The organism is Bradyrhizobium sp. 482_C4_N1_8, assembly GCF_052075965.1.
In the GTDB taxonomy this organism is placed as follows: domain Bacteria; phylum Pseudomonadota; class Alphaproteobacteria; order Rhizobiales; family Xanthobacteraceae; genus Bradyrhizobium; species Bradyrhizobium barranii.
Map to the genome: position 1 here is coordinate 5,659,487 of NZ_CP197231.1, position 114,800 is coordinate 5,774,286.

A 114,800-nucleotide genomic window follows, 5' to 3' on the forward strand; every position below is an offset into this window, starting at 1 on the left:
AGCGGAGTGCGACCAGCCGCCGCATCGGGTTCCGTGTCAGTGGATCTGGTTAATCAATGGTGCGCGTCTCTCCGTGTCCCGAACGCGCTGCAACGCCCTTCGCGTTGCTGCGCAGAGCCGGGACCCAGAAGGCCATGCATTCCGCCGCAATATGGGCCCCGGCTCAGCAGCGCACCGCCGAAGAGGCGCTGCGCTGCGTCCGGGGCACGAGACCGCCGTTTGACGCGCGTCTCACCTCACGACCTCGACAAGATGTGCGCGCGACGGTGCTGGATCGAACTTCTCGCCGAAATATTGCGTCTCGTGCGCCACCAGTCCTTCGCGAAATTCCATGATGCTGACGACATAGGACGGCACGCCGTCGTAGGTCAGCACGAACTCGCTCACCCAGAGATCGCCGCCGCCGACGATCCGGCGGACCGTGAAGCGCTTCTTGTTGGGCTGCACGAACCGGCTTTCCTGTATCGTCCTGCGGCCGCGGATGCGCTCGCCGGACTGCGGATAGTCGAGCACGGCGTCCTCACGATAGATGTCATGCTCGGCCTCGAAATCATTCGCGTCCGACGCATCCCAATGGCGCTGAAGGGCCGCCAGTATCGCCTGATCATCCATCGCGCTCTCCCGTCTTGCGGTGTCTGTTCCCCAGATCGGGGCGCGGACAGCCGGCGACAAGACTGTCTAGCAACGTCTAACAACGACTAACGGGCCAAAATTCCGACATGGATGCAGATTGGCATTGGAGCGACCTGGAAACCGCCAGAGCCGCGCCCGTCACACCGGGGAACCCCATGACCCGTCTGCTCTCCGTCAACGTCGGCCTGCCGCGCGACATCGCGTGGCAAGGCAAGACCGTTTATACCGGCGTCTGGAAGACGCCCGTCAGTGGTCCGCGCAGGGTGCGCCGGCTCAACATCGACGGCGATGGACAGGGCGATACCGCCGGTCATGGCGGCGAGCAGCGCGCCGTCTACGTCTACCAGCAGGAGTCCTATCAATATTGGCAGGAGCACCTCGGTCGAGCGAACCTCGTCCACGGTCAATTCGGCGAGAATTTTACCGTCGAGGGCCTGGCCGACAGGGACGTCTGCATCGGAGACCGTTACAGGATCGGCTCTGCCCTGCTCGAGGTGACGCAGCCACGCGTCACCTGCTACCGGCTGGGGATTCGCATGGAGGAGCCGGACATGGCCGCGCTGCTTGTCAGGCACGGCCGGCCCGGCTTCTATTTTCGTGTGATCGAGGAAGGCGACGTCGAGGCCGGCGACGAGATCACGCAGATCGCTGATGGCCCCGAACACATGAGCGTGTCCGAGATCAATGCGCTGCTCTATCTGCCCCCTCACCCGCGCGACCGCCTGGAGCGCGCGCTGAACATTCCGGCGCTGAGCGGCGGCTGGCGTCATTCCTTCGAGGCGCTGCTCGAGCAGCAGCGCAAGGACACGACAGCGGGAAACGCCGGGCTCGGCCCGGCGTCGAGCCCGCCTCCGGCCTGGCGTGGCTTCCGGCCGTTTCGCGTCGCGCGCAAGATCGCCGAAAGCGGCAACGTGACGTCGCTGATCCTCGAACCCACGGACGGACATCCCGTCGCCGCCGCCCTGCCCGGGCAATTCGTCGTCGTGCGGCTCGGCACCTCCACTGCACCGGCGATGACGCGCAGCTATTCGCTGTCGAGCCGTTCCGATGCCGCGTCCTGGCGCATCAGCATCAAGCGCGAAGCCCACGGCGCGGCAAGCCAATATGTCGCCGACGAGGTCAAGATTGGCGACGCTGTGCAGATCGGCGCGCCGCGCGGAAGTTTCACGCTACGGCAAGATGCGCGGCCCGTCGTCTTGCTGAGCGCCGGCATCGGCGTAACACCGGTGCTTGCGATGCTGCACGCCCTCGCCGCGGAAGCATCGACGCGAGAGGTCTGGTGGCTGCACGGCGCCCGCAACGGTCGCGAACATGCGTTCGCCGCCGAGGTGCGCGGGCTGTTGGCTGAGCTGGCCCACCATCACAGCCATGTCTGCTACAGCGCGCCCGATCCGGGCGATCGTCTCGATGTGGATTTCGACTCGATCGGACGTCTGGACCTCCGGGTGCTTCAAACCCTCGGCGTCCCCTCAGACGGCGATTTCTATCTGTGCGGGCCGGCACCGTTCATGACCGATCTCTCGCGCGGGCTTGCCGGACTCGGCATCGCAGCGGATCGCGTTCACACGGAGATGTTCGGCGCCGGACCATCCCTGACACCCGGCATAGCGGCCACCCCGCAGACGCGAGCGCACTTGCCGGCCGGCGCAACCGGCCCGGGTCCGATGGTCTCGTTCGCCCGCAGCGGCCTCAATGTTTGCTGGGGACCGTCATATGCCAGCCTGCTCGAACTGGCCGAAGCGTGCGACGTTCCCGTGCGCTGGTCGTGCCGCACCGGGGTCTGCCACAACTGCGAGAGCGGGCTCGTGGCCGGATCCGTCAGCTACGCGCCGGACCCACTTGACGCACCGGCGGACGGCAATGTCCTGATCTGCTGTTCAAGGCCCCAGGGCGACGTCGTGATCGATCTGTGAGTGTTGGCGCTCACGCCAGACATGCGAGAAGACATGCGAGAGTTCGAAGACATGGGAGAGTTCAATGCGACCTGACATGATGCCGGGAGTAACCTTCCCCGACTACGAGCTCAGCGACCACACCGGCAAGCACCGAAAGCTCTCCGAGCTGCAGGGCGGCGATCCGATGGTGCTCGTTCTCGGCCGCGGCGGCTTCTGTCCGAAGGACCGCCGCCAGGCCGAAGGCCTGCTGCAACTCCATCGCGAGATGGAGGTCGGCTACTGCCGGCTGGTCACGATCACCACCGACAACATCACCCAGACCAACGAATATCGCAGCGGCGTCGGGGCGCACTGGCCTTTCCTGTCGGATTCGCGGCGGATCGTTCAGAAGGATCTCGACATCGCCGAATACACCGATCCCGTCCACAATCCGATGATCCCGCATGTCATCGTGCTGGAGCCCGGCCTGCGCGTTCACAAGATCTATAACGGCTACTGGTTCTTCGGACGCCCGACCATCGAAGAGCTGCGCCAGGATCTCCGAGCCGTCAGCATGAATTGCCGTCCGGACTGGGACATCACCGCGCCCGGGCTGAAGGCCCTCTGGGATCAGGGCCACAAGGAGCATTTTTATCCCTACGGCAAGGCTTACGTCGAAACTCTCGGCGAACGGGATTAGAACCACATTCCGGCATCGTCCGTTCGGACGAATGCCGAGCCAGGAATGTGGATGGTCCAGATGAAGACGACTCCCGGCGATCGCGCCGGCCGCATGGGCGCGCGCCAGATCTACGAAGCCCTGAGGGATCAGATTCTGACGCAGGTCTACGGGATCGACGGCCTGCTGCCGTCGTCGCGGGCGCTTGCCGGCGAGATGGGCGTGGCGCGCTCGACCGTGACCGTCGCCTATGAACAGCTCGCCGCCGAAGGTTTTATCGAGACACGCCATGGCGCGCGGCCGCGCGTTGCCCGCGCCGTCGTCGAACGCGGACGCGGGCGCGCCGCATCGCGGCCCTCGGCGCGCAAGGTACGGCTGTCGGCCTTCGGCGAGCGGCTTCGGTCGGACCCGCCGCGCTGGATTGAGCCGCCGCGCGGGCTCATCGCCAACTTCCGCTACGGCGAGCTCTCGCCGTCGGATTTCCCGGTGCTGGCATGGAAGAAGGCCGTGACGGCTGCGATGGCGCGCAAGCCCGAGCGGCTGGCCTATGACGACCCCTGCGGCGCGCTGCGGCTGCGGACCGCGCTTCAGGGCTATCTGTGGCGATCGCGAAGCGTCCGCTGCGAGGTCGATCAGATCGTTGTCGTGAACGGCTCGCAGCAGGGCCTCGACATCTGCGCGCGCCTCCTGCTCGACGCCGGTGACCGCTTCGTGATGGAGGATCCCGGCTACCAGATGGCGCGGCACACGCTCGCGGCGATGGGCGCCGAGACGGTGCCGATCCCCGTTGACGCGGACGGACTGGAGACAGCGCGGCTCGACGGCATCGAGGCCCGGCTCGCCTATGTGACGCCGTCGCATCAATATCCACTCGGCGGCGTCATGCCGATCGGGCGCCGGCACCAATTGCTCGCCTGGGCGCGGAAAGCCGACGCCTACGTGATCGAGGACGACTACGACAGCGAGTATCGCTACGACACCAGGCCGATCCCGCCGCTGCATGCGCTGGAGGGCAGCGACAACGTGATCTATCTCGGCACCGTCTCCAAGACACTCTCCCCGACCTTGCGGATCGGCTACCTGGTCGTGCCCGCCGGGCTGCGATCCCTGTTCGCCGCCGCCAAGCAGATCATGGACCGGCACACGCCGCTGATCGAACAGCACGCTCTCGCTTCGATGCTCGAAAGCGGCGCCTATGACAGCCACGTCAGGCGCGTGCGCCGGCGCAACGCCGAGCGTCAGCAGGCGCTGCTCGCCGCGTTGCGCCGCCGGTTCGGAGATCGCGTCCGGATCGAGGGCACGGCGGCGGGCCTGCACGTGGTGGCGTGGCTCGACGATCTGCCGCAGAAGCGCGAAGATGCATTGATCCAGGCGGCTCGCACGAAAGGCGTCGGCGTCTATCCCGTCTCCGCGTTGTTGGTCGGCCCACGCAGGGCGCGGAAGACCGTCGGTCTCGTCATGGGCTATTCGGCGCTGGAGATTGCGCAGATCGAGAGAGGCTGCAAGATTCTCGCGCAGGCCGCCGCCGAACTGGACTGATTAAATCATGTAAAACTGGCCGTTTCATATAGGCCAGATTTCGGCTATCTCCGCATCAAGAACGGAGACACGCCATGTACATCCCGCCCGCCTTCAAGGACGACGACATCGAGAGCATCCGCGCGACCATCCGCGGCGCCCGGCTCGCCAGCCTCGTGACGGCGACCAGCGAAGGTCCGGTCGCCACGCCCCTGCCGCTGTTCCTCGACGAGAGTGAAGGCGAGCACGGCGTGCTCTATGGGCATGTCGCCAAGGCCAACCCGCAATGGAAGCTCCCGCCGATCGGCGATGCGCTCGCCATCTTCAACGGCCCCGACGCCTATGTGACGCCGTCCTGGTATGCGACCAAGCAAGAGACGGAAAAGGTGGTGCCGACCTGGAATTACGTCGCCGTGCACGCCTATGGTCCGGTGGAATTCTTCCAGGAGCCGGAGCGCCTGCTCGAGGCCGTGACGCGGCTGACGAACAGGCACGAGGGCGCGCGCGCAAAGCCGTGGGCCGTCAGTGATGCCCCCGCCGATTTCATCGCCGCGCAACTGCGCGGGATCGTTGGCGTCCGCATTCCCGTCGTGCGGTTCGAGGGCAAGCGCAAGATGAGCCAGAACCGCCCCGAGGCCGATCGTGTCGGCGTCGCGCAAGGTCTTGCGGCAAGCGAGGACGCGCATGATCGCGAAGCTGCCGCCCTGATCCCGCTTCCGGTCTGAGAGAGCGGGATTCTCGGTGCTGAGAGGCTTCACCGAGAGTCTCCGTGGACCATCAGCTTGCGCAGGAATGCGCGACGACGCGCTCGCCCCTCACAACGGCTTCCGCCAGTTTGCGCCCGACGTCACCGAAATCCGATAGGGCAAGATAGCCTTGCGCGTAGGCTTCCTGCGTCAGGCGTTCGAAGCGCTTGTCGTCTCCGGTCGACCATTGCTTGGCGATGTAGTCTGCCCCGGCTTTCCCGAAAATCTTGGGGTAGTGTTCCATGTCGTTCTGACGACGATAATAGTAGTAGTCGATATGGGCGACGAATTGCTTCCGCCCCTCTCCCGCGCAACGCGATCCATAAGGGCGCTCGAACGCCAGAGCGGTCTCGCGGCGCAAGCCTGCGCGACCGTCCACGAAGATCTCTTCGTTGGAACCATAACCCGGACCATCGACCGGTGCTGCTGGTCGCTGGGCTGTCTTCTGCGGAGCGAATGCCCAGGCGGCGACCTGCCAGATGACAAGCGCCCAGACGATGAACCAGGCGCGGCTCATTTGAAGCTCGCCGACGCCTGCTGCCGTGGCAGGCATACCGGAGACGGATCAAACAACATACCAGGCCCGGTGAACCAGAGAACGACGTCGCGGATATCCTCCGGGAAGTCTTCCTTGACGATGCCCTTTTGTTTGAACGCCTCGGCCAGCTGCGCCTTGACGCGAACGTCCAGCGGCGTGGAATACGCGGCGTTCGCCCGATCGCGCTTCTCTTCACTGCAGAACATGCCCATTCTCGGATTTGGGCAGTCGTAGATCTTCACCCAGCCCCGCGCATAGGCCTCCGTAGCCGCCCTCAGGTTCGCCTTCATGGTGTCGTCGCACGGCGACATCGCGTAAGCGGTGCTTGCCTGCAATGCGTCCATCCGCAGTGCGTCTTGCTTCGGGTCCTTGTCGCTTTGCAGGGTGTGCTCCGCTTCCCAATCCTTCCGCTGCTTGGCCTTTGAATGCTCATCGCCGAACGAGGAACTGAGCGTCGGCCTCAATTCACCGACCAGCGAAACGTGCGACACCGGAAATCCGCGAATCGCCCAGGAGACGCCCACGAACGTGGAGACGAACGCCATGCAGGTGAAAAGAACAAATCGGCTCATGATGCGCACTCAAAATTCGCGCGCAACCTAACCGTGTCGGCGTTAAGAGACGTATTAATGCGCGGGTTCCCGCAATGCAGGGTAAATGAACGTCTAAAACACGCCGCAGAAATGATCCGGACTTTGCAGAACACATCGCCGGGGAACCCAACACAGGCGATCTTGTTGGTGAACCTTACGCCACATCCTGACAGGAAGGCCGCATGTGCCGCTGGATCGCATACCGGGGCGAGACCACCTCGTTCGAGCCTTACGTCACCGAGCCCGAGCATTCGCTGATCGCGCAGAGCATCCGCTCGCTGCAATCCACCGCGGGCTCGAACGGCGACGGCTTTGGTCTCGGCTGGTATGGCGAGCATCCGGAGCCCGGCCTTTACCGCGAGACCCGTCCGGCCTGGTCGGACGAAAACCTGCGCTACCTCTGTCGCCATCTGCGCTCGCATCTGTTCTTCGCCCATGTGCGCGCCGCCACCGGCACGGCGGTGACGCGGCAGAATTGCCATCCGTTCGCCTGCGGCCAGTGGATGTTCATGCACAACGGCTTCGTCGGCAGCTGGAATCGCCTGCGGCGCAAGGTCGAGGCGCTGATCCCCGATGCCTACTACCCCTCGCGGCTGGGCACGACCGATTCGGAAGCCGTGTTCCTCGCCATGATGGGCGCGGGACTCGACAGCGATCCACTTGGCGCAACGCAAGCCGTGCTGCAATCGCTGGTCGGCCTGGTCAACGAGGGCGAGCTTCGTGAGCGCCTGCGCTTCACCAGCGCGATCGCAAACGGCCGGGATCTCTATGCGTTTCGCGTCGCGGTCAACGATGCCGCCAACACGCTCTATTATCGCGAGGCCGGCGGCGGCCAGGTCGTCGTCGTGTCCGAGCCGTTCGACAAGGAAACGGACTGGACGGAAGTTCCGCCGAATCACGCGCTGGTCGCGCGCGCGTCCGAAAACGTGAAAATTGTTCCGTTCGACGTTGCAATTTCCGGTGGGTCCGACGCGGAACCGGCCCGCGTCATGCGGATTATTGCCCGCAGGTAATACCACTGCCGGGTGGCCCTATGACATTTGCTTCAGACGTTTTGAAACTGCTGCGCCTCGATTCCTCCGATGACAAGCAGCACCTCGTCATCCGCTCTGCCGGCGGACGCGGCAAGGCGGCTGAATATTCCTTCGGCATCGAGGAGGAATACTTCCTCGCCGATCGCCGCAGCTTCGAGGTCGCGATCGAAACGCCCAACGCCCTGTTCGAGTCGGTGAACTGGTCCACCGGCGGCCAGGCGATGCGGGAGATGCTGCAATCCCAGCTCGAGGTTGCCACCAACGTTCACGTCGATGTCAATGACGCCCGGGAAGAGCTGCGGTTCCTCCGCCGCGAGGTCGCCAACGTCGCCGCGCAATACGGCTTCGTCATCATGGCCTGCGGCACGCATCCGACCGCGGTCTGGCGGATGTCGCAGCCGAGTCCGAAGCCGCGCTACGAGGAGATGATCGAGGATCTGCGCAGCATCGGCCACCGCAACATGATGTGCGGCATGCATGTGCACGTCCAGCTGCCCGATCCCGAGAAGCGGATGGCGGTGATGCGGGCGATGCTGCCGCATCTGCCGCTGTTCATCGCGCTGTCGGCCTCCTCCCCGTTCTGGAATTCCCACAAGACCGGGCTGAAGGGCTACCGGCTTGCCGCCTATTCCGAGCTGCCGCGCACTGGCTTGCCCGAACTGTTCGAAACCAGGCACGACTACGACGAATATGTCGGCGCGCTGCAACGCTCCGGCGTGATTCCCGACGAGAGCCATATCTGGTGGGCGATGCGGCCGTCCATGAGGCATCCGACCCTCGAGCTTCGCGCGCCCGACACCTGCACTTTCATCGACGACGCCGTTGCCATCGCCTCGCTCTATCGCTGCCTGACGCGCCATCTTTATCTGCGGCCGCATCGGTCGAAGGAGGTCACGGTGGTCGAACGCGCGATTGCGGTCGAGAACAAATGGCGGGCCCAGCGCTACGGCACCGATTGCATCTTTGCCTCGAAAGACGGGCCGGTCACCATCTCGGAGCTGCTGGCCCGGATCATCGACGACGTCGCCGGGGACGCAGCCGCGCTAAACTGCGCCGCCGAGGTCGAGCACTGCCGGACCATCGTGGAGCGCGGCAGCTCGGCGGAATTCCAGCTTCGCGCCTATCGCGAGAATGCGGAGGACATCGGGGCGGTCTCGCGCTGGATCGCAGCCTCGACGATCTCGGGCGCGAGCGCTCCGATCGGAAGCGTTCGTGCGCCGTCATAGCGCCCGCGCAAGCTTGGCGAACGACAATGTCGCTCCTGAATTCGGTGATCGTGGAGGAACGCGTGAATCGCGTCACGTCTTGCGCTGGCTGCGGCCACGGACTTGTACCGCTGCTTTCGGCCAAGGGCCGCGCGGAGCTCAGCTGCCTCTGGTGCGAAGGCATCGACGCGCGAACGGTGGACATGGCGAAGTGGGCGGACAGCCCCATCGGCAAGCCCGAGCGGATCACACGTCAGCCGTTCGAATGAGCGGTTGCGCATGCCCGGCCGCCGGCCTTTGCTGATCGACGCGACCTGCGCGGCTGCACGATCGCACCAGGGCTTGCCGACAAATTAGACAAGACGCACCCCGTCGCCGGGGTTGCGGGCTCGGCGATGTGGCCCAGGCAAGGCAGCCTGACCTGCCGTCTAACCTCAGGTGCAATCTCGATTTTTCATCGCGCCGTGCGGAGCCGCCGAGCCCGCGCATCGTGCTGCATCCCGACTGGCCCAGAATTCGCAAGGCAGCGTCAGGCCTGATTCCCTGCTCCCACGAATTGGCGCAGCAAGATGCGTGCGCCCGGAGACCGGATGAGCGGCAAAGATCGGAGAGTGCCATGAACGTGCATGCCGCCGGCGATCTCAAATTTACCGGCCTCACCCATCCGAACGGCGCGCCACTGCGCCTCAACGCTCAGGATTTCGTGGCGATCGATCGCGACAGGAACGCCAGGTTCGAAGCGACGTACCGGCCGCAAGCCCTCTACAACCGCGCGAACGAGGGCTTCCACGCCAACAACGAAACCTTCCTCCTGCACGAAGTCGCGACGAACCTCCCGATCTACCGCCCGGACACCGGCCCCACCGATTTCCATCTTCATCTTCCGCCAGGCGGCTTTCAGCTCGTGCTGGTCACCTCGGGCGCCTTCACCTTCGACTACGACGGGCGCTTCTACAATGTCGGCCCCGGTGCGGTGATGTTGCAAAGCGCGATCGTCCACCGCCAGCTGTTCTACACTTGGTCGGGACTGTCGACCGAAGAAAACCTGAAGACGCCGCAGACCGTGGTACCCGATCCGATCTCGATGGGCTACTCTGGCAAATTCCTCGAAGCCTTCGTGACCGATCCGACGACCTTTCCGAACCCGACGATCGTCGGTCCGGACCAGATCAACGAGGCCGAGACGCCGCGCGTGGCCTGGAGCCACCCGCTGCACAACCGGCCGGCCGACGCGGGCTTCTGGCTTCAGGATCCCCTCGCGCTGGACGCGCTGTTCAAGCCACTCGTCGACGGTCCGATCAAATCGGCCTTGCCGGTGTACGTGCGCGACATCGGCATCGAAGTGCCGAGCGGCCATCTCGTCACCGGCCACATCATCGCAACCGACCCACCCGGCCAGTCGCTGCTGCCCAAGAGCACGTCGATCGCCGCGGACCCGACCTGTTTCGCCAAGAGCGAGGTCGTGATCTATCGCGTCATTCGCGGCACAGCCGAGTTCAAGAAAAGGTCCGGCGAGGCATTTGAACTCTCCGCCGGCGATGTGGTGACGGCAGGCAAGGGCTCGATCAGCCTTGTCGGCCTCGGCGAAAACACCCAGGTCCTCAGGCTCGGCCTGCTGAAGGGCATGAACGAGCTTCGCGGCTGGACGCCGACGCAGCGCGACGAGATCGACGGCCTCGCCGGCCAGATCATCACGCAGAAGGACATCCGTCCCCTGCGCACCGAGGGCAAGCCGGTCGGGTATCTGTACGCGTAGCCGCGCAAAAAAGACGACCCGCCGAAGCGGGCCGTCGCGATCTCATTTGGCGCATGAACTTTAGCGCACTGATCCACTATAGAGCTGCCGCTCCTTGCGAACTTCGTCCGCGCCGTAGGGCTTGCTGGCGGGATCGAACGACTTCCATCCGGTCTTCTGCCAGGCCGCGCTGCGGTCACGCAAATTGACGGACGACTCGTTCAGGACCGCGTCAAGGCGGGATCGATCGGCATCTGCGACCCGCGCCGACACCAGCGTGCCTCCCCGACGCACGCCCTCGGCGTAGGAGTCCGCATCTTCCCGCGAAATGCCGGCCTCAGTCATCGCTCCGACGACACCGCCGGTGGCGGCTCCGGCGGCCGCGCCGACCGCGGTGGCGGCGAGCCAACCGGCTGCAACGACGGGTCCGAGGCCGGGGATTGCGAGAAGGCCGAGACCGGCGAGAAGGCCGGCAGTGCCACCCACGCCCGCACCGATGCCGGCGCCCTTGCCGGCACCTTCGGCGCGGTCGTCGACGCCATCGCGGTCACGGTCTACCTTCTTGTCGGTGTTGAACCAGCTGTCCGAATTATTGGCGACGATGCTGATGTCCGAATGCGGCACGCCGGCAGCTTCGAGACGCTGAACCGCCTGCTGCCCAGTGCTGTAGTTGTCGTAAAGACGAGAAATTGTAACGGTCATTGTGTGTCCTTCTTATTTGCTTAATGGCTTACTTGGCCGAATTGACGTTGCCTTGAAAGTCGACGCTGACCGCGGTGGCAGATCCACCCTTGCTGGCATGGCCGCGCCAAACACCGTTGTCGTCCTTCTTCAGTTCGGTGACGTTGGCGTAGCCGGCATCCTCGATCTTCGACTTGGCTTGTCCTTCGGTGAAACTGTTGCGACCTGCGACAGGAGCGTCGGAGTTGTTTTGCCCCGCGCTGTTGACCGCGCTGTTGTTCGGTCCGGACTGCGCCGGTGGATTTTGTGCCGAGGCCGGAGCAGCTGCGAAGGCGGTGGCCGCCGCGAATAAAGAAATGCAAACGATAAACGATGGGCGCTTCATGATGGTCTCCAGTGTCTAAGGAGTGATCCAAGCCCCCATCAGAGCTTTAGTTCCTACGTCTCGCGCTTTGACATCTCCTTCACGCTCAGGTTCTGAAGAATATCATCCACGTCATCACCATGAGGATGACTGCAAGTCCCACACTCACACCCAGCAGCATCAACACGCTGGGACCGAGCTCGCCTTGGCGCGCTTCGAGCGCAGTCTCAACGATGCGGCCGCTCTTGTCTCGATCCATGTCATCTGGTCCTTGCATTCCGGGGAAAGGTGACCGTTTGCCTGCGTCAGACCCGGCAGTGCTGCCCACGCCAAATCGTCCATGGGTCTCAATCGGACCCTTGGTGGTTCGTTACTATTGGCAAACGGTGAAAGCTCGGGCTCGAGATCTGCGCTGGCTATCCAGGCAAGCGGCGTCCCGGAGCGGTCAGACAGGAGTTGATATCGGCAGCCATCTTGTTCCGGTGTGCCTTGCTCAGCAGCGCATCCCGCTCTGGGCCGGGTTCAAGGTGCGAGGCCTCTTCACGCAGCCTCAGTGCATCAGCTGCGAGACGCTCGGCAAGTGAATCCGCCTGACGCACGCGGTTGCGCTTCTCATTCATGACGAACGCCCCTGCGTTGGCATCGGAATCAAATCAGCGCTTTGCGGCTGCGGTCGCGAGACCGGCGGCGTCGCGCCATCGAGCCACTCCTGCGTCTCCGCGAGAGCGAGCCAGGCATCGCCCATGCTCCTGAACTGCTTGCGCGCCGCGTCGTTGGCAGCGGTGTCTTCCAGCGTCAGGCAGTGCCCGGCATTCTGCCGAAGATGCTCGGACTGGCTCAATTGGATATCAGTGCTGCTCGTGGCATCGGCAGAGGTCTGCCAGGAGTTCTTGCACACAGGGCACCGCCACTGATTGACGAAGTTCCCGGTGGGCAAGTAGGTCGCATGCAAGGGAGCCGCCACTATTCGCCCGCAGGCGGTACAGCCGTTGGGCCGTTGTGACGGGGATTGCTGTGTCTCGTCCTGAACCGCTTTCGCGCTCCAGCGGCGATCGAACTTGCGGCAGAGATGCAGGGGATAGGAGATAACGTTCAATGCGCGCCTCCGGTTGTGGCGGGAGCGCGGCAGCGTCTCTCTGTCACCGGCGCCTGTCATGTCTGTGCGGGTGATATCCTGGATATGGTGTCGCAAATGACATTCACCAGTGCGCGGCCCCGAGGAACCACGCCTTTACCTCCGATCTACGGCATTTTCCGACTGCTGGCTGCATCGATTGGATTAGGAACATCTCTCCGTCCCTCCTGTTGCGTCTGCACGACATGATCCGTGAATGCGCATGCCGGGAGGTCCGGACCAGCACTGTTCCGGGTCCCAAGAAGGCGAAATCGATCCCTGCTCGATGGTGCTGATCCGGTCTCCGAACCGCACCCGCGACGCACGGAAATCTCCTCCAGCAAGAATCCGGCGCCATCGCGGTCGTGATGCGACCAAGGGCGTCAATGCGGAAGCGTCCCTTCCCCACTCTCCAACAGCTGGCCGCAGTCAGCGAAAGTGTCACATGCGCATACTGAAAAAACGTTCGCCATCTTTGGCGGCCACGGCCCTTCATGCTCTCGCAGAACATCCCTTGGCCTCCACGATTGCCGCGACGGCCGGCCTGCTCGCAGCGGCCGCGTTCGTCAATCGGCGCCTTGCCGACAAGGCGCAGCGTGATAATCCGCCCCAAGGGCGGTTCATCGACATCGACGGTGTTCGGCTGCACTATGTCGAGCGCGGGTCCGGACGCCCGCTGGTTCTGCTCCATGGCAATGGCAGCATGATCCAGGATTTCGAGTCGAGTGGCCTGATCGATCTTGCAGCCAAGGACTATCGGGTCATCGTGTTCGACCGTCCCGGCTTCGGGCACAGTCTGAGGCCGCGCAACGTGGTGTGGACGCCGGCCGCCCAAGCCGACCTTTTCAAAGACGCGCTTGCGCACCTTGGCGTCGACAAGGCGATCGTGCTCGGACATTCCTGGGGCGCATCGGTTGCGATCGCCCTGGCAAGCAGGCACCCCTCATTGGTCGAAGCCTTGATACTGGCGTCGGGCTATTATTTCCCGACGGCCCGCACCGACGCGATGATGGCGATGGCCGGGCCGGCGATACCAGGGTTTGGCGACATCCTCAGTCACACGATCTCGCCGATCCTCAGCCGCCTGATGTGGCCGACGATGCTGCGGCAGCTGTTCGGGCCCAAATCCGTCCCGGAAAAATTCGACGGCTTCCCCAAATCACTGGCGGTGCGTCCGTCGCAGCTTCGTGCGGGTGCCGCGGAAGCGGCGTTGATGGTCCCTTCTGCGATGCTGTCGGCGAAGACTTACGGCGAATTGGCCATGCCGGTCACCATCCTGGCCGGCGAGGACGACCGCCTCATCGACATCGACGAACAGTCCGGCAGGCTGCATGACGAGATCAAGCACAGCAAGATGCGTCGCGTCCCGAATGCGGGTCACATGATCCAGCAATCGGATACGGCTGACCTGATGGCCGCTGTCGACGAAGCCGCGGCGGAAACGCTGCATTGAGCCACCTGATTCTCCCGAGAAGCATCTGGTCGCGGCACGATCCGAATTAGGAACGTCCAACACAGCGCTCAGTTGGCCCCGGTATCTCCTGTAGTCAAAGGTCTTTCCATGTATCATCACGTCAAAAAGCTCATGTTCACAGTCCGGGTCGACGAGCCCGATCCCCGGTTCGGCAATATGCTGCTGGAGCAATTCGGTGGCGCCAACGGCGAGCTTGCGGCCGCCATGCAGTATTCCATTCAGGGTCTCAACTGCGAGGATCCCGACCGTAAGGATCTCCTCATGGATATTGGAACCGAGGAGTTGAGCCACCTTGAGGTCGTCGGATCGCTCGCGCGGCTGCACTTGAAACCCATGAAGTTCGATCGCGAAGCGGCGGAAGCCGATCCCTTGATCGCGATTGCCGGAGGCGGCGGTGTCAATCTGTTCAACTCGCAAGGCAGTGCCTGGACGGCGGACTATCTCAAGATCACCGGAGAACTCGACGTCGATCTGCGCAGCAACATCGCCGCAGAAGCTCGGGCCAAGATCGTCTATGAGCGCCTGATCAATTTCTGTGATGACGCCGGCACCAAGGACGCCTTGCAATTCCTGATGACACGGGAAATCACCCACATGAAGGCGTTCTCACGCGCGCTGGAAAGCATGAACAAGCCCACGTTCAGCATCGGCCGCATCGCTCCGACGCCCGGTCTCGTGGACCAGTTCTTCAACGATTCGACAGGGTCCGGCGACAATGGAGAAATCGACACAAGAGGTCCCTGGAATGAAGGCGAGGACTGGGTGTTCATGGAATCACCGGCACTCCAGAGCGGCGATCCCGGCGCAGCGCCTTCCATCGTTGCCGAAAGCTCGCCATCGGAACCGTCCGTTGGCCTTGACGACCTGCTGATCGATCAGCTGCGGGATCTCCTGCACGCGGAGAAGCAGTTGACCAAGGCATTGCCTCAGATGATCGAGGCTGCCCGCTACGACCAGCTCTCCGAGCTGTTCACCGTTCACCTGGCCGAAACCGAAGCGCAGATCGAGCGTCTCGACGAGTGCTTCGAACTTCTTGGGAAGAAGCCGCGCGCCAAGGCTTGCAAGGGCATGCAGGGGCTTGTCGAGGAAGGCGACGAAGTGATCAAGGAGGGCGCCAGGAAGGACGATGCCGCTGCGGATCTCGCGTTGATCGGTGCGGCACAGCGTGTCGAGCACTACGAGATTGCCGGCTACGCGACCGCCCGCAACCTGGCGCAGCAGTTGCGTCACACCGCCGTCGTCGCGCTGCTTTCCAAGAATCTGGCGGAGGAAGAGAACGCGGACCAGTTGCTCAATCAGGTCGCACGTTCGTTGATGTCGGTTGCGAAGATGCCCGCCGCCATCGAGCAGACCTTCGCCGAGGATGAGCCCGCCGGAGGCTAGGTCGGCCTTGAACCATTGACCACAAGGCAACGCGGCCCCTGCAGGGGCCGCTGCGCCACCACAGCCGGAAAGGATCTAGCATGCCCCCGAAGATCAAAGAACATACCTGCCCGCTGTGCAATGGAACCGGCTTTCCCAAATCCAAGGAGCCAACGCACCCGGGTCGCAAGATCTATCCAGTCAAATGCGAGTCCTGCCAAGGCAAGGGCAAGATATCGGAGATGACGTGACGTGATCTCAGTGCTTTGAGGTCGCGCTAAAGGCCGGTCCTACTCCGCCGCCTGCCGTACATGCCGCGCCGTCGGCGTGCGCATGGTGACCAGCTCTTCGGCCGCGGTCGGATGCAGCGCGATCGTCGCGTCGAAGTCGGCTTTGGTCGCCTTCATCTTCACCGCGATCGCGACCACCTGGGTGACCTCGGCGGCGCAATCGCCGACGATGTGGCAGCCGAGCACGCGGTCGGTCGAGCCATCGACGACGAGCTTCATCAGCACGCGGGTGTCACGGCCGGACATCGTCGCCTTGATCGGGCGGAACGTCGTCTTGTAGATGTCGACGTGGCTGAATTGCGCACGCGCCTCGGTCTCCGTCAGACCGACCGTGCCGACCTCCGGCTGCGAGAACACCGCGGTCGGAATGTAGGAATGATCGACCTGCACCTCGCGCTTGCCGAACACGGTGTCGGCAAACGCATGCCCCTCGCGGATCGCAACCGGCGTCAGATTGTGCCGGTGGGTGACGTCGCCGATCGCATAGATGTTGTCGACCGAGCTCTTCGAGAAATGGTCCACCGCGATGCCGCCATTCTCGGGGTTGATGGCGACGCCGGCCTTCTCCAGGCCGAGATTGGCGACCGACGGATGGCGGCCGATCGCGAACATCACCTGGTCGGAAGCGAGGCTCGAGCCGTTCGACAGATGCGTGGTAAATTCCTCGCCGTGCCGATCGACCTTCGCCACCGTGCAGCCGGTGAGAATGGTGATGCCCTGTTTTTCCATCTCGCTGCGGACGTGGGCGCGAACGTCCTCGTCGAAACCGCGCAGGATGTTGTCACCGCGATAGATCACGGTGACGTCGGAGCCGTAGCCGGCGAAGATGCCGGCGAATTCCAGCGCGATATAGCCGCCGCCCTGGATCACGATCCGCTTCGGCAGCTTCTTCAGATGGAACGCCTCGTTGGAGGAGATCACGTGCTCGATGCCGGGGATCGAGGCGCCGTGGTTGGGCGCGCCGCCGGTGGCGATCAGGATGTATTTTGCGGTGATCTTCCGGTCGTTCTCGAGCAGGCGGACGGTGTGCTTGTCCTCGATCACCGCGCGACTCTTGACGACCTGCGCGCCCGACTTCTCGACATTCGTCGTGTAGGCCGCTTCCAGCCGCGCGATCTCCTTGTCCTTGTTGGCGATCAGCGTCGGCCAGTCGAAGGTCGCGGGCGGAACGGTCCAGCCGAAACCGGCGGCATCTTCCAGCTCGTGACGGACATGCGAGCCGATCACGAACAGCTTCTTCGGCACGCAGCCGCGGATCACGCAGGTCCCGCCCATGCGGTACTCTTCCGCGATCATCACACGCGCACCGTGGCCGGCCGCGATGCGGGCGGCACGCACGCCGCCCGAGCCGCCGCCGATGACAAAGAGGTCGACGTCGAATTCAGCCATTGTCCACTCCGACCTCTTCTTTCAGCGCATGATCCGGAGAAGTGTGCAGCGGTTCTCCGATAGGATCATGCGCAAATAACAGCCTAAAGCGCGATGACGCGCTTCAGGGGTTTCTGATCAGATAGGTACTGTCAGATTTCCTTGCCACGCTTGCGCATCTCGGCACGGAAGGCACCCATCACGGTCTCGGAGAAGTTCTGGGCCCAGGAGTTCATGAAGGCCATGCTGAGGCCGATGGCGCGCGGCTCGGCGTCGATCAGCTTCTTGCCCAGCGGCGACTTGTAGAAGGTGACGAGGTCCTTCAGTTCCTGCTCGGTGAACTCGCTGGCATAGATCTGCGCCATGCCTTCGCCGATCTCGTTCTGGCGGCCGTTGAGCTGCTGGGCCACGATCGGCGCGACCTCGCTGAGCTCCTTCTGGTAGTTGAGATTCTGCTGGATCAGCGTGATCTTGGTCTTCTCGACCATGCCAGGCACGGCGCCCTGATACATCGCGGTGGCGTTCTTGATCTGCAGGATTTCCTTGGCCGCCGCGATCGCCGCAGGCGAGGCTTTCGGCGGGGCCGGCGCGGGAGCAGCCTTCTGGGCCGGCGCGGCCTGCTGCGCGATCGCCGGGACCGCCAAGACGGCCAGTCCAGCAGCAAGCGTCGCGGCCGGCAAGAATCTCAATACGCTCTTCATTCCTAGTCTCCTTTCGGCTTACGCCGTTCAATCACGCGAATTCCCTCGCCGCCCGCCAAAACGGCCGAGCTGGCCAAGCCGATAAACAAGCCATGCTCGACCACGCCGGGGATCGAGCTCAACGCCTTGGCGAGGCCAGGCGGATCCACGATGCGTCCGAGCTGAGCATCGAGAATCCAGTGGCCGCCATCGGTGACGAAAACGTGGCCATCCTTGTCGCCGCCTTTGGCTTTGCGGACCGCCATTTGCCCGGAAACGCCGCATTCGGCAAATGCCTTCTCGATCGCGCGGCGCGTCGCGCCGAGCCCGAACGGGATGACCTCGATCGGCAGCGGAAAGCGGCCGAGCGTCGGCACCCATTTGCTGTCGTCGGCAATCACGATCATGCGATCCGAGGCGGCCGCCACGATCTTCTCGCGCAGCAGCGCGCCGCCGCCGCCCTTGATCAGGTTGAAGTCGGGATCGATCTCGTCGGCGCCGTCGACGGTGAGGTCGAGATGATCGATCTCGTCCAGCGTCGTCAGCTTCACACCGCAGCGCTCGGCATCGAGGCGCGTCGCCTCCGAGGTCGGTACGCCGATCACTTTCAACCCGGCCTGCACGCGCTCGCCGAGCAGCTCGACGAAATGCTTGGCGGTCGAGCCGGTGCCGAGCCCGAGCTGCATGCCGTCACGCACCTCCTCGAGGGCGCGCGCCGCAGCCTGCCGCTTCAACTGGTCCATGTTCACGATGCGCCCGCCCCTGAATTTTAGAGTGTGCCGCCGATAGGTTGCTTGCGGCGGCCTATGTAGCCTCGTTTTTCCCGCCGGAACAGGCCTCCGGGCCGATCTTATAAGGTGAACTTATGGCTTCGGCCCTTGCGCCGATCCGGCCGGCCCGATAGCGCTGGAACCATGACCTCCCCTTACACCCTCGTCTTCGATCTCGACGGCACGCTTGTGGATACGGCGCCCGACCTGATCACCGCGCTGAATTTCGTGCTCGACCGCGAAGGGCTGCCGCCCGTGCCGATGGCCTCGGCCCGCAACATGATCGGCGCCGGCGCCCGCAAGCTGATCGAACGGGGGCTGGAGGCCGAAGGCCGCATGGTCACGCCGGCGGACATGGACCGGATGACGGCGGATTTCATCGCCTATTACGCCGACCATATCGCGGTCGAATCCCGCCCGTTCGAAGGGCTCGAGGCCGCGCTCGACCAGTTTGCCGCCCAGGGCCACCGGCTGGCGGTCTGCACCAACAAGCTGGAATGGCTGTCGAAGCGGCTTTTGGACCAGCTCGACCTCACCCGCCGCTTTGCCGCGATCTGCGGCGCGGACACCTTTGGCGTCCAGAAGCCCGATCCGACCATTTTCCGCGAGACCGTGGCGCGCGCCGGCGGGGCGGTCAAAGCCAGCATCATGGTCGGCGATGCCGGAACCGACGTCGGCGTGGCCCGGCGCGCCGGGGTGCCCGTGATCGGGGTCAGCTTCGGCTATACGGACGTGCCGATCGCCGAGCTGAAGCCGGACCGGCTGATCCATCACATGCGCGACCTGCCGGCCGCGGCCCACAGCCTGATGACTGCCTAGGAACCACAAGCCTCTGAGATAACTGCCATATTCTACGGAACCCTGCGTTAACCATCTATTAACTATGCGCAGCGCGCCGGTTGCTTGCTTGGAACGACGCTCGTAGGTTCGCCCGGGGATGTGGCGGTTCGTCGCAGTTAGAAGTGGGTGGTCATGCGTCGTGTCATCGCGATTGCGCTAGCGGGAGCGAGCCTTGGTGGCTGCTCCTCGATGTCTTGGGACATGTTCAAATCGGCGCCGCCGACCGTCCAGGTCCGGCTGGAATCCAATCCTCCAGGAGCTGACGCCACGACCTCGCTGGGTGCGGGTTGCAAGACCCCCTGCTCCGTCTCGGTTCCCGCCCCCGACGCGCCGTTCGCCGTCGCTTTCGCGCTGCCGAAATATCAGCCGGCCAGCGTGCCGGTGAACGTGATCAAGAATCCCGGGGATTTCACCACGCCCGCCTCGGTCACCACCGACCCGAATCCGGTGTTCGCGGAACTCCAGCCGGCAGTGCCGCCCAAGCCTGTGAAGAAGCCGCACCGGCCGAAGAAGCCGAAGCCGGCCGCAGCCGCCGCGGCACCTGCGGATGCCGCACCCGCTGCGGCCCCTGCGGATGCTGCACCTGCTGCGGTGGCGGCCTCGCCGTTTCCCGATCCGAACGCAGGAAAGCGCTGATCCAGGCGCTGATTACGTATACCACCCGATTGTCCTAACCGCGTCCGATGCTTAGATTGCTTCCAGAGCACCACTGAAGCAAAGGTGCGCCCGTCGCCGTAAGTGACAAGGCATTTGGCAAGGCATCTGGTATGAACGGACCTTCCGCGAGCCCTCTCGCAGCAGCGAGCCCCCGCGACGCGCTGTCGAGCGCGATGACCGATCCGTTCGGGCGGACCATCTCGTATTTGCGCGTATCCGTCACCGACCGCTGCGATCTGCGCTGCTTCTATTGCATGTCGGAAGACATGACGTTCCTGCCCAAGGCGGACCTGCTGACGCTGGAAGAGCTCGACCGGCTCTGCACGGCCTTCATCGCCAAGGGCGTGAAGAAGCTGCGGCTCACCGGTGGCGAGCCGCTGGTCCGCCGCAACGTGATGACGCTGGTGCGCTCGCTGTCCCGCCACCTTTCGAGCGGCGCCCTGAGCGAGCTGACCCTGACCACCAACGGCACCCAGCTTGCGAAACACGCCCGGGAGCTCGCCGATTGCGGCGTCCGCCGCATCAACGTCTCGCTCGACACGCTCGATCCCAAGAAATTTCGCGAGATCACCCGCTGGGGCGAGATCGACAAGGTGCTGGAGGGCATCGAAGCCGCGCGCGCCGCTGGGCTTGGCGTGAAGATCAACGCGGTGGCGCTGAAGAACCTCAACGAGGACGAGCTTCCCGACCTGATGCGCTGGGCGCACGGCAAGGGCATGGGCCTGACGCTGATCGAAGTCATGCCGATGGGCGAGATCGGCTCGGGCCGTATCGACCAGTACCTGCCGCTGTCGCTGGTGCGCGCGCGGCTCGCCCAGCAATTCACGTTGACCGATCTGGCCGAGAGCACCGGCGGGCCGGCGCGCTATGTCAGCATTGCCGAGACCGGCGGCAAGCTCGGCTTCATCACGCCGATGACCCATAATTTCTGCGAATCCTGCAACCGGGTGCGCATCACCTGCACGGGCACGCTGCACACCTGCCTCGGCCACGAGGATGCTTCAGATTTGCGCAAACCCCTGCGTGCATCTGACGACGACATGCTGCTTGCGGATGCGATCGACCTCGCCATCGGGCTGAAGCCCAAGGGCCACGATTTCATCATCGACCGCCGCCACGACCGCCCCAGCGTCTCCAGGCACATGAGCGTCACGGGCGGCTGAGGGATTCGCGCCCTCCCCGCCATAAGCTTTTGACTCGGCGTCAATTTGCCCATTTTCCGATTGACGGCGCACAAGCCCGCTGGTTTGGTGCAGCCGCCTTTGCTTGCCCGGCAGCAATAAGCCGGCCGCGCCCCTTTGGCGGTCGCGGTCAAGACGGCAAGGCACGAGGGGAGGACTGACGCCGCAATCGCTCCGGAATATTGTCCGTGCGGTCGCGTGCTTTTCGCACGCCGGCCAGGCGATGCGTGCTGAAGCCTCCCGTAAAGTGTTAGGCCGCGACGGCGACGGAGAGAAAGTAAGATGCGTCCATTGCTGGCGGTGAGCAACGCCATCGACGCCCTCAATGAAAAGATTGGGTACGTCTGTAATATCCTGGTGCTGCTGGCGTGCCTGGTCAGCGCGGCCAATGCCATGATCCGCTATGCCTTCAGCAACTCCTCGAACGGCTGGCTGGAGCTGCAATGGTACATGTTCGCCATCCTGGTGATGTTCGGCGCGTCCTACACCTTCAAGCGCAACGAGCATGTCCGCGTCGAGATCTTCTACCTCACGCTCTCGGAACGCGGCCAGCTCTGGCTCGACATGATCGGCACGCTCTGCTTCCTGATCCCCTCCTGCCTCCTGCTCGCCTATCTGTCCTGGCCGTTCTTCATGCAGGCCTATAACGTCGGCGAGATGTCGGGCAATGCCGGCGGCCTGATCCGCTGGCCCATCAAGTTCGTGATCCCCGCCGGCTTCGTGTTGCTGGCGCTCCAGGGTGTTTCCGAAGTCATCAAGCGAATCGCGGCTCTCCAGGGCTATGTGACGATCGACGCCAAGTACGAGAGGCCGACCCAATGATTACGCTGGAAATGATGCCGCCGCTGATGTTCGGCGGCCTGGTTCTGGCGATGCTGATCGGCTTCCCCGTCGCGTTCACGCTCGCGGCGGTCGGCCTCTCCTTCGGCTTCCTCGCCATCCATCTCGGATTCTTCGACCTCAACTTCCTCCAGGCGATTCCCGGCCGCGTGTTCGGCAGCGTGCTTTCCAACGAGCTGCTGCTCGCGATCCCGTTCTTCACCTTCATGGGCGCCATATTAGAGAGATGTGGACTAGCCGAAGATATGCTGGACTCGATGGGCCAGCTGTTCGGCCCGGTCCGCGGCGGCCTCGGCTATTCCGTCATCATCGTCGGTTTCATCCTCGGCGCCATCACCGGCACGGTGGCGGCCCAGGTCATCGCCATGGCGCTGATCTCGATGCCCGTGATGATCCGCTACGGCTACAACATGCGCTACATCACCGGCGTGCTCGCGGCCTCCGGCACCATCACGCAGCTGGTGCCGCCCTCGCTGGTGCTGATCGTGCTCGCCGACCAGCTCGGCAAGTCGGTCGGCGACATGTATCTCGGCGCCTGGGGTCCGTCGGTGTTCCAGATCATGCTGTTCGCCGGCTACACCTTCATCCTCGGCCTGATCAAGCCGAGCCACGTGCCGCCGGTGCCGAAGGAAGCGCGCACGCTCACCGGCTGGGCGCTGTGGAAGAAGTGCCTGATGGGCATCATCCCCTCGGCCGTGCTGATCTTCGTCGTGCTCGGCACCATGATGATGGGTCTTGCGACCCCGACGGAAGCCGGCGCGATGGGCGCGGTCGGCGCCATCGTGCTCGCCGCGATCCATCACAAGGACTTCACCTCGAAGGATCGCATGATCCTGATCGGCGGCGTGATCGCCGCCGGCGTCGGCACCATCGTCGCGATGCTGTTCACCGAGAACCTGGTCTTCAGGCTCTCGTTCGCCGTCACCTATCTCGCCGTGGCGTGGATCTGCATCCAGGCCGCACGCATCCCCGAGCTGCGCGACCTGATCAAGCAGGGCTACGAGTCCACCATGCGCCTCACCTGCATGGTCACCTTCATCCTGATCGGCTCGACCTGCTTCTCGGTGGTGTTCCTTGGCGTCTCCGGCGGCGTCTGGCTCGAGCATCTGCTGACCTCGCTGCCCGGCGGCGTGTGGGGTTTCCTGATCTTCATCAACCTCTTCATCTTCTTCCTGGCGTTCTTCCTCGACTTCTTCGAGATCGCCTTCATCATCCTGCCGATGATCGCGCCGATCGCGCAGAAGGTCCTCGCCCCGGTGGTGGGACCGGACGCGGCGCTGATCTGGTTCGGCGTGATGCTGTGCGTGAACATGCAGACCTCGTTCCTGCATCCCCCGTTCGGCTTCGCGCTGTTCTATCTGCGCGGCGTGGCGCCGAAGGAAGTGAAGAGCTCCGACATCTATTGGGGCGCGATCCCCTGGATCGGCCTGCAGCTGATCATGGTGCTGCTCGTGATCATCTTCCCGATCACGGTGACGGGCCTGCTCGACAAGCCGCTCAACGTCGACCTCGACAAGGTCAAGATCGAAGTGCCGCAGATCGACCTGCCGCCGCTGGATCTCGGACCGCCGCAGAAGTAGCGGCCATAACCATCGCCGTCATGTTCCGCCTCGGCGGTTCATGACGCGCGCGCCCGCGCGCGTGACAAGCAACGCAAACACGGGCATACCGGGCCATCCTCCAACTGATGGACCGCCGCGCATGTCCCGATCGCTCCCTGCTCCGTCGCTCGCTCCCTTGATCGCATCGCTCTGGGTGGCATGTGCCGCAACGTTTGCGCATGCGGAACCGATGACCGATGTCCATGCGCTGGCGCAAAAGGAGCAGCAGCCGCTGCTCGACACGCTGCGCGATCTCGTCAGTATCGAATCCGGCAGCAAGGACATCGACGGCCTGAACCAGATCGCCGAGCGCGTTGCCGGCCAGCTCAAGCAGCTCGGCGGCACGGTGGAGATTTTGCACCCCACCGACGTCTATCGCCTCGACGACACGCCCGAGACAATCGGCCCGGCCGTGCACGCCGTGTTCAAGGGCACCGGCAGCAAGAAGATCATGCTGATCGCCCACATGGACACGGTGTACCTGAAGGGCATGCTGAAGGACCAACCGTTCCGCGTCGACGGCGACAAGGCCTACGGCCTCGGCATTGCCGACGACAAGCAGGGCGTCGCGCTCATTCTCCATACCGTGGCGATGCTCCAGAAACTCAATTTTAGGGATTACGGCACGCTCACGGTGCTCACCAATGGCGACGAGGAGATCTCCTCGCCCGGCTGGCGCAGCACCATCACCAAATTCGCCGCGGATCAGGACGTGGTGTTCTCGTTCGAGGGCGGCGGCACCGACGGCACGCTGCGCCTTGCCACCAGCGGCATCGGCTCGGCCTATCTCACGGTGCACGGCAAGTCCTCGCACGCGGGCGCGCGGCCCGAGGGCGGCGTCAACGCGCTGTACGAGCTCTCGCACCAGGTGCTGCAGATGAAGGACCTGTCCAAGCCCGAGCAGGGCCTGAAGCTGAACTGGACGGTCTCGAAGGCCGGCACCAACCGCAACGTCATCCCGGCCGACGCCTCGGCCCAGGCCGACGCACGTGCGCTCAAGGTCGCCGATTTCGACGAGTTGCAGAAGGCGTTGCAGGAGAAGATCAAGAACCGCCTGCTGCCCGACTCCAGGGTCGAGCTGAAATTCGAGGTACGTCGTCCGCCGCTGGAGGCCAACGATGCCTCACGCCGCGTCGCGGCCTACGGCAAGACGATCTATGGGGAGATCGGACTGTCCCTCAAGGTCGACGAGAAGGCCACCGGCGGCGGCACCGACGCCGCGTTTGCCGCGCTCAAGACCAGCGGCGCCGTGGTGGAAGGCATGGGCCTGTCAGGCTTCGGCGCGCACTCCAACGATGCCGAATATGTGCAGATCAACAGCATCGTGCCGCGGCTCTATCTGGCCACGCGCATGGTCATGGACCTGTCCACGGGCAAGCTGAAATAGCGCGCCGCGTCTCGCCGCTTATCGCGGCGAGCCACCCTCTCCCACAAGGGGAGAGGGTGAAGAAGCCGTCTTCTCCGCCAGCCGAAACCGCAGCGTGAACTCCGCGCCGCCGCCCGGAAGATTCTCCACCGCCACCGTCGCGGCATGATCGTCCGCGACCCCGCGCACGATCGAGAGCCCGAGGCCCGCGCCGTCGCTGCGCTGGCGGTCGGCGCGCCAGAAGCGCTGGAAGATCAGCTCGCGCTCGTTCTCCGCGATGCCGGGGCCGCAATCGCGCACGCGCACCGAACCGTCCTCGCGCACCTCGACGTCGACGGCGGTATCCTTCGCCGTGAACTTGATGGCGTTTTCGGCGAGGTTGAAGATCGCGCGCTGGAGCATCTCCGCATTGCCATGGATCAGCACCGGCGCGTCGGCGCCCTTCAGCGCGATGTCCTTGTGCTGCGCGATCGCGAACGGCGCGATGGAGCCGACCACCTCGGCACAGACGGCGCGCAGGTCCGCGGTCTCGCCGGGATCGAGCACCAGGGTGTCGAGCTCGGCGATCTCCAGCAGCTGGGCGACGATGCGGCTCATGCCTTCGATGTCATCGTGCAGCGCCTTCCTTGCGGCGCCATCGCCCAGCGTCTCGATCCGCGTGCGCAGGATCGTGAGCGGCGTGCGCAACTGATGCGCGGCATCCGCCGTGAACTGCCGCTGCACGCGAAAGCCGTCCTCGAGCCGGTCGAGCGCCTGGTTCACGGCGGTGACGAGCGGCATGATCTCGCGCGGGATCTGTTCCGTCGGCAGGCGGATGTCGGTGCGCGCCGGCCCGATATTGCTGGCCTCCTCCGAGGCCTTCCACAATGGCGCGATGGCGCGGCGGAAGATGATGATGTCGGCGGCGAGCAGGATCAGCAGGATCGGAATGGTGATCCACCCGACCCGGCGGAAGAAGTTCGAGATGATGTCGTCGATGATGACGTCGCGATGCGCCAGATCCTCGGCCACGCGGATGCGCACGATCTTGCCGTCGATGATGCGGGTGACGCCGGCGCCGGAAATCGTCTCGGAAAGTGTCGGCGGCGCCGACGCTGCCGCTCCCGTCTTGCGGCGGGACGAAAACAGCAAACGGCCGTCGGCATCGCGGATGTCGTAGAGATAGCGGCCGTAGGCTTCCGAATAGAGGCCCCGCAGGCTGTCCGGCAGGTTGAACGTCAGCAGGCCGTCCGGCGCCGCGACAATGCGCTCGGCCAGCACCTCGGCCTGCGCCCGCATGGCTTCGCGGTGCAGCTGGTCGACTTCGGAATTGAGCAGCCAGAACAGCACCAGCGGCAGGAAGATCGCGACGACCGCGACCGCCACGATGTGCATGAACACGATGCGCCAGATCAACGATTTGAATGTCGGCGATCTGCCATAGGCCCCGGCGGCCGCCACGCTATTTCTCCTCGGACATGAGATAGCCGACGCCGCGGATGGTGTGGATCACGACCTTGGCGCCGTGCTCGGTGAGCTGCTTGCGCAGTCGCGAGACGTAGACCTCGACCGCGTTGGAGGCGACCTCGCCTTCGAGCCCGAAGATATGGTCCTCGACGTTCTTCTTCGGCACCACCCGCCCCTGCCGGCGCAGCAAAATCTCCAGCACCGAGGTCTCGCGCGCGGAGATGATCCGCGGCTGGTCGTCGACGAAGATCTGGCGGCTTTCGGTGTCGTAGACGAGATTGGCGAGGCGCAGCGAACGGCCGAGCAGCTGGCCGGGCCGGCGCAGGATCGCCTCCAGCCGCGCCACCAGCTCCTCCATGGCGAACGGCTTTGCCAGATAGTCGTCGGCGCCGCTGCGCAGGCCGCTGACGCGGTCCTGCAAGCCGCCGCGCGCGGTCAGCACCAGCACCGGCAGCGGCTCCATCTGCCGCCGCAGCTCGCGCAGCACCGACAGGCCGTCGCCGTCGGGAAGGCCGAGGTCGAGGATCATCGCAGCGTAGCTGACGCTGCTGACCGCCTCGCGCGCCTCGGCCGCGGTGCTCACGATGTCGCTCTGGTAGCCGGCGGCCGACAGCCCGGCGGCAACGAGCCGCGACAGCTCGACATTGTCCTCGACGATCAGAAGGCGCATCGCAGTCCCGCCGGATGTTCCGGTGCAATCACGGCTAGCGCCGCATCTTCGCTCTCTTCCACCATTCCGGCCGCCTCGGCCAGCGAAAAAGCACGTGGCAGGCCGGCCCGCGCCCCCTGTCAGGTTCGTGTAAGCCGATCTGGGCGCGTTCCCATAATGGTTTACTCGATCACCTCATCCGCGCCGGCAATGACTGCTGCGGAGAACGGATGGCCGAGCAGTTTCGCTGCCTTCAAATTGACAACGAGCTCCACCTTCGTGACGAGCTGAACCGGAAGATCAGAAGGCTTCTCGCCCGACAGAATGCGTCCGGCATAGATACCCGCGCGACGGTGCGACTGCGTGAAATCTCCCCCATAGCTCATCAAGCCTCCAGCCACGGGAAAGTCTCGGGTCTGCGTGATTGCGGGTAATTGATATTTCATCGCGAGAGCCGCCAGCCGGGCGCTGCGAAATGCGAAATAGGGGTCGGAGGTAAACACAACTCCGCCTAGCCCGTCCCTGGCAACGGCCGCGAACACGGATTCAAATTCATCCTCCTTGCTTGCGCTATAGATCTGCAGTTGAACCCGCAGGGTTTCTGCGGCCGCCTGAAGCTTCTGCAATTGTGATGGTGCGGTCGGACTTGTCGGGTTGGCGACCACCGCCAATCTGGTCGCCGTGGGCAACAGGTCGCGCATCAGCTCAAGCCGCTTTGGCGACACATCGACGCTCAGGCTCGATACCCCCGTGATATTTCCGCCCGGCCGCGACAGGCTGTCCACCACGCGTAGCTGAACGGGGTCGCCGCCCATCTCGAACACGATGGTCTTGGTCGTACCCGTACCCTTCGCGGCAAGTGCCACGGGAGCCCCGCCAGGAGCCACGATCAGGTCTACATTTCTGGCGACCAATTCGGCAGCCAGGGCTGGCAATCGAGAATATTGTCCGGCGGCCCACTGAAAGTCGATCGCCACATTGCGCCCCTCGACGAAGCCGGCTTCCTCCAGTCCCTGTCGGAAAGCCTCAAGTCGACTGCCAAAGAGCTCGGGTGACTCCGGGCAAAGATATCCGATGACCGGCATGGAGGGCTTCTGCCCATACGAGACGGTCGTCCACGTCGCGGCGCCTGCCATCCAAAGAAGAAAATCACGCCGTCTGGCGCGTCTGCGTAGCGTTGCTGCTTCAGAGTTGGCGCACCTCATGCCCACGGACCCGCTGCCGTCAGCCGTTTGCCGGAGCATAGCCCCGGATACGCGGACAGTCTCTAGCGGATTGTGCCGGGCATCCCGCGGCCACTCGGCTCGAGAGCCTCGAAGGATATTCCGAAGACTGGAATGGCTTCGTCAAATCCTTTGATCTCGCGGCCCCCGAGATCCTCAACGGGCCGCCTGCCCTTGACGTCGGCGGCGACTTTGGCGTCGATCAGGATTTCCTTGTCTGCGGCAGATCCGCACAGCCGGGCCGCAAGATTCACGACGCTCCCAATGGCGGTGTAGTCGAGCCGGTCCTCGTATCCGATCCGGCCGACAGTCGCCGGCCCGCTGGCAAGGCCGATTCCGAAACCAATGTGGTAGCCACGCGATCGCCAGCCGGCGATGAGGGCTTGCACGTTCGTCTGCATGTCGATGGCGAGATCGATGGCTCTCAGTGCAGGCTCTTCGACCGGGACAGGTGCGTTCACCAGCACCATCAGTCCGTCTCCGGAGAAATTGATCAGCGTCGCTTCGAATTTCGTGATGACCCTGCCAAGGCTTTCATAATATTCCGACAGTACGCTCATGACGTCCTCGGGCGCGGCGCCTGCTGAAAACGCGGTGAACCCCCTCAAATCGCAGAAGACAACGACGACTTCCGTACGGCGGCCGTCCAGCACGCTGTCATCGCCGGCTCGATCGACGAGATCGGCGACCTGGGGGGCAAGGAACCGCTTCAGCTTGGCGATGCGCTCCTGGTGCTGCTGCGCCAGCGCCAGCTCGGACGCCATTCTGTTGAAACTGTTTGCAAGACGCTGGAACTCGTCCCCGGTGTGGATCGAGATGCGGTGGTCAAAGGACCCGGCACCAATCCTCTCCGTGCCCTCCTCGAGCAGCTTGATCGGCTCCGTCATCCGGTGCGCCAATGCATAGGCAAGAATGCCTGCGAGCATGGTGCTTATTGCGAGAAGCATTGCCGTCCGCCACAGGGCGGAATAAATCGGCGCGTAAGCTTCGGATAGCGGCTGCACGACCACGACTGTCCAGTCGGGGCCCTGTACGGGAGCAGCGCTGGCGGCAACATAGTGTCCTTGCGCATCCCGGCTCGTGGCGAAGCCCGCTTTCGACCCTATCGCGTCCCGCACAGCCCGAAATGGCTTGGAGGTTGCTTCCTCCGCCCCGCGGAGCACGAGGCTGATGTCGGGATGGGCGATCAGGCGACCCGATCGGTCCAGGACGAAGGCGGAGCCGGTCTTTCCGACCTTGATCGCCGAGATCACGTCCCAAATCAGCTTGAGGTTCACTTCGGCTATGACTGCGCCGACAGCCGGCCGGTTGCCGGCAATCCCGACCGTCAAGTACGGTTCGGAGCCTCGATTGTAGCTGACGTCGCTGAACCAGATCTGAGCTGCGCGGGCACCAACCAAGGCGGGATCGGCTGATCGGTCCGTGCGGCTCTCGATACGATTGAGGCCGATCCGCGAGATGTAGAGACGCTCCAGGCCATTGCCGTCGAGGAGTGTGAGACTGACGATGGCGGGCGCTTGTCGAAGCAGGCGCAACGCGTCGGTCCGCCGGCGTTCGTCGAACTCGTCACTCCATGGAAGCTGAACCAGCCAGCCAAGCTGACTCGTGATGCCGTGGATGAAATCGTGAATTTCGGCGGCCGCGGATGCGGACTGGAGGCTAAGCCACTGGTCGAGCCTCGCGCGCTGATCGCGATAGCCGAACCACGCCTCAATGACGCCGTTGAATGCAAGTGGGATCGCGACAGCCACGAAAAGCGCGAACAGATATTTATGAAAAAGGCCGCGAAACCGATCCTGAGGAATCATGATCCGGTCTCCTGATAATCACATAAATACAATGACCCAGAATAACATGTCGCTCCGCCGTCGGGTGGGGTTCATTCGAACCCGAGCGTACCGGTGCACCCTTCGCGCTTTCTAGGGCGGACCAGCCACGCGGTCTGGCGACAAATTGGCGCCATGGCTGAATTGTCGGCCGATGTCAGCCTCCGGCTGACTGGCCTTCGCGCCGCACGCCGGCTTTTGACCGCCCTGAACGGGCGTTGCTGCCGGGCAGACGTAGCATGCGCCGCAGCCACGTTGATCTAGGTCAAGCATCACCCCTGCCTTTGGCCTCACGTCATGTTCAGCCCATTTCAGGCGGCGACGTCGCCTTTCAGTTCGCTGGCGCCCGGCAATTTCCAGCTCGGCGTCGCATTCTTCCAGTGGCCTCCTCTCCCTCCTGATCCTGCAGCAGGCTTATTGGGGGTTCGTCGACGAGGACCTTGCTCATGATAACAATTCCAGAACTGACGTCCCAGGCGCTCGGTGCGTTCCTCATCTCGGAGACAAAAGGCCGCTTCGGCTCATCGCATGCCAGCTTGCCGGAATTGCTCCCTTACGCGGCGAAGCTGGCCCTGGAATGTATCGGCAACAGCGATGCATTGTATCACAACGTGGAGCACACCCTGTTGGTCACGCTGGTGGGGCACGACATCCTGATCGGCCGCTCACTTCTGAGGCAAACCACGGCCAGCGATTACGCTCACTTTATCCTGGCCTGTCTGATCCACGACATCGGCTACGTTCGGGGCGTCATCTACGGAGACCAGGAGGGCGCCTATGTCGTTGATGGTACCGGCCGAACGGTTGAGTTGCCGGTCGGCTCCTCCGATGCAGCGCTTGCGCCCTATCACGTCGATCGCTCAAAATTGTTCGCGGTGGAGCGCCTCGACGCAGTCGACCAGATCGACGCCGCGCGCGTTGCCCAAGCCATCGAATATACCCGCTTTCCCTATACAGACGCACCAACGAGCGAACTCAAGGATGATCTGGACGAGGAAGAAGGTTTGTTGCTGCGCGCCGCTGATCTGATCGGCCAGCTCGGCGATCCGAACTACATGAAGAAATCAAATGCGCTCTTCTATGAATTCGAAGAGATAGGGCTCAACAAATCGCTCGGATACGCCACACCCGCGGACGTGGTGCACAAATATCCGCAGTTCTACTGGACCAAGGTCGCACCGCAAGTCCCGACGGCGATCCGTTATCTGAACGTAACGTCGAGCGGAAGGCAATGGATCAGCAACCTGTATGGCAATGTCTTCCGCGCCGAGCGAGAGGTTAGACTGTCTGGTCCGCAGCTGTAGATCGGCGTTCACCGCCTTGGCCTTCCGCCGAAAACATCTGGCGGGCCCGCGTCGGCCATGGCCTCGCGATTACAGTACGCATCGTCAAAACCTCATGTTCAGGGAGGGCGACAGCATGGCAAGAGCTCGCAGGATGACGCGGCGCCCTACCATCCTGCGCCCGCTTCATTCAAAATTGAGCATTCCGCGCATTATCGGTTGTTTAAATTCCATTTACAACCTAGTCACGCTTGAGCGGTTCATCATCGACGGGCGCGCCGCGCGGAAGTCCGCTGCGGCACCGGGGATCCAGTCACATGAAGCGAAAGCTTGTTTGGAGCAGCGCGCTGAGCCGGATCGTTTTTGCTCTCGCCGCAACGATTTTCATCGCATCGGAGAGCCATGCGCAGTCCGGACAATCGAAGAGTACCGGTGCGATTTTGCCGGATGTCGCGATGCTGATTCATGGACCGTTCGGTGAGGACTCGTACAAGCTGACCAGTACAGCGGATGATTCCGTCACACTCGAAGAGTTTGGCGACCGGCGCATGCGTCTTGAGATACGTCAGATTCCAGACAAGAAATGCGTCTTTCTTTCCACAAGTCAGGAGAAGGATGGGTTCAACGTCGTGCAATTGGATTTTACGAAGTTCGACGGGACTTATCAGCTGTGGGAAGCTTGCCGCGGGCCGGCCGATGCTCCGCCTGACAACAGGTGCACCTATTCTCTTCATTTCAGTTCGCAGAAGCGGGCATTCTGTAATTCGCGGCGTCCACAGTTGGACTCCGACGTGAGCAAGATGCCGTTTCCCGATGAAGCCTGCCAGCCTTACGCGCTCGGTGCGCGAGCAAAGAAATTCTACACCAAATACATCGATGCCTTCGAGCGCATCAAGGAGCAGTGCGGGGGTAACAGCCGATGACCGACGGCGAACAGAAGCTCCTGATCGCGCTTGTTCTGATGGTCAACCAGCATCTGGACGAGTACGGCGACGAAGTGGACTCCATTTCGGTGTCTGCTGGCGAACATGCGATTGAAGCGTTGGCGGATTATGGCCTGATGGAGGTCGTCAACACGCGGTTCGGCCGATGGACGGATGCGGGTAAGCAGTTTCGCCGAGACGTCGCGGGAATACGCGATCCGCAGCCGATCGATTATCCGGGGCAGATACGATTGGTCGGGAAGTCGGACCCGGAGGCCGACTGATGGACGCCGGGCAAGCCCGCCGTCCCACCAGCCGGGATAGTACTAGTACAGTGCCGCAGAAAAGCGGCCCTGAGCTCAGCCAGTTGCTCACTCGTTGCTCCCAGCTCTGCGTCGGCTCGATCTGTGAGCAAGTCGACGTAGGCAATCGGCTGATCGAACTGGCTCGCCGTGAAGTCGTACCGCCGTCCTTCGATCCGATTGTAGAAATGATCGCCCGCCGGCAGAGGCGTCTTCAGCAGCTCGCCGCCGAAGAGTTCGTGAACGAGCAGCGCCGTGACGTTGCACTGTCCTGCCGCTGGATTGCTCGCCGTCCATTGGCTGGAAGTCGACAGCGACCATGCTTTGCGCAGCGCGCGTTGAACCTCATCGGGATCGAAGCTCATCGTCACCTCACGGGATCGGCACCGAAGCGCCAATTTCGGATTATGCGATGTTGGCTTTTTGCCACTGTTTTGCCCGACGTGTCAAACGGCTTCGCTGCTGGGTTGAGCCCCAACTCCATCCCCCCGTCATTGCGAGCGTAGCGACTTGTCCGCCGAAGCCTCGGCGAAGGCGGAAGCAATCCAGGGCTCCTCCCAATGACGGTGCGGGAACGGACGCGCGGCAAATGACGATGTCATTCCAGATGCAGCGATCAGGCAAAATCGCCGCGTTGACCCCGGCTGCGCCGACGATTGCTCCTTCCTGCTGATTTGCCCCGACGCGTCAAGCTGTTGGCAGCATCCAGAGGGCAACCTGTCCTCACCCCGCTTCTACTGTGCATGGGGTTGTTTTTCATATTTTTGTTTGGGCGGCCGCTGCCGGCAAAGAAAAAGCCCGGCCTCGCGAACGAGGCCGGGCTCTGTCGTCTTGCGACGTTTCGAAAGATCAGCCGCGGGTGCGCGAGCGGATCATGAAGCTGTCGTAGGTGTATTCGGCGACCTGCCACCACAGATATTCGTCGGAGCGGTAGGCCTGCATGGCGTCGATCGACTTCTTGAAGTCGGGGTTCTTGGCCGAGATCTCGCCCCACAGCTCGTTGGTCGACTTGAGGCAGGCCTCGAGCACTTCGTTGGTGAAGGGACGAAGCTGGGTGCCGCCGGCGACCAGACGCTTCAGCGCCGCCGGGTTCTGCATGTCGTAGCGCGCGGCCATCCAGCTGTTGGCGTTGGCCATCGCGTTGGTGAGGATCGCCTGGTAGTTCTTCGGCAGCGAATTCCACTTGTCCAAATTGGTGAAGGCGTGGACGGTCGGACCGCCTTCCCAGAAGCCGGGATAGTAGTAGTACTTGGCGACCTTGGCGAAGCCGAGCTTCTCGTCATCGTAGGGGCCGACCCACTCGGCGGCGTCGATGGTGCCCTTCTCCAGTGCCGGATAGATGTCGCCGCCGGCGAGCTGCTGCGGCACGACGCCGACCTTCTGGAGCACCTGGCCGGCGATGCCGCCGATGCGCATCTTGAGGCCGGAGAGGTCCGCAACGGTCTTGATCTCCTTGCGGAACCAGCCGCCCATCTGGGTGCCGGTGTTGCCGCAGGGCTGACCAATCACGTTCGACTTCTTGAAGAATTCGTTGCCGAGTTGCTCGCCGCCGCCCTGGTACCACCAGGAGTTCTGCTGGCGCGCGTTGAGGCCGAACGGCACCGAGGCGTAGATCGCCCAGGTTGGGTCCTTGCCGACATAGTAGTAGGAGACGGTGTGGCACATCTCGACCGTGCCGTTCGAGGTCGCGTCGAGCGCCTGGAGGCCGGGGACGATTTCGCCGGCGGCGAACACCTGGATCTGGAATTTGTTGTCGGTCATCTCGGCGACGTACTTCGCCAGCTGCTCGCCACCGCCATAGATGGTGTCGAGCGACTTCGGGAAGCTCGACGTCAGGCGCCACTTGATCTCGGGCATGGACTGCGCGATCGCCGGCGAGGCCACCGCGGCGGTCGCCGCCGCGCCTGCTGCCGACACTTTCAGGAAATCACGACGCTTCATCTTCAGGTCTCTCCTTGTTGGGGCGTTTCCCCTAAACTTCCTCGTTGTCGCCGCTCGTTCCGGCGACGCGTTTTTGTCGCGTCGAACCGAAGGGGCTTGACTGCCGTGGCCTTTAACACGGAAGCCCCGCTTTCGGAACGCGACAATGGCATGACGGGGCTCTACGAAAGTCGCATGTCCCCAAAAGACCGGCTCAGGCCGCGGCGATAACGCCTTTGAGCTGGTCCCGGACCTGCCCCGCAATGGCGCGATAGATCGCCGCATGAGGACCGTCCGGCTCGCTGTCGACCACGGGATTACCGGCATCCGAGGTGGCGCGAATCGCCATGTGCAGGGGGATCTCGCCCAGGAACGGTACCCCGAGCTTCTCGGCCTCGTGGCGCGCGCCGCCATGGCCGAAAATATCCGATTTCGTGCCGCAATGCGGGCACTGGAAGTAGCTCATGTTCTCGACGATGCCGAGCACGGGCACGTTGACCTTCCTGAACATCGCAAGCCCCCGCCGTGCATCGATCAGGGACAGGTCCTGCGGGGTCGAGACGATCACGGCGCCCTTGAGCGGTACATTCTGCGCCAGCGTGAGCTGGGCATCGCCGGTGCCCGGCGGCATGTCGACCACGAGCACGTCGAGGCTCCCCCATGCGACGTCGCGCAGCATCTGCGTCACCGCCGACATCACCATGGGACCGCGCCAGATCATCGCGGTCTCTTCCTCCACCAGGAAGCCGATCGACATGATGGCGAGGCCAAAACGCTTGAGCGGAATCATCTTGCGCTCGCCGTCCAGCGCCGGCTTCTCGTGGAGGCCCGTCAACCGCGGCACCGAGGGGCCGTAGATGTCGGCATCGAGTAGCCCGACCCTGAGGCCGAGGTCGCGCAGGCCCAGCGCCAGGTTGAGCGCGGTGGTCGACTTGCCGACGCCGCCCTTGCCCGAGGCAACCGCGATCACGGCAGCGACACCCGGAATCTCGGACTGGCGAGCCATCGGCGATTGGGCGCCGCCCTGCGGCGGTGGCTTGTGGGCGTGGACCGGCTGCACGCCCGGCGTGCCCCGGCTCGGCGTTGGCGGCGGAGGCGGTGCGGCGCCCGGCTTGCGCTCGGCGGTCAGCGCCACCATCACGGTGGTGGCGCCGGGAATGGCGCGCACGGCGGCTTCGGCTTCGGCCCGGACGGATTCCCAGGCCCGCGCCTCGGCGGCATCGACGTTGATCGAGAAGAACACCTTGCCGTCGGCCGCGCTGATCGCGCTCAGCACATTGGCATTGGTGAGCGCGACCCCGCGGGGCGACTTGATCCTGGCGAGGCTGTCGAGAACCTGTTGCTGCGTCACGCTCAAAGCGCATCTCCTGAACAGAGCATGATCCGGAAAAGTGTGGAGCGGCTTTCCGATCAGATCACGCTCAAGGCTTGAGGATGCCCCATTAGAGCGGAAACGGCCAAAAGGCTACTGCTTGCCGATATCGTCTGCCATCTCCGCGGGGGCAGCCCCCTGCTCCGCAGCGGCCTCGTAATTGAGCTCGATCATGACCCCGTTGGGGTCGTGGACGAAGATCTGCCAGAGGTCGCCGCCCGGCACCTGGCGGGAGTCGAATTTCATGCCCTTGGACGTCAACCGCTGCTTCATGCCGTCGAACCCGCGGCTGACGAAGGCGACATGATGGACAACGCCGGAATCCGGCTTTTGTGGCTCCGAGGTCGGGGAAATATCGACGAGGTGCACCACCGCCTTGCCTTCGCTGTACATCCAGGCCCCCGGGAAGGCGAAATCGGGCCGGGCGCCTTTTTCCAGGCCCAGCACGTCCTCATAGAAGCGGACCGTCTCGGCCAGATTCCGGGTCCGGATGTTGAAATGATCGAGGACACCAACGCTCACGCCGCCCATGCTTTCGCTCCCTTTTTTTATGTAGGACCTTAAGTCCCGCCATCCTAGCACAGGCGGCTGCCAAACGAAGCCGTTGCCCTCTGGCCTCAAGGGTTTATGGTGCGCTCCTAATCCGCCCTCATAGCGGAACCAGGCGCCCCCTCGCCCGGCAAAAACCGTAAAACCCAAACTACGGACAAGGTACCACACATGGCTAAAGTCGCTTTCCTCGGTCTCGGCGTGATGGGCTTCCCCATGGCCGGACACCTCGTGAAAAAAGGGGGCCATGAGGTCACCGTCTATAACCGCACCGCGGCCAAGGCGAAGGAATGGGCGGACAAGTTCGGCGGCAAGACCGCTGCAACCCCGAAGGCGGCAGCCGAAGGCCAGGACTTCGTGATGTGCTGCGTCGGCAACGACAACGATCTGCGCGCGGTCACGATCGGCCCCGACGGCGCGTTCGCCGGCATGAAGAAGGGCGCGACCTTCGTCGACCACACCACCGCCTCCGCCGAGGTCGCACGCGAGCTCGACGCTGCCGCCACCAAGGCCGGCTTCAAATTCATCGACGCTCCCGTCTCGGGCGGCCAGGCCGGCGCCGAGAACGGCGTGCTGACGGTGATGTGCGGCGGCGCGCAGGACGCCTATTCCGGCGCCGAGCCGGTCATCACAGGCGCCTATGCACGGATGTGCAAGCTGCTTGGGCCCGCCGGCTCCGGCCAGTTGACCAAGATGGTCAACCAGATCTGCATCGCGGGCCTGGTGCAGGGCCTCTCCGAGGGTATCCACTTCGCCAAGAAGAGTGGCCTCGACGTCGCCGCCGTGATCGAGACCATCTCGAAAGGAGCCGCGCAGTCCTGGCAGATGGAGAACCGCTACAAGACCATGAACGAGGACAAGTATGATTTCGGCTTCGCGGTCGAATGGATGCGCAAGGACCTCTCGATCTCGCTGGCCGAAGCCCGCCGCAACGGCGCCAATCTGCCGGTGACCGCGCTGGTCGACCAGTTCTACGCCGAGGTCGAGAAGATGGGCGGCAAGCGCTGGGATACGTCGAGCCTGCTCGCGCGCCTTAACCGCTGACACCTGTCGAACTGATCCCACCTTGCTGATCGCGATCGCCGTCATCTTCGTTCTGGCCTATGCGGCGATCGCGCTCGAACACCCGCTCCGGATCAGCAAGAGTGCCACGGCGCTGATCGGCGCCGGGCTGCTTTGGGCGATCTACGCGGCCACGATCGGCGACTACGCCATGGTCGGCCGGCAGATCGACGAATCCGTCGTTTCCACCGCGCAGATCGTGTTCTTCCTGATCGGCGCGATGACCATCGTCGAGGTGATCGACGCCCACGACGGTTTCGAGGTCATCACCTCTCGCATCAGCACGACCAGTCAGGTCCGCCTGATGTGGCTGATCGGCTTCGTGACCTTCTTCCTCAGCGCGATCCTGGACAATCTGACCACCACCATCGTGATGGTCTCGCTGATCCAGCGGCTGATCGCCAGGCGCGACGACCGCCTGCTGTTCGCCTCCCTCATCGTCATCGCCGCCAATGCCGGCGGCGCCTGGACCGTGATCGGCGACGTCACCACGACCATGCTGTGGATCGGCGGGCAGATCACGCCGTTGAAGATCATGGGTTCGGTGTTCCTGCCCTCGCTGGTCAATCTGCTCGTGCCGCTCGCCTTCATCAGCCTTCTGGTGAAAGGCAAGACCATCGCGCCACCACCCAAGGACGACGGAGTTCAGCTCGTCGGGTCGTTCGAGCGCAATCTGATGTTCTATCTGGGGCTCGGCGTATTGATCGCCGTGCCGGCCTTCAAGGCGGTCACGCATCTGCCGCCCTTCATGGGCGTGCTGCTCGGGCTCGGCATCGTCTGGCTGGTCGGCGAGGTCGTTCACCGCGACAAGGACGAGCATGTTCGCCGGCCGCTGACGCTCGCGCATGCGCTGACGCGGATCGACATGAGCTCGATCGTGTTCTTCCTCGGCATTCTGCTGGCGGTCGCCTGCCTCGAACATGCGGGCCTCCTGTCGATGCTGGCGCTCTGGCTGGAGGCGACGATTGGCCGCCAGGACGTCATCGTCGTCGTGCTCGGCCTGCTCAGCGCCGTCATCGACAACGTGCCGCTGGTGGCGGCGACCATGGGCATGTACGACCTCGGCCACTACCCGACCGACAGCTTCCTCTGGGAGTTCATCGCCTATTGCGCCGGCACCGGCGGCTCGATCCTGATCATCGGCTCGGCCGCGGGCGTCGCCGCCATGGGGCTCGAACGGATCGAGTTCCTCTGGTACGCTCGCCGCATCGCCATCCCCGCGCTCGCGGGCTATCTGGCGGGCGCGGTGGTCTACGTCGCCCAGCATGCGGCACTGCACTGACCGGCACTGCGCGCGTTCAAAATTAACGCCGGGTTAACGTAATTCTTTAGCTCCTTAAGTCACCTCTTAAGGATTTCTTGCCAGAGATAGACAATGCAGAAGGCCCGCCTTTGCGCGGGCAGGAATGTTGTTGTTCGATGAGTAAACCCGCTGAAAAGCCAGAGGTCGTGCAGCTTCCGGCCGAGCCGGTGAGCGCGCCATCGGCGAGCAGCCGCCGGGCTGCGTCGCAGCGGGTACGCGAGGCGCGCGACAAGTTAACGTCGACCAGCGGAACCCGGCCGGCTTTCGACGCCGAGATGCTGCGCCAATATGCCCAGACACGGCTGTCGGCTTCCTATGTCGTGATGCTGCTGGTGGTCGCCACCGGCGTGCTGTTCGGGCTGTGGATGCAGCCGATCCCGGCCGCGGCCTGGACCGCCGGCATGCTCTGCATCCACGCCGCGATGATCCGCAGCTGCCACCGTTTCCTGGCTGAGGCCTCCTCGCCCGCGGCGACGCGCACATGGCGCACGCACTTCGTCGTGCTCGACCTGCTCTATGGCCTGTGCTGGATGGCGATCCTGATCCATCCCGTGCTCGACATGGTCACGGAAACGCTGATGATGTTCCTGATGCTGCTGGTGATCGCAGTGTCGAGCATGCTGGCCGCCAATCTGCCGATCGCCGCCCTTGCCGCCACGGCGCCGGTCGCGGTCGCGATGGCGCTGAGCTTTGCAATCACCGGCGCGCTCGACAATTACATCCTGGCGGCGCTCGCGCTCGCAGCCGAAGGCTATTTCGTGCTGCTGGCGCATCGCCTGCACTCCTCGACCTTCGCCACGCTCGAGGCACGCGCCGAGAAGGACGCGCTGATCGGCGAGCTCGAACAGGCCAAGGCGATCTCGGACGAAGCGCGCCACCGTGCCGAATCCGCCAACGTCGCAAAATCGCGCTTCCTCGCGCAGATGAGTCACGAGCTGCGCACGCCGCTGAACGCGATCCTCGGCTTCTCCGAGGTGATGAAGAGTGAAATTTTTGGTGCGCACGCGGTGCCGGTCTACAAGGAATATTCCGCCGACATCCATAATTCCGGCGTGCACCTGCTCAACCTCATCAACGAGATCCTCGATCTGTCGCGGATCGAGGCTGGCCGCTACGAGCTCAACGAGGAAGCGGTGTCGCTGGTCGGCATCGTCGCCGACTGCCATCATTTGATGAAGCTGCGCGCCTCGAGCCGCGGCATCACCATCCACGAGGTGTTCGAGCAGGCCATGCCGCGGCTCTGGGCCGACGAGCGGGCGATCCGCCAGGTCGTGCTCAACCTGCTCTCCAACTCGATCAAGTTCACCCCGCAAGGCGGCGAGATCTGGCTCAAGGCCGGCTGGACCGCTTCGGGCGGGCAATATCTCTCGGTGAAGGATTCCGGCTCCGGCATCCCCGAGGACGAGATCCCGATCGTGCTCGCCTCGTTCGGCCAGGGCTCCAACTCGATCAAGTCGGCGGAACAGGGCGCAGGGCTCGGCCTGCCCATCGCCAAGAACCTGATCGACCTGCATGGCGGCACATTCACGCTGAAATCGAAGCTGCGCATCGGCACCGAAGTGATCGTCACCTTCCCGCCGGAGCGCGTGATGAGTGCGCTGGCGCCGATGTCGGACGATTCTCCGCCGCTCCAGCCGGACAGTTCCGCGGTGCCCGACGAGAAGCGCCGGCCGCGCCACAAGCCGATCATGAGCGCAGGTACGGGCTCTTAACGAGATGCTTGCAGACATGCCCGACGATCCCCCACTATGGCCACATGAGCAAAGAAACGCCGTGCGTCGCCGTCTGCATGATCGATCCCAAGACCAGGCTGTGCTTCGGCTGCGGCCGGACCTTGCCGGAGATCGCGCGCTGGCACGCCATGGAGAGCACGGAACGGCTCGCGGTGATGGCGCTGTTGCCGGCACGCATGGCGGACGCGGGTTTGCAGCCGATCGCGGGATCGCCGAAACGCGCCTGACCGCCCTGCGTCGCCTCGGAGGCGCGCAATGATCCGCTTCCTGCTCGTTCTCGTCATGCTCGCCGGCACGGCCGGTGCCGTCGTCGCCTATGGCGATCCCGACCGGATCGCGCGCGCGAGCAACAAGGTCTCGCACATGTTTCGCGCGCAGATCGCCTCCCCGGCCCCGGCCGTGCAGATCCAGCGCGGCCAGGGCGGCGAATTCGCGCTACGTGCGAAGATCAACGGCGTCGCCGCACCGATGGTGATCGATACCGGTGCGACCTCCGTGGTCCTGACCTGGGAAACCGCGAAAGCGATCGGACTGCCGCTCGAGATGCTCGAATACGACGTCGATCTCGAAACCGCGGGTGGCCACACCAAGGCAGCCCGCCTTACGCTCGACCGTCTCTCCGTCGGCCACCTCGTCGAAAAGTCGGTGCCGGCCCTCGTCGTGCCGCGCGGGCAGATGAAGACCAATCTGCTCGGCATGAGCTTCCTCGACCGCCTGGAGAGCTGGGGTGTGCGCGCCGACAAGCTGATGCTCACAGGCTACCCGGAATTGCCCGATCGCCGCGCGCTCCGATAATTCGCTTCGCTGCGCGCCTCATGCGCACGATCAAGGCCCAATCAGCCGGGACTGCCTGAGCCGCACAACGCGATCGGCGCTTGTCAAATCGCTCCTTGGCCGCTCTGGCGCCAGTCAAACTGACGGAGCCGCTCCATTCAGGCAGCCCCGCTTGATCCAGTCCGCGAGGCCACCTTTGCGCCAGCGCGCTGCGCAACATCGGCGCGCCTGCCGGCCAACCGCCTAACCCCGAGCCCCGCGAACAATCCATCGATGTGGCATTTCCTCTATTTACAAACCGTCTAGTCGGTTTATAACGACCCCATTCCCGGATCGGGGTTGGACAAGGCTGCTCCGTGAGGTGCGGCCAAGTGGGAGATTGAGAATCATGACTGCCAGAGCCGCCTTACGCCGCACGATGCGCGCCCTGCCCTTTGCCGCGGTGTTCGCCGCGAGCAGCGCCTGCGCTGCCGACCTGTCGCCGCGCTACGCCGCGCCCTCCTCGGCCTACACGGCACCGCAGCCGGTGTATTCGTGGACGGGTCTCTATGCGGGCTTCAACGCCGGCTACGCAGAGAGCGGCGACGACGCGTTCAATAATCTCGTCGGCATCAGCGGCGGCAAGGTCAAGGGCGCCGTCGGCGGCGTGCAGATTGGCTACAACTACCAGCTCTCGCCGATGTTCGTGGTCGGCATCGAGAATGACTTCGAGGGCGGCGACATCAAGAACCACGACGCGCTCAACAGCGCCGCGGTGAGCATCCCCTGGTACATGACCGGCCGCGCCCGCGCCGGCATCGCGACGATGGATTCACGGCTGCTGTTCTTCGGGACCGCGGGTCTTGCCACCGGCGAGTTGAAGGACGGGCCGATCAACAAGATGAAGATGGGTTGGACCGCGGGCGGCGGCGTCGAATGGGCGTTCCTGCCGAAATGGTCGGCCAAGGCCGAATATCTCTACACCGAGTTCAAGCACGACGATCTGCCGGACTGGAACGCCGTGAAATTCCACACCTTCCGCGTCGGCGTGAACTATCATTTCGATCTGCTCCGCTGAGGCGGATCGACGAGGAGCCGGATTTTGCGATCCGGCTCTTCACCCGTTTGGGCTAGGCCGCGGCCTCCGCCGGAGCGCGCGCACCGACACGCGCGATCGCATCGCGCAGCACGTCCACACCGGCGCCCGGCTTCACCCCCTGCTCGGCAAGATGGCGGCGGAAGGCGCGCGCACCGGGCACGGCGTGGAACGCCCCGACGAAATGCCGCGTGATCGCATGCAGCCGCGTGCCCCGCGCGAGCTGCTGCTCGATATAGGGCATCATCGCTTCGAGCGCGTCCTGCATCGTCGCATGCGGCGCCGCTTCGCCGAAGATGTCTTGATCGACGGAGAGCAGCCGCCATGGCTCCTGATATGCGGCGCGGCCGAGCATCACGCCGTCGACGTGCTCGAGATGCGCTTTCGCCTCGTCGATACCGGGGATGCCGCCGTTGATGATGATGGGCACATCAGGCATCGCGCGCTTGAGGCGATAGACGCGGTCATAGTCGAGCGGCGGGATGTCGCGGTTCTCCTTCGGCGACAGACCGTTGAGCCAGGCCTTGCGGGCATGCACGATCAGCGCATCGCAGCCTGAGGCGACCACTCCGCGCGCAAGCGTATCGAGCGCGACCTCCGGATCCTGATCGTCGATGCCGATGCGGCATTTGACGGTGACGGGAATGGAAACCGCGCCCTTCATCGCGTCGACACATCGCGCCACAAGCTCCGGCTCCGCCATGAGGCAGGCTCCAAAGCGGCCATCCTTCACACGATCCGACGGGCAGCCGACATTGAGGTTGATCTCGTCATAGCCGAACTCTTCGCCGATCCGCGCGGCCTGTGCGAGCTCGCGCGGATCCGCCCCGCCAAGCTGAAGCGCCACCTTGTGCTCGACCGCATCGAACCCAAGCAGCCGCTCCCGGTCGCCATGAATGATGGCGCCGGTCGTCAACATCTCGGTATAGAGCAGCGCCCGCCGCGTCAGATGGCGATGGAACACCCGACAGCGGCTATCGGTCCAGTCCATCATCGGAGCCACAGAAAAGCGATAGTATTGCGATTTCAATGATTTACCTTATGCTTCAACAGGATGAAACATGAACATGTGCACTCCAAACTAGCCGAAATTGCACACGTTTGTACCCGCTTTGACCTCTCAGTGCACACGTAGCGCACACGATTTGGGGAGTGCACACGACCGTGGCCAGCTTCACTCAGTTGCCGTCCGGGAACTGGCGCGTCCAGGTACGCCGCAAGAACCGCTACGTGGCAGAGACCTTTCGTCGGCGCAAGGACGGTGAGGAATGGGCGCTCGATATGGAGTGCAATATTGATCGTAGCGGGTCTCGGCATAGAAGTCAGCATACTCTCTCAGCCGTTGCGCAAGGCCCGGCGTCAGTACAACGCTCATCTTCACCGGCGTCCGATCGGGCAGTTTTCCGAGCTTCATTCCTCATTTGCCCTTCGTCATCGCCTGAAGGTCCGAGTACGGCTTCAGCACCAGATCCTTCGAAACAATCACCCGCAGCGGCCAGCCTGGCCGGACTGTGATCGTTGGCTGCACATCGAGCTCGCGCTCCACCAAGCGCTGACCAGCGCGATTGGTCGTCTGCTGCGCACTTTCCCGCAGCGTCTTCACGAGATCGCTCTCGTCATTGCCGAGCGACAGCTGCGTCCCGACACCGATCAAAGTCGCGAGCGCCACCCCCTTCAGCAATTGCCAGGTATGAAAGTCCACCTCATCTTCGAGCCCGGCATAGCCCGCGACGTCCGTGGCCGGTAAGTTCTCGATCACAATCGAATTGCCGTTCGGCAGAATGAGACGTGCCCACACGACCAGCGCCCTCTTCTGGCCGAAGGCGACGACGCTATCGTACTTGCCCACGAGCCTAGTTCCCTGGGGGATAAGAAGATGCTCACCCGACACGGTGTCATAGACGTTCTCGGTCACCTGGCCGATCGTGGCGCCCGGCAGATCAGAATTCAGGCCAGTCATAAGGCTGGCCGGGATGATCGATCCCGCCATGACGGCATAGGTTGATGGAGCTGGTTGAAGCGCATGGGGATTGGTGGTTTCTGTGTCGGCTTTTGCCGCCACGAAGGCCAGCTTTCGCGCCTGCGAAGACGGAATAATCTCGCTGGACCGATCGACCATGGCCTGAGCCGTCTTGGCTAGATCAGCGGCCGAAGGCCCGGCGTCAGCTGTCGCCGGTCTGAAGGCGGAAGGGGTAGCTGCCGGCACGTCGGACGTATTGATCTGCTTTCGCTTCTCCTGCTTCTCCGACAGCCTGACAAACAGACCGGACTCCTTGGCTTGCTGGGCAATGCGCGTCTGCCGGATCCGCTCGGTTCTCTCGGCGTCCTCCTCCGGATTAGTCCGGAAGCCTCCATCCAGACCCACGCCCGCCTTCTTTTCGTTTTCGGCAAAGGCGCGGCCTATGTCCCCAGGAGACGGTGGCCCAAGCCGAGGTGTCGTTGGGGTGAGGTTTTCATACGACTTCGGCAGCTTGCTGAGGCCCTCGGCTGTCTGCTTGCGGTCGGTGTTGTAGAGCTCCGCTCGATCGGCCGACTTGAACACTCGCAATGGACGGAGCGCGACGATGACCGCTCCGGCGACGAATAGCGCGGCAACGGCGCAGCCGATGATCAACGCACGCCTGTTCAGGCGCCGAATAGGCCGCGGCCGCGCGCGTAGTTCGAGGGGCTCTCGCGGATCCTGAATTGGGCCGTTCGTCATGAGGCGCTCCCGGCGCTGAAGGTCTGCGACACGGGCCGCGCGTCGATGCGGATGATCCGCACGGTCCGCTGCGGATTTTCGCCGAGGCGAAGCTCCGCGGCGCCAAACATCCGATCGACGATGTAGTAGGAGCCGCGAACTCGGTAATTGACAAGGTTCGGCCGACCATCGGCGCCGGCAACGAACAGGGGCGGCGCTTCTCCCTGGGACAGACCAGGCGGCATCTGGATGTAGACCTTGCGGCCATCGTCAAACGCCCGCAACGGACGCCATGGCGGATCATCCCCCTCGACGCGATAGCGGAAGTTAAGGCTATCAAGCCGCACACCTCGATCCGCGACCCGCTCCTCATTCTCCTGGGCGACGGCATTCTGCTTATGAAGCGCAACGAGGGTATCTGTTGGATAGGTCCACGAGATCGAAGCCATATAGGTCTGCTTGGTGGAGACAAGCTCAAGGTGATAGGCGCGCCGGTCGGTCAGAACGACCAGGTTGGTCTGAATATCCGGAAGCGTCGGCTTCACCAGAATATGCACCCGTCGGGCGGTTCCCTGCCCACTCGCGGTATCGCCAACGACCCAGCGAACGGTATCGCCGGTCGAGACGTCGATCAGCTCTTCGCCGGCTTGAAGCGCGATCGTCGAGACTTTCTCAGGACTGGCGTAGAGCCGGTAGAGCGCGCCTTCCGTCCAGGGATAGACTTGGATCGCGTTGATATATCCGGCCTTGGTGGGCTCCATCCTGGCTTCTTTGTTCGCCTTCGCGATCGCCTGCTCAGGAGGCAGCTTCTCGTCCTTGGTTCCTTTGCTCGGATAGGGCTTCAACTGACCGGGTAGCGGCAAGACCTTGGGCGTTTCAACAACCGCAACTGGCTTCGGCGGATCCGCTTCCGGAAAGCCCCGTTCGAATGTCATCTCGTCATATGGCGCCTCGAGGTTGAGCTTGGTGGCACAACCGCCGAGTAGGAGTGACAACGTCAGGACGCTGGCCGACGCGAGCTTGGTCATGACAACAGATTTCATTTTGCGTCTCCGATGAGGTCACGCGACCAGTTGAGGGAATGGACGTAAAGGCCGAGCGGGTTCTTCCGCAGCGTTTCGGCATCCGAGGGTGACTTGAGGACCGTCGTAACGAGCCCGGTGAAGCGCTCTGTCTTTGAGATCGCGCCGTTCTCGTAGGTGTTCTCCTTCCAGCGGATCTCGAAGCTGTCGCCGGAGGCACGAACGACTGACATGACTTCAGCGGTCACGGTCTTGGACCCGATCTTCGTGAAGGGATCAGCTTCTCGCGCATAATCGTTGAGAGCCTGCGCGCCGCGATCGGTGACAAAGTCATAAGCTCGCAGCCAGTTCGCCCGGACGATGACAGGGTCAATCGACAACGAGCGAACGTTCTCGATAAATCGCGCCAGGAAGTGCGCGATCTGTGCGTCCGACGGCTGATACGCCTCGAGCGCAGGACCGACCGCGCGGACTTCGCCGAGCCGATCGACCTCGACCACGTAAGGGACGACGCCGGATCGAGCAATTTGAGCAAAGATCGTCAAACCGAGCATGCCGGAGAGACCGATGGCCGCCAACGCAGCTAGCCGCCAGTTGCTAGCCTGCACGCGAGCCGAGCCTAAGCGCTCGTCCCAGACCTGGGCTGCCTTCTGGTAGGTGGTGACTGGTTCAGGCGTCTCGCCATATCGCACGGATGCGCGCTGAAAGGGGTGAGCTGCCATGGTCTATTCCTCCTCCAGCTTTGGACCCGACGAATGCGAGCCTCTGTCACCCTCTTTCAAGGTATGAAAAGCGCGATCAAGCCGCCTCACTGTCAATCTTTCAAAACAGTGTTACACTTTTTTCTGTGCATACCGATTCCCGGTTTGCATCCATTGAGGATTGACGGAGGGCATATGGCTAAGAAAGCGAAGAAGGCAAAGAAGACCGTCGCGAAGAAGGCGAAGAAGGCCGCCAAGAAAAAGTAGTAGGTCTTCGGGCATCGAGACCCGCTTTCGCTCCCGCCAGAGGCACGCCCCTGAGGCATTTGGCCTTTGTGGACTTGCCACCTGATTGATCTCACGGCGATGGCTGGAACGATAGCTCGTCGTTAAGCCGGATCGTAGACGCGCCGGGCGCGATACGATCCGGCTTTGGCGTTTTGGCAATAGAGCATTGCAGGCTGCGTCAGGACGGCGTCGCTCTTTCCAGCCAATCAGAGCTTGTTCACGACGATCGTGAGGCACGACAGCAGTACGGCCGTTGACGTCAGTGCCGAGACGCTCACCACGACCTGAGCAACGCAAATACGCCTGAGCTTCACTGCATGCGGTTCGGGAAACGCCTTGAAGGGATCAACCATGGTCGGCTCCATGATGCGCTGCACGCGCTCTGCTTGGACCCTCCAATAGGCTGAGTCGTCAGAATCGCTTCCGGCTAAATTTCCACCTCGCCCGATTGACTCCAAGGCGACTCGGACACCGCAGAATTCGGGCGCAAATTGCGTCCTTGCGCCCGAATCGAGAGCGTCAAGGGCTGGTAAACAAAGGGTTAATCATCTCGCAGGCGCGGGCCGAGATAGCGATTATTTGGCGTCCTAATGACCGATTGGAAACGCCATGTAGCGCGGCACACAGGCGGCGGCCGCACGCGGCTCATCGAGGGCGCGGCTCAGGGCGCCCTCGCCTTCGCTGCGGCCGCTCGGTTGTCTTCGCTGAACGCGAGCAGAAAATCGGCGGCCTTGGAGGCTTTGCTTGCGGCCCGAAAAATTGTGCGGCTGTCGCTGCGGAGCACGTCCAGCCATGAACCGAGATAGTCGGCATGCCGGACCGTCGGCTTGATGGAGAGCGCGGCGCAGACAAAAGCGGCGGTCAACTCGGCGACCAATTCCTCATGGGCGTAAGGTTTCGAGCCGAAGGTACCCGTGAGGTCGCGGTTCAACCGGTTGGGATGGCCGGTCCAGTGTCCGAGCTCATGAAAGAGCGTCCGATAGAAGTTGATCTGCTCGAAGAATGCCGGCTGTGGCGGGATGTGAACGGTATCTGCCAGCGGCAGATAGAATGCGTCCGCGCCGCCGATGCGGATATCGGCAAGCGTTGCCTTGGCGAGCGCCTCGGCCTGCGGCACGAGCTGCCGCTCGGGCAGTTCGGGTGACGCGAGGCTGAGATCGGCCGGCAATTGGTCGCATTGATCCAGATTGAAAACCGTGTAGCGGCGCAGGAAGGGAATACTTGCCTCCCCCTCCTCCGCCTGCCCCTCTGTGCCTCGGCGCGCAGAATCTTGCGCGCTTGGGGACGAAGCGGTCGGCATAACAGACCGTCGTGCCATGCTCTCCTTTGCGTACGGTGCCGCCGAGGGCTGATGCCTGATTGAAGGTGAGCCACCTTTGAGAGGTGAAGCCGGATTCAAACATCTTGCCCCACAGGATCAGGATATTGATCCCGGAATAGGGATTGCCGGTCGCGGCATTGCTGGGCAACGCAAACGCCTTGCTCTCACCACTCGCGCCCCAGGGTCGCGCCCATGGGAAGGTGCCGGCCTCCAGGTCGGCGATGATGTGCGAGGTGATTTCTTCGTAAAGGCTCGGTTTTGTCATCGTCGTGCAATCACGCTTGCGGCCCTTGGTCATGATGATCTCCGTCAACTCTTCTTCCGCAACCTGCCCCCGGAAGGCGGGGTGGGCGGCGAAGAGCGACCGGAAAGCCCCGAACACTTGAGGTGGGCCGCACCGGAACGGCCGGAGCGCGAGCGGAGGACCGCGCCATCATCATGATCGTCCTGGAGGAGCAGAGAGGGGCGCGGTTGCGGCTCACCGGTTCGGGGCTATGCGGGAGCGCCGCCTACCCCGCCTTCCGGGGGTAAAAACAAGCGCCGGCCGCTTACGGCCGGCTTCATCAAAGAGCGCCTCCGGCGACAATTCTGCTGTGTGGATTATCGCGTCAAGTCACTCGTCAGATTTGGAGATATCGAACGACGACTCCATCATGGTCCTACGCCAGGGATCGAAGCCGGCAGGCCGAGACCGAAAGGGCTCGGGTTCATATGTGGACGGCCCCCGACTTGCAAGGACGGCTCTAGCAGCTTGCGCGGATCGCTTGCGCTCGTATGTCCGGCCTGTTTTCGGGTCTTGCGACCACCGGCCAAGATGGGCTCCGCGGACAGTGAGATCCAAACACGAGAGCGGCATTTTCTGCCGGTAAACCGAGCGGAGCATTTCACTGAGCGGCTCGCGCCGAACGTACCACCTCTTACTATCCTGCAAGTTCCGCCCTTAGCGTCAAACCTGCCGGTCTGGCGCCAAGCTCTGCATTTCGTTCAAGTCTATGTCGGCATCGTCATGACGCTGCTTGCAGGTCGAAACCGCTCGCCGCTGACCATCAGTTTCCAGGCAATCCGCGCCAGCTTGTTTGCCAACGCTATGGGCACTAGCTTCGGCGGCTTGCGTGCGCTGATATCTTTCAGCCAGGGCCAGGAGCGAGTTTCCGTCGGCGAATATCCGCGATCACAGCCGTCGCGCCAGCGACCAAAACGGTTCGCAACAAACCTGCCCGCGCCTCAACTTACGCCGTAAAAACCAGCTGCTCTGTCCCGTCAACGCCATGCAGTTGAAATACAATCTTCGACGTATCCAGGCCGGTGCGAACAATCGTTTCCACGGGCGGCTCCTTCGTTTGAGGTCAGCGACGACCTCATCTTGCCACGCAGTGTGGCGGAAGGGGGCCGTCCCCCCAACACGAGAGACCGCTGCGGGCCCTTGGCCGCACGCGTCTACGCGCAAACACCACTCCAGCCAGTCGAGAACCACTATGTGGCGTCATTGGCGATGATGACACCGAATTGCTGCGCGCCTCGTGGGGTGGCGCTGTCAGCGGGGCCTTTGCTGAGAGAACGTCGTGACGGGGAGAAAGTACACCGGTCGCTACCGACACGCACTGCCGGTGCTCGGCCCCACTAATGGAAGGTCGGCATGGCAAAATTGACGTCCAGGCGAATGTCTGTGGGCCATCGTGTCGTAATCGTCTTCAATTGCGTGTAGAAGCGCACTCCCTCTGGACCGTGGATATGATGACCACCGAACAGAGAGGCCTTCCAACCTCCAAAGGAATGGAAAGCCATGGGAACGGGGATAGCAACATTGACCCCCACCATGCCGACGCGTATCCGATGCGCGAATTCACGCGCTGCTTTCCCATCACGGGTAAAGATCGCAGTACCGTTTCCAAATTCGCTTCGATTGATCAGGCTGGCGGCAGCTTCGAAGCTTTCCGCACGCACGACGCAAAGCACCGGTCCGAAGATCTCTTCTCTGTAGATCGTCATATTCGGCTCAACTTGGTCGAAGAGAGAGCCCCCAATAAAATACCCCCCTTCGTGACCCTGCATCTTGAAACCACGACCGTCGACCAGCAGGTTTGCTCCCTGGGTCACGCCCGATTCGATGTAAGCGCAGACCCTCTCTAGATGCTGTTTTGTTATCAATGGCCCCATCTCAGCGTCAGGATCGGTCGCCGGTCCGATCCTGAGCGCATGCACCCTGGGGGCCATCCGCGCGATCAATTCGTTAGCCGTATGTTCGCCGATTGGCACCACCACGGAGGCCGCCATGCAACGCTCGCCTGCCGCTCCATAGGCCGCTCCCATCAAGGCATCTGCAACTTGATCCAAATCCGCATCAGGCATCACGATCATATGGTTCTTTGCACCACCTAGCGCTTGACAGCGCTTTCCGAAGCGGGCTGCCGTCTCGTAGACGTATCGAGCGATCGGCGTCGACCCGACGAAACTCACTGCCGCAACATCCGGATGGACTAAGAGTGCATCGACCGCTTGTTTATCGCCCTGAACGACATTGAAAACTCCTGGCGGAAGGCCGGCCTCGGTTAGCCACTCGGCGAGCAGGATCGCGGCAGAAGGAACGCGCTCCGAAGGTTTCAATATGAAGCAGTTGCCGCAGGCAAGAGCGACTGGAAACATCCACATGGGGACCATCGCGGGGAAGTTGAACGGCGTAATCCCTGCCACGACCCCAATCGGCTGTCGGACCGAATGACTGTCAACCCGTGTTCCGACGCTTTCGGTAAACTCCCCTTTCAGAAGCTGCGGGGCACCGGTCGCGAACTCAACAACTTCAATGCCTCTTTGCACTTCGCCCATCGCATCAGCGAGCACCTTGCCATGCTCCGCGCTAATCAGAGCTGCCAGGCGTTCCGCCCTTTCCTCCAGAAGCCGCAAGAACTTGTTGAGAATTCGTGCTCGGCGCAGGGGAGTAATCTCCGACCAGATCGCGAAAGCCGCAGTCGCACTCGCAACCGCGCGATGAACGTCCGAGCCGGATGCAAGAGGTACCAATCCCGTGTGCTCGCCTGTCGCCGGATTGAAGACCGTTGAGGTCCGTCGACCCTGACCTACGCACCGCCGCCCATCGATGTAATGGCCAGTGTATTTCGCCATACCCACTTCTCCCTACCGTTACATCAGATTGTTCGGCCTGCCGAAGAACACTCCGAGAGCTTCCATCGACCTCAGCGGGCAACGAAAACCATGAGCCAAGAACTGTACCAGCGACGTCGCAAGTCACGCTCATCGTCTGGCCCCGGTCGCTCGATCCATTCAAGCGAGACTTCCGACTTCGCCAAAGAACAATAGATGGTCGCACATCCGAGCGCCCCCTGATGAACGTCAGTACGTTCTCGTTCCGGTCGCTATTCGCTGCGCGTCGCTCCGACGCCGTCCATCCTCTTTCGTGATCGCTTAGTCAGATCGACCATCCTGAAGTGCTCGGGTGACACCAGTTCGTAAGCCCGCGCCGTGGCGAGTACGCCTGAGTCATTTCCTCGTGCGCCAACAAATTGCAGTCCAATTGGAGCTCCAGAAGCCGTCATTCCGCAAGGAACTACGCACGCAGGCTGCTGGCTCAGATTGATGGGAAAGCTGAAGGATGCCCACTCGGTCCAATGGCTAAGGCCACTACCTTCTGGCACATCTCGCCCGGCTGCGAACGGAGGAATGGCGGCGGCTGGAGAGACCAACACATTGTAACTCTCGAGCAACTCGTCCATGAAGGCGCCGAATTCGGCGCGAAGCACTTGGGCAGCCACCAGGGTAGCAGCGTTGTACTCCCGGCCTTTCGCGGCGGCCAACAGGAAGCCGGCATCGTATACTTCGGAGGCAACTTCGCCCGCTGAGACGAGCCGATTGGCGGCCCCCGAAAACCAGTGGATATGGAACAGCTCAAGAAGATCAATGGAAGGCAATTCGACCGGCTCGACGATCGCTCCCCACTCCTCCATTCGCCGAACCGCAGCCGCCACACTCAATTCCACTTCCCTGTCGACGTGTCCTACAGGGGGAGTTGACCAGTATCCGATCCGCATCCCCGTAAAGTCCGCCTGCCGCTTCCCCAATCTTGGTAATTTGCCTGCGCCCTGCGCCCAGTCGCGCAAGTCGCGCCCAGACATCGCCTCAAGCATGGCTTCAGCATCGCCAACGCTTCGTGCCATCGGACCGATGTGCGCCACTGTTCCAAAAGCGCTGGGAGGATGAGCGGGCACACGTCCGAATGACGGCTTATGTCCGACTATGCCGTTGAACGACGCCGGAATGCGTATCGAGCCACCGCCATCGCTACCCAAATGAAGGCTGCCCGCTCCGACAGCTGCGGCTACCGCTGCTCCTCCGGAGGATCCTCCTGCCGTCATCGAAGGATCCCAGGCGTTGCGCGTCACGCCAAAGAGAGGAGAGTCGGTAACCGCCTTCCAGCCGAATTCCGGCGTTGTTGTCTGCCCGATGAAGATCGCGCCTGAGCGGCGCAGCCTCTCGACCGACGGCGCATCCCTTTCACACGGCGAAGCTGTCGTCGTGCGGCTGCCGCACCGAACCGACCACCCCTCGACCCAGACGATGTCCTTAATCGTTGTCGGGACGCCATCGAGGTCTGACAAGGGTGCGCCGGACCTCCAGCGAGCTTCGGACCGACGCGCCTCATTCCTAGCCCGATCCCGGTCGATAAACGTGAACGCGTTCAGCTCCCCGTTGACTGCCTCAGCTCTCTCCAAAGCGGCTTCGGTCACCTCAATCGGTGACAATGTCCCCTTCTTATAGGCGGAAAGCACCTGGGCTGCATTCAGCCCACATATGTCGGTCCCATCAGGCGGACTGAAGACGTCCATAGACACTGCTTTTCCCTCTCTCACAGTCAGGAGCGGTCAAACTCGGCTCCGTCCGGCGAGCATTAGGAATTTACGAGCTGGTCATAAAATGCATAATTTGTAGAAAGACCATCGATCAACTGTAGGGAACGCCTTGTGGATCTTACGATTCGGCAAATTCGATACGTAAGCGAAGTCGCCAGGCTTGGCAGCATGCACGCAGCATCGGTGAGTTTGCGGATCTCGCAATCGTCGATCCTTGCGGCGATTGAACTTGCTGAAACCGAAATGGGCGCTCGAATCTTTGAGAGGCGTCCCTCACGCGGGGTCAGAGTAACCCCGGCGGGAGAACGCTTTATCTGCGCAGCCCGCTCGATGCTGACCGCCGATGCAGAATTCAAAAGAACGATAGCTCGCTTGGGAGGACTGAGCACGCCGGCAATCCGTATTGGCTGCTTCAATCCTTTCGGCGCACTTTTCATTCCCGACACACTGAAGCGCTACATCGAGCGCGTTGGGCCGGTTGAGATTTCTGTGCTCGAGGGAGACCAGTTGCAGTTGCGAGAATGGTTCGCAAACGGAGCGGTCGACCTGGTCGTAACTTATGATATCGGACCGCACTTCAAAGAGAACACAACACGCGTCTGTAAAGTACCTGCGCATGCGCTAATTTCGCGATCCGACCAACTCGCGCGTCAGCCGGCCGTATCTATCGCAGAATTGGCAACTCGGCCTTTGGTTCTGTTGGATTTGCCACAGACCGCGCTGTATCTCCTTACATTGTTCGATGTGCTGGCAACTCAACCAACGATCGGCTTCCGCACGCGCAACTACGAGACTATCAGGACCTCTGTTGCGTGCGGGTTTGGAGTTTCTGTGCTCAACATGCCCCCACTGGGCCACGCTTCCCCGGACGGCACTGAGCTTATCCGGCTGCCGATAACTGACGATCTGCCCGCACCCACGCTCGTCATCGCCGACGTTTACGGATCGAATAAGCCCGAATACGTGCGAGTCCTCATCGACGTTATCCGTGAGTTCTTTCGAGATCTCGGCCCGCACGGATTCGCTATCGCAACTTTGAAGAATGAAGAAACGCTTTTCGACGTTTAGCCAACGTCCCTTTTGGCGCACTTGGCTACAGACCGACAACTACCCCATGCGAGCGGGAGCACACCTCACTCACGCCCCTCAACCAAGGGGCAAGTTTAGCGATCCATCCCGGCCCGCTCTTGACCCAGTGCAGACATTGCTCCACCGAGCCTAGCAATCACTTTTGGCTCTCTTCCGCCCCTTGGCCTATGTCGTCGTGCGCAGACCGACCGCTGGCTTCAAATCCTCGGCTGAAGCGTCGCCCCCCTGATGATCCCGGTGTCTTCCGCGCCCATCGGCGTGAAATCGACGCACATGTCTGCTCCCGGGATCGCGGCCGCACCGGCCCGGGCGACAGCGAGATCCTGTGTGCCTGATCCGGAGCCCGCCGCCACTGCGCCAAGGATGAACCCATCGACGCGGATCGGGAGACCACCGATCAGATTGGTCCAGCGATTTTCATGCGCGAGAGTGACCTGGATTTCCACGTCCGCGTGAGCGCTGCCGGTCGGCGAGCCAGACAGTGCCGACGTCCGTGCCTTGTTGATGGACGAGGTCACGCTAAGTCCCTTCGAGCCGTCCATGCGCCCGAACGCCAGCAGATTGCCGCCGGTATCGACCACTGCGATGCACATCGGCTGTCCAATGCGGGTCGCCTCGCCGATTGCCGCGTTGAGCACCTTAAGCGCGCCTTCGAGGGTCAGCGTCCGTGCTTCCTTGATGTCGGTCATGCCAGTCCAATCGAGAATTCCCGCGCCAGGGTGCGCGCTGCTGCGACCAATGCCGCATCGCCGCCGCGCCAGCCAATGAGGGACAGCCCGACCGGAATAGAGCCGGATGTAGCGACGGGCAGGCTGACCTGTGGAAGGCCCGTCAAGCCCGCGATACCGGTCAGGTCGACAATCCGCTGTACCGCCGCGCGAATGTCCGACAGGCGCGCGTCGCGGCCTATCGGCAGAATGGGCGAGGTCGGCAGGCACAGCATGCGGCGCCCCTCGAGCAAATCGTTGAGCCGCTTCGATACGCACTCGCGGAAAGCCTTGGCGGCCGAGAGGTCACTCGATTCAATGCGGCCTTCGTCGGCAAACGCGCCGGCTACCTCCGACGAGAAGCGCGGGTTCACGCGATCGATCCAATCCCGAAACGTGGCGTGGAATTCACACTTCTGCAGGATGCGCTGGTGGCGCGCCCAGTCGAGGAGCGCGCCTTCGGCCAATGGCGACGCGGTGATCGCCACTGCATCGCGCATCCGATCAACAACCGGCTGCAAGGCGCGCCTTACCGGCTCGTCGGCGATGGCAAAACAGTCGGCCGCAACGACGATCTCGCTGGGCAAGACATCGGGCGCCTGCTCTCCGAGTAGCACCGCGCCGACCCGGCCGAAAGTCAGGGCATCGCGAGTGAAATAGCCAACGGTATCGAATGATGGCGCCTGGGGCATCATGCCGGCGATGGAGATACGACCATGAGTCGGACGCAGGCCGTAAATTCCGCAGAAACTCGCGGGGATGCGCACTGAGCCGCCGGAGTCGGTACCCAAGGCAAAATCAGCCAGGCCGCCGGCAACAGCGGACGCGGAGCCGCTCGACGAGCCGCCCGGTACACGGTCCGGCGCGCGCGGGTTCAGCGGCGTGCCGTAAAACTTGTTGATGCCAAGCAGCCCGAGCGAGATCTCGTCGGTGATGGTCTTGCCCGTCAGCGAGGCGCCGGCGCCCAGCAGAGCGTCGACGGCCCAGGCGTCGGCCTTTGCGATCTCGTGGGTGGCAGCCCAGTCCGGATTGCCGCAGCCGGTCACGCCGCCTGCAACATCGAACAGGTCCTTGACCGCGAAGCTCAAGCCCGAAAGTGGCCCTGAGCCGTGCGGCGCCCGTTGGATGATGGGGCCTGGAACGAAAGCGCCGAGCGTGTCTTGCACGGTGTTTCCCCGATGAATGGCAAGCGCCCCCGTTCGAGCGCGCTTGCCGTCCTCTCATTCCTTGTAGAGTTTGCGGAAATCCGGATGCGTGTGAAACCAGTACTCAAAACCCTTGACGTTCTTCTGCACCGCATAGTCGGCAAACCGCGTGTAGAGCGGGATGCGAGGCAAGTCGGTCATGACGATGTCGACCATCTTGTTCAGGCTTGTCTTGTAGATCTCGGGATCGCGGGTGAAGCGCGCCTGGTCAATCACCTTGTCGAGGTCGGGATTGACGTAGTTGGCAGTGTTGAACACGGAGTTGTTGCCGCCGTGGAAGGTCCAGAAGAAGAAATAGTCGGGGTAATCGAGCCAGCCATAGAATTCGGCGATGACCATCGGCATCGTCTTGCTGGCCATCTGGGCAAACCAGTTCGAGCCCGGGACCTTCTCGATCGTGAGTTCGATGCCGATCGTCTTGAGCGCCTCCTGGATCAAGATGGCAGTCGGCTCGCGCACGGTGGATTCGCTGAGATCGATCGACAGCGTGGTCTTGAAGCCGTGGGGGAACCCGGCCTCGGTCAACAGCTGCTTGGCCTTCGCAAGATCCTGGCCATGCTTGATCGGAACGGGCCACGTCGCGTCGGGATAGGGTTTGTCAGGGTCACCACCGAACATCGGCTTGGCGCGGTTATAGAGCGCGGAGCTGACGATCTCCTTGTAGGGGATGGCGTAGGAGATCGCTTCGCGCACCTTGGGATTGTCGAACGGTGCGATCTTCACATTCATATCGACGAACACGAGGTCGTTCTGCACCGGCACGCCGATGATCGTCACCTTCCCCTGCTCTGCCAGTTCGGCATAGTCCTTCGGCGGAAGGCCGACCGACATATCGACGTCGCCCTTCTCCAGCAGCGCGCGACGCGTACCGGCCGAGGCGATCTGCCGATAGACGACGCGCTTGAGTTGGGGCAGCGGGCCGGACTTCCAGGCGTCGAAGCGGGTAAAAACAGTCTGCTGGCCGGGCGACCAGGACTCCACCTTGTAGGCACCGCCGCCGCAATCGTTGCGTGACACCCACTCGAACGCCCACGGGTCTTGCGCTGTCGCGTGCTTCTTGGCCAGCTCGGAATTGACGATGACGGGCACCGGCACGACGAGGTCAGGCATCGTCAGCTTGTTGAACTGATCGAACGTCGCCTTGAAGGTGTGATCGTCGACCACCGTGAACTGTTCGGGCTTGACCAGGGATCCCGCCGCCATTTGCACCGCCGGAAAGCCGCCGGCGGCGATGGCGCGATCGAACGACCATTTGACGTCCTTGGCGGTGACCGGGCTGCCATCGTGGAACGTCGCGCCCTTCCGCAGATGGAAAATGTAGGTCTTGCCGTCCTCGCTGGCTTCCCAGCTCTCGGCCAGCTCTGGCGTCATGACCTTGGCGTCGTAAGATACCGTGCCGTCGGCCAGCTTTTTCTCGCCGTGGCTGACGAGCCGGTCGTAGGCCTGCCACACCACCATGCGGCTGTGATCGTTGGCGGTCGGCACCATCGTGTCGAGACCGTTGGGGCCCATTTCGGACACGATCACCATCGTGTCCTTGGCAATTTCGGCCGCGCGCGCGGAAGCGCCGGGCCAGACAACGGACGCTGTGAGCAGCGCCGCTGTAGCGAGACTACGATCGAACTTCATATCGCGCGTCCTTTCTGGATTTCGGTTGAAAAGTCGAGGCAGCGTCAGAGGCCGAGATCGCCCAGCAGTTTCGGCCATTTGTGAGCCCACGGACGCGCTTGTTCGAAGGCGCCGGAGGCGGCGAGCACGGTACGATCCGCCAGATGGCGACCGATGATTTGCATGCCGACAGGCAAACCGGTTTTGGTGAAGCCGGCGGGAATGGTCGCTGCTGGCTGGCCGGTCAAATTGCAGATGAAGGTGAAGCAGAGCCAATCGCCGGTAGAGACCATCTTCTCTTCGATGATCTCGGGCCCCTGCATGTAGAGCGGGAATGCCGGTACCGCGAGCGTCGGCGTGATCAGGAGGTCGTAGTTGGCCATGAACCGCCACATGCGGTTGCAGACCATCTGCCGGATCATCTTGGCGTCAGTGAATTCTTCGGCCGTCCATTGCCGCTGCAACAAGCCGACAAGGTGCGGCGACATTTCCTTTTCATGCCCCTTCATCATGCGGCGCATGCCGGCGAGGTCGGTGTCACCGGCGACGATGGTCCAGAAATGCGGAAACGGATCTTCCCATCCCGGATTGGCGCGCTCGACCGTGCAGCCGAGATCGGTCTCGAACACGCGCACCGCTTCAGACACGACGCGGCGGACTTCCGGGTCGACCGGCGCATAGCCCCAGTCTTCGCTATAGGCGATGCGAAGGCCCTTGATGCTCTCCTTCACGGCGCCGACATAGTCGAAGTCGGCGGCCGGGATGGAATAGCGATCGCGCGGATCGGGTCCGGTGATCACCTTCAGCATCAGCGCCGAGTCGGTCACGGTGCGGCTCATCGGGCCGACGTGCTCGAGCGATTCCCAGCTCGAGACGCCGGGATAGCGTTCATCCCGGCAACCCGGGTAGAGCGGCACCCGCCCCATCGAGGCTTTGATTCCGTACAGGCCGCAAAGCGCGGACGGAATGCGGATCGATCCGCCGCCATCGGAGCCAATTGCGAAAGGCGCAACGCCCGCCGCGACCGAAGCTCCAGAGCCGGCGCTCGATCCGCCGGATGTCATGTCGAGATTCCAGGGATTGCGCGTCGCCGGAAACACCGGGTTGTGGCCGACGCCGCTGTAGCCGAATTCCGGCACGTTGGTCTTGCCGATGATGACTGCGCCGGCGTCCTTCAGCCGCTCGACGACAATGTCGTCCTCATCCGGCACGAAGTCCCGGTAGAGCGGAGAACCCATCACCGTCAGGATGTCCTTGGTGGCGACGAGATCCTTGATTCCGATCGGTACGCCCGCCAGCAGGCCGGGATCCTTGCCGGCTGCGATCTTGGCGTCGACTGCCGCGGCCGCGGCGCGCGCCACATCGGGCGTCGGTGTGCAGAAGGCATGGATGTGCGGTTCGAGCTTCTCCATGCGGCGCAGAACGGCTTCGGTGACCTCGGCGGCGGATAGCTCTTTGTTCCTGACCTTAGCCGCGACGGTCGCGGCGTCCATGCGGCAGATCTGATTGTCAGCGCTCATCGGTTCCTCCATCGGGTGAAAGAGCGAAGTGGCAGGCGGCGAAATGGTCCGGGCCAACCGCGCGAAGCGGCGGCATGGCCTTGGTGCAGATGTCGGCCCCTTTGGGACAGCGGCCGTAGAAGCGGCAGACGTTGGGGTCCGGATCGATCGGGCTGCTCGGACTGCCGTCGAGTCGGGGCCGCGCTTCACCGCGCCGTGCCGGATCCGGGATCGCGGCGACCAGCGCCTGCGCATAGGGGTGACGGGGTGAAGTGAAGAGCGTCTCGGCCGGTGCGATCTCGACGATCTTGCCGAGATACATCACGACCACGCGCGAACAGAGAAGCCGCACCACGTTGAGATCGTGCGACACGAACAAGTAGCTCATCGCCAGTCGCGCGCGCAGGTCGGCGAGCAGCCGCAAGATCACGGCTTGCACCGACACGTCGAGCGCCGAGGTCGGCTCGTCGAGGATCAGCAGCGACGGCTCGACCGCAACGGCGCGCGCGATGCCCACCCGTGCGCGCTGGCCGCCCGACAATTGATGCGGGTAGCGCTGCAGCAGTTCTTCTGGCAGTCCAACCAGCGCGGCGGTGGCGCGAACGCGGCTGTCCAGCTCGGCACCGTTATTCATGCCGAGTAGCCGTTTCAAGGGATCGGCGATCGCCTGGAAAGCGCGGAACGATGGATTCAGGCTTTCGGTCGCGTCCTGGAACACCACCTGAACACGCCGCCGGCTTGCCGAGGACGCGAACTTCGCCTGCGCAATCGCGGTGAGATCCTCACCGCCGAGCAGGATCTGGCCCGCCGTGGGATCGATCAGCCGGCCAAGCAGGCGAACCATGGTGGATTTGCCGCAGCCGGATTCGCCGACCAGGCCGACGCTTTCACCGGTGCCGATCGTCAGATCCACATCGTCGACCGCGTGGAGCCGGGCGCCGCGCGACGCCCGCTTGATCGGGTATAATTTGGACAGCGACCTGACTTCGAGCAGCGGCGTCATGACAGGGGAAACCGGCAGCGCACGACATGCGCGGGCGACAATTCGGTCCAGGGCAGCTCCGCCTCGTCGCAGATTAGCTGCCGCCGCTCGCAGCGTCCGCTGAAGCGGCACGGCGGCAACGCGCCGCGCAGATCGGGCAAATGGCCGGGAATGGAGTTGAGGTCGTCGAGACGCGATTCCGGGACGGGCGTGGCGGCGAGCAACTGGCGTGTATAGGGATGGGCCGGATGATCGAGCAGCGCCTCGGTCGACGCGATCTCGACGATGTGCCCGGCATGCATGACGGCGATCCGGTCGCAATATTCGCCGGCGAGCCCGAGATCGTGAGTGATCAGCAACGTCGACATCCGCGTCGAGCGGCTCATGTCCCTGATCAGGTCCATGATCACCGCCTGAGTTGTCACATCGAGCCCCGTCGTGGGCTCGTCCGCGATCAGGACCGACGGTGTGCAGGCCAGCGCCATGGCGATCATCACGCGCTGGCACATGCCGCCCGAGAGCTCGAACGGATAGGCTTCCGCCCGGCGTTCGGGATCGGGAATGCGAACTCGCGCCAGTGCTGCGATTGCCGCTTTCCTGAGATCACGACTCGGCAACCCGGCATGCTCCTGCAGCACGTCCTCGATCTGCTTGCCGACCTTACGGATCGGATTGAGCGCTGTGCGGGGGCTCTGGAAGATCATCGCCATCTCGCGTCCGCGCAATTCGCGCATCGCTTCCGGGCGCGCCGCCAGAAGATCGATGCCGCCCATCGTGATGTTGCCTTTGGTGATCTGCGCCGCCTCATCGTTGAGGCCCATGACGGTGTAGGCCGTGACCGACTTTCCGGATCCACTTTCACCGACCACGCCGACGATCTCACCGCGGCCGACCGACAAGCTCACGTCGTCCAGCGCCCGCACCACGCCGTAACGGGTGCGAAACTCCACTGACAGATTGTCGATCTCGAGCTGCGCCATTACACGCGTTTCCTCGGATCGAGCAGATCGCGCAGTCCGTCGCCCAGCATGTTGAAGGAGAACACCGCGAGCACGAGAGCGGCGCCCGGGAACATGAAGGCCCACCACTCGCCGGAAATGATGTAGCTGGCGCCTTCCGAGACCATGATGCCCCATTCCGGCGTCGGTGGTCGGACTCCGAGCCCGATGAAGGACAGGCCGGCGGCATTGAGGATCGCCCATCCCATGTTGAGCGAAGCCTGCACCATCATCGGCGGTAGAACGTTCGGGACGATATGGTTGAGCAGGACGCGCAGCGAGCCGTTGCCGCCCATGCGCGCCGCCTCGACATAGCCGAGCTCGCGCCGCACGTTCACCTCGGCGCGCGCGAAGCGGCAATAGAACGGCAGATTGATGATCATTGTGGCGATGATGATGTTGGCGACGCTGTTCCCGAGCGCCACCACGATGCCCATGGCGAGCACAAACAGCGGGAACGCCATGATGGTGTCCATGGCGCGGCCGATGATGCGGTCAGTCCAGCCGCCGAAATAGCCGGCGAGCGAGCCGAGCGCCAGGCCAACCACGAACGACAGCGCCACCGCCGAGACTGCCATCCCGAGGTCGAGGCGCGTCGCGACGATGACACGGCTGAGGATGTCGCGTCCGAGCGCGTCGGTCCCGAACGGATGCAGGGTGCTGGGCCGCGCCAGTTTGGTGGTGGCGGAGGTGACCAGCGGATCGTACGGCGCGATGTAAGGTCCGAAAATCGCGCACAGCGCCAGCAGCACCAGGATGATCACAGCCATCAGCGTCAGGCGGTTTTCGCCAAAGGCATAACCTGTGTTGCGGGCGAGCGTGACTATACTCATCGCTCAGCCCTCGAACCGAACGCGGGGATCGACCAGCGTCGCGAAAATGTCGACGGCGAGATTAAGCAGCACGTAAAGCACCGCCATCATCAAGACGAAGCCCTGAACCGCTGCGTAATCGGACGCGATGACGGCCGAGACCGCGTAGGCGCCGACACCCTGCCAGCCGAACACCTGTTCGATCAGGACGTTGGACCCGAGCAGGAAGGAGAACACCATACCGAGCACGCTGCTGACCGGCAGCAGCACGTTGCGGAATGCGTAGGTCATCAGGATCTTGCGCACCGGCAAGCCGCTGGCGCGCGCAGTACGGATGAAGTCGCTGCCGAGCGCCTCCAGCATGGCCGCGCGCGTGATGCGCGCGATCGGCGCCAGCGCGAACAGGCCGAGCGATATCGCGGGCAGGATCAGCTGAGACAACGACGCGCGGAGCACCGGCCAATCGCCCGCGATGAGTGCGTCGATGGTGTAGGCCCCGGTGACGTGCGGTGGCGGCGAGAAGGCGATCTCGTTCAGGCGGCCGAGCGGCTGCGGCGCCCAGCCGAGCAGGAAATAGAAGATGTAGACGAACAGCAGCCCGACGAAGAACGTTGGGAAAGCGGCGCTCACGGTGACCAGCGCACGGCAGGCGTGATCGACGCTTCCGTTGATGCGGGTCGCGGCCCACACCCCCATCGGGATGGCGATGCTGATCGCGAACAAAAGCGCAAAGGACGACAATTCCAGCGATGCAGGCAGCCGCTCGAGCAGATCGGTCAACACCGGCTGTCCCGTGGTGAGCGAACGGCCGAGGTTGCCCTGCGCGAGGTCACCGACATAGTGCACGAACTGCACTGGAAGCGGGCGATCGAGGCCCAGCGTGGCGCGGATGTTCTCGATCGATGCGGCGTTCGCGGCGGGGCCGGCGAAATACGCCGCCGGGTCACCCGGCAGGGCGTGGGAGATGAAAAAGGTCAGGACGACGACGCCGATCAGACTCGGGATGGTGCCTAGCAAACGTTTCCAAACGAAAGCCATCAGCGGTTCGCCTGCCGTTATTCGCCGGTGCGACGGCCATGCCGGAGCGCATCAACGTGGTCGGGCCCCATCGACATCGGATACAGCCAGGGGCAGTTGGCATGCATCACAGTCATGTCTGGGTTTAAGCAAGCGTTATGCCAGCTCGTCTTTCGGAACCTTTGGGTGCGAGAGCCAGCGGATCAGCGCGTTTTACTGTGAAGCAGGCTCGCGCGGGCGCAGGAAATGAAGTGGCTTTGAAGCACCCTGCTACAGTTTTCGCCACATGCATGAAATTCATGCACCGTGAGCCTGATCGCTCGGCTCAGTGAACCTGGGGGGTATTGACCCAGACGATCCGCGCTTCGTCCGGCCCGACGTTGCGATAGCTGTTGGTCAGATACGCCTTGAAGAAAAAGGAATCGCCTGAAGTCATCAGATAGGTGGTGTCGTCGATGGTGAGCTCGATGGTTCCGGACACGAGATAGCCGACGGCTTCGCCCTGATGGGTAATCAGATCGATCTTCTCGCCTCCCGAGGCCACCACGTGAACATTGGCTTCGAGCAGATTTCCGGCGGCTACCGGCACCAGGCGCTCATACACGACGCCCGTGCCACCGCGCAGCGCATCAACAGGCACCTTGAGCCGATCCTCGGGCTTCTGCACCAGCTTGTAGTCGTCGATCCGCAGGCCAAAGAACGAGGCCATGTCGCGGTCGAGCGCGTCGACCATCTTAGCGAGCATCGGCAGCGACGGCATGACCTTCCCGGCCTCGATCTTGGAGATCATGCTCTCGTCGCATCCGACGACCTGCGCCAGGTCTCGCATTCGCAGCCCCTTGGACAAGCGGGCACGCCGGATACGCGGACCAATATTCAAGGTGTTGTTTTCAGAGCTCACGCAACATTTTCCAGCCAGTTGGACGGGAAGTGTATGCATCATAATCACATGATTTACCAGCATGCTGGGGCGAAGTTGGGCGAACCGAACTCTTCGCCCGCCTACGGGCGAGGCCCGCCCCCGACCTGACAAGCGAGAGCCGTTGGCTTCTACCGTCCAGGCGACCTTGGGTCTCGCCAATTTCAACCGCTTGGCCTCAAGGGACTGCCCGTCAAGACAAGGGCCCGCGAGCCAAGTTAAACAGGCCGGGTGAGCGAGCGGTAACTTGCTGGGTCGACTTGTGGCCCGAACGCGAAGCCCGGACGGGCTCTGAAATCGCCCGGTGGTCGCGGCAGATCGGACGGGACCGGCGGCGATTAGGACAGCGCCCGTTGACCCGAAGCGGACGACACGCCAATACGCCGACTGACATCTGCCTCCACCTAGCGATCAACGCATAACCAGCGAACCAAGATAGCCAGCTGCGGCACAGGCTACGAGCAGATCAGTCAGCATTGCCTGACTTGCACCTTACCCGGCGGAGCGTGATCCGCGTCAATTCGGATGGTCGACCGAGCCGTAACGCGAAGCCTGGCCATAGGGCCGTGCCGTTATTCACGTAGAGCGTCATCCCGTCCACGTCGTATTGACCCGAGACGTAACCCGCGTTGGCGCGCGCGGCCAACCTGTCGAGCCCTAGAATCAGTCCTCCGTGCGTATGTCCGGACAGTTGCAGAGCCACGCCAAGCGCCGCGGCGTTTCGTGCGTCACCTGGCTGGTGGTCGAGCAGAATGAGAGGAGCACCTTCTGGAGCGCCTTCAAGGACCGCAGCGAGATCGCGGTCGGGATGTCCTCTATGGCGCGACGCCCGGTCGGTGATGCCAGCGAGGACCAACTTACCGCCATTGCGCTCGAGAACGATGTGCCTGTTCTCGAGCGAGAGCAGTCCCAACGCGGCGAAGTGCGCCATCCATGTGCTGTAGCCGAAAATGTATTCGTGATTCCCGGAGATCACGTAGACGCCGTCGGGCGCCCTCAAGTCCCGCAACGGCTCGATGTCGGCGCGTCGCGCTTCGAGCGTGCCATCGATCAGATCTCCCGTGATGGCGATTAAGTCCACGCCGAGCTTGTTTGATCGCTCGACAACAGCGCGCGCCCATGATGCTGGAAAGAGGCGGCTGATGTGAAGATCAGTGAGTTGCAGAATGGTGTAACCGTCGAATTGCCGCGGAAGTCCGGAGACGCGGACTTCGACGTCCTTCAGCGGCGGAATCCTCATTGCCTGATGGACGCCGGTCGCAGCCGCAATCGATGCTAACCCGGCCAACCCGTAGCGGACAACGTCGGGGGCACTCAGGGGGCCGCCGTGGATCAGCAACCCTAATAGAAGTCCGGCATCGAGCATCACTTGAAGCAGCGCCAGCAGAACGAGCGTGCCGAAAGCCCAGTTGAAGATAGCGACAACCGGTCGCGGGAATTCCGGAGAGAACACAGAGCCTGACGAGAGCTTGCTCCACCGGTGAAACTGCAATGCGACCAATGCAAGCGCTGCCATTGCGAACTTGATCGAGAGCGGCAACTGCAGCGGCCAGATGAAGCGGGTCAGGATAAGGAGATAGACCAGGCCGAATAAGAATTGAGAAATGAGTTTGCTCCGGATTTGATCGGTGCGGCATTCTTACACAGAACCAGCGCGACAGCGGCGCCCCATAACCGGTTCTTCAGTTTCCGAAGGTTGTGGCGAGCATCGTTGGTCTTTCCGGAAATTTCTTCGTGGCGCATCCCCACTCTGGGGTCCATTTTGCCAAGCCGCACTCCGGATTTCAGAGGCACCTTAGCAGAGTGCCCCGCTCGCTTAGTGAGAAAAAACCTACATGTTAACAACATCTTACAGCATTTTTTCAAAAGCACAGGGGTATTCCACCCTGCCCGGCTGTTCGTTTTCTCTGGTTCGGCTGATCGCAATTGCCTGTAGCTACGCTTGCATGGAAATTGCATAAATTCTGGGCGACATGGACGCCGCATGAACCTCATCAGTCTCGACATCCGCATGCTCCGGTCGCTGATCTCGGTGGTCGAGACCGGCAGCATCACTGAGACCGCGCGACGGCTGGGCCGCACCCAACCGGCGATCACCCTGCAATTGCAGCGGCTGGAGGAGCTCACCGGCAAGCAGTTGTTCGAGCATGGCGGCCGCAGGCTGACGTTGACCGATGACGGCAGCACGGTTCTCACTTACGCCAGATCCATCCTGAGGCTGCATGACGAACTGATTTCGCAACTTGCGTCACAGGAAATCGAGGGCCATGTCGTGCTTGGCACGCCGGATCTCTACGCCGCCTTCATGCTCCCCTCGATCCTCAGCGTGTTCCGAAAATCCTTTCCTCGCGTGCAGGTCCAGCTCAACTGCGCGCTCTCGACGCCACTGGTCGGTCTCGTCAAGCGCGGCGATGTCGACATCGCGCTGGTCACACGGATGAATGATTTCACCGGGGGCCAGGTGGTGCGGCGCGAGCAGTTGGTTTGGATGACCGGTGATCAATCCGCCGCGCACCAGGAGCGCCCGATTCCGCTCGCGCTCTTGCCGCCTGGCAACATCTATCGCGACTATGCCATCGATACGCTAGAGCGCGCGAATCTGCGCTGGCGCATCGCCTGCGTCAGCGAAAGCGTCGGCGGCCTGCAGGCCGCCGCGTTCGCCGGCATGGCCGTCACCGTGCTCGGCCGCAGCGCGCTGGTGCCGACGATGCGCCAGATCGGTCCCAACGAGGGCCTGCCGCCGCTGCCGAAGATCGAGCTGCTGCTCTACAAATCGAGCGGCGCGACTTCGAAAGCCGCGACCGCACTGCACGACTACCTGGCGCACTATCTGCGCCTCGACGAAGAGCTCAACGGCCGCGGGGTACCGATCGAGTTGTCCTAGCACTACGCCTTCGCGCGCGTTCGCCCTATCTCGTTGAGCGCCAGCGACGGCCAAAACTTTGCCCAGGGCTGCGCCTGCTCGAACGCCGCAGCGATGCGGAAGATCGTGGGCTCGTCGAGCCAGGGCGCGACGATTTGAAGACCAATCGGCAGGCCATCCCGGTCAAAACCGCAAGGCAAAGTCGCGGCCGGAAGGCCAGCGAGGTTGATTGGCCAGGTGAAGGGCGACCAGCCGAGATGCGGATCAACCTGGTTACCGTCGATCTTGCCGACGCCGATCTTGCCGGCTTCGAACGCGGTCACCGCAACCGTTGGCGTCACTAGCGCATCGACCCGCTCAAACAGCTTTAGGAATGCATTGCGCGCCTGGCCGCGCCGATAGCTAGCTTCGATATAGTCCGTGCCACTGTAGTGGCGGCCGGCGGTAACGACGTCGCGATAATCGGCTTCCGAGCTGGCCAAATCAGCCGTGGTCTTCGTCGCAACCGCCGCCGCCTGCTCGGTGAAGGCGATCGGCTTCAGCGTGTGTTCCAAAATGCCGGCATCGAGGCCCGGACCATCGATAGTGACCTGTGCACCGCAGGCATCGAGAACGGCGATCGCCTTGTTGAACGCTGCGCGCACATCGGTGCTGACCGCGGCGTAGCCGAGATCGGCGCTGGCGCCGATACGAACGCCATTCAACGGAACAGCGTTGGTGTCGAAGCGACGGGATGGCACGGGCAGACTTGCGGCATCGCGCATGTCGTAGCCGGCGATAATTTCCAGCGTGAGCGCGGCATCCGCGACCGTCCGCGTGATCGGTCCGGTGTGCGCGAGCGAGGCCCAGGATGGCGGCGAGAAACCGGGCGAGCGCGGCACGAGGCCAAAGGTCGGCTTCAGCCCGAACACGCCGCAGAAGGATGATGGAACACGGATCGATCCGACGCCGTCGGTGCCGATCGCGATCGGGCCGCAGCCCGCGGCAACGCCCGCGGCCGCGCCGCCGCTCGAGCCGCCGCTGGTGCGACCGGGATTCCAGGGATTTCGCGTGGTACCCGTGACCGGACTGTCGGCCGTCAGCTTGTAGCCGGACTCGCAAGTCGTAGTCTTGCAGGTGATGATCGCGCCCGATGCCTTCAGCGCCGACACCACCGCGGCATCCACGTCGGGCACGAACGTCTTGTTCATCGGCGAGCCGGCATAGGCTGGCACGCCCGCAACAAAGACGAGGTCTTTAATGGTGACCGGTACGCCGGCGAGTGGCCCCTTGGCCTCGCCCGCGCGCATCTCCTTGGTGACGCGGTCGGCTTCCGCCCTCGCCTGCCCGTACATCGGCGTCACCACCGCATTGCAAGCCTCATGCGTCGCTTCGAGCGCAGCTATCGTATCGTCCACGACATCACGCGGAGTAAACGTCTTGCGCCGATAGCCGGCCATGATCTCGGTTGCAGAAAGCGCGCCAAGGCCAGTCGGCGCTGGCGGGAAGGCCGTTCGGCCGGAACCATCAGTCATCATCAACCCTAAAAAGCTAGCTGAGCGCCGCGTCGACGGCACGTTTGGCCATGACCGTGACGAGATGCGCACGGTAGTCGGCTTCGGCATGGATGTCGGAGGTGAGGCCGTCGGTGTCGACCTTGATCGCCGCGATCGCGGACGGATCGAACTTTTGCGACAGCGCTTCCTCCATCGGCGGCACGCGGAACACACCCGACCCTGCTCCAGTCACAGCCACGCGAACGCCGTCGGAAAATTTAGCGACGAACACGCCAACCAGCGCATAGCGCGACGCCGGCGCCTTGAATTTTGCATAACCTGCCTTGAGCGGCACTGGAAGGCGGATCGCAGTGATGATCTCGCCCGGTTCGAGCGCGGTCTCGAACAGGCCGAGGAAGAAATCGTCAGCCGCGATGTCGCGCGTGCTGGTGACGATGGTCGCGCCGAGGCCGAGCACGCCGGCGGGATAATCGGCAGCCGGATCGTTGTTCGCGACCGAACCGCCGATGGTGCCGCGGCTGCGTACCGCAGGATCGCCGATCATCGCGGCCAGCGCCGCAAGCCCGGGGATCTTTGCCTGCACCAGTCTCGAGGCAGCCACAACGGCGTGCGGCGTCATCGCGCCGATCGTGACGGTGGCGCCGTCATCGTTGATGCCCTTGAGAGATCCGAGCTTCGACAGGTCGACCAGCGCGACGGGACTGGCCAGCCGCTGTTTCAGGGTCGGAATCAGTGTCATCCCGCCAGCTACGAGCTTGCTGTCCTCAATCGAGGTCAGCAATCGTGCCGCGTCGGGAATCTCGGCCGGCTGGTGATAGGCAAACGATTTCATTGTTGTTCTCCCTATTCCGCCGCGACCGGCAGCGACGCATTTTGCAGCAGGCGCCAGATCCGGTTCGGCGTCGCCGGCATGTCGACATGGGTCACACCCAGATGCGACAGCGCATCGACCACCGCGTTGATGACGGCTGCCGGCGAGCCGATGGTCCCGACTTCGCCGCAGCCCTTCACACCCATCGGCGTGTGCGTGCAGAGCGTGGAGTGGGTCGCAACCTTCATCATCGGCATGTGGTCGGCCCGTGGCATGCAATAATCCATTAGCGAACCAGACAGGAGCTGGCCTGAGCCCTCGTCATAGACCGCGCTCTCGAACAGCGCCTGACCGACACCCTGGACGATGCCGCCGTGCAACTGGCCTTCGACGATCATCGGATTGATCACCGTGCCGACGTCATCCACGGCCGTGTAGTTGACCAGTGTCACCGTGCCAGTTTCCGGATCGACCTCGACCTCGGCGATGTGGCAGCCGCCGGGATAGGTGAAGTTGACGGGATCGTAGTAGGCCTGCTCCTCTAGCCCTGGTTCCAGCACTTCCAGCGGATAATTATGCGGCACATAGGCAGCGCCCGCGATCTCCTCGAACGACTTGATGCGGTCCGTACCCGCGACTGAGAAGTTTCCGGCCTCGAACTGGATATCGACTTCGGAAGCCTCGAGCAGATGCGCCGCGATCTTCTTGCCTTTCGCGACCACCTTGTCGGTTGCCTTTGACAGCGCGGCGCCGCCGACCACCAGCGAACGCGAACCGTAGGTGCCCATGCCGAACTGCACGCGATCGGTATCCCCGAACACGATATCGACATTCTCAAAGGACACGCCGAGCTTTTCCGAGACGATCTGCGCGAACGTCGTCTCATGGCCCTGGCCGTGATTGTGCGTGCCGATCATGACCGTCACCTGGCCCGTTGGATGCACGCGCACCGTGGCGCTCTCATAGAGGCCACCGCGCGCGCCGAGCCGTCCCGCAAAACGCGACGGCGCGAGGCCGCAGGCCTCAACATAGGTCGAGTAGCCGAGCCCGCGGAATTTTCCCTTGCTGGCCGAGGCCGCCTTACGGATGCCGAAATTCTTCGCGTCGGCCGCGATCAGCGCGCCGTCGAGGCACCCCATCGGATCGCCGGAATCGTACTGCACCAGCACCGGCGTCTGGTACGGATAGGCCTCTTTCGGAATCATGTTACGGCGGCGGATCTCAACGCGGTCGATGCCCATCTCGCTGGCTGCGACATCTACGATGCGTTCCAGCACGAACGTCGCCTCGGGTCGGCCCGCGCCGCGATAGGCGTCGACCGGCACGGTGTTGGTGAACACCACCTTCACATTGCAGTAGATCGCGGGCGTGGTGTAGACACCGCCGAGCAAGGGCCCATAAAGATTGGTCGGGATGTTCGGCCCGAACGTCGAGAGATAGCCGCCCATATTGGCAAGCGTGTTGACGCGGAACGCCAGGAATTTGCCGGTCTCGTCGAGCGCGAGTTCGGCCTCGGTGACGTGATCGCGGCCGTGACGATCGGAAACGTAGCCCTCCGAGCGGCTCGCGACCCATTTGATCGGCCGCATCACCCGCTTGGCGGCCCAGGTGATGACGGCCTCTTCGCCGTAGTGGAACTGCTTGACACCAAAACCGCCGCCAACATCCGGAGCGACCACGCGCAGCTTGTGCTGGGGAATGTTCAGGACCAGAGCGCCCATCAGGAAGCGCACGACATGGGGGAACTGGCTGGTGGTCCACAACGTGAAGCGGTCGGTGCCCGGCTCATACTCGGCTATCGCGGCACGCGGCTCCATCGGGTTGCCGATCAGGCGGTTGTTGACCAGGCTCAGCTTTGCAACATGCGCGGCCTTGCGGAAGGCGGTCTCGACCGCGGCCTTGTCGCCGAGCTCCCAGTCGCAGCAGATGTTGTTCGGCACATCATCAAACAGTTGGGGTGCGCCCGGCCGGACCGCCTCGAGCACGCCCACTACGGACGGCAGGACCTCGTAGTCGACGGTCAATAGTTCCGCTGCCGCATTGGCCTGCTCCGGCGTATCGGCGATAACGAAGGCGACCATGTCGCCGACGAAGCGCACCTTGCCCTGAGCCAGCATCGGGAACGGCGGCTCCTTCATCGGCACGCCCTTGGCGTCCGAGATGCCCCAACCGCAGGGCAACGAACCCAGTCCGTCAGTCTTGACGTCGTCGCCGGTCAGGACAGCAATGACCCCGGGCGAAGCCAGCGCCGCACTCTTATCGACGCCGCGCAGAATCGCGTGGCCATGCGGAGAGCGCACGAACACGCCCGCGGTCATGCCGGGACGCTTGATGTCGGAGACGTAATTGCCGCGGCCGGTCAGGAACCGCTGGTCCTCCTTGCGCTTCGGTGAGGCGCCAATGCCAATCACATTGCCCATGGTCACTCTCCCTTGGCAGCGTTCATGGCGGCAGCGCCGGCCATCACTGAGACGACGATGTTCTGGTATCCGGTGCAACGGCAGATATTGCCCTCGAGGCCGTGGCGGACGTCCGCCTCCGTCAGCGTTGGCTTCTCAGTGGCGAGCGCCACCGCCGTCATCAGCATACCGGGCGTGCAGAATCCGCACTGGAGGCCGTGATGTTCGCGAAACGCCTCCTGCATCGGATGCATCCGATTCGAGCCGGGTTCACTCCTCAGCCCTTCGATCGTCAGCAGCGTCGCGCCGTCGAGCGCAGGCGCGAGCAGCGTGCAACTCTTCACCGGGAGGCCGTCGAGATGCACCACGCAGGCCCCGCACTGGCTGGTGTCACAACCGATATGCGTGCCGGTCAGATTGAGCTGCTCGCGCAGCAGCTCGGCGACGAGCGTCGCCGGTTCGACGTCAACGGTGGTTGGCCGGTCGTTGAGAGTGAAGGATATCTGCACGGTCATACTCCTGTGCGCGATGGGGTCTTCAGGCTAGTGGAAGTGCGCTGCCGGTGGCCCATGTGGCCATGACGACATCGCCGACGGTGAACGGATCTGCGAAGAAGGTCTTTTCCGGCACATAAGCCACGAACTCGTCGTCCGGCACGGTGTCGAGCATGACCTTGACGAAATAGCCCTGATATTCGATCGCGAGCACGCGGCTTGGCAGCGACGTGCTGCAGCCGGGCGGCAACTCCCGGCCCGGCCTGACCAGCGCGACGTCGTCACGGCGCACAGCGATATCAACCTTGTCGCCCACGGAGACAGTCGAGCGCGCCTGGAGTGGCACTTCGATTCCTGAAGGCGCGGCCTGTGCGAGTGTAAAGCTTGCACCGTTGACCTTCTCCACCCGCCCCGACAGCACATTCTGACCGCCCATGAATTCGGCGACATAACGGTCGTGCGGGTGGGCGTATACGTCGCGCGCGGCCCCCGCCTGCTTGATCTTGCCCTGCTCCATCACCACCACGAGATCGGCGAGCGCAATCGCTTCGAGCTGGGTGTGGGTGACATGGATGAAGGTGATGCCGAGCTCTCGCTGCATCCGCCTGAGCTCTTGGCGCATCTGTACGCGTAGCTGCTCGTCGAGCGCGGAGAGCGGCTCGTCGAGCAGCAGCACGCGCGGCTCTGTGATCGCCGCGCGCGCCAGCGCCACACGCTGCTGCTGACCGCCAGAAAGTTGCGCCGGCAGGCGGTCAGCGAATTGCGTCAGCCGGACCTTCTCGATCATGACGTCGGCGGCGCGCAGGCGATCGGTCTTCGACATCCCGCGCACGCGCAACGCAAAGGCTATGTTGTCGCGCACGGTGAGATGCGGGAACAGCGCGTAGGACTGGAACATCATCGCCGTGCGCCGCTGGGCCGGCGCAAGCCCCACGACGTTCTGGCCACCGATCACGATCTCGCCCGCGGTCGGGTCCTCATGGCCCGCAATCATGCGCAGAATCGTGGTCTTGCCGCAGCCTGAGGGGCCGATGAAGCAGCAATAGGCTCCGTCGGCGATCTTGAGGTTGACGCCGTCGACCACGTAGGTCGCTCCGTCAAAACTCTTGCCGACGCCAGCCAGTTCGATATCACCGCGATCGCTCTTCATATTCCAGCTCAGCCCTTTGCGCTGCTGCCGCGCCTCTTCTGGATCAGCACGATGCTGCCCAGGCTCGCGCCAATGACGATGAATGAGACGATGGTCGTCACCGTGCCGAGCGCGTAGAGCGAGGGCGAGGTGACATTCAGCGTCATGCTCCAGATTTCCAGCGGCAGCGTGTTCAGCGAGCCCGCCGTCTGGAGGCTGCGCGCGAACTCGTCGTAGGAGAGCGTAAAGCCGAACAGCGCCACCGCGACGATGCCGGGCACCAGCACCGGGATCATCACCAGCCAGATCGACTGCCAGCGACTGGCGCCGAGATCGTAGGCCGCTTCCTCCCAGACGTGATTGAAGCGCGACATCACCGCGAACATCACGAGCACGCCGAACGGCAGCGTCCAGGACAGCTGCGCGCCGAGCGCCGAGGTGTACCAGCTGGCGTTCAGTCCGAGCGCCTGAAACAGCAGGCCGGTGCCAAGACCGAGCACCAGCCCGGGCGCAACAAGGCTACCAATCATCATGTAGAACACGACGGTGTCGCCTCGAAAGCGCTTGCGGAAGCCGAGCCCTGCCAGGAAGGACACCACCACTGTGATCACGGTGACGATGACCGCAAGCTTGATCGAGCGGTCGAATGAGCCCTTGACGTCGCCGGTCCGCACCTGCGTGAAGAGATCGACGAACCAATGCAGCGAGTGGCCCTTCATCGGGAACACGAGGCCGCCGCGGATATCCTGAAACGACAGGACATAAATGCAGAACATCGGCCCGTAGAGCGCGATCACGTAGAACCCGAATAGCGTCGCAAGAACGTAGAAGGTCCAGGGCCGGCCGCCCTTGCTCGGTGCGATCGCCTTCCTCGTCGCGGGCGCGGCCGTTTCGGGCATGTCGGCGAGAGCGGCGCTCATCGCGCGATCTCCTGCCGGATATCAACCGTGCGTAGGATCATCGCGACGATCGCAACCAGCACGAGAGTCAGAAGTACGGCGCTCGCCGCCGCGGTCGGATATTGCAGCACGCCCACGTCCTCGTAGAACGCGCTGACCACCGAGGCCGAACCGCCGCCGGACATCACTTTCACCACGAAGAAGTCGCCCATTACGATCGAGACCACGAAGATGGTGCCGAGCGCGATGCCACTCTTGGACATCGGCACCACGATCAGACGCATGATGTCGAAACGGCTGGCGCCGGCGTCGATCGCGGCCTCGATCAGCCTCTTGTCGATCCGCGCCATGGAGTTGAAGATCGGCACGATCATGAAGATCGTGAGCTGGTGGACATAGGCGATGACCACCGCAAGGTCGGAGAACAGCAACACCTCAAGCGGCTGGCGGATTACGCCTAGCGTCAACAGCGCCTGGTTGATCAGGCCTTCCTTGCCGAGCAGAGGAATCCAGGAAATCATCCGGATGATGTTCGAGGTCCAGAACGGCACCGTGCACAGCAGGAACAGGCCGATAGCAAGCAGCTGGTTACGGACGTGGAAAACCAGAAAATAGGCGACAAAAAAGCCGATGATCAGCGTGAAGATCCAGGTCAGCACCGTGAACTTAATAGTCGCCAGATACAGCTTCAGCGTCAGCGCCGAATGCAGCACATCGACGTAGCTCGCCAGCGTGAAGTCGGGCGTGAGGCCGCCAAAACCGTCAGTGGCGAAGAAGCTCGCCGCCAGTACGACCAAGATCGGCGCCACGAAGAACGGCACGAGCACCAGGACCAGCGGCGACACATAGAGCCAGCCGGCGAGATTGTCGCGTGGCGGAGCTTGAGTTGAAATTGGACTCGGCTGCATATCGGCCTCGAACTCGGTCTTCTCGCACCGGCGCGCGACCGCGCCGATGCTGTCGTCAGGTCGGGAAAGCAGGTTTCAGGCCACCTTGAAATCGTTCCAGCGCTTGTTCATGTACGCGGCCTCGTCCATCAGCGTATTCCAGCACGAGATGTTCTTGACGCGGTCCAGGAACGAGCCGCCGTCACGCTTGGTACCGGTCTTCTCCATCGGCACGCCATAGGGATCGTTGACCACCTCGGGCGCTGGCTGGCCCTCGTACCAGAACGCCCATTCCGCCGGTGTGAGGAACTTTTTCGCGGTCGACGGCACCGGGCTGTAATAGCCGTAACGCGCAACGAAGCCGCCCTGCCAACCCGAGAGATACCAGTTGAGATATTCGTAGGCCGCGTCGAGCTTCTTGCCGGACAAGTGCTTCATCAGGCCCATGCCGTTACACCAGCCGCGATAGCCTTCCTTGCCGTTCTTGACGTTGACCGGCGCGTAGACGCAGGGGATTTCCTTGACGCGCACGGCGGCGACCGCCGGCGACCACATGGACTGGATGACCACCTCACCCGCCGCCATCAACTGCACCGACTGGTCGAAGGTGGTCCAGGTCGCTCGGAACTGGCCCTGCTTCTTCAGCTCGATCAGCTTGTTGCAGGTAAAGTCTATCTCCTCCTTGGTCATGTTGCCCTTGTTGCCGTACTTGATCAGCCCGGCGCTTTCGAAGCAGAGCGCGGCATCCATGATCCCGATCGCGGGAACGTCGAGAATCGCAGCCTTGCCCTTGAACTTCGGATCGATCAGGTCCTTCCACTCGGTTACTTCATGGCCGACAAGGTCGGGCCGATAACCGATGGAATCGGCGTTGTAGACCTGCGGCAGGAAGGTCGCCCATTCCGTGACGCCGTCATGCAGATCAGTGGAGTCGGGCTTGGAGACATACATCGCCTCGTAGGGCGAAATGCCCTGACGCGGGATCTTGTGACCGTCGATCTCGCCCTTGGTGAAGATCGGCAGGATGTTGTCGAACTCCTTGATTTTCTTGACCTCGATGCCCTGGATCACGCTGCGCTTGGCGGCGAGTTTGGCCTGCCAGCCTTCAAGATCGGCGATATCGACCGTATTAGGCTGGCTTATGAAGCGGTTGATGGCAGCGGAGGTATCAAGGTTCTGCATCGTCACCTTGAAGCCGAGATCCTTGGCCGCCTGGTCGCCGATCGCCTTCACCACCGAATAGGAGACGCCGACATGGCGGAGCTCAATGTCCTTGATCTCCTGCGCCCAGATGGTCGGGAATCCGCGGATCGCATCCGAACCCACAGCTGCGCTCGCAACTGCCGCAGCACCCTTCAACATCGTGCGCCGGCTCAGCTTTTTCGAAGACGTCACTTCCGTTCCCGCCGGATCGGAAGTCGATGTCCGCTTATCCCTGTCAAGCATGGCAACCCTCATTGGTTACGATGAACGCCCGCACCGATCGCCATTGACCGGCTGCGATGTGATCAATTGCGCTCAAAGCTATTGACGGGATTTCGCGAAGTAAAATTGGAAGTAAAAATTCGCCGCATAAACGCGGCTAATGGATTTGTCTGCTGCATCAGCTTTTGGCAACGCGCATAAGAAGGCGCCATGGCTTGTATACAGCCCGCCCCCTGATCGCTCAGGTCGCGTTAAGACAGCAGACAGATCGTATAGCGCGTGCGTCGAAGAGCGACCGGACAGCCCCGAGCGCCAGAGGCAGGCTGTACCGGCGCGGCCGGAGCGAAAGTGGAGGATCGCGCCAAGGACACGGTGTTCACAAGGAGCTGACAGGGGCGCGGTTGCTGCCTTCCGGTTCGGGACAATACGGGCGCCGCCCCCGCCTTTAGGAGCAACTTAATGGCTGTTTGCGGCCGGCCCTGCCAGAAGGTGTTTCACACGTCGTTTCCGGCTCACAGACTAATGCGGCTTGGTCGTGAGCTCAGATTTTGCCTCCGACACGTTTCTCCTTCGAACGAGGTACACATCGTTCGACAATGCTCTTTAGCACAAACGTCGCACGCGTAGGTTGGCGCGGACCTTGGCGTCAGGGATCGAAGCCGGAAGGCCGAGACCGGACAGGGCTCGGTTCATATGTGGACGGCCCCCGACTTGCAAGGATTGGCTCGGGCAGCATGCTCGGATCGCTTGCGCTCATATGTCCGGCCTATTATCGGGTCTTGCGACCACTGGCCAAGATGGGCTTCGCGGACAGTGAGCTCCAAACACGAGAGCGGCATTTGCTGCCGGTAAACCGAGCGGAGTGTCTCACATGACCGGCTCGCGCCGAACGTACCACCTCTTCCTTTCCTGCAAGTTCCGGCCCCAGCGTCAGATCTGCCCGTCTGACGCCAAGCTCTTTTTGTCGTTCAAGTCTATGTCGGCGTTGGCATCGGTACGGCGCTCGCAGGCCGGTACCGTTCGCCGCTGACCATCAGTTTCCAAGCAATCCGCGCCAGCTTGTTTGCTAACGCTATCGCCACCAGCTTTGGCGGCTTGCGAGCGATCATGTCTTTCAGCCAGGACCAAGGGCGACTCCCGCGTCGTCGCATATCCGCGATCACTGCCGTCGCGCCAGCTACCAAAACGGTTCGCAACATGCCGTCGCCGGCGCGGGTGATGACCCCGAGCCGATTCTTGCCGGCCGTCGAGTGATTCTTTGGCGTCAGGCCAAGCCACGCGGCAAAGTTTCTTGCCGACTTGAATCCGCGCGCATCCACGACCTTGATTGACAGCAGCGTCGCGCCGATCGGACCAATTCCTGGAATGGTCGCAAGTCTTCGGCTCATCTCGCTGCTCCGATGGAGTTGCATGAGCTTCTTGTCGAGCGTAACGATTTGATCATCGACGCGCGCCATTTCTGCAGCCAACGCCTCTATCAACTCCATCGCCAAGTCCGGGACTGTCGCATCAGCCCTAATATCGATCAGCAATTGCGGAAGCCTTGAAAGCCCCTTGGGCGCGGTAAAGCCGAACTCTGCGGCGTAGCCGCGGATCGAATTGGCGAGCTGGGTGCGCCTGCCAATGAACTGGTTGCGTACACGAGTCAGCATCTGTGCGCCCTGCTGCTCGGGACTTTTGATTGGCACGAAGTTCTTCTGCAATTTCGGTCGACTCGCGGCTTCGCAAATCGCCTCGGCGTCCGCCGCATCGGATTTCCCACGTTGCACGTACGGTTTGACATATTGCGGCGGGATCATCGCCACCTCATGCCCCAGCGAACGCAGCTCCCTCGCCCAATAGTGCGACGCTCCGCAAGCCTCCATCGCGACAAGCGTAGGCGGCAGACGGCCGAAGAACGCCAGAACCTGGCCGCGTCTCAACTTGCGTCGCAAGACCGGCTGCTCCATCCCGTCAACGCCATGCAACTGAAATACGCTCTTTGACGTGTCCAAACCGATACGAACAATCGTTTCCACGGGCGGCTCCTTCGTTTGAGGTCATCGACGACCCCATCCTGCCACGCAGACCGGCGGAAGGGGGCCGTCCACCCCAACACGAGACGAGAGCCCGGCCAGCAAGCGAACGCTTGCGAGGGCGCCCAATCAAGGCAGCAACTGCCGGATCCTGTGTGTCATCGCCGGATCATCGAGAACCACCGCCCATTCGAACAAGGCTTGGCGAATTGTGGTGGTAACGATGCCGTGGTGCGCCAAGCGATCTGCGACAAACTGGCGGTCCGTCTCCCTTCGCGCAAACGCGAGATCCGAGAGTAGTCGCATTTCGTAACCCCGTTTAGCACCCTCAAGCGCTGCGATCAGCACCTCTTCCTCCAGAAACCCGCCACCGAGAAAAATGATACCGACGTCTGCCCCCGCAAAGTGAGCGGAAAATCCTGGGTCGCGCCACGGCGACAGAGCGTCGGACTTGAAGTGTTCGATCGAAGCCGCGACCTCCACCGGCAGCAGGTCTGTCAGATATTCGCCGACTGCGATCGACTTTGCGCCAAGAATTTCGTGACAGACCGGGAGCAGCGTCAGGCTTCCACCGCAGCGGACAGGGAAACGCTCTGCTACTCCCGCCGTACTGCCGCGCGCGAGGTTTAGCAAGACAACGCGACTCTGGCGGGGGTCTGCCAGCACAAGCGGGCTCCTTGACGCGCGGTGCCGCGCCCGATCACGCGGCTTTGCGGCCTTCGGGCTGATTGCGCACGACGGGCCCTTCGAGCCCTGCTTGGCGGTACATCGCCTCAAGCGCCAAATCGGAGTCCCGGAGATATCCCGCAAGCGCGCTTGTCTGGCCGAGCTTGCGCGGCTCCGTCAGCCTTTCCAGCGGCCAGCCGGCGCGTCTCAAGATGCGCTCCATCCGCACATCCGTAACGGTCACGATTGCGTTTGCACCTTTCGCCCGCATCGTTTCGAGCATTGCCGCGAACAGTACGAACGTCGCACGATTGAATCCGTGTGGGCCAAGCTCAATGGCTTGATCGGTATCCACACAAAACCGCGAGCTCTCCAGGATGAGCTCGCTCCTCGGCGCCTCTTTGTCGCCAAGCAATATTGGAAACGTGTCCGCGAGCATGGTGGGACCGGTGGTCGAAAGCAGCCTCACACACCCCAGGACGTCATAGTCGTCGGAGACGACCAAGACATAGGTCGGTGCCAGCGCATCGTAGATGTCGATCTCCAGATCTCCGGAGACCGAGACCGTCCAATCCAGACGATCCCTGAAAACACGACGGCGCAGGCGGAACATCTAGAGGTCGAGTTGGGATCCGGTTTGACGATGATCGAGAGTAACAGCGTGCATGGCAAGCTCCGTTGAGGGAAAGCCCACCAGACCAGAGAGCGGCGCAAGCAGCGCCTGTGTTATTTGACAGGTTCACAACCAAACAGAAGCTTACGCCAGCGAGAGCCAACTCAGCGTCAATTTTTCCACAAGATAGCGGATTGCGATACGCGCTGGCGCGTCAATATAGGGATCTGAAGATGCCTCGTTGCGTCAGGGCAACAGCCGTCGCCGGATCGCCAGCGCAACGCAATGGGTGATCGAAACCGCGTCGAGCTTGCGGCGTGCGTTTTCGAGATGAAATGCCACTGTGCGCGCGGTGACGCCGACAAGCACGGCTGTCTCGGACACTGTCTTGCCGAGAGCGGCCCACGCAAGGCATTGGCGCTCGCGCTGGCTGAGGATCTGGCCCTCCCGCCGTGTCTGGTTCGCGGGGGCTCGCCCACGCAGATGCGTATGGAAATAGAGCCCGAGCAGTTGCACGATGTCATTCGACGTCGCAAGCAGGAGGTCCGGCTCCATCAAGGCATCATCGGTTGCGACCGTAAAGGCCGCCATGCGGCCGAACCCTGCCCTGATCGGCACCGTTATTCCGGACTTGATCCCGAATCCCGTTGCTTCCTCAAAGAAGCGGGATTGCTCACGGTTTCTTGGACGAATTGATCCGGACGATGCTCCCCAGGTGAACATCGCGTGTTCGGCTCTTGCGCGGAGCACGACCGGATCGAACCGATGATAGCGGTGGCGCAGATATCGGCTCGTCCAGGATTTCGGGTAGGACGAGATCAGTTTCAGCGAGCTGTCGACAATGCTGAGATAGGCAAACCAGCGAAAGCCGAGACCATGGGATGCTCGCGTGGCAATCCGCTCGAATTCGTCCTCGTCCATGGCCGTCTGAAGGGCGTCAATAAACTCCTGAAAGATGTTCTCCGTCCAGTTCATGATGGGCTGGATCCGACTGTTGCGCTGACGCGACCGGTTGATCCCTCAGGGATCGTCTTTGAGCCCGAAAACTCGGTCTGCGCGCATACGAGCCACGGCCTCAAGCCGCGACGGCTTGAGGCCAATTCTTGACGTCCATGCAGCCCGAGTCGGCTTGCTAATCTAGAGACGGATGCAGGCATCCCAGGGAGACAGCCCTCCCCAATTGACACACACGCTCTGTCTTCGCATGTAGCCCTTCCAGGCATCCGAGCCAGCAGTGCGTCCGCCGCCTGTCTCCTTCTCGCCGCCAAACGCAGCGCCGATGTCGGCGCCGGTCGTCCCCATATTGACCCTTGCGATACCGCAGTCGCTTCCCGCGGCAGACAGGAACAGCTCGATATTGGATAGATCCGTGCTGTGAATGCCTGACGAGAGCCCCTGAGGTACGCTGTTGTTGATATGAATGGCCTCCTCAAGCGTATCGTAGATAAAGACATAGACGATCGGAGCAAAGGTCTCCTTCTGAACGGAGGGCAAGTCGTGAGGCAGGTCTGTAATCAGCGTTGGCTCGACATAGTAGCCGGGACGATCGATACGCTTTCCACCAAAGATGACCTTTCCTCCAGCATCCCTTGCGTTTCGAACGGCCCTTTCAAATAGCATCACTGCGTCGCGGTCCACCAGGGGGCCGACAATCGTTCCCTCCTCCCTGGGATCGCCGACCGTGATCTGACCAAAGGCCTGCTTCAAGAGCTCGATCAGAGGTTTCGCGACCGAACGTTGGACAATGACGCGTCTTGTGCTGGTGCAGCGTTGGCCGGTCGTGCCGACGGCACCGAAGGCGATGCTCCGCGCGGCCAGCGCGAGGTCAGCGGTCTGGTCAACGATACATCCGTTATTGCCTGAGCATTCGAGCAGGTAGCGGCGGCCCAATGTGCTGCCCACGACGTCTGCAACCCTCCGGCCAACGGCACTTGATCCGGTGAACGATACCAAAGCGATGCGCTTATCGTGGATGAGCAGCTCCGCTACACTGTTATCGCCGGGCATGAAAAGCGAGAAGACACCGTCGAGCTCGAGCTCGTTCATCGCCATATTGCAGATCTGCTGCAGGCCAAGCGCGGTGAGTGGCACTTTTGGACTAGGTTTCCAGATGACCGTATTGCCTCCGATAGCAGCAAGGAAGGCATTCTGGGCCCAGACCGATGCCGGGAAGTTGTAGGCTGTGATGACGCCGACGACGCCCAGCGGCAGCCATTGATCGTACATTCGGTGCTTGCTGCGCTGCGATTGCTGAACGAAACCATACATCATGCGCGATTGACCCGCCGCCATCGCAGCCATGTCGATGACTTCGCGGATTTCGGCCTTGGCCTCGCCAATCGCCTTGCCTGTGTCGAGGACGATGAGCGCAGCAAGGTCGTCAAGGTACTCTGCAGCAAGTGAACCTATCCGCCCGACCAGTTCTCCTCGCCTCGGAGCAGGAACGGTTGCCCACTCGGTTTGCGCGGCCTGAGCGCAGCGAATGACGCGCTCGTAGTCGCGCTCGTTGGCGCCAGCGATTTGGGCTACGACCTTGTCTTGAGCCGGGTCGACCGCATCGAACGGGATCCTGCCATCGGTCGGGCTCCATCCGTCGCCATGCGCGTACGTCCCGGAATTCAGAAAGCCGATATCGAAATTCTTCAGTGCCCTCTCAAACATCTCAGCCTCATTTAGTTATTTAACCAACCTAACTATATTGCTATAGATGCGTCACCTGGATGTCAATCGGACCGCGACTCGCATCACGACGTCAAAGGTGAAATCGAAAGCACGAAGATCGACGCGCGGCGGCTGAAGGCAAAAGGGCAAGGCGTCGTTCAGGCTCACTCACAACGGAGGAACATTTGAAAAGTCTCGCGCTCACCCAATACCGGGCTCCCCTCGAATGCGTCGAAACATCTACGCCCGTCCCGAAGGGCAACGAAGTCCTTCTCAGGGTCAACGCCTGTGGCGTTTGCCATACCGACCTTCATATCTGGGAAGGCGGCTATGACCTGGGCGGGGGCAAGATGATGAAGATGTCCGACCGGGGACAAAAGCTGCCGCACACCATGGGCCACGAGGTCGTTGGCACGGTGGTTGCGGCGGGCGAAGACGCCATGCGTCTCGCTGAAATGGGGAGAACCTATTTGGTCTATCCTTGGTTTGGATGTGGAGAGTGCCAGGTCTGCAAGAGCTCCGACGAGCATCTGTGTCCGACTCCACAATATCTAGGCGTATTGCGCCCAGGCGGCTATGCCGACCACGTCCTGGTCCCCCACCCCCGATACCTCATCGATATTCCTGCGATCCCGCCGGAGCAGGCTGCGCCCTATGCGTGCTCGGGGCTGACGGCGTATTCCGCCCTGAAGAAGCTCGGCCCCGACCGCCTGGGAAAGCCAATCCTGATTGTCGGGGCCGGCGGGCTCGGCCTGATGTGCCTTTCTCTGTTGAAGGCGATGGGGCGGTCCGGCGCGATCGTTGCGGACATTGATCCCGATAAGCGCAGTGCGGCGCTGGCAGCAGGTGCCATTGCAGCTCTTGATCCTACGAAAGATGACTTTGCCAAACTCCTTGCCGAGAGCGCCCAGGGAGGCATTCATGCGATCATCGACTTCGTCGGATCGCCGGCTTCATGGGATCTCGCCATGGCGACCCTCGCCAAGGGCGCAATCTATGTAATCGTCGGTCTCTTTGGCGGCGAGCGCACGCTATCGCTGGCAACAATGCCCTTAAGGGCCATTACGGTGTCCGGCTCATTCGTTGGTAGCCGACGAGATCTGATCGAGCTGATGAGTCTGGTGCGGACAGGCGTGGACCAGATGCCGATTGTGACCAGGCCGCTTGATCGGGCTCATGAGACACTGTCCGATCTCAGGGAGGGCCGCGTTGTCGGACGAGCTGTCCTGGTGCCGGATCATCCGTCGTAATGGCAGTGGCTGGACGGTGCCGATGATCCGGCACCGTCCAGCCGTGTTCAATCTCCGGTACGCTGATCAAACAGAGTCCAGTGTCCGCCTTTGGCCTCAAGTACGTAAATGGGCTTGATCGCGTCACCATTCTCCCGAAATGTGATTTTCCCACCAAGAGCCGGGTAATCCTTCATTTTCCGCAATTCGTCCCTGACAGCGGTGCGCTCAGCAGCGATTTTGGACGGCTCGCCCGTCACGCCAGCGCGCTTCATGGCCTCCGCATAGAGGTAGACGATATCGTAGCTGGATATATCAGTCTGATTTGGCACCGTCCGGCCAATTTTGGCGGCTTCTGCCCGGGTCGCAAACGACCTTGCAAAGGCCCGGACGGCATCGTTGAGATCGCTATAGAAGGGTGAGCCAATGATCGTCCCCTCGCCCGCATCTCCAAACCGGACCGGCAAGTCGGGATCGCCGACCGTCGTGCCCGCGAACAGGCGAGCGCTAACGCCCTGCCGTTTCATCTCCTTGGCCAGATTGATCATGGCCTCGGGGGGAGCCCCAACGCCGACGATATCGGGCTTCAGCTGGGCGAGCTTCGAGACCTGAGCCGACATGTCGAACGCCTTGTACGGAAAATCGACGAATCCGCCGACGGGGACTTCGACTTTAATCAGCGCCTCCGGCAGCACCGTGGTGCCGACCGCCTTGGATACGGCGTCGTCGGTCGCGTAAGCAATCGCCGCAGTCCCCATGCTGAGATTCTTGGCGCGCATGGCCTTGAGAACCATCTCGATGACCAGGCCTTCATCGACAGTATTCCGGAAAGCATACTTGAATGGGGCCGCTACTCCAGGTGCGGAAGATGACATCGACATCTGGACGATCCCGAGCCGTTCTCCGGCCGAAAATGCCACGCGCGCCTCGCTCGACGAGAATGGGCCGACGATGGCAAGGGCCCCGTTGTCACGAGCGAACTGCTCCACCGCGAGCACCGATTGCTTGGGGTCACCGGCCGTATCGAATTTCACGAGCCGGATTGCGGATCCGTTGACGCCGCCGGCGCGATTAATCTCGTCAACGGCCATATCGACGGCAATTTCGTTTGCGTTCGCCACACTTACGAACGTACCGGTCCTGGCCATCGACAACCCGATGACCAACTCCCTTTCGTGCCCATACGCCGCCGACGCAAGCGCGCTTGCAATTGCGATTCCCGCCAGAATTCTTCTGCATTTCATGAACGCCTCCCTGCTGACTTCCTCTTGTGATCAATCTCCGTAACCTCGCGAGCCGCGCCCCCGAGATAGGCTTCCTGAAGGCGAGCGCTGCCAGCGATGGCGGCAGCATTCCCCTCGAGGGCCACTCGGCCCAATTCCAGCACTGTCGCGCGGTGAGCGATCCTCAGAGCATTTGCGGTGTTCTGCTCAATCAGCAGCACGCTGAGCCCCTCGCGATTGTATTCCCGGATGAGCTCGAACAGCTTCGAGACAAACAAGGGTGACAGGCCGAGGGATGGTTCATCCATCATCAGGAGTTGTGGTTTCGCCAGCATTGCGCGGCCGAGCGCAAGCATCTGCTGTTCCCCACCAGATAAGCATGATGCATCATGATTTCGGCGCTGCGCGAGATTTGGAAACCGATCATAGATGCCATCGATCTCACGCCGTACGGCAGTCTTGTCCTGCCGCATATGGGCGCCAAGAAGCAGGTTTTCTTCGATCGTCATGGACACCAGGATCCGCCGGCCCTCCGGCACGAGAACGAGCCCGGTGTCGATGCGACGGTGAATCGGCCAGCGGGTGATGTCCGCGCCGGCGAAAGTAATCCTGCCATTCGCTGGCGAGACCATTCCGAGAATTGAATGGAGCAGAGTGCTCTTGCCGGCCCCATTTGCACCGACAACGGTCACGATCTCACCATGCGCGACTTGCAGCGAAACACCGATGAGCGCCTCGACCCGCCCGTAACACGCCGACATTTGCTCAATGTCGAGGATCAATCCGCTCATGCCGCCTGCTCCGCCCCAAGATAAGCTTCACGAACTTGCTCATCCGTCCTCACCTGGTCGAATGATCCTTCTGCGATTTTGCAGCCAAAGTTCAGCACGACAATTTTCTCGCAGACCGATCGGATGAACTGCATGTCGTGCTCGATCACGAGAAGGGTTACTCCCCGCTCCTTCAGAGTATCGAGATGGCTATGCAATTCGCGTGTTTCCGATGCATTGAGACCCGCAGCCGGCTCGTCGAGCATCAAAACCGAGGGCGACGACAGGGTTGCCCGGATGAGATCCACGCGCTTGCGGATCCCGTAAGGGAGCAGACCTACGGGTTCATCGGCATACTGACCTAGACCGAACGCCGAAAGCTCGGCCTTGGCCGCGCAGATCCACTCGTGATCCCGAACCAATCGAAATGGCCGCATCACATCGAAAGGCCGCGTCAGTGTGACGTGCTGGCCGATGAGCAGATTATCGATCACTGACAGACGGGGGATCAGGCGGATATTCTGAAAGCTGCGGGCGATTCCGCGCTTGATCCGATAGCGTGACGGAAGATTCACGATATCCGAGCCGCGAAACCGAATGCTTCCCGAAGTGACCGGGTACACACCACTGATGAGGTTGAAGACGGTCGTCTTCCCGGCACCATTGGGACCGATCAGTGCGGTTGCTGTTCGCTCCGGCACGTCGAAGGAGAGTTCGCGAACGACTTCGAGACCGCCGAATGCTTTTGATAGATTTTGCATCGAAAGGAGCATGGTCATGACGCGGTTGTTCCGCCCTGTACTGCTGCCTGCGCGCGCCGACGCGTCAGTCCACGAGTGATCAGCCCTTGCGGGCGCAGGGCCATGAAGAGGATGATGAAAAGTGCAAAGATCTCATATCGCCACTGCGAGCTGGACCTCAGTGCTTCCGGTACAATCGTGAAGATCGCGGCACCGACGAGAGGCCCCAAAACCGATTGGGTCCCACCGAGCAGTACGTAGAGCACGGTGTAGGTGCTCAGCATCACGCCGAAGTACTGCGCCTCGACGTAATTGAAGTAGTGCGCATATAGTGCCCCACCTACGCCGGCGATGGTCGCGCCAGCAGTCAGTGCGGCGACACCAAGGGCCTTGACATTCAGGCCCAGGAGGTCGGCGACCAATGGATCATTCTTCACGGCCGCGAGATAGATCGGCACTCGTGTCGTCGACATCAGATATACGAGCGAGACGACTACCACCGTCACGGCGACGACCGTAGAGGCCTCGATGTGGGTCGAGACGGGATAGCCGGCGGCACCGCCGACAACTTCCAGATTAAGCAATATCGCGCAGATGACCTGTCCCAAAGCAAAGGTCGCAAGGGACAGATAAATGCCCTGGGTCCTTAGGATTGGCATCGCAACCACGAACGCCAGAATTGCCGCTGTCCCCCCGCCAGCCGCTATAGCGGCAAGGGCCGGCCATCCGCACACGTTGGTGAGATATGCAGAGGCGTAGGCCCCGATCGCCATGAATCCCGCGATTCCGAGATTGAGCTGTCCCGCGGCCATCGGCAGGTAGACGCCGTAAGCGGCGATTGCGTTGAGGGCAAGAAGCACGATGAGCCCGGTCAGATAGCCCGACATCAGAGCTTCTCCCTGGCGACAGCCATGCCAAAAAGCCCTTCAGGCTTTATGATCAGCAAAGCCAGGAGCAAGCCGTAGACACCGATATTGACGAAGTCGGCACCAAGGAACTGCGTCGACAATATCTCGACGAGCCCGATCAGCAGGCCGCCAGCGACCGCTCCCCAGATGTTGCCCATGCCGCCGATGATCATTGCGCTGATACCCTTGAACCCGATGCTCTCCCCCATGGACGAGGACACCTGCAGGTAGCTAATCGCGAAGAGGATGCCACCGGCGCCTGTAAACAGCGCACTCAGCACGAACACTCTAGGGACGACGGAGCCGACATTCACACCGAGGATCGATGCCGTGCGGCGGCTTTCGGCGATCGCCCTGACCTGACGCCCGAGGTTCGTGAACCGCAACGACAGGGACAGTGCGATCACAAACGCGAGCGAAAGTGCCAGACTTAGAAACTGAGCTCCGCCGACGATGATTGAGCCCGCTCTGAAATTAAAATCCGCAATGATCGCGGGATAGGATTGTTGATCAGATCCCAACCACAAGACGATCAGGTTCTCGAGGAGAACCAGGAATCCCAATGAGCTGACGAGAGGAACCTCCGGGTCGCTGTCGCTGCTCGGTCGATAAGTCAGGAAATAGACGGCGACTCCCACGACGGCGCTCGCCATTAGCGCGAAGCCGAACGCGAGCAGCCAGTGCTGGCCGCTCTTAAGCGCGGCCCACGAAACCATTCCTGCAACCATGAAGATGCCAGGAATAGAAAAATTGAGGAAGTTGAGAACACCGATCGCCAGCGTAAAGGCGACGGCGACCATCACGTACACGCCCCCGAGCATGAGGCCATTAACAATTTGCTGAGCAATCATGGCCGCTCCGCTATTTCGATCGAGGCAGACTTATCGAGATATCGCTTCACCATATCGAGCATCTCCCGGGAGATCAGACGCCGCTTGCGCGATGCGATGAATGCTCAGGCGAAATGTCCGTCCCTGCGATCTCGGGGCTGAGAAGCGTCCCCTTGGGCAGCGAGAGCGCATGAGCGGCTATCTTGCCGGCCGTCGTGATCCAGACCTTGTCGCGGTGGGAGGCGATGTGCGCGAGCGCGCGCCGCAACTTTCGGGTTCGGTGCGGCTGGCCCATGACAAAGGTGTGGAGTGCGGCCGAGAAGACGAGCGGATATTTCTCGGAGTCCTGCAATTGCTGATCGAAAGCATCGACCAGAAGATCGGCAAACTCGGCGTCGCTGACCCTTCTATTGAAGACGGCCGGCAGATCATTCAGCTCCATGGATGGATACGGCACGCTGAGAATGGGGCCGAGATCCGTTCTGAACAGCTGCGGCTGCTCGTCGTAGAACCAATCGAGCATGTAGCCGAAGCCTTGCTCGACCAGCAGCTCTGGAGTTTTCGTGCTCTGCGAGATGAAGGGTCCGAGCCACCCCTGCGGCGCCGCCCCCTCTTCCTTTTCGAAGCGGAGCCGAACCTCTCTCAGCATGTCGCGTTCCTCGGCCTCGGTCATGTCGATCTGCCGCTCCGAATTGGTGCGACCGTGACCGACGAACTCGTCGCCCCGCCGTCGAAACGCAGCCATGAGCTCGGGATAGGCATCGTAGACGGCGGTATTGGCGAGCACCGAGAGCGGAATGTCGAACTCCTTGAAGAGATCGATCAGGCGCCAGATCCCAACCCGATTACCAAAGTCCCGGTAAGCATAGCCGCGATGAAACGGCGGAGCCGGCATGGTCGTGAAGTCCGGTCCAGGGTTTCGGCCGAACTCGAAGGCTTCGATATTGATCGCAAAATAAACAGCGAGCCTCTTGCCATCGGGCCAATCGTAGGTCGGCCGCTGCGTGATTGGCACGAACGGATAACGATCCATCTTTGTATCAAACTTGGCCATGGGCCCTCCTCGCTTCCTCTATTGACCGCCACGCTATCCGACGATATTTAATTTTGCAAACTAATTTTATAGAGGAGATCTGACGTGCGACCGTGGGACGGCATCATCACTGACGAAGATCGACGAGCTTACGATGCAGCCGGATTCGGCCGCTCGGCGGGCATGGGGCGCAGGCCTGCGCTTCTCATTATCGACGTGCAGTATCGAACGACCGGCTCGTTGCCGTTGCCGTTTTGGCAAGCGGTCGAGGAATATCCGACGTCATGCGGCGAGGTCGCATGGCAGGCCGTTAAGCACATCAGCACAGTGCTGGAACTATTTAGAAGGAAACGTTGGCCCGTCCTCTTTCCACATGTCGCGCCGAAGGTCCTGCAGGACGGCGGCCGGCTTGCGGCAAAAGTCCCCTCGATCATGACGATTCCGCCCGTCGGCTACCGCTTTGTCCGGGAAGTCGCGCCGATCGACGGCGATATACTGATACCGAAGAAACACCCCAGCGCCTTCTTTGGCACCACTCTGGTGAGCCATCTCGTGGACCTCAAGGTCGACAGCCTCATCATGACGGGTTGCACGACGTCAGGCTGCGTCCGCGCCAGCGTGGTCGACGCCTTCTCCTACAATTTTCACGTCGCCGTGCCGCAGGAGTGTGTCTACGACCGCAGCTCGATCGCTCATGGTGTGAACCTGTTCGACATGGCCCAGAAATACGCTGACGTACTTCCAACCAGCGACCTGCTTAAATCCCTTGAGAAGCTGACGGAGCGCGACGATGTCCAATGATTTTGAGTACGGATCCGGCGGCATTGTTGGCTTCGCCCCGCCACAGTCCAATCCGACCGTAGAGCCTGAAATGGCCGCACTTATGCCACCGGACGTGCTGAGCCTCACCACACGGCTCCGCGGTGATCCCGTCGACGCCCGGAAGAGGTTTTCAGACTATTTGTTCAATCTGGGGGAGAGCCTCGAGGGGTTTGGCGCAATCAGGCTCGGAGCCTTTGGCTTCGCCTGCACCGCAACGACCTACCTGCTGGGTCATGACGAGGTGCGCCGGAAGTTCGAGCAGCTCTCCCGGCTATATGGCTACCCTATTCTCTCTTCGGCCGAAGCCATTGAGCTTGCTCTCGCCGAGCTCGGGGCGCGGCGCATTGCCCTCTTTGGACCCTACCCGGGCTGGCTGCAGGAGGCATCATTCTCGTTCTGGTCACAGGCCGGCTTTGATCTGACGGCGAAAGGGGGAATTGACCTCGGCTCCAGTGACACGCTTAACATATATAAGCTACGCGCCTCCAAGGTTGTCGAAGCGGTCCTGCGCCTGGACTGGCACTCGGCCGACGCGATTGTCCTGACCGGCACTGGCGCCCCGACCTTGCGGGCCATACCAGACATCGTCCGCGCCACAGGCAAGCCGGTGCTTTCCTCCAATCTTTGCCTCGGCTGGGCGGTCCTCAAGGCGATTGGCCACAAGGCCGCTCTCCCTGTTGGCATGGGCCAAAGCATGCTAATCGACGATTGGCCCGCGCGGGCGGCACGATAGCGATTCGTACGCTACGGCCTTCTGAGGAACAGTTGAGATGACAAAGTCGAGGGAGCGCGTATCGAAGGCCAAGCCAGGTGCGGCAGTCACCCGGCCTCGCGCCCCCAAACTACCGCCGACGATTTCCCGCGCCACGCTCATGGTCGATGGGACTGACATGCTGGTGCGGAGGATCACCCATCAGCATTTCGTGCTTTCCAGCCTGCTTGAGACCGTTCGTAGCGGATTTGCCTCTCTGGTCGGCCTTTCCACTTTTCAGTATGTGCTCATGCAGGCCGTGGGACGTCTGACTGATAAGCAGCAATGGACCGTCAGATCGACAGCGCGCGAGATGCATGTGACGGACGCCTATGCAAGCGTTGAGATCGCCGACCTCGTCGAGCAGGGTTATCTGGCCAAGGTCGTCAATCCAGAGGATAGGCGGGTCAGCTTTCTCGAACTTACCGATAAGGGCGTGTCCTCGCTTTCGGCGATTGCGCCCATACAGCAAATGGTCAATGACGCGCTCTACGGGCACCTCGATAGCAATAGCGCCCTCACCTATTCCAACGAGCTAAGCGTCTTGATCTCTCGTGCCGAGAGCGCGATTTCGGTCCTGAACGATGTCGCCGCAGACCAACGTGAGGCTGCGCTGCGCCAGCCGACCAAGCGTCGGCGACGGACAGCAGCGCGATAACCCCAAGGAAGCCTGCTTGACTCCAAGGCCCCATCTATTTATTTAGTTTACCTAACTAACTTTGGAGAGATGAAAATGCTTCGGACCGGCGCCAATTATCTTCGATCGCTGAGAGACGGCCGCAAGATCTACCTCGGTGGCCACCTCGTTGATGACGTGACCACCCATCCTGCCTTCCGCAATTCGGCTCAAAGCTTCGCGCGCCTGTTCGATCTGAAATGCAATCCGGATCATTTCGATCGACTTTCCTTCTCGGAAGACGGTCAGCGTCACAGTTTCTATTTTAAGCAGCCGCGTAGCCGCCAAGACCTCGAATTCCGCACGGCCGGGCACAAAGCGTGGGCCGATGCCAGCTACGGACTGTTCGGTCGATCCCCAGATCACGTTGGATCTTTCATTACCGGGATGACCTGTCGGCCCGAAGTGTTCGACGTTCCGAACCATGGCTTCAAACAATACCTCCTCGACTATTACACCTACATCCGCGACAACGATCTCTATGTCAGCTATGCGACCCACCCTCCTCAGGGCGCGCGCAACTACTCATCTGACGCCGGCTCGTCGTTCTTCAAGTCGCCGGCACTTCATGTTTCGGCCACGGACGACGAGGGGATCACTCTCCACGGCATGAAGACACTCGCGACCGGAGGCGCGTTTTGCGACGAGATCTGGATCGGTAACCTGACGCCACTAGCCCCTGACCGGATCAAGGAAGCCGTGACCTGTGCGGTACCGGCCAATGCGCCGGGACTATCGCTCTGGTCACGACGATCGATGGAGCAGGCCGCACCGAACACATTCGACTACCCCCTCTCCTCTCGCTTTGACGAGAGCGATTGCATGCTCGTCTGCGACAACGTGAAAGTCCCATGGTCACGCGTCTTCACGATCGGAAACGTCGACCTCAGTCGCGCGATCTACATGGAAACGGGTGGGCACTACTTCGGAAACCATCAATCGAACGTACGCTTCTGGGCAAAACTTCAATTGATCGTCGGGCTTGCGAACAAGATTGCAAAATCTGCCGGCGTCCGCGGAATTCCCGCCGTTCAGGAGACACTCGGAAAACTTGCGGCCATGGAGGCGACGATCGCCGGCTTGATCGCTGGCCAGGTCGCCGATCATCAGCCCGTTGGCGACGGGTATGTCGTGGTCAATCAGCGTTACATGTACGCCGCTCTCAGCTGGTGCCAGGACAATTATGGGCTGATCTGCGCGACCGTAAGAGAGTTGATGGGCGGCGCCATCTTCCAGATGCCAGCCGACATCTCAATCGTCGGAAACGATCAAATGAACGCTCTTTTTGAGACCTATTGGTCGACTGAGCATGAGAGCGCGCTGGATCGGATGAAGCTCTACAAGCTGGCCTGGGATCTATTGGCCTCGGAGTTCGGGGCCCGACACGTTCAATATGAGAACTTCTATGCGGGGCCGCCATTCCTCGTTCGGGCCCATAGCATGAGGCTCGCACCCTGGGCATCACTTGATCAGACCGTCGACAAGCTGATGGCTAGCTACGATCTGCCCGCGAACAGCGCGTCATTTCACCACACCCAGCAAATCGAAGCCGCGATCCCTGCTGAATAGCAGGAGCCTGATCTGCCACGTCCTCAAGGCGATTCGAAGCAAGATACGAGTCACGCTTGCCAAGCGCAGACACCTGCAGCCGACCTGAGAGAGCACATAGCCATGACTTTCAACAATCGACAGTTCCGTGATGCGCTTGGCTACTTCCCGACCGGAGTCATCGTTGTAACCGCAACGACCGACGAGGGCGAGCGACTGGGCATGACCATGAGTTCGTTTAACTCGGTATCGCTAACTCCTCCTCTCGTAGCCTTCAGCATTCACCTCGAAGCTGCGAGCCTGGTGAAATGGCGGTTATGCCGTCGGTACGCCATAAACGTACTCGGCGAAGAGCAGGGCCATCTGTCCGATCGCTTTGCGCGCGCAAAATCCGGCAAATGGGACGACATATCCGCGATCGACGGACAGTTCGGTACCCCACTCCTTCCCGACGTGCTGGTCGCGCTGGAGTGCGAACAATATGCCCGACACGACGGCGGGGACCACGAACTCTTCATCTCTCGGGTGCTCGCCATTCACGAAAGCCCGAGAACGTCCCGACACCCCCTGGTCTTTCAGAGAGGCCGTTATTGGTCACTTCAAAAAGACCAATGCGCGTAGAAGGCGATCGGCATGTGGCAGATCCCTTTGCTTGCTATTGGCGGCTACTGCGCCTTGGTCGTCCATGAGCTTGGCCATCTGCTTGCTGCGCGCGCCTTCGGCATCAATGCAGCGGTCGTGACCATTGGACTGGGTCCAACGATCGGTCGACTTTCCGATGGATCAGGCACGATTTGGGCCTTCAGGGTTCTGCCTGTTCGGTCAACGTGCGACTTCTATGAGCGACCCGAGTCTCTGAAGCCAACAAAGCCGAACACTCGACCCTCAATCGGTCGCCTCTCGATTCCGCGGCGTGCAGCCATTCTAATCGCGGGGCCGTTCTCAAACGTAGCGTTCGCGTGCGCCCTGTTGCTGGTCACCCATCCTTGGGATCCAGACGTCGCCGCTCCTAACCTTGGGAAAACCGGCAGCGAAATAGCGAGTGCTCTCTTCGTTGTCGCGCTCAAATAGCCGATGAGGCCCGCATGGGGAGTTCACGTTGCGAAGGATCGGTCAACGGCCTCAGAGGTATTTCGCCAGCAGCTTGAACTCCTTGAGCGTCGCCCTGCCCTTCGACCCCGCGGCGGGGAAGGATCGTTCAAGACTATGACTGAGATGATCGTGGACCAGCATCTTTTTGGCGTTCTCGATCGCTCCTTCCACCGCCTGCAATTGTTGGGCGATCTGGGCGCAAGGGCGCTCCTGTTCGATCATCTCTATGATCGTTTCGAGATGGCCGTGTGCGCGTTTCAGGCGGCGGGCAATCGAGCTGTGAGCATGATCTTTCATGGCGTCTCCTATCCTCCCAGGGAGGATACGTCATATCCTCCCAGGAGGATAGAATGATGTGCTTGACTCCACGCGATCGCAGGCATATTGGGGCCAGTCACCGTCTGGAACATTCCGTTCCCGACGGATCACAACCAGACGAAGAGCTATGGGCAGTACCACCTATGGCGCCGCGCTCCCCGAAGGAGCAACGCAGCCGCAGAACATAAGCGTCCGCGAAAGCGGCGGCAGCGATAGGAATTACGGCCGCAAATAGGCGGTCTCGTTCCGCTCACTGACCTGCCGCGTCATGCGGAGGTGGAGGTGAGCGATGTTGAAGGTAATCGCACGAATTCAGTTGCGCGGACTTTGCCGCTTTGCGCGCAGAGCGAGCGGTCCCTTTCCCGCCAACGACAATCTACGCGTCCACAACGTTGGCCGATCGATCCGCCCGCGGCTTTTCTGCCGCTGGTCGACGGACGACGATGGACTGGTCTGCCATTGGTCCGAGGAGATGACCGTGGCACCAGGATTGCCGCGCCAATGGTCGGCGTCTGAGCCGCTTCAGACATCCTGGATTGGATCTGGCGCGTAAGCCGTCGCAGATGGTGAGCCCGATGATCAAGGCACTTTTCGCACGACTGCGACGCCTAGTGGCGGCGGCCATCCTTCGGATGGCCAGCCGAACTCTGCATTGCGCCATGATCCTCCACGGTCAGCGACGGATTTCCCATCAAGGTCTTCGAGCGGTCCTGTCCGGAACACGCTGGCTGGGACGACTAGGCGCCTGGCTCGCTTTGGGACAGCGGCGCAAGCAGTGATCGGCGGCTGCCGATGCACGGAGGTTTGGAATGAAGCGATTTCTTGCCATTGGAAGCGTACTCACGGGCTTGGGATGCCCCCAGCCGCATGCCGCCGATCTGCCGCTGAAGGCACGAACGGCGAAGACCCTCTACGGCTGGACCGGCTTCTATGTCGGCGGCCATTTCGGCTACGGCGATGCGAGCTTTGGACCCGGCACCAACCCGCTGCCCGAGCAGGGAATGATCCTGCCGTCCAGCGCGACCGGCCTCTCCGGCGGCTACCAGCTTGGCTACAATCGCCAACTTGCAAACCGCATCGTGTTCGGGATCGAGGCGGACTCCACCTTCACCGGTCCGCGCGACGTCGTCGCGCATGAACGGTCACCGCCCCCCTTCAACACCACAATCGACTATGTCGGCACGGTGCGCGGCCGCATCGGTTATGCCTTCGACCGCTTCATGCCTTTCGTCACCGGCGGTTTCGCCTGGGGCCATACGCATATCAACATCAATGATGCCGACGGTGTCTCGGAGCTGTTTCCGGTCGGAAAATATCAAACCGGGTGGACGGCGGGCCTCGGCCTTGAATTCGCCGTCAGCGGCAATTGGAGCGCAAAGGCCGAATACGACTACGTCGCACTGTCGCGCCGCACCTACGATCTCAGCGGCTTCGGCTTGCCTGACGTCAACGTCGAGCCGCGCGTTCACCTGTTCAAGCTCGGCCTGAACTATCATTTCGGCGATACGCCGTGGATGGCGCCTATCAACGGCAAGACCAAACTGCCGGAGTCCGGCGACTGGAATGTCCACGCCCAGACGACCGTGCTGCCGCAGGGCTACGGGCCGATCCACTCGCCCTATGCGAGCCCGCAGAGCCTGCCCGGCAGCGGCCAGTTTCAGGCGACGTGGACGACGACCGCGTTTCTGGGTGCGCGGCTGTGGGACGGCGGCGAATTCTACTTCAATCCCGAGCTGGCGCAGGGCTTTGGTCTCAACGGCACGCTCGGACTTGCCGGCTTCTCCAACGGCGAAGCCCAGAAGGCCGGCGCGCCGTTCCCGAAAATCCGTCCGCAGCGCTACTACTTCAAGCAGACCTTCGGTCTCGGCGGCGAGCAGGAAGCGGTCGCCGACGCTCCGAACCAGCTTGCCGGCAAGCGCGATATCGACCGCATCACGCTGATCGTCGGCCGCTTTGCCGTCGGTGATTTCTTCGACGGCAACTCATACGCAAAAGACCCGCGCGCCGACTTCATGAACTGGGCGATGTGGTCGTCGGGGGCGTACGATTTCCCCGCCGACCTGCCCGGCTATACGCGCGGCGCCGTGGTCGAGCTCAATCGCAAGGACTGGGCGGTGCGCGGCGGACTGTTCCAGGTCCCCGATGCGCCCAACAGCGATACACTGGTCTACAAGATGGGCGGCGCGGTCGTCGAATTCGAAGAGCGCCATTCGATCTTCGAGCAGCCGGGCAAATTGCGTGTCGGCGTCTTTGCCAATGGCGGCAACACCGCGAACTATCGCGAAGTCCTGACACTGGCGGCCGCCAACCCTGCGCTCAACATCAACGACATCGCCACCGCAACCCAGCGCATCCGCTCCAAATACGGCTTCTATGTCAATCTCGAGCAACAGATCGTCAACGACGTCGGGCTATTCGCCCGCGCGAGTTGGAACGACGGCCAGAACCAGATTCTGTCATTCACCGACATTGACCGCAGCATCTCCGCCGGCCTGTCGATCAAGGGCAGCCGCTGGGGACGGCCGGACGACACGGTCGGCATCGGCGGCGCCATCAACGGCTTGTCGGCCGGGCATCGCGACTTCCTTGCCGCCGGCGGCATCGGCCTCCTGATCGGCGACGGCCAGCTCAACTATCGCACCGAACGGATCCTCGAAGCCTACTACGCCTATTCGGTGATCAAGGGCGTGACGATGACCGCCGACTACCAGCTCGTCGTCAATCCCGCCTACAACGCCGATCGCGGCCCGGTCTCGATCTTCTCGGGCCGCTTGCACGCGGAATTCTAACTGAGAGGACCGCATCTTGAGGCTACAGGATATTCGCAGAACCACAATCGCATTGGCAGCACGTCCCAATATCTGGGACGTAGTGATGCTCACTCTCGTCATCGGCGCCATGGTGCTGATCGTCTATGGCGGCAAGCAGACCGTCGCGCCCCTGTCTGAGCTGGAGCGCGCGCCGGTCTCGCTCGATCCGGCAAACCTGCCGTTCTACGCCTTGCGCACCACGTTGCGGATGCTGCTTGCGATGGTGTGCTCGACGGTCTTCACCTTCGCCTACGCTGCAATCGCCGCCAAGAGCCGGCGCGCAGAGCTGGTCATGATCCCGCTGCTGGATATCCTCCAGTCGGTGCCGATCCTGGGCTTCCTCACCTTCACCGTCGTGTTCTTCATGAATTTGTTTCCGGGGCAGGTGCTCGGCGCCGAGCTCGCCTCGGTGTTCGCGATCTTCACCAGCCAGGCCTGGAACATGACGTTCAGCCTGTACCAGTCGATCCGCAACGTTCCAAAGGATCTGGAAGAGGCCACGCAAAGCTTCCATTTGTCCGGCTGGCAGCGCTTCTGGCGCCTCGACGTCCCCTTCGCGATGCCCGGCCTGATCTGGAACGCGATGATGTCGATGTCGGGCGGCTGGTTCTTCGTGGTGGCCTCGGAGGCGATCACGGTCGGCGACACCACGGTGACGCTGCCGGGCATCGGCTCCTATGTCGCGATGGCAATTCAGCAGCAGGATTTGCCGGCGATCCTCTACGCCATGCTGGCGATGCTGCTCGTGATCATCGCCTATGATCAGCTGCTGTTCCGCCCCATCGTCGCCTGGGCCGACAAATTCCGCTTCGAGCAGACCGCCTCAGGCGAGGCGCCGGGCTCCTGGATGCTCGACCTGTTCCGCCGGACTAGGGCGCTGCGTGCGCTGACCCTTCCTTTCGCGGCGCTGAACCGCGCGATCTCGAACTTGCGCATTCCGCTGCCGAAGCTGCCGCCCGCGGCACCAGGTAAAGACCAGACGTCACGCCTCGTCGATACGGTCTGGATCGCATTGATCCTCGGCGGCACGGCCTATGCCGCCTGGCTGACCTATCGCTATCTCTCGGCCAGTCTCGGAATGTCCGACGTTCTCGTCGTCATCAGGGACGGGCTCATCACGTTGTTGCGCGTCGCCATCCTGATCACCCTCGCCACGCTGATCTGGGTGCCGGTTGGCGTGTGGATCGGGCTACGTCCGAAGCTCGCCGAACGAATCCAGCCGCTGGCCCAGTTTCTCGCGGCCTTCCCGGCCAATCTCGCCTTCCCCGTCTTTGTCGTCGCCATTGTTAGCTTCAAGCTCAATCCAGACATCTGGCTGAGCCCGCTGATGATCCTGGGCACGCAGTGGTACATCCTGTTCAACGTGATCGCGGGCGCGAGCGCCTTTCCGACCGATCTGCGCGAAGCCGCCGGCAGCTTCCATCTCCGGGGATGGCGATGGTGGTTCAAGGTGATACTGCCCGGCGTCTTTCCTTATTACATCACCGGCGCGATCACGGCGTCCGGCGGCTCCTGGAATGCGTCGATCGTCGCGGAGGTCGCAAGCTGGGGCGACACGCATCTGAAGGCCACCGGGCTCGGCGCCTATATTGCTTCCGCAACGGAAGCCGGCGATTTCCCGCGCGTCGTGCTCGGAATTGCCACGATGTGTATTCAGGTGACGTTGTTCAATCGACTGATCTGGCGGCCGCTCTACGCGTTCGGCGAGCGGCGTCTGCGCCTTGGCTAACGAGACTTGAGTAGAGGAGAGCCTATGATGCTCGACCAAACTGCCACATTGATCGATATCCGCTGCGTCTGCCGCTCCTTTCCAAAGGGTAGCGGCGATGAATTGCTGGTGCTTGAGAACGTCGACCTAACGATCCGGCCAGGAGAGATTGTTGGACTGCTCGGCCGCTCCGGGTCCGGCAAATCGACACTTCTACGGATCATCGCCGGACTGGTCAGCCCTTCGTCAGGCGAGGCAACGTGCCGCGACCAAACCATCATTGGTCCACCGAACGGCGTTGCCATGGTGTTTCAATCATTCGCACTGTTTCCCTGGCTGACGGTTCTGCAAAATGCCGAGCTTGGACTGGAAGCGCTAGGCGCCGATGCCGCCGAACGCCGCAAGCGTGCTCTGGCAGCGATCGACCTGATCGGCCTCGACGGCTTCGAGTCGGCCTTCCCGAAAGAACTGTCGGGAGGCATGCGCCAACGCGTGGGCTTTGCTCGCGCTCTTGTTGTGCACCCCGACTTGTTGTTGATGGACGAACCCTTTTCGGCACTCGACGTCCTCACCGCCGAGACGCTGCGGACCGATCTGATCGATCTCTGGATCGAGGGCCGGCTGCCGATCAAATCGATCCTGATGGTGACGCACAATATCGAGGAGGCGGTCCTGATGTGCGATCGCATCCTGGTGTTCTCATCCAATCCAGGGCGTGTCGCCGCCGAGATCAAAGTCGACCTGCCTCATCCACGCAACCGGCTTGATCCGCATTTCCGCCAGCTTGTCGACAGCATCTATGCCCGCATGACCCAGCGCGCCGAGCCGAAGGCATCTTCGATCGAAGGCATTTCCGGGACCGGTATCGGCATGACTCTGCATCACGTCTCATCCAACGTGCTGTCGGGCCTGATCGAGACGCTGGCGGGGCCGCCCTATCGCGGACACGCCGACCTGCCCGTGCTCGCAGGCCAGCTCCAGCTCGAGGCCGACGAGATCCTCCACCTCGGTGAGTCCCTGCAACTGCTGCGCTTCGCCCAGCTGAGCGAAGGTGACCTGATGCTCACCGACACGGGCAAGCGTTTTGCCCATCTCGAAACCGACGCGCGCAAGAAGCTGTTCGCCGAACATCTCGTCACATACGTGCCGGTGATGGGATTGATTCGCCGCGTGCTCGACGAACGTCCCTCCCATACCGCCCCCGCGGCACGGTTCCGCAATGAGCTCGAGGACTACATGTCCGAGGACTATGCGGACGAGACGCTCAGGACCGTCGTGTCCTGGGGACGTTATGGCGAGCTGTTCGCATATGACGAGCAGTCGGAGACTTTTAGCCTTGAAAATCCGGGCTAATAAGCTGCTGGGGTCGATCTCGGCGCGCGGGTGGTCGAAGCCAGCAAAGCGCCGCTGGGCGCATCTCGATCAACGGAAAGGCGGGCCTTGCCGCCAGGCTGCGCAACAGCATCCGGAGAGTCTCGAGCGCCTCAAGCGCGGATCGATGGTCTGACGATGTGCGGCTATCGGATATTGAGTCGAAATTCGTCTGTCAGGCTTGCGGCAGAAGAGGCGCCGATGTCCGACCAGACTTCGATTGGAATACGCCGACAGTGCCAGCTATGGGGTACCGATGAAACCCGCCACCGAGCGATCCTTCGCCAACCCGGAAGTCGCGACTCGCAAGCTGGTAGAACTCGCGACGTCTATTGAAGCGGTCGAGGACGGCCGCATCCACATTGAGAAGATAAACGCGCCCTTCCTTTACACGCTAAAAGCCAGTGGCTCGGAGTTTGGGGCCGGCATCAAGTATGCAGTTGAATGCGGCTGGCTCGAGCTGCATGAGAGCGGGACCTATGTCCGGCTGATCGGCACCAGCGCAAAAGCGGCCCCAGCAAAAGACTAAATTGCCGGGGCCGTTTGGAGGTACCTTGGCGGTAATGGGGTCGCCAGGTGGCCATGAGCATAGGAAAAAACGGCAATCAAATCTGTCTGCTTTTGCACAAAGCGTTATAGTTCCAGATCGGGAACGGAACCGATCACCATGAAAGACATGCAGGCTCAGTTGGAAAAGCTGCGCACGGATGCTGCCGAGTGCGCCTTGATTCGTGATCTGGCAACTGAGCCCAGGAAGCGAGAACTGTTCACCAAGCTGGCCGAGCATCTGACAATCCTGGCCGATGAGGTTGAACGCGCCATTGGTGCCGCGGGACATGATCTGAAGCGGAAGGAATGACCGAACGAGGCTGGGGTCGGCGTTTCAAGGATCCGGTCACGATCGACAATCACGTACTGGTGACGCTGCTCGACGCCGGCGAGTACATCGCCACGCTGCCGAAGAAAGAGCACGCCGTACTGGAGTGGCAAGCGGCGATGGAAGCCTTGATCGTGGTGGCGGAAGGTGGTGGCCCGACGATGTTTGCCCGCATCGGGGTCATGCGGGCATTGAACCGCCACTATGTCCCGGAGCTTAGCCCGAAGGGCAAAGAGCCTCATTGGGGCCGGCGAAAGCTGAAGAGGGATCAATAAGAGGCCGTCTCAGTTGGCGGCCTCAAAGCTTGAACAACAAGATTGCCACTAGAACGACGGGGAAAAGCCCGACCAAGCAAATGAAAAACCGAAACGCCCATTCCTCACGCATCACCTTAGCGTAGCTGGGGCTTTCTTCCTTGGCATGTGCAGTCTGTGCCACCGGCCGCCAGGTGGCAGCTCGAACCCTCGCGAAATCGGAAAAGCCGCAGCGTGGTTCCAGCCCCCACTGCGGCATTCCCGGAATAACGAAAAAACTTGGTGCTCAAATCGCGCCGGTGTTCCTTCAGTAGAACACCCCGTTCCGAAAATGGAGTCCGGACAACTACCGGACTCCGGTTTTCTACGCATTGTCACTTGGAGGGCCAACATGGCACGCCATGGCAATTCCAGCCCCAATGCTCCCGGCTGCCGATCCAATTGCGGATTAGAGCGCAGGGAGTGCTAGGCCCGCCAGCGCTCGAAAGCTTCGCAGGAAACTCAACTGAGGCCGCCAGCTGGGGCTGCCTACGTCACGCTTGCGGTGGCCAACCATCTCCCAGAGATTGCCACGAGTAGACCGCCTAAAACGGTTCGAGGGTGACGGCGGGACAAAAGACCGACCGCGGCAACTCGGCCATTTTAAGCTTGTTTCGCAAATACTTAATTATTTATTTCCCTGGTATTTAAAATGTGCTGTAGCAATATTCGGGGAATCCTCGTCGTTTACGATTTGTCGCCCACTGAGACATTCGCGTCCTGACGACCTCTCAGCGTTCGTCGCGCAAGACCAGTTGGATCATGCAACGAAATTCGGTTTTTCAAAAACGTAACTTCTATCGGCTCAAGCTTCAGCGACCTACAGAAAATTCGGGACCGCCCTCGGTTCCGTTGCCGGTCACGATCATTTCCGGAATTTGCATGATCGCGATGATCGGCGGATTTGCGCTGCAGATTGCCGGCATCGACACTGGCCGTCCGATGGACCTCGGTGCAGATGGCTCCCTTCGCAGCCAAATCGTGCTGAGCTTGTGCTATTTGGTTGCGATTCTTCTCCTGATCTCGTCCAATTTCTGGACAACCGTTCGTCATAGCTGGCCTGTATTTATCCTTCCTCTGCTGGGCTTCCTATCAATGTTGTGGTCGCCAGACGCGCTGTTGACTCTGCGAAAGAGCGTTGCCCTGTCTGGGACCGTACTTTTTGGAATTGCCATTTGCTCAAAGTTTGGAACGGTAGGCTCGCTGCGTTTATTCCTCTGGACGCTGTCCTCTATTATCGTTGCAAGCTTTGTCTGGGTCTTTGTTTTTCCTTATCAGGGTGTCCATCAGGCCACAGATGTTTTTCCTTTTGAGGCGGTCCACGCGGGTTCCTGGCGCGGGGTGATTGGCCATCGGACCGCCTTGGGGCAGCTGGCCGCGCTGTCGTTCGTACTCGTGCTCTTTTATGGCCGCGTTGCCTTCACAAGTTACGCAGTTCGCGTTGCCATCATCACTATCAGTCTGGTGTGCCTGTACGGAGCCAACTCCGGTGCCGCCTACGCCGTAGCGGGTTTCATGCCCGTCCTGCTGGCCACGCTGATGCTCGTGGGTCGATGCTCATTTCAAATACGAATAGCCGCATTGCCGTTCCTGACGCTTGCGCTTCTGATGATCGCATTATTCGGCGGCGATCTTGCAACGCTCACACTTAATGCTCTTGGAAAGGAGCCCGATTTGACGGGCCGCGTTCCGCTGTGGGGCTACCTGATTGGGCTAGCCGACCAGCGCCCGCTCCTTGGCTACGGTCTCGCAGCAGGTTTTACCAAGATAGTATCACCTCAGATCGAAGGTATAGGATACGGTCAGTTCCTCAACGCGCATAATGGCTTTATGGAGATACTAATTTCGTTCGGGTATGTTGGTCTCGCACTATGCTTGGCCCTGCTCGCCTGGCAATTTTGGATTGCGGCGCGACTTCTGATATCTGGAGATGAAGAGAAGTCGCACATCAACGCGTTTCCGTTGGCGATTTTCATTTATATGATTGGGGCCAACGTTGTAGAGTCGGCGTTTCTAGCGCCAAATAGCTGGTATGCGGTCTTGCCGGCGATGGCGATGGTGACCGCGAGCTCCGAGCTTTCCGCATTGAGACGCTTGGGCGCGCGTTCTAGATCGCTCAACAGTCCCCCCGGACTGCTCAAGCGCCAGTACAGGCGAGAGCCTAAACGACGATTGGGAGTTGGCTCCAACCCCGCCTAGCCGGCCGCCGGCTCCAATCAACTCCTAACGCCGGAAGGTCCGCCGAGATTGTCGAGCGGCCGTTAGAAATCAAATTTGTCTACGCCGAAATGTTCTCCGCTGGCCGCAAGATATCAAAGCGGAGGCAGGTCGGACATCCACGGAGTCGTCGATAACCTAAGATTGGGCATTCCATTGAACGCTTGTCACTTTCGAGAACTACGGACGATGGCGATGGCTACAGCTCTTGCCATCTGCTGCTCGGGCCTTCCCTCTCACGCGTCAATGCAGAAACCGCAGCTGAGCGACGGCCCTGCCTTCTCCGATAATCACAAGACCCTGGTCTGCTTAAACACATTTCAGCCGTTCGGATACGGCTTGTCGATCGGCCCCCCAGGATCGGCTGTTTACGACGAGGATCCCTTTCGAAACGGCGGCTCCGACCAAGCAGTCATGCCAAAATCGCGGCTCGCTTTGATCAACTCGTCTGGCTTTGACTGCCTCAGAATGGTGATAGACGTTGGCGCGTTGATGTCGGCTCGCTCCGAAACCTTACTTGATGCATTAGTTGCGCAGATAATGATCGGCATTTCCCGGAGAGTAGACAGTGGACTGAGGGTCCTAGTGGATATTCATCCCTTCCCTCGAGGAGCTCACCCGGTCTCCGGCTTCGCGGATGTCGATTTGCTGGATGGCGAGACCGGGGAGAAGTTTCAGCGCTTGATCCACGTCGTCAGCAAGCTTGCCATTTCCATCGGGGCGCGCTTTCCGCCAGCTCTGGTTGCTATCGAGCTTTTCAACGAACCCCCGTCACCCACTTCATTCAACGATCAGCGCCCCTGGAACGAGCAAATCGAATTCTACTGGAAGCAGATCCGCCTGATCCTGCCAACTCACACATTAATCGTGGCCGGAACCGGCTTCGCGGAGCTCGACGGATCGGTCAGCGGGGACTCGTCAGCGGGTGTTGTCAATCTAAGGCCCGACCGCTTTGACGCGAATACCGGCTATGCGATCCACCCCTACGAGTCCGCCACCTTCACGCATCAAGGGTATGCTGGATTCTTCTCTCATGTCGGCGGTCTTGAGTTTCCTGCTGCAATGGACAGAGATGGTAAGCTCGCCGCAGAAAATATCTTTCGAAGAAACGTGGCGGCAGATCCAAATCTGACCCACTCGGCAAAATCGCAACTAATCTACGACTTTCTGTATCGAACGGTTCACAGCTACAGCTTCGAGAAGTACAGGACAACCTTTGGCAATGCGGAGTTGTTGCTGAAGCGAATGAATGTCGTAAACACCTGGGCCGACCTTCATCACTTGTCACGCAAGCAAATCATGAATACGGAGTTTGGCGTAAATCGCGACCAAGCTGGTTGCGTCGGAAAGGCTCCCTCGAAAAGCGCCTTCAATTTCGTCCGGGCGATACGGGACAACTCATTTGCAAGCGGTATAGGACTGATCACTATCCATCAGATGCAAGGCGATTGTTTTGCGATCTCTTCTGCAGCTCCCCCGTTCGCATTTGAGGCGGATATGCTGGAGGCCCTGAGGCTGCCCGGAAGGTAGGTTCTCGAAGAGCACTTTGACTTTGAGCGACCGAAGCCATGGCTCGATCAAACGGCGCCTGAGGGCGAGCCCATCTATCCCTATCGGGCCCAACGCGTGATCGCGCGACTCAGGGACTGCAGGGACGACGGCATGGTCAGACTGAGACTCGCGACCTCATCCTTACGCAGTGGGCGTACAACAAACACCGTCAAGAAGAAGAGACCTGTAGCCAGCACGGCCAAGGTTAGGTTTCCGAAGTCTGGTCGGGCGTAGCGAGCAAGCAAAGCAAATAGAACGGAGCCGCCTGCCGCTGTTCCGACCTGGAGCGAGCGAACGGGGTCTATTGCCCGCCATGTCTCGACGCGTCGATGGGCAAGCATGATGATTCCGATACGGATTGCACTTTCAGTGAGCGGAATGAACAGGACTGCGAGAAGGCCCCAACGATCTGCAGTCAGGTAGAGAGCTGCGACCCCCAGCAGCGATACCGGCCAGAGCGCCAGGAAGACGGTGTGCTTAAGCTGAACGCTCGTAACAATCTCGCATATCCGGTAAATCGTCTGAAACAAGAGGATCAACATGACCAACGGGAGCAAGTAGTAGTACGGAGCATATTCCGGCCGTGATACAAGCGCGATGATCTCTCGTCCCGCGAGGCCGGTAAGAATTGAGAAAGCCAGAAAGCAGACCAACTCAAGCTTGAACACCAACGAAAGCGAGGAAAACACTCGCGCAGGCGCCATCGTGAACCTGGCGAACAAGGGCTCCAGACTTGGGAGGATCATCAGACCGGGAAACGCTCTTTGAATCGAAACGCAAAGCCCTTGCACAAACGAAAATGCGGAAAACGTAACAATATCGAGCCCGCCTTTGGCAAATATCCTGACAACCGAGGGACTGGTAATCAACCAACCAATGTTGGACGCGTAGATTGATGCGGCGAAAAGCGGAGCATCCTTCGCGCTCAGGCGGGGCAATCGCTGCTCGCTGGTCGCGATCAGAAGACTTGAGATATGCGGCCTGAGCCGGATCAATTTTAAGAGTATGATGATCACCGCAACGAACGTCGTCACAGCCGATATTGCGATCACTGTAGCGCCGCTGATTTCATGACCGGAAAGTGCAAGAAGGAGTACGCACGCGCTTCGCAAAAGGACATCGATCGTTCCCGATATCGCGGTCGTCGCGTGCACAATCCAGCTTTGCGCCAACATCTCCAAATCGGTCGTCACCGCATAGCCCGCATACCAAACAGCGAACGCGCAGATCGTAAGCATCCCTTCGCCCATCAGCAACGTGTCTCGCGCGAACGTCGCGAGCAGACCAATTGCACCCAGCGCCACCAGGATAGATCCCCCCCTTACGAGAGCCACCCTCTTCAACAGGGCCGCGAGGCCTTGATAGTCACCATCCGCTGTAAGCGATGGAACATAACGCAGCAACGTACGATCAATGCCGAACGAAAGTAGCCGCTCCATCGTCAAAAGGATTGCAAGGAAGATCGCATAGGTCGCGTAGCCGCTCGGCGGTAGCGTTTTCACCACAAGGATCTGAAAGAAGAATCCCAGGAACAGATTGATGAACTTGAACGCGTAGTGGATCTGGAACGCGCGATGAATATTGATGTGCTTATGTGGTCCTTCGGTATTCACGGCCTGTCGAATCCGCACAGAGACTTCCGATCGAGGTCACAGGCATCGCGAGCGTTCACGTCGATCGCCACCTTCGACCTTTCACTCTCCGTCGTGAGCGACAGAGCGCGCACTCTGGTTCCATCTGGAATGCTTACCCCGCCGAAAACCACTGCATAGCAACCAAACTCGACGCCGCTTCCCACTGAAGGGACCGCACTTGAGCTCTCACCCTTGTTTCCCAACGTCACTCCGTGCCGCAAAGTGCAATCGTCGCCGATCCGAACGTCAGGGTGAATGCATATGCAAAAGGGATGAAATATCCGCAAGCCCCAACCAATCCGTGTTCGCGCCAAGATATCGATCTTGAAGAAGAAGCAAACCGTTTTGTAAATACAGTTGGACACCGCGTAGAGGACACGCGTCTTGTCAAACTCAAAGAAAAAATTAGTCAGACGAAAGCCGGCAATAAACACCTTTACTCGGATCGATTTATTTCTCCGCAGCTCCCTTCGCAAATTAACAAGGAACATTTCTTCCCTCATTATCGCGACAACCGTAGCGTTTCGACCGTGAGCGGCTTGAGGGGAGAGATTCTAGGCCTGAAGAGCCCGAAGAGCATGCCTATCGTGAAAACATGCCAGCCAATAACCATATAGGTTCCATTCGAAAAGGATTTTTTCCAAACTGTTAGGGCCAGGATGATGGCGGCAACTCCAAGAAGAGCCAAGGCGGCAAACGCTGCTCCGTAAGACGTGAACAAAGCAAGCAACGCGAAGGCAGACCAGTATCCAAGCACAGCGACCCAGAGCTTAAATTCGCGAAGCGATCGTATCACACGCGCGAAGTAGCCAGCGTTGATCGATGCACGCAGCATTTCGCCTGGTGCGAAAATGTATCCCATCTTCACACGGTGAAAGAGCAAGCGATATGTGCTACTAGTATGACCAAAGTGCTTGGCGGCCGGGACATTCAACCGCACAAGTTTCCAACCGCTAGACCGAAGTCGCGCTCCAAGGTCGAACTCCTCGTACCCGTGTAGATTTCGATCCGTTAAGTAGCCGAGTTCATCGATCGCGCTCCGTCGATAGAGCCCCCCGCCTGCAAGGCGATCAACCTCACCTAATGGATTCAAGTGAGAAAGATTCCGTGCGCGGTTCTTGAATTCGATATTCTCCGTCGACATTTCGTCGATCCTGCCCCCTACCCCAGCCACGTCGGGATGGTCGTTGAGGAAGGCTAGAGCAGTCTTTATGAACTCCTTGTCCAGAACCATATCTCCATCCATGAGACAGAGAAAGTCGCCTTTGGCGTGTGCATAACCAATCTGCGGACCTGCTCCACAACATCGCTCACTGGCGTTCGCGATCCTGAAAATCGAGATTGGATAAGGGAGGGCGCACTCAAGCGTCTTGTCTACAGAAGCGCTATCTACGAGCACCACCTCGCCTTCCGGGCTCGGAAGCGCGGCCAAGGCGCTCTCGATTGCCGAAGCGATATGCACTTCCTCATTATAGGCTTTAATAATAATACTGACGCGGGTCACGAGAAACTCACCTGATTCAGCGTATCGGAGAACTACGAAGCGTTCGCGGCTTTCAAAATGCAATAAGCCACAGACTGCGTCGAACGCGGTTGCGGTGTGCCGCCAATTTAACGTTTGATTACGAAATGGCGAGTCCTGGAGCGTCGGGATGCTTAATAGGCGTTTCGCGCGCTCGCAACCTCAATGCACGTCCTCAACAGGATCTTCAGATCCAACAACAGGCTCCAGTTGTTGATATACCAGAGATCGAGCTCCACCCGGCGCTGCATTTGTTCGACTTGACGTGTCTCGCCCCGGAATCCGTTCACTTGGGCCCAGCCAGTGATGCCCGGCTTGACGTGATGGCGAAATGCGTAGTCCGACATTATTTCCCCATACTGGATGTCATGCACCAATGCATGCGGTCGCGGACCAACCAGCGACATATCACCCTTCAGGACGTTAAAGAGTTGCGGAAGCTCATCGACGCTCAAGCGGCGCAAGTGACGACCTACTCGTGTTACTCTCCGATCGAAGCGCGTCGCCTGGACAACCTTGTCAGCGTCTTCGGTTACGGTCATGGTACGGAATTTTAGAATCCTGAACTGCTTGGCGTTGAAGCCGTTTCGTCGCTGACGGAACAGGACCGGTCCCGCGGAATCCAACTTGATTGCAATCGCGGCAATGAGAATCGGCGGCCAGAGTAGAAGGAGGAGCACCAGGGCACCAACGACGTCAAACACACGTTTCAAAAGATGCTCGACGCGGGAGAGCGGACCGCGCTTGATTTCGATCGCAAAATTTGGCTGCCAAGCAAATGTGAGATTTCGCGTCAGACCCCGAACAATCCGATCCGGGAGCAATTGAACTGGAAGTGGCGAAGCCCGCATGCATTCGCGTATGAGTTCCAGCCTCCGCGACTCACTCCAGGAAACTGCCAATACGATCGCTTCGGCCCCTTCTTGCCTTGCGCTATCCATAGCTAGATTGAGCACGCTCAGTTCGCTGCGGGTCAGCTGCATGGTCGACAGGCTTGGGCTTGGAAGAGTTAAGCGGTCGATTTCGCTCAGGCCGAAATCCCCCAATAACTGCTCGCCGTCCAGCGCCGCCAACTCATCCCGCGATCCAACGAGGACGGCTCGACGACCAGCTAGCAGTCCTTCGGACACGACAACTTTAATGGCGCGCGTGACGGCCCACCGCGCGACCAGCAATAACGTGGCTGTCAGAGCGACAAAAGTGACAATCGAACCACGCGAAAAGATCGCGCCAACCTTGAGCAGGAAAGCCAGCAGGGCCAGTAAAAGACCGACGACAAGCCAACGTTTGATGATTTTCCGGTAAACGGCATGTGACGAGACAATGGAGCCGAATTGGTAGAATCCCGCCGCGTGTGCCATCCACAAGTAAAGGATTGCGGCGACGCTTCCCGACAGTGCAAAGGCATCAAAATTACTGACAACCAGGCCTGAAAACGCTTGATAGATAGAGCAACCTAGAATGCTCGACACGATAATTACGAGAAAATCGACCCCGGCGCAAAAGTACCCAGCCATCGCGTGAGGAAATCGGAGCCGTGGCTCCTTGCTTGCCGAGCCGACGCTGTCACGAGAGAGGATCGCCTCGCTCGACGCCAACTCGCCGCTACTGTTTGGCATGAAAAATCACTCAAAAATATGTGATTCGAAAATTCGCCCGTTAAACAAGCGTGCTTTGAGCATATTTTTGATTGACTGTTAAATTAACTTTCGATTAATTCTGATTTAATTTTGAACGCGACATGCCGCAGCGCGCCCTTTACGTCGACTTCTACCTCAAATGGATGTTGTCGCCGCTTCTCCGTTAGGGTTGTAATCGCGACAACTGAGCCAGCGCGGCTTGACCGCATTCGATTGCGACTGCGGAATGGTGGACTTCCGCGTTCCAAGGAGCCGGGCATCAATTCCGCGCTGAGACTTGCGGCCATGGCACCAGATGGAGATATTAATCGAGGCCAACCTTAGCGGCCTCGAGACTTGCCGTCCGCTCAGGTCTTGAGCTCCACGACACGATGGTAGCCCAAAGCCTAGCATTTCCTGGTGTTTGCATGCGGGCGAACCGATAAGGCGTCTTCGACCAAACTCGGATTTCGGCGGTTAGGTTATCGAGAACGAGGTCTGCCGACGCCGTCCGCACCACCAGAACAAGGTGATGCTCGCCTGAGGAAGTAATCACCTCGCTCAAAAGCAAGGCGCGCGCCGGCCAACCTCGCGCCAGTAGCTCATGCCGCTTAGTCACCGCATAGTCGTTACAGTCGCCAGTTCGGGGGCCAACGATCCAGGTTTCAGTTGCAAGGCCGCCGAGGTTGGCCGTTGGCACAATCGTGCCATTTACAGTGTTGTTGACTTGGACGACATCGGACCATCGCGACGAAGTCAGCTTAACGGGCCCGCCGCGAAAGATCAGTCTTCGAACTGTGCATTCTGCAGGGTAATCCATGCAGAACCTCACATGAGCCATCGGCGCCAACGCCGGCACGCTGAGCTGAATTCGTTCCAATTGCGCCCGCAAGCCGCGCGACATATTGGAAATTCCCGCATTTGCTCCATCGGAGATTGCGGCGGATAGCAGCGCAATCATCACCGCGGTAATTTTTGGAATCTCACGCATGTCGAATTGCTCCCCCGCATTACCGAGAGCATCATGCGCATGGGCAATTTGAGAATTGGCCCTACTTTGTCGAAGCTTTTTACTCAACTGTCGCGAACTTTATTAACCAACCGCCTCGCCTGCTACACCCGCGCTTGCGATGGCTACAGCGAATGTCGCTCCGCATGCAGCGAGCCGACACCGAGAGGAAGATGCCTTGTGCAGCGCGCGGCTGGCGAAAGGTGCTTGACCGAGGCTGAACACTTCAAGCTGCCGCCGTTTCCAGCGGCACCCTTCCTCAAATACCGGCAGCATTTAATTTGAGGCGGCGCCGCTGAGGGCGCATTGAAATTCGCCGTTGAGAATTAAGTATTTTGGTCGATTTGATGCAAAATAGAATTATACCCCGCTATGTTGATCTACGGACATGAGGTTGCGAAGAAATTACGAGGAGATGAATGCTCTCGGGAACTACACCCAAGGCCTCGAAACAACGTGTTGCGTTGATTAGCGGCATTACTGGACAGGATGGAGCCTATCTGGCCGACTACCTTCTAGGCCTCGGCTACACCGTGCACGGCATCAAGCGGCGGTCGTCCTCGTTCAATACCGCGCGGATCGATCACCTCTACAAGGATCCGCACCACGGCAACGTGCCGTTCTTGCTGCACTATGGTGACATGACGGATTCGACCAACCTGATCCGGCTCATGCAGCAGGTCAGGCCGACCGAGATCTACAACCTCGCGGCCCAGAGCCATGTCAGCGTCAGTTTTGAAAGTCCAGAATACACGGCAAATGCCGACGGGATCGGCGTTTTGCGTATGCTTGAAGCGATTCGGATTCTCGGCATGGAGAAGGAAACGCGATTCTATCAGGCATCGACCTCCGAGCTTTACGGCCTGGTACAGGAAGTTCCGCAAAGGGAAACGACGCCGTTCTATCCTCGATCGCCCTATGGTGTCGCCAAGCTATATGGCTATTGGATCACGGTGAACTACCGAGAGGCGTACGGCATGTATGCTGCGAACGGCATCCTGTTCAACCACGAGAGCCCGATACGCGGCGAGACCTTCGTAACGCGCAAGATCACGACCGGCGTGGCTCGTATCGAGGTCGGCCTCGAAGGCACGCTCTATCTCGGCAACCTCGAGGCCAAGCGCGACTGGGGCCATGCGCGTGATTACGTCGAAGGCATGCACAGGATACTGCAGGCAGACGCGCCTGACGACTTCGTGCTGGCGACCGGAGAGACGCGCTCGGTTCGCGAATTCGTCGAACTGGCCTTTGCGGAGGTCGGCCGTACAATCGAATGGCGCGGCAGAGGCGTCGAAGAAACTGGTGTAGACCGAACTTCGGGCAAGACAGTCGTGCGGATCGACCCCAGGTATTTTCGCCCGACAGAAGTCGACCTCTTGATCGGAGACGCAAGCAAGGCGCGCGAGAAGCTGGGATGGCAACCAAAGATCCCGTTCGCTCAGCTGGTGAAGGAGATGATGGCAAGCGATCTGGCGATCGCCAAGCGGGAGGTCGCCAATGGCAGACATCCCGTTTGAGCTCCAGGGCCGGCGCGTCTTCGTCGCCGGCCACCGTGGGATGGTCGGATCTGCGCTAGTGCGCCGGCTGGCGCGCGAAAATGTGGAACTGCTGACCCTGCCCCGCAGCGAGGTCGACCTGCGCGATCAGACCGCGGTAAACGCCTGGTTCGCCCGCAAACGCCCGCACGTAGTGTTTCTTGCGGCAGCGAAAGTCGGCGGTATCGCTGCCAACGACAAGCTGCGCGCGGAATTCCTTTACGACAATCTGGCGATCGCAGCCAACGTGATACACGCGGCATACGTCGGTGGGGCCGACAAGCTGATGTTCCTCGGCTCGTCGTGCATCTATCCCCGGCTGGCGCCGCAGCCGTTGCGCGAGGACTCGATACTGACCGGTCCGCTTGAGCACACCAACGAGCCTTATGCGATTGCCAAGATCGCTGGCATCAAGATGGTCGAGGCCTACCGTAGCCAGTACGGCGCCGACTTCATCAGCGTGATGCCAACCAATCTCTATGGCGTCGGCGACAATTATCATCCTGAATACAGCCACGTGGTGGCCGCTCTAATCCGCCGCTTCCACGAGGCGAAGGTCTCCGGTGCAAAGAACGTTGTGGTCTGGGGGACGGGCGCACCGCGCCGGGAATTCCTTTGTGTCGACGATCTTGCGGACGCCTGCATTCACCTCATGAAGACCTACTCCGGCGATGAACCGGTCAATATCGGCACCGGCGAGGACATCACCATCTCTGACTTCGCCCGCCTGGTCGCCACCGTGGTCGGCTATATAGGCGGGATCAGCTTCGACCCATCAAAACCCGACGGCACGCCACGCAAACTGCTCGATATTGAAAAGATCACCAAACTCGGCTGGCGCGCTGTCACTCCGCTTGCTGAGGGTATCGCGCTCGCCTACCGGGCGCATCTCGATCGGTAACGACGAACGCATATACTCTCAAGTCGGCGAAAAGAGGTACGACCAATTTCGTCGTGTAATGAGCTAACGACGAGGTTAAAGCGGAATTCTATTGACGTCGCATCAGGGGGAGATCGTCACGTTTGCATTGATGTCGCAGACTCGAGTTTCAGCGCGGATACTATTCCTTGTCGTAGCTCTAGCACCCCTGCCGTTCGGGTCGATGGATGCTTGGGTCGAGGCGCTTTGGTGTATCGTTCTCGGCGCCGCCGCAATTGCAGCCTCCCCCGACCGCCTCCGGCGCCATCATGCCCCCATCTTTTTCGTCCTCGGGATTGTTGTTGTTGCCTACGCAATGGTTCTGCATGAACAACTTGCACTATCCCCCTGGTTTGGTGCTTCGCGTCCCTCGCCAATGTGGACGCGAACCAGCGAGCTGCTGGGTGTTCCGTTGGCTTCCACGGTATCTATTGCACGCCATCAACCGATCTATGCACTTGGAGCTCCCTTTATCGTTATTCTCACCATCATCTGCGGCATCATCGTCGGGAGCGACCGAAGCTTGGCGACCCAACTACTCAAAGTTGTCGCCTGGTCCGGAGCTACGTACGCGATATTCGGCCTTGCGTCGTTCCTGATTGATCCGACAAAGGTGCTGTGGGTCGAGAAAGAGGCTCATCTCAGTTACTTGACTGCTACGTTCACCAACCGGAACACTGCAGCCGTGTATTTCGGCAGCTGCTCGATTGTATGGCTTCTATTTACGTCCGAAAGCATTCGTACTTTCGTTAAACACAACGGGTTCGCTTGGGGGCAGGTCTTTTCTCGGATTCTCTCGGAGGCACCTCGCGACGTCCTGCTACCGTTCTTCATGTTGTCACTTTGCGTAACAGCGATGTTCATGACGGGCTCCAGGGCTGGGATTGTTCTCTCCCTCGCCGGCCTCGTCCTCGCGCTGCTCCTGTACTTCTATCGAGATCTACCGGGGCGGTCCGGAGCCCTCATTGCCTTCGCTATCAGCCTCGGTGTGGTGATCGCCCTCTTCCAGATCCTGGGGGCCAGCGTAAGCGGACGATTCAGCGCCGAAGGGCTTTCTGATGCGATGCGGCTCGATACCTACCGGTCAACCGTAGCGAGTATCGCGGATCATCCCTGGCTGGGTACCGGCATTGGAACCTTTCCT

General features: G+C 61.4%; 106 protein-coding genes and 3 pseudogenes (1 of these 109 cut by a window edge). 45 read left to right on the forward strand and 64 right to left on the reverse strand.

Annotated features, from left to right (window positions below):
- Positions 1-231: 231 nt before the first annotated feature.
- Positions 232-612 (reverse strand): nuclear transport factor 2 family protein, encoded by a 381-nt coding sequence (locus AB7Z56_RS27420; protein ID WP_441256565.1) that lies wholly within the window; start codon positions 610-612, stop codon positions 232-234.
- Between the two features lie 176 nt (positions 613-788).
- Here AB7Z56_RS27420 and AB7Z56_RS27425 point away from each other — a divergent pair, with 176 nt between their 5' ends.
- From AB7Z56_RS27425 to AB7Z56_RS27440, 4 genes are all read left to right on the forward strand, one after another.
- Positions 789-2,546, forward strand: a complete 1,758-nt coding sequence (locus AB7Z56_RS27425) for an MOSC domain-containing protein (RefSeq protein ID WP_441256566.1) — start codon at positions 789-791, stop codon at positions 2,544-2,546.
- Positions 2,547-2,610: 64 nt separating this feature from the next.
- Positions 2,611-3,207, forward strand: coding sequence for a redoxin domain-containing protein (locus tag AB7Z56_RS27430; RefSeq protein ID WP_441256567.1), 597 nt, complete (start codon positions 2,611-2,613; stop codon positions 3,205-3,207).
- 51 nt (positions 3,208-3,258) lie between these two features.
- Positions 3,259-4,725, forward strand: coding sequence for a MocR-like pyridoxine biosynthesis transcription factor PdxR (gene pdxR / locus AB7Z56_RS27435; RefSeq protein ID WP_441256568.1), 1,467 nt, complete (start codon positions 3,259-3,261; stop codon positions 4,723-4,725).
- A 74-nt stretch (positions 4,726-4,799) separates the two neighbouring features.
- Positions 4,800-5,429: an FMN-binding negative transcriptional regulator gene (locus AB7Z56_RS27440; RefSeq protein WP_063984011.1), complete on the forward strand. Its 630-nt coding sequence runs from the start codon at positions 4,800-4,802 to the stop codon at positions 5,427-5,429.
- A gap of 52 nt (positions 5,430-5,481) precedes the next feature.
- Here the strand turns inward: AB7Z56_RS27440 and AB7Z56_RS27445 are convergent, their stop codons facing one another.
- Both AB7Z56_RS27445 and AB7Z56_RS27450 read right to left on the reverse strand, forming a co-directional pair.
- Positions 5,482-5,967 (reverse strand): hypothetical protein, encoded by a 486-nt coding sequence (locus AB7Z56_RS27445; protein WP_231144580.1) that lies wholly within the window; start codon positions 5,965-5,967, stop codon positions 5,482-5,484.
- Positions 5,964-6,560 carry a hypothetical protein gene (locus AB7Z56_RS27450; protein ID WP_231144579.1) on the reverse strand — a complete coding sequence of 199 codons (597 nt, stop codon included), beginning with the start codon at positions 6,558-6,560 and terminating at the stop codon, positions 5,964-5,966. The genes AB7Z56_RS27445 and AB7Z56_RS27450 overlap by 4 nt, the downstream gene beginning before the upstream one ends.
- A gap of 203 nt (positions 6,561-6,763) precedes the next feature.
- On the opposite strand from AB7Z56_RS27450, the gene AB7Z56_RS27455 reads away from it, so the two are divergent.
- The 4 genes from AB7Z56_RS27455 to AB7Z56_RS27470 all read left to right on the forward strand — a co-directional run bounded on the left by AB7Z56_RS27455 (position 6,764) and on the right by AB7Z56_RS27470 (position 10,576).
- On the forward strand, positions 6,764-7,594 hold the full coding sequence (locus AB7Z56_RS27455) for a class II glutamine amidotransferase (RefSeq protein WP_063984013.1): 831 nt from the start codon (positions 6,764-6,766) through the stop codon (positions 7,592-7,594).
- A 20-nt stretch (positions 7,595-7,614) separates the two neighbouring features.
- Positions 7,615-8,841, forward strand: coding sequence for a carboxylate-amine ligase (locus AB7Z56_RS27460; RefSeq protein WP_063984014.1), 1,227 nt, complete (start codon positions 7,615-7,617; stop codon positions 8,839-8,841).
- A 26-nt stretch (positions 8,842-8,867) separates the two neighbouring features.
- Entirely contained in the window at positions 8,868-9,089 is a 222-nt protein-coding gene (locus tag AB7Z56_RS27465; RefSeq protein ID WP_175618061.1) for a hypothetical protein, read from the forward strand.
- Between the two features lie 347 nt (positions 9,090-9,436).
- Positions 9,437-10,576, forward strand: a complete 1,140-nt coding sequence (locus AB7Z56_RS27470; RefSeq protein WP_441256569.1) for a hypothetical protein — start codon at positions 9,437-9,439, stop codon at positions 10,574-10,576.
- A 60-nt stretch (positions 10,577-10,636) separates the two neighbouring features.
- On the opposite strand, the gene AB7Z56_RS27475 is transcribed toward AB7Z56_RS27470, so the two are convergent.
- From AB7Z56_RS27475 to AB7Z56_RS27495, 5 genes are all read right to left on the reverse strand, one after another.
- On the reverse strand, positions 10,637-11,257 hold the full coding sequence (locus AB7Z56_RS27475) for a hypothetical protein (protein ID WP_063984015.1): 621 nt from the start codon (positions 11,255-11,257) through the stop codon (positions 10,637-10,639).
- A gap of 28 nt (positions 11,258-11,285) precedes the next feature.
- Positions 11,286-11,621: a hypothetical protein gene (locus AB7Z56_RS27480; protein WP_063984016.1), complete on the reverse strand. Its 336-nt coding sequence runs from the start codon at positions 11,619-11,621 to the stop codon at positions 11,286-11,288.
- 85 nt (positions 11,622-11,706) lie between these two features.
- Positions 11,707-11,859 carry a hypothetical protein gene (locus AB7Z56_RS27485; protein WP_187387736.1) on the reverse strand — a complete coding sequence of 51 codons (153 nt, stop codon included), beginning with the start codon at positions 11,857-11,859 and terminating at the stop codon, positions 11,707-11,709.
- A 157-nt stretch (positions 11,860-12,016) separates the two neighbouring features.
- Positions 12,017-12,220, reverse strand: a complete 204-nt coding sequence (locus AB7Z56_RS27490) for a hypothetical protein (protein ID WP_063984017.1) — start codon at positions 12,218-12,220, stop codon at positions 12,017-12,019.
- On the reverse strand, positions 12,217-12,696 hold the full coding sequence (locus tag AB7Z56_RS27495) for a hypothetical protein (RefSeq protein ID WP_155795277.1): 480 nt from the start codon (positions 12,694-12,696) through the stop codon (positions 12,217-12,219). Before AB7Z56_RS27495 ends, AB7Z56_RS27490 begins: the two co-directional genes overlap by 4 nt.
- 463 nt (positions 12,697-13,159) lie before the next feature.
- On the opposite strand from AB7Z56_RS27495, the gene AB7Z56_RS27500 reads away from it, so the two are divergent.
- Positions 13,160-14,167: an alpha/beta fold hydrolase gene (locus AB7Z56_RS27500; protein WP_063984018.1), complete on the forward strand. Its 1,008-nt coding sequence runs from the start codon at positions 13,160-13,162 to the stop codon at positions 14,165-14,167.
- Positions 14,168-14,275: 108 nt separating this feature from the next.
- The gene (locus AB7Z56_RS27505) at positions 14,276-15,571 is read left to right on the forward strand and encodes a DUF892 family protein (RefSeq protein ID WP_063984019.1); all 1,296 of its coding nucleotides are present in this window, start codon (positions 14,276-14,278) and stop codon (positions 15,569-15,571) included.
- A 269-nt stretch (positions 15,572-15,840) separates the two neighbouring features.
- Here the strand turns inward: AB7Z56_RS27505 and gor are convergent, their stop codons facing one another.
- The 3 genes from gor to rpiA all read right to left on the reverse strand — a co-directional run bounded on the left by gor (position 15,841) and on the right by rpiA (position 18,637).
- Positions 15,841-17,229 (reverse strand): glutathione-disulfide reductase, encoded by a 1,389-nt coding sequence (gene gor / locus AB7Z56_RS27510; RefSeq protein WP_063984020.1) that lies wholly within the window; start codon positions 17,227-17,229, stop codon positions 15,841-15,843.
- Positions 17,230-17,360: 131 nt separating this feature from the next.
- Entirely contained in the window at positions 17,361-17,909 is a 549-nt protein-coding gene (locus AB7Z56_RS27515) for a DUF2059 domain-containing protein (RefSeq protein ID WP_063984021.1), read from the reverse strand.
- Positions 17,910-17,911: 2 nt separating this feature from the next.
- Positions 17,912-18,637 carry a ribose-5-phosphate isomerase RpiA gene (gene rpiA / locus AB7Z56_RS27520; RefSeq protein WP_028146742.1) on the reverse strand — a complete coding sequence of 242 codons (726 nt, stop codon included), beginning with the start codon at positions 18,635-18,637 and terminating at the stop codon, positions 17,912-17,914.
- A 165-nt stretch (positions 18,638-18,802) separates the two neighbouring features.
- On the opposite strand from rpiA, the gene AB7Z56_RS27525 reads away from it, so the two are divergent.
- From AB7Z56_RS27525 to AB7Z56_RS27550, 6 genes are all read left to right on the forward strand, one after another.
- The gene (locus AB7Z56_RS27525; RefSeq protein ID WP_063984022.1) at positions 18,803-19,477 is read left to right on the forward strand and encodes an HAD-IA family hydrolase; all 675 of its coding nucleotides are present in this window, start codon (positions 18,803-18,805) and stop codon (positions 19,475-19,477) included.
- 153 nt (positions 19,478-19,630) lie between these two features.
- Positions 19,631-20,134 carry a hypothetical protein gene (locus AB7Z56_RS27530; RefSeq protein WP_063984023.1) on the forward strand — a complete coding sequence of 168 codons (504 nt, stop codon included), beginning with the start codon at positions 19,631-19,633 and terminating at the stop codon, positions 20,132-20,134.
- A 131-nt stretch (positions 20,135-20,265) separates the two neighbouring features.
- Complete coding sequence (gene moaA, locus AB7Z56_RS27535; protein ID WP_354176932.1) at positions 20,266-21,318, forward strand: GTP 3',8-cyclase MoaA; 1,053 nt, start codon at positions 20,266-20,268, stop codon at positions 21,316-21,318.
- A gap of 300 nt (positions 21,319-21,618) precedes the next feature.
- Positions 21,619-22,158, forward strand: a complete 540-nt coding sequence (locus tag AB7Z56_RS27540; protein ID WP_014496195.1) for a TRAP transporter small permease subunit — start codon at positions 21,619-21,621, stop codon at positions 22,156-22,158.
- Positions 22,155-23,756, forward strand: a complete 1,602-nt coding sequence (locus AB7Z56_RS27545) for a TRAP transporter large permease (protein ID WP_063984025.1) — start codon at positions 22,155-22,157, stop codon at positions 23,754-23,756. Before AB7Z56_RS27540 ends, AB7Z56_RS27545 begins: the two co-directional genes overlap by 4 nt.
- Before the next feature lie 121 nt (positions 23,757-23,877).
- Complete coding sequence (locus tag AB7Z56_RS27550; RefSeq protein ID WP_063984026.1) at positions 23,878-25,164, forward strand: M20/M25/M40 family metallo-hydrolase; 1,287 nt, start codon at positions 23,878-23,880, stop codon at positions 25,162-25,164.
- 18 nt (positions 25,165-25,182) lie between these two features.
- Here the strand turns inward: AB7Z56_RS27550 and AB7Z56_RS27555 are convergent, their stop codons facing one another.
- From AB7Z56_RS27555 to AB7Z56_RS27570, 4 genes are all read right to left on the reverse strand, one after another.
- Entirely contained in the window at positions 25,183-26,517 is a 1,335-nt protein-coding gene (locus AB7Z56_RS27555; protein WP_441256845.1) for a sensor histidine kinase, read from the reverse strand.
- A gap of 67 nt (positions 26,518-26,584) precedes the next feature.
- On the reverse strand, positions 26,585-27,259 hold the full coding sequence (locus AB7Z56_RS27560; protein WP_028146749.1) for a response regulator transcription factor: 675 nt from the start codon (positions 27,257-27,259) through the stop codon (positions 26,585-26,587).
- A 161-nt stretch (positions 27,260-27,420) separates the two neighbouring features.
- Complete coding sequence (locus AB7Z56_RS27565) at positions 27,421-28,374, reverse strand: ABC transporter substrate-binding protein (protein ID WP_441256570.1); 954 nt, start codon at positions 28,372-28,374, stop codon at positions 27,421-27,423.
- Positions 28,375-28,505: 131 nt separating this feature from the next.
- On the reverse strand, positions 28,506-30,269 hold the full coding sequence (locus AB7Z56_RS27570) for a cache domain-containing protein (protein ID WP_441256571.1): 1,764 nt from the start codon (positions 30,267-30,269) through the stop codon (positions 28,506-28,508).
- Positions 30,270-30,733: 464 nt separating this feature from the next.
- Between AB7Z56_RS27570 and AB7Z56_RS27575 the strand changes: the two genes are divergently transcribed.
- From AB7Z56_RS27575 to AB7Z56_RS27585, 3 genes are all read left to right on the forward strand, one after another.
- Positions 30,734-31,591: a hypothetical protein gene (locus AB7Z56_RS27575; RefSeq protein WP_063984030.1), complete on the forward strand. Its 858-nt coding sequence runs from the start codon at positions 30,734-30,736 to the stop codon at positions 31,589-31,591.
- A gap of 296 nt (positions 31,592-31,887) precedes the next feature.
- Entirely contained in the window at positions 31,888-32,493 is a 606-nt protein-coding gene (locus AB7Z56_RS27580; RefSeq protein ID WP_259257960.1) for a TrbC/VirB2 family protein, read from the forward strand.
- On the forward strand, positions 32,490-32,777 hold the full coding sequence (locus AB7Z56_RS27585) for a hypothetical protein (RefSeq protein WP_208086091.1): 288 nt from the start codon (positions 32,490-32,492) through the stop codon (positions 32,775-32,777). Before AB7Z56_RS27580 ends, AB7Z56_RS27585 begins: the two co-directional genes overlap by 4 nt.
- Here AB7Z56_RS27585 and AB7Z56_RS27590 read toward each other — a convergent pair.
- The 4 genes from AB7Z56_RS27590 to AB7Z56_RS27605 form a co-directional block, all read right to left on the reverse strand.
- Positions 32,726-33,160 carry a YunG family protein gene (locus AB7Z56_RS27590; RefSeq protein ID WP_259257961.1) on the reverse strand — a complete coding sequence of 145 codons (435 nt, stop codon included), beginning with the start codon at positions 33,158-33,160 and terminating at the stop codon, positions 32,726-32,728. The two genes, AB7Z56_RS27585 and AB7Z56_RS27590, sit on opposite strands and share 52 nt — an antisense overlap.
- A gap of 484 nt (positions 33,161-33,644) precedes the next feature.
- A complete protein-coding gene (locus tag AB7Z56_RS27595) occupies positions 33,645-34,736 on the reverse strand; it encodes a TRAP transporter substrate-binding protein (protein ID WP_014496209.1) in 1,092 nt (363 codons plus the stop codon).
- 193 nt (positions 34,737-34,929) lie between these two features.
- Complete coding sequence (locus AB7Z56_RS27600; protein WP_085404880.1) at positions 34,930-36,072, reverse strand: Mrp/NBP35 family ATP-binding protein; 1,143 nt, start codon at positions 36,070-36,072, stop codon at positions 34,930-34,932.
- 108 nt (positions 36,073-36,180) lie between these two features.
- Positions 36,181-36,618 (reverse strand): VOC family protein, encoded by a 438-nt coding sequence (locus tag AB7Z56_RS27605; RefSeq protein ID WP_063984035.1) that lies wholly within the window; start codon positions 36,616-36,618, stop codon positions 36,181-36,183.
- Between the two features lie 189 nt (positions 36,619-36,807).
- Here AB7Z56_RS27605 and AB7Z56_RS27610 point away from each other — a divergent pair, with 189 nt between their 5' ends.
- The 6 genes from AB7Z56_RS27610 (at position 36,808) to AB7Z56_RS27635 (ending at position 42,565) form a co-directional block, all read left to right on the forward strand.
- On the forward strand, positions 36,808-37,680 hold the full coding sequence (locus AB7Z56_RS27610; RefSeq protein ID WP_028159845.1) for an NAD(P)-dependent oxidoreductase: 873 nt from the start codon (positions 36,808-36,810) through the stop codon (positions 37,678-37,680).
- Positions 37,681-37,702: 22 nt separating this feature from the next.
- A complete protein-coding gene (nhaD, locus tag AB7Z56_RS27615; RefSeq protein WP_354095268.1) occupies positions 37,703-38,980 on the forward strand; it encodes a sodium:proton antiporter NhaD in 1,278 nt (425 codons plus the stop codon).
- Positions 38,981-39,117: 137 nt separating this feature from the next.
- Positions 39,118-40,713, forward strand: coding sequence for a sensor histidine kinase (locus AB7Z56_RS27620; protein ID WP_166352131.1), 1,596 nt, complete (start codon positions 39,118-39,120; stop codon positions 40,711-40,713).
- 44 nt (positions 40,714-40,757) lie between these two features.
- Positions 40,758-40,961 carry a DUF1289 domain-containing protein gene (locus AB7Z56_RS27625; RefSeq protein ID WP_028146760.1) on the forward strand — a complete coding sequence of 68 codons (204 nt, stop codon included), beginning with the start codon at positions 40,758-40,760 and terminating at the stop codon, positions 40,959-40,961.
- A 28-nt stretch (positions 40,962-40,989) separates the two neighbouring features.
- Positions 40,990-41,529 (forward strand): TIGR02281 family clan AA aspartic protease, encoded by a 540-nt coding sequence (locus tag AB7Z56_RS27630; RefSeq protein ID WP_063984038.1) that lies wholly within the window; start codon positions 40,990-40,992, stop codon positions 41,527-41,529.
- Positions 41,530-41,896: 367 nt separating this feature from the next.
- The gene (locus AB7Z56_RS27635; protein WP_441256572.1) at positions 41,897-42,565 is read left to right on the forward strand and encodes an outer membrane protein; all 669 of its coding nucleotides are present in this window, start codon (positions 41,897-41,899) and stop codon (positions 42,563-42,565) included.
- A 52-nt stretch (positions 42,566-42,617) separates the two neighbouring features.
- Here the strand turns inward: AB7Z56_RS27635 and dusA are convergent, their stop codons facing one another.
- The 11 genes and pseudogenes from dusA to AB7Z56_RS27690 form a co-directional block, all read right to left on the reverse strand.
- Positions 42,618-43,613: a tRNA dihydrouridine(20/20a) synthase DusA gene (dusA, locus tag AB7Z56_RS27640; protein WP_441256573.1), complete on the reverse strand. Its 996-nt coding sequence runs from the start codon at positions 43,611-43,613 to the stop codon at positions 42,618-42,620.
- A gap of 144 nt (positions 43,614-43,757) precedes the next feature.
- Entirely contained in the window at positions 43,758-43,997 is a 240-nt protein-coding gene (locus tag AB7Z56_RS27645) for a DUF2274 domain-containing protein (protein ID WP_441256574.1), read from the reverse strand.
- Between the two features lie 3 nt (positions 43,998-44,000).
- Positions 44,001-45,284: a TrbI/VirB10 family protein gene (locus AB7Z56_RS27650; protein WP_441256575.1), complete on the reverse strand. Its 1,284-nt coding sequence runs from the start codon at positions 45,282-45,284 to the stop codon at positions 44,001-44,003.
- Positions 45,281-46,306, reverse strand: a complete 1,026-nt coding sequence (gene trbG, locus AB7Z56_RS27655) for a P-type conjugative transfer protein TrbG (protein WP_441256576.1) — start codon at positions 46,304-46,306, stop codon at positions 45,281-45,283. The genes AB7Z56_RS27650 and trbG overlap by 4 nt, the downstream gene beginning before the upstream one ends.
- Positions 46,303-47,007 (reverse strand): conjugal transfer protein TrbF, encoded by a 705-nt coding sequence (gene trbF / locus AB7Z56_RS27660; protein ID WP_028146769.1) that lies wholly within the window; start codon positions 47,005-47,007, stop codon positions 46,303-46,305. The genes trbG and trbF overlap by 4 nt, the downstream gene beginning before the upstream one ends.
- A 473-nt stretch (positions 47,008-47,480) precedes the next feature.
- Positions 47,481-47,627, reverse strand: coding sequence for a hypothetical protein (locus AB7Z56_RS27665; protein WP_155256151.1), 147 nt, complete (start codon positions 47,625-47,627; stop codon positions 47,481-47,483).
- A 308-nt stretch (positions 47,628-47,935) separates the two neighbouring features.
- Positions 47,936-48,893: pseudogene (locus tag AB7Z56_RS27670) on the reverse strand (ArdC family protein).
- Positions 48,894-49,585: 692 nt separating this feature from the next.
- Positions 49,586-49,824: pseudogene (locus AB7Z56_RS27675) on the reverse strand (IS110 family transposase); the annotation flags it as partial.
- Positions 49,806-49,920, reverse strand: a pseudogene (locus AB7Z56_RS27680) (IS110 family transposase); the annotation flags it as partial. The pseudogenes AB7Z56_RS27675 and AB7Z56_RS27680, both read right to left, overlap by 19 nt.
- A gap of 295 nt (positions 49,921-50,215) precedes the next feature.
- Positions 50,216-51,715 carry a CoA-acylating methylmalonate-semialdehyde dehydrogenase gene (locus AB7Z56_RS27685; protein WP_063984040.1) on the reverse strand — a complete coding sequence of 500 codons (1,500 nt, stop codon included), beginning with the start codon at positions 51,713-51,715 and terminating at the stop codon, positions 50,216-50,218.
- Positions 51,716-51,966: 251 nt separating this feature from the next.
- Positions 51,967-53,433 carry an amidase gene (locus tag AB7Z56_RS27690; protein ID WP_063986461.1) on the reverse strand — a complete coding sequence of 489 codons (1,467 nt, stop codon included), beginning with the start codon at positions 53,431-53,433 and terminating at the stop codon, positions 51,967-51,969.
- Between the two features lie 135 nt (positions 53,434-53,568).
- Between AB7Z56_RS27690 and AB7Z56_RS27695 the strand changes: the two genes are divergently transcribed.
- Entirely contained in the window at positions 53,569-54,525 is a 957-nt protein-coding gene (locus AB7Z56_RS27695) for a LysR family transcriptional regulator (protein ID WP_028152372.1), read from the forward strand.
- A 218-nt stretch (positions 54,526-54,743) separates the two neighbouring features.
- Here AB7Z56_RS27695 and AB7Z56_RS27700 read toward each other — a convergent pair whose 3' ends face one another.
- The 10 genes from AB7Z56_RS27700 to AB7Z56_RS27745 all read right to left on the reverse strand — a co-directional run bounded on the left by AB7Z56_RS27700 (position 54,744) and on the right by AB7Z56_RS27745 (position 65,899).
- Positions 54,744-55,235 carry a GlcG/HbpS family heme-binding protein gene (locus AB7Z56_RS27700; RefSeq protein WP_063984041.1) on the reverse strand — a complete coding sequence of 164 codons (492 nt, stop codon included), beginning with the start codon at positions 55,233-55,235 and terminating at the stop codon, positions 54,744-54,746.
- Complete coding sequence (locus AB7Z56_RS27705; RefSeq protein WP_063984042.1) at positions 55,232-56,419, reverse strand: amidase; 1,188 nt, start codon at positions 56,417-56,419, stop codon at positions 55,232-55,234. The genes AB7Z56_RS27700 and AB7Z56_RS27705 overlap by 4 nt, the downstream gene beginning before the upstream one ends.
- Positions 56,420-56,473: 54 nt before the next feature.
- Complete coding sequence (locus AB7Z56_RS27710) at positions 56,474-58,087, reverse strand: ABC transporter substrate-binding protein (protein WP_063984043.1); 1,614 nt, start codon at positions 58,085-58,087, stop codon at positions 56,474-56,476.
- A gap of 44 nt (positions 58,088-58,131) precedes the next feature.
- Positions 58,132-59,586 (reverse strand): amidase, encoded by a 1,455-nt coding sequence (locus AB7Z56_RS27715; protein WP_063986462.1) that lies wholly within the window; start codon positions 59,584-59,586, stop codon positions 58,132-58,134.
- Positions 59,576-60,568: an ABC transporter ATP-binding protein gene (locus tag AB7Z56_RS27720; protein WP_441256577.1), complete on the reverse strand. Its 993-nt coding sequence runs from the start codon at positions 60,566-60,568 to the stop codon at positions 59,576-59,578. The genes AB7Z56_RS27715 and AB7Z56_RS27720 overlap by 11 nt, the downstream gene beginning before the upstream one ends.
- Positions 60,565-61,527, reverse strand: coding sequence for an ABC transporter ATP-binding protein (locus AB7Z56_RS27725; RefSeq protein ID WP_441256578.1), 963 nt, complete (start codon positions 61,525-61,527; stop codon positions 60,565-60,567). The genes AB7Z56_RS27720 and AB7Z56_RS27725 overlap by 4 nt, the downstream gene beginning before the upstream one ends.
- The gene (locus AB7Z56_RS27730; protein ID WP_028152375.1) at positions 61,527-62,378 is read right to left on the reverse strand and encodes an ABC transporter permease; all 852 of its coding nucleotides are present in this window, start codon (positions 62,376-62,378) and stop codon (positions 61,527-61,529) included. The genes AB7Z56_RS27725 and AB7Z56_RS27730 overlap by 1 nt, the downstream gene beginning before the upstream one ends.
- Before the next feature lie 3 nt (positions 62,379-62,381).
- Positions 62,382-63,398, reverse strand: coding sequence for an ABC transporter permease (locus tag AB7Z56_RS27735; RefSeq protein WP_063984046.1), 1,017 nt, complete (start codon positions 63,396-63,398; stop codon positions 62,382-62,384).
- A gap of 301 nt (positions 63,399-63,699) precedes the next feature.
- Positions 63,700-64,275 (reverse strand): cupin domain-containing protein, encoded by a 576-nt coding sequence (locus AB7Z56_RS27740; RefSeq protein WP_162137008.1) that lies wholly within the window; start codon positions 64,273-64,275, stop codon positions 63,700-63,702.
- A 484-nt stretch (positions 64,276-64,759) separates the two neighbouring features.
- A complete protein-coding gene (locus AB7Z56_RS27745) occupies positions 64,760-65,899 on the reverse strand; it encodes a metallophosphoesterase (RefSeq protein WP_441256846.1) in 1,140 nt (379 codons plus the stop codon).
- Positions 65,900-66,277: 378 nt separating this feature from the next.
- Here AB7Z56_RS27745 and AB7Z56_RS27750 point away from each other — a divergent pair, with 378 nt between their 5' ends.
- Positions 66,278-67,177 (forward strand): LysR substrate-binding domain-containing protein, encoded by a 900-nt coding sequence (locus AB7Z56_RS27750; RefSeq protein ID WP_085404912.1) that lies wholly within the window; start codon positions 66,278-66,280, stop codon positions 67,175-67,177.
- Between the two features lie 2 nt (positions 67,178-67,179).
- Here the strand turns inward: AB7Z56_RS27750 and AB7Z56_RS27755 are convergent, their stop codons facing one another.
- The 13 genes from AB7Z56_RS27755 to AB7Z56_RS27815 form a co-directional block, all read right to left on the reverse strand.
- A complete protein-coding gene (locus AB7Z56_RS27755; protein WP_085404949.1) occupies positions 67,180-68,670 on the reverse strand; it encodes an amidase in 1,491 nt (496 codons plus the stop codon).
- A 16-nt stretch (positions 68,671-68,686) separates the two neighbouring features.
- The gene (locus AB7Z56_RS27760; RefSeq protein ID WP_085404913.1) at positions 68,687-69,484 is read right to left on the reverse strand and encodes an FAD binding domain-containing protein; all 798 of its coding nucleotides are present in this window, start codon (positions 69,482-69,484) and stop codon (positions 68,687-68,689) included.
- Positions 69,485-69,495: 11 nt separating this feature from the next.
- A complete protein-coding gene (locus AB7Z56_RS27765; RefSeq protein WP_441256579.1) occupies positions 69,496-71,883 on the reverse strand; it encodes a xanthine dehydrogenase family protein molybdopterin-binding subunit in 2,388 nt (795 codons plus the stop codon).
- Positions 71,884-71,885: 2 nt separating this feature from the next.
- Entirely contained in the window at positions 71,886-72,377 is a 492-nt protein-coding gene (locus tag AB7Z56_RS27770; protein WP_187387739.1) for a (2Fe-2S)-binding protein, read from the reverse strand.
- Positions 72,378-72,399: 22 nt separating this feature from the next.
- Positions 72,400-73,506: an ABC transporter ATP-binding protein gene (locus AB7Z56_RS27775; protein ID WP_063984052.1), complete on the reverse strand. Its 1,107-nt coding sequence runs from the start codon at positions 73,504-73,506 to the stop codon at positions 72,400-72,402.
- An 8-nt stretch (positions 73,507-73,514) separates the two neighbouring features.
- Positions 73,515-74,405 carry an ABC transporter permease gene (locus AB7Z56_RS27780; RefSeq protein WP_063984053.1) on the reverse strand — a complete coding sequence of 297 codons (891 nt, stop codon included), beginning with the start codon at positions 74,403-74,405 and terminating at the stop codon, positions 73,515-73,517.
- A complete protein-coding gene (locus AB7Z56_RS27785; RefSeq protein ID WP_441256580.1) occupies positions 74,402-75,292 on the reverse strand; it encodes an ABC transporter permease in 891 nt (296 codons plus the stop codon). Before AB7Z56_RS27785 ends, AB7Z56_RS27780 begins: the two co-directional genes overlap by 4 nt.
- A gap of 75 nt (positions 75,293-75,367) precedes the next feature.
- Positions 75,368-76,717 (reverse strand): ABC transporter substrate-binding protein, encoded by a 1,350-nt coding sequence (locus AB7Z56_RS27790; protein ID WP_063984055.1) that lies wholly within the window; start codon positions 76,715-76,717, stop codon positions 75,368-75,370.
- A 953-nt stretch (positions 76,718-77,670) separates the two neighbouring features.
- On the reverse strand, positions 77,671-78,714 hold the full coding sequence (locus AB7Z56_RS27795; RefSeq protein ID WP_007594558.1) for an IS110 family transposase: 1,044 nt from the start codon (positions 78,712-78,714) through the stop codon (positions 77,671-77,673).
- Positions 78,715-78,840: 126 nt separating this feature from the next.
- Positions 78,841-79,377: a hypothetical protein gene (locus AB7Z56_RS27800; RefSeq protein WP_441256581.1), complete on the reverse strand. Its 537-nt coding sequence runs from the start codon at positions 79,375-79,377 to the stop codon at positions 78,841-78,843.
- 34 nt (positions 79,378-79,411) lie between these two features.
- Positions 79,412-79,990: an acyl-homoserine-lactone synthase gene (locus AB7Z56_RS27805; protein WP_441256582.1), complete on the reverse strand. Its 579-nt coding sequence runs from the start codon at positions 79,988-79,990 to the stop codon at positions 79,412-79,414.
- Between the two features lie 246 nt (positions 79,991-80,236).
- On the reverse strand, positions 80,237-80,965 hold the full coding sequence (locus AB7Z56_RS27810; RefSeq protein ID WP_441256583.1) for an autoinducer binding domain-containing protein: 729 nt from the start codon (positions 80,963-80,965) through the stop codon (positions 80,237-80,239).
- 162 nt (positions 80,966-81,127) lie between these two features.
- A complete protein-coding gene (locus AB7Z56_RS27815; protein ID WP_441256584.1) occupies positions 81,128-82,651 on the reverse strand; it encodes an aldehyde dehydrogenase family protein in 1,524 nt (507 codons plus the stop codon).
- A 185-nt stretch (positions 82,652-82,836) separates the two neighbouring features.
- On the opposite strand from AB7Z56_RS27815, the gene AB7Z56_RS27820 reads away from it, so the two are divergent.
- Positions 82,837-83,901 (forward strand): alcohol dehydrogenase, encoded by a 1,065-nt coding sequence (locus tag AB7Z56_RS27820; protein ID WP_028159876.1) that lies wholly within the window; start codon positions 82,837-82,839, stop codon positions 83,899-83,901.
- A gap of 47 nt (positions 83,902-83,948) precedes the next feature.
- Here the strand turns inward: AB7Z56_RS27820 and AB7Z56_RS27825 are convergent, their stop codons facing one another.
- The 6 genes from AB7Z56_RS27825 to AB7Z56_RS27850 form a co-directional block, all read right to left on the reverse strand.
- On the reverse strand, positions 83,949-85,124 hold the full coding sequence (locus AB7Z56_RS27825; protein ID WP_441256585.1) for an ABC transporter substrate-binding protein: 1,176 nt from the start codon (positions 85,122-85,124) through the stop codon (positions 83,949-83,951).
- Entirely contained in the window at positions 85,121-85,894 is a 774-nt protein-coding gene (locus tag AB7Z56_RS27830) for an ABC transporter ATP-binding protein (protein WP_063984062.1), read from the reverse strand. Before AB7Z56_RS27830 ends, AB7Z56_RS27825 begins: the two co-directional genes overlap by 4 nt.
- Complete coding sequence (locus tag AB7Z56_RS27835) at positions 85,891-86,652, reverse strand: ABC transporter ATP-binding protein (protein WP_085404922.1); 762 nt, start codon at positions 86,650-86,652, stop codon at positions 85,891-85,893. Before AB7Z56_RS27835 ends, AB7Z56_RS27830 begins: the two co-directional genes overlap by 4 nt.
- Positions 86,649-87,500, reverse strand: coding sequence for a branched-chain amino acid ABC transporter permease (locus tag AB7Z56_RS27840; RefSeq protein WP_441256586.1), 852 nt, complete (start codon positions 87,498-87,500; stop codon positions 86,649-86,651). The genes AB7Z56_RS27835 and AB7Z56_RS27840 overlap by 4 nt, the downstream gene beginning before the upstream one ends.
- Positions 87,500-88,372, reverse strand: coding sequence for a branched-chain amino acid ABC transporter permease (locus AB7Z56_RS27845; RefSeq protein WP_085404924.1), 873 nt, complete (start codon positions 88,370-88,372; stop codon positions 87,500-87,502). Before AB7Z56_RS27845 ends, AB7Z56_RS27840 begins: the two co-directional genes overlap by 1 nt.
- 73 nt (positions 88,373-88,445) lie before the next feature.
- Entirely contained in the window at positions 88,446-89,405 is a 960-nt protein-coding gene (locus AB7Z56_RS27850; protein ID WP_144030855.1) for a polysaccharide deacetylase family protein, read from the reverse strand.
- An 84-nt stretch (positions 89,406-89,489) separates the two neighbouring features.
- On the opposite strand from AB7Z56_RS27850, the gene AB7Z56_RS27855 reads away from it, so the two are divergent.
- From AB7Z56_RS27855 to AB7Z56_RS27880, 6 genes are all read left to right on the forward strand, one after another.
- Positions 89,490-90,185, forward strand: coding sequence for an isochorismatase family protein (locus tag AB7Z56_RS27855; RefSeq protein ID WP_245344262.1), 696 nt, complete (start codon positions 89,490-89,492; stop codon positions 90,183-90,185).
- Positions 90,175-90,939, forward strand: coding sequence for a maleate cis-trans isomerase family protein (locus AB7Z56_RS27860; RefSeq protein ID WP_085404926.1), 765 nt, complete (start codon positions 90,175-90,177; stop codon positions 90,937-90,939). The genes AB7Z56_RS27855 and AB7Z56_RS27860 overlap by 11 nt, the downstream gene beginning before the upstream one ends.
- Positions 90,940-90,976: 37 nt before the next feature.
- Positions 90,977-91,615 carry a MarR family winged helix-turn-helix transcriptional regulator gene (locus AB7Z56_RS27865; RefSeq protein ID WP_135216851.1) on the forward strand — a complete coding sequence of 213 codons (639 nt, stop codon included), beginning with the start codon at positions 90,977-90,979 and terminating at the stop codon, positions 91,613-91,615.
- 75 nt (positions 91,616-91,690) lie between these two features.
- The gene (locus tag AB7Z56_RS27870) at positions 91,691-93,202 is read left to right on the forward strand and encodes a 4-hydroxyphenylacetate 3-hydroxylase family protein (RefSeq protein WP_161495932.1); all 1,512 of its coding nucleotides are present in this window, start codon (positions 91,691-91,693) and stop codon (positions 93,200-93,202) included.
- A 102-nt stretch (positions 93,203-93,304) separates the two neighbouring features.
- Positions 93,305-93,802, forward strand: a complete 498-nt coding sequence (locus AB7Z56_RS27875) for a flavin reductase family protein (protein WP_441256587.1) — start codon at positions 93,305-93,307, stop codon at positions 93,800-93,802.
- 12 nt (positions 93,803-93,814) lie between these two features.
- Positions 93,815-94,252 carry a site-2 protease family protein gene (locus AB7Z56_RS27880; protein WP_441256588.1) on the forward strand — a complete coding sequence of 146 codons (438 nt, stop codon included), beginning with the start codon at positions 93,815-93,817 and terminating at the stop codon, positions 94,250-94,252.
- A 51-nt stretch (positions 94,253-94,303) separates the two neighbouring features.
- Here AB7Z56_RS27880 and AB7Z56_RS27885 read toward each other — a convergent pair whose 3' ends face one another.
- Positions 94,304-94,570: a metal-sensing transcriptional repressor gene (locus tag AB7Z56_RS27885; protein ID WP_354113034.1), complete on the reverse strand. Its 267-nt coding sequence runs from the start codon at positions 94,568-94,570 to the stop codon at positions 94,304-94,306.
- 830 nt (positions 94,571-95,400) lie between these two features.
- On the opposite strand from AB7Z56_RS27885, the gene AB7Z56_RS27890 reads away from it, so the two are divergent.
- The 8 genes from AB7Z56_RS27890 (at position 95,401) to AB7Z56_RS27925 (ending at position 105,397) form a co-directional block, all read left to right on the forward strand.
- Positions 95,401-97,380 carry a carbohydrate porin gene (locus tag AB7Z56_RS27890; protein WP_441256589.1) on the forward strand — a complete coding sequence of 660 codons (1,980 nt, stop codon included), beginning with the start codon at positions 95,401-95,403 and terminating at the stop codon, positions 97,378-97,380.
- 16 nt (positions 97,381-97,396) lie between these two features.
- Positions 97,397-99,130, forward strand: coding sequence for an ABC transporter permease (locus AB7Z56_RS27895; RefSeq protein ID WP_441256590.1), 1,734 nt, complete (start codon positions 97,397-97,399; stop codon positions 99,128-99,130).
- Positions 99,131-99,157: 27 nt separating this feature from the next.
- Positions 99,158-100,462, forward strand: a complete 1,305-nt coding sequence (locus AB7Z56_RS27900) for an ABC transporter ATP-binding protein (protein WP_441256591.1) — start codon at positions 99,158-99,160, stop codon at positions 100,460-100,462.
- Between the two features lie 274 nt (positions 100,463-100,736).
- The gene (locus AB7Z56_RS27905; protein ID WP_354237445.1) at positions 100,737-101,009 is read left to right on the forward strand and encodes a hypothetical protein; all 273 of its coding nucleotides are present in this window, start codon (positions 100,737-100,739) and stop codon (positions 101,007-101,009) included.
- A gap of 138 nt (positions 101,010-101,147) precedes the next feature.
- Entirely contained in the window at positions 101,148-101,339 is a 192-nt protein-coding gene (locus AB7Z56_RS27910; RefSeq protein ID WP_063984076.1) for a hypothetical protein, read from the forward strand.
- Positions 101,336-101,632 (forward strand): hypothetical protein, encoded by a 297-nt coding sequence (locus AB7Z56_RS27915; protein WP_063984077.1) that lies wholly within the window; start codon positions 101,336-101,338, stop codon positions 101,630-101,632. The genes AB7Z56_RS27910 and AB7Z56_RS27915 overlap by 4 nt, the downstream gene beginning before the upstream one ends.
- A 900-nt stretch (positions 101,633-102,532) precedes the next feature.
- Positions 102,533-103,849: an O-antigen ligase family protein gene (locus tag AB7Z56_RS27920; RefSeq protein WP_441256592.1), complete on the forward strand. Its 1,317-nt coding sequence runs from the start codon at positions 102,533-102,535 to the stop codon at positions 103,847-103,849.
- Between the two features lie 213 nt (positions 103,850-104,062).
- A complete protein-coding gene (locus AB7Z56_RS27925) occupies positions 104,063-105,397 on the forward strand; it encodes a cellulase family glycosylhydrolase (protein ID WP_161495912.1) in 1,335 nt (444 codons plus the stop codon).
- Positions 105,398-105,477: 80 nt separating this feature from the next.
- Here AB7Z56_RS27925 and AB7Z56_RS27930 read toward each other — a convergent pair whose 3' ends face one another.
- From AB7Z56_RS27930 to AB7Z56_RS27945, 4 genes are all read right to left on the reverse strand, one after another.
- A complete protein-coding gene (locus AB7Z56_RS27930; protein WP_063984081.1) occupies positions 105,478-107,031 on the reverse strand; it encodes a hypothetical protein in 1,554 nt (517 codons plus the stop codon).
- 523 nt (positions 107,032-107,554) lie between these two features.
- Positions 107,555-108,556 (reverse strand): glycosyltransferase family 2 protein, encoded by a 1,002-nt coding sequence (locus AB7Z56_RS27935; protein ID WP_063984083.1) that lies wholly within the window; start codon positions 108,554-108,556, stop codon positions 107,555-107,557.
- A gap of 152 nt (positions 108,557-108,708) precedes the next feature.
- Positions 108,709-110,193, reverse strand: a complete 1,485-nt coding sequence (locus AB7Z56_RS27940; protein ID WP_231144558.1) for an undecaprenyl-phosphate glucose phosphotransferase — start codon at positions 110,191-110,193, stop codon at positions 108,709-108,711.
- A 325-nt stretch (positions 110,194-110,518) separates the two neighbouring features.
- The gene (locus tag AB7Z56_RS27945) at positions 110,519-111,184 is read right to left on the reverse strand and encodes a transglutaminase-like cysteine peptidase (RefSeq protein WP_439034533.1); all 666 of its coding nucleotides are present in this window, start codon (positions 111,182-111,184) and stop codon (positions 110,519-110,521) included.
- A gap of 437 nt (positions 111,185-111,621) precedes the next feature.
- On the opposite strand from AB7Z56_RS27945, the gene gmd reads away from it, so the two are divergent.
- From gmd to AB7Z56_RS27960, 3 genes are all read left to right on the forward strand, one after another.
- Positions 111,622-112,719, forward strand: coding sequence for a GDP-mannose 4,6-dehydratase (gmd, locus tag AB7Z56_RS27950; protein WP_063984084.1), 1,098 nt, complete (start codon positions 111,622-111,624; stop codon positions 112,717-112,719).
- Positions 112,700-113,638 carry a GDP-L-fucose synthase family protein gene (locus AB7Z56_RS27955; protein ID WP_085404108.1) on the forward strand — a complete coding sequence of 313 codons (939 nt, stop codon included), beginning with the start codon at positions 112,700-112,702 and terminating at the stop codon, positions 113,636-113,638. Before gmd ends, AB7Z56_RS27955 begins: the two co-directional genes overlap by 20 nt.
- 202 nt (positions 113,639-113,840) lie before the next feature.
- Positions 113,841-114,800: the 5' portion of an O-antigen ligase family protein gene (locus tag AB7Z56_RS27960; protein WP_441256593.1), read on the forward strand. Its footprint extends 339 nt past the window's final position; 960 of the gene's 1,299 nt are visible here — the first part of the coding sequence; it begins with the start codon at positions 113,841-113,843; the stop codon falls past the right edge of the window.

Coding starts and splice junctions, on each gene's coding strand:
- AB7Z56_RS27420 (WP_441256565.1), bottom strand. CDS start 612: ATGGATGATCAGGCGATACTGGCGGCCCTTCAGCGCCATTGGGATGCG.
- AB7Z56_RS27425 (WP_441256566.1), top strand. CDS start 789: ATGACCCGTCTGCTCTCCGTCAACGTCGGCCTGCCGCGCGACATCGCG.
- AB7Z56_RS27430 (WP_441256567.1), top strand. CDS start 2,611: ATGCGACCTGACATGATGCCGGGAGTAACCTTCCCCGACTACGAGCTC.
- pdxR (WP_441256568.1), top strand. CDS start 3,259: ATGGTCCAGATGAAGACGACTCCCGGCGATCGCGCCGGCCGCATGGGC.
- AB7Z56_RS27440 (WP_063984011.1), top strand. CDS start 4,800: ATGTACATCCCGCCCGCCTTCAAGGACGACGACATCGAGAGCATCCGC.
- AB7Z56_RS27445 (WP_231144580.1), bottom strand. CDS start 5,967: ATGAGCCGCGCCTGGTTCATCGTCTGGGCGCTTGTCATCTGGCAGGTC.
- AB7Z56_RS27450 (WP_231144579.1), bottom strand. CDS start 6,560: ATGAGCCGATTTGTTCTTTTCACCTGCATGGCGTTCGTCTCCACGTTC.
- AB7Z56_RS27455 (WP_063984013.1), top strand. CDS start 6,764: ATGTGCCGCTGGATCGCATACCGGGGCGAGACCACCTCGTTCGAGCCT.
- AB7Z56_RS27460 (WP_063984014.1), top strand. CDS start 7,615: ATGACATTTGCTTCAGACGTTTTGAAACTGCTGCGCCTCGATTCCTCC.
- AB7Z56_RS27465 (WP_175618061.1), top strand. CDS start 8,868: ATGTCGCTCCTGAATTCGGTGATCGTGGAGGAACGCGTGAATCGCGTC.
- AB7Z56_RS27470 (WP_441256569.1), top strand. CDS start 9,437: ATGAACGTGCATGCCGCCGGCGATCTCAAATTTACCGGCCTCACCCAT.
- AB7Z56_RS27475 (WP_063984015.1), bottom strand. CDS start 11,257: ATGACCGTTACAATTTCTCGTCTTTACGACAACTACAGCACTGGGCAG.
- AB7Z56_RS27480 (WP_063984016.1), bottom strand. CDS start 11,621: ATGAAGCGCCCATCGTTTATCGTTTGCATTTCTTTATTCGCGGCGGCC.
- AB7Z56_RS27485 (WP_187387736.1), bottom strand. CDS start 11,859: ATGGATCGAGACAAGAGCGGCCGCATCGTTGAGACTGCGCTCGAAGCG.
- AB7Z56_RS27490 (WP_063984017.1), bottom strand. CDS start 12,220: ATGAATGAGAAGCGCAACCGCGTGCGTCAGGCGGATTCACTTGCCGAG.
- AB7Z56_RS27500 (WP_063984018.1), top strand. CDS start 13,160: ATGCGCATACTGAAAAAACGTTCGCCATCTTTGGCGGCCACGGCCCTT.
- AB7Z56_RS27505 (WP_063984019.1), top strand. CDS start 14,276: ATGTATCATCACGTCAAAAAGCTCATGTTCACAGTCCGGGTCGACGAG.
- gor (WP_063984020.1), bottom strand. CDS start 17,229: ATGGCTGAATTCGACGTCGACCTCTTTGTCATCGGCGGCGGCTCGGGC.
- AB7Z56_RS27515 (WP_063984021.1), bottom strand. CDS start 17,909: ATGAAGAGCGTATTGAGATTCTTGCCGGCCGCGACGCTTGCTGCTGGA.
- AB7Z56_RS27525 (WP_063984022.1), top strand. CDS start 18,803: ATGACCTCCCCTTACACCCTCGTCTTCGATCTCGACGGCACGCTTGTG.
- AB7Z56_RS27530 (WP_063984023.1), top strand. CDS start 19,631: ATGCGTCGTGTCATCGCGATTGCGCTAGCGGGAGCGAGCCTTGGTGGC.
- moaA (WP_354176932.1), top strand. CDS start 20,266: ATGAACGGACCTTCCGCGAGCCCTCTCGCAGCAGCGAGCCCCCGCGAC.
- AB7Z56_RS27540 (WP_014496195.1), top strand. CDS start 21,619: ATGCGTCCATTGCTGGCGGTGAGCAACGCCATCGACGCCCTCAATGAA.
- AB7Z56_RS27545 (WP_063984025.1), top strand. CDS start 22,155: ATGATTACGCTGGAAATGATGCCGCCGCTGATGTTCGGCGGCCTGGTT.
- AB7Z56_RS27550 (WP_063984026.1), top strand. CDS start 23,878: ATGTCCCGATCGCTCCCTGCTCCGTCGCTCGCTCCCTTGATCGCATCG.
- AB7Z56_RS27555 (WP_441256845.1), bottom strand. CDS start 26,517: ATGCACATCGTGGCGGTCGCGGTCGTCGCGATCTTCCTGCCGCTGGTG.
- AB7Z56_RS27560 (WP_028146749.1), bottom strand. CDS start 27,259: ATGCGCCTTCTGATCGTCGAGGACAATGTCGAGCTGTCGCGGCTCGTT.
- AB7Z56_RS27565 (WP_441256570.1), bottom strand. CDS start 28,374: ATGGCAGGCGCCGCGACGTGGACGACCGTCTCGTATGGGCAGAAGCCC.
- AB7Z56_RS27570 (WP_441256571.1), bottom strand. CDS start 30,269: ATGATTCCTCAGGATCGGTTTCGCGGCCTTTTTCATAAATATCTGTTC.
- AB7Z56_RS27575 (WP_063984030.1), top strand. CDS start 30,734: ATGATAACAATTCCAGAACTGACGTCCCAGGCGCTCGGTGCGTTCCTC.
- AB7Z56_RS27580 (WP_259257960.1), top strand. CDS start 31,888: ATGAAGCGAAAGCTTGTTTGGAGCAGCGCGCTGAGCCGGATCGTTTTT.
- AB7Z56_RS27585 (WP_208086091.1), top strand. CDS start 32,490: ATGACCGACGGCGAACAGAAGCTCCTGATCGCGCTTGTTCTGATGGTC.
- AB7Z56_RS27590 (WP_259257961.1), bottom strand. CDS start 33,160: ATGAGCTTCGATCCCGATGAGGTTCAACGCGCGCTGCGCAAAGCATGG.
- AB7Z56_RS27595 (WP_014496209.1), bottom strand. CDS start 34,736: ATGAAGCGTCGTGATTTCCTGAAAGTGTCGGCAGCAGGCGCGGCGGCG.
- AB7Z56_RS27605 (WP_063984035.1), bottom strand. CDS start 36,618: ATGGGCGGCGTGAGCGTTGGTGTCCTCGATCATTTCAACATCCGGACC.
- AB7Z56_RS27610 (WP_028159845.1), top strand. CDS start 36,808: ATGGCTAAAGTCGCTTTCCTCGGTCTCGGCGTGATGGGCTTCCCCATG.
- AB7Z56_RS27620 (WP_166352131.1), top strand. CDS start 39,118: ATGAGTAAACCCGCTGAAAAGCCAGAGGTCGTGCAGCTTCCGGCCGAG.
- AB7Z56_RS27625 (WP_028146760.1), top strand. CDS start 40,758: ATGAGCAAAGAAACGCCGTGCGTCGCCGTCTGCATGATCGATCCCAAG.
- AB7Z56_RS27630 (WP_063984038.1), top strand. CDS start 40,990: ATGATCCGCTTCCTGCTCGTTCTCGTCATGCTCGCCGGCACGGCCGGT.
- AB7Z56_RS27635 (WP_441256572.1), top strand. CDS start 41,897: ATGACTGCCAGAGCCGCCTTACGCCGCACGATGCGCGCCCTGCCCTTT.
- AB7Z56_RS27645 (WP_441256574.1), bottom strand. CDS start 43,997: ATGAAGCTCGGAAAACTGCCCGATCGGACGCCGGTGAAGATGAGCGTT.
- AB7Z56_RS27650 (WP_441256575.1), bottom strand. CDS start 45,284: ATGACGAACGGCCCAATTCAGGATCCGCGAGAGCCCCTCGAACTACGC.
- trbG (WP_441256576.1), bottom strand. CDS start 46,306: ATGAAATCTGTTGTCATGACCAAGCTCGCGTCGGCCAGCGTCCTGACG.
- trbF (WP_028146769.1), bottom strand. CDS start 47,007: ATGGCAGCTCACCCCTTTCAGCGCGCATCCGTGCGATATGGCGAGACG.
- AB7Z56_RS27665 (WP_155256151.1), bottom strand. CDS start 47,627: ATGGTTGATCCCTTCAAGGCGTTTCCCGAACCGCATGCAGTGAAGCTC.
- AB7Z56_RS27685 (WP_063984040.1), bottom strand. CDS start 51,715: ATGGCGAAATACACTGGCCATTACATCGATGGGCGGCGGTGCGTAGGT.
- AB7Z56_RS27690 (WP_063986461.1), bottom strand. CDS start 53,433: ATGGACGTCTTCAGTCCGCCTGATGGGACCGACATATGTGGGCTGAAT.
- AB7Z56_RS27700 (WP_063984041.1), bottom strand. CDS start 55,235: ATGACCGACATCAAGGAAGCACGGACGCTGACCCTCGAAGGCGCGCTT.
- AB7Z56_RS27710 (WP_063984043.1), bottom strand. CDS start 58,087: ATGAAGTTCGATCGTAGTCTCGCTACAGCGGCGCTGCTCACAGCGTCC.
- AB7Z56_RS27715 (WP_063986462.1), bottom strand. CDS start 59,586: ATGAGCGCTGACAATCAGATCTGCCGCATGGACGCCGCGACCGTCGCG.
- AB7Z56_RS27720 (WP_441256577.1), bottom strand. CDS start 60,568: ATGACGCCGCTGCTCGAAGTCAGGTCGCTGTCCAAATTATACCCGATC.
- AB7Z56_RS27725 (WP_441256578.1), bottom strand. CDS start 61,527: ATGGCGCAGCTCGAGATCGACAATCTGTCAGTGGAGTTTCGCACCCGT.
- AB7Z56_RS27730 (WP_028152375.1), bottom strand. CDS start 62,378: ATGAGTATAGTCACGCTCGCCCGCAACACAGGTTATGCCTTTGGCGAA.
- AB7Z56_RS27750 (WP_085404912.1), top strand. CDS start 66,278: ATGAACCTCATCAGTCTCGACATCCGCATGCTCCGGTCGCTGATCTCG.
- AB7Z56_RS27755 (WP_085404949.1), bottom strand. CDS start 68,670: ATGACTGATGGTTCCGGCCGAACGGCCTTCCCGCCAGCGCCGACTGGC.
- AB7Z56_RS27760 (WP_085404913.1), bottom strand. CDS start 69,484: ATGAAATCGTTTGCCTATCACCAGCCGGCCGAGATTCCCGACGCGGCA.
- AB7Z56_RS27765 (WP_441256579.1), bottom strand. CDS start 71,883: ATGGGCAATGTGATTGGCATTGGCGCCTCACCGAAGCGCAAGGAGGAC.
- AB7Z56_RS27770 (WP_187387739.1), bottom strand. CDS start 72,377: ATGACCGTGCAGATATCCTTCACTCTCAACGACCGGCCAACCACCGTT.
- AB7Z56_RS27775 (WP_063984052.1), bottom strand. CDS start 73,506: ATGAAGAGCGATCGCGGTGATATCGAACTGGCTGGCGTCGGCAAGAGT.
- AB7Z56_RS27780 (WP_063984053.1), bottom strand. CDS start 74,405: ATGAGCGCCGCTCTCGCCGACATGCCCGAAACGGCCGCGCCCGCGACG.
- AB7Z56_RS27785 (WP_441256580.1), bottom strand. CDS start 75,292: ATGCAGCCGAGTCCAATTTCAACTCAAGCTCCGCCACGCGACAATCTC.
- AB7Z56_RS27790 (WP_063984055.1), bottom strand. CDS start 76,717: ATGCTTGACAGGGATAAGCGGACATCGACTTCCGATCCGGCGGGAACG.
- AB7Z56_RS27805 (WP_441256582.1), bottom strand. CDS start 79,990: ATGTTCCGCCTGCGCCGTCGTGTTTTCAGGGATCGTCTGGATTGGACG.
- AB7Z56_RS27810 (WP_441256583.1), bottom strand. CDS start 80,965: ATGAACTGGACGGAGAACATCTTTCAGGAGTTTATTGACGCCCTTCAG.
- AB7Z56_RS27815 (WP_441256584.1), bottom strand. CDS start 82,651: ATGTTTGAGAGGGCACTGAAGAATTTCGATATCGGCTTTCTGAATTCC.
- AB7Z56_RS27825 (WP_441256585.1), bottom strand. CDS start 85,124: ATGAAATGCAGAAGAATTCTGGCGGGAATCGCAATTGCAAGCGCGCTT.
- AB7Z56_RS27830 (WP_063984062.1), bottom strand. CDS start 85,894: ATGAGCGGATTGATCCTCGACATTGAGCAAATGTCGGCGTGTTACGGG.
- AB7Z56_RS27835 (WP_085404922.1), bottom strand. CDS start 86,652: ATGACCATGCTCCTTTCGATGCAAAATCTATCAAAAGCATTCGGCGGT.
- AB7Z56_RS27840 (WP_441256586.1), bottom strand. CDS start 87,500: ATGTCGGGCTATCTGACCGGGCTCATCGTGCTTCTTGCCCTCAACGCA.
- AB7Z56_RS27845 (WP_085404924.1), bottom strand. CDS start 88,372: ATGATTGCTCAGCAAATTGTTAATGGCCTCATGCTCGGGGGCGTGTAC.
- AB7Z56_RS27850 (WP_144030855.1), bottom strand. CDS start 89,405: ATGGCCAAGTTTGATACAAAGATGGATCGTTATCCGTTCGTGCCAATC.
- AB7Z56_RS27860 (WP_085404926.1), top strand. CDS start 90,175: ATGTCCAATGATTTTGAGTACGGATCCGGCGGCATTGTTGGCTTCGCC.
- AB7Z56_RS27865 (WP_135216851.1), top strand. CDS start 90,977: ATGACAAAGTCGAGGGAGCGCGTATCGAAGGCCAAGCCAGGTGCGGCA.
- AB7Z56_RS27870 (WP_161495932.1), top strand. CDS start 91,691: ATGCTTCGGACCGGCGCCAATTATCTTCGATCGCTGAGAGACGGCCGC.
- AB7Z56_RS27875 (WP_441256587.1), top strand. CDS start 93,305: ATGACTTTCAACAATCGACAGTTCCGTGATGCGCTTGGCTACTTCCCG.
- AB7Z56_RS27880 (WP_441256588.1), top strand. CDS start 93,815: ATGTGGCAGATCCCTTTGCTTGCTATTGGCGGCTACTGCGCCTTGGTC.
- AB7Z56_RS27885 (WP_354113034.1), bottom strand. CDS start 94,570: ATGAAAGATCATGCTCACAGCTCGATTGCCCGCCGCCTGAAACGCGCA.
- AB7Z56_RS27890 (WP_441256589.1), top strand. CDS start 95,401: ATGAAGCGATTTCTTGCCATTGGAAGCGTACTCACGGGCTTGGGATGC.
- AB7Z56_RS27900 (WP_441256591.1), top strand. CDS start 99,158: ATGCTCGACCAAACTGCCACATTGATCGATATCCGCTGCGTCTGCCGC.
- AB7Z56_RS27905 (WP_354237445.1), top strand. CDS start 100,737: ATGAAACCCGCCACCGAGCGATCCTTCGCCAACCCGGAAGTCGCGACT.
- AB7Z56_RS27910 (WP_063984076.1), top strand. CDS start 101,148: ATGAAAGACATGCAGGCTCAGTTGGAAAAGCTGCGCACGGATGCTGCC.
- AB7Z56_RS27915 (WP_063984077.1), top strand. CDS start 101,336: ATGACCGAACGAGGCTGGGGTCGGCGTTTCAAGGATCCGGTCACGATC.
- AB7Z56_RS27920 (WP_441256592.1), top strand. CDS start 102,533: ATGATCGCGATGATCGGCGGATTTGCGCTGCAGATTGCCGGCATCGAC.
- AB7Z56_RS27925 (WP_161495912.1), top strand. CDS start 104,063: ATGGCTACAGCTCTTGCCATCTGCTGCTCGGGCCTTCCCTCTCACGCG.
- AB7Z56_RS27940 (WP_231144558.1), bottom strand. CDS start 110,193: ATGCCAAACAGTAGCGGCGAGTTGGCGTCGAGCGAGGCGATCCTCTCT.
- AB7Z56_RS27945 (WP_439034533.1), bottom strand. CDS start 111,184: ATGCGTGAGATTCCAAAAATTACCGCGGTGATGATTGCGCTGCTATCC.
- gmd (WP_063984084.1), top strand. CDS start 111,622: ATGCTCTCGGGAACTACACCCAAGGCCTCGAAACAACGTGTTGCGTTG.
- AB7Z56_RS27955 (WP_085404108.1), top strand. CDS start 112,700: ATGGCAGACATCCCGTTTGAGCTCCAGGGCCGGCGCGTCTTCGTCGCC.